Source organism: Mesobacillus jeotgali (genome assembly GCF_900166585.1).
In the GTDB taxonomy this organism is placed as follows: domain Bacteria; phylum Bacillota; class Bacilli; order Bacillales; family Cytobacillaceae; genus Mesobacillus; species Mesobacillus jeotgali_A.
Map to the genome: position 1 here is coordinate 519,044 of NZ_FVZC01000008.1, position 115,343 is coordinate 634,386.

Here is a 115,343-nt window from a genome sequence, read left to right on the forward strand (position 1 = left end):
CCGCAAAGCGAATGGCGGACTGCCTGTTTCAGGCAAGGGAGTCGGCGTTGTCGTGAACGACAGTGGTGTCGATGGCACCCACAAAGATCATGAGCTTGGCAAAAATCTTGTACAGAACGTATTGGGCTCAACCAACCTGAATGCACTTGCACCAGGCTTGCTGCCAATCACCTACCAGGAAAACGTCCCAAACACTGATACAAACTCAGGACACGGTACTCATGTGGCAGGAACTGTTGGCGGAACTGGCGCGATGTCAGGCGGCAAGTATGAGGGTGCAGCACCGGGCGCGGATCTGATTGGCTACGGTTCAGGAGCCGCATTGTTTGTTCTTGACGGCATAGGAGGCTTTGACTACGCAATCACTCACCAGTCACAGTACAATATCCGTGTCATCACGAATTCATGGGGCTCTTCAGGAGACTTCGATCCAAATGACCCAATCAATATTGCCAGCAAAAAAGCTCATGACCGCGGCATCACGGTTCTTTTTGCGGCAGGTAATGAAGGTCCTGGAGAGAACACTCATAATCCATATGCGAAAGCACCATGGGTCATTTCAGTGGCAGCTGGAGTGAAAGACGGTACACTGGCTGATTTCTCTTCAAGGGGGACGAAGGGTGCCGGCGGTACATTTACAATGGATGGCAAGGAATGGACATGGAAGGATGAACCGACCGTTACTGCTCCTGGGGTAGATATCGTTTCCACCCGTGTTCTCGGGCCAGTTTCGTCACTGGCTGCCGACCAGGATGCACAAACAATCGAAACAGCCTACCTACCTTATTACACAACCATGAGCGGAACCTCAATGGCGACTCCCCATGTTGCCGGGATCGTCGCCTTGATCCTTGAAGCAAATCCATTATTATCGCCTGGTGAAATCAAGCAAATTCTTGAGCAGACCGCTACAAATATGCCAGGTTATGAAACATGGGAAGTTGGGGCAGGGTATGTGAATGCATATGCAGCGATTGACCAGGCATTCAATGGAACTGCTTATGGGTCGACCCTGAACTCAACCAAGACATTTTACAGCAATGTTGAATCATCTACAGAACGCAAGGAGTTTTCAGTAGACTATAATCCGCTGACTTTTATCTCAGATAATCGATACGAATTCACAGTCCAGGAAGGGATGTCCAGTCTTGTAGCCAAAGTCAACGGAGCAGGCATCATTGAGCAAACAGGCAATCCAATCAACCTGGTATTGATTGCCCCAGATGGCACAGAATACAGTTCGGGTGTCAGCCTGCTGTTCCCTCTTTACTATGACCGTACCGTATCAGTATCCTCGCCGGCCGCCGGAAAATGGAAGGCTGAAATCCGCGGGCTTCGCGGTGCAGATGCCAATCCGCTGGGCCTGGCTTTGCCTGAAACAGTAAAAGGGGAAATGGCGTTGACGAAGGTCAGCGGTTTCTCCGGGTTGAACGATATTGCCGGACACCCGGCAGCGGAAGCGATTAAAATGGGTGTAAGTGAGCGTCTATTCGACGGCTTTTCAAATGGCGCCTTTAAGCCTGACACACTTTTAACAAGAGCGGAACTGGCAAAATACCTGGTAATGGGCGCAGAAATCAAGCAATCATTGCCTGCAGCACCAAGCTTCACAGATGTTTCCGGCTCAGAGCTTCCATTTGTTGAAGCAGCCGCCGCGAAGGGAGCATCCTTCCGTGACCAGCACCACATCCAGAATGGAGTCATCCTTCCTAAAGCAGCAGGGAAATTTGCGCCAAAGGATGGCGTGACCCGCGCAGAACTGGCATACTCCCTAGTTCAGGCATTGGGACTGCAAAAAGAAGCGGAAGAATTCGATGGTCAGCTGACAGTTCAATACAATAACGAAAGAATCGCGATTTCAGATGCTTCCGAAGTACCTGAACACTTAAAAGGGTATGTCCAGGCAGCTCTTGATTTGAATATCCTGAATGCCAAGTTTGCAGTAACACAGGGCCCATATGATCTGAAGCCAAAAGTGACAGCAAGCTTCAGCCCTTCTGTAAAAACAACCCGCGGCGATTTTGCGGTTGCAATGACACGATACTATAATGCATTTCTTAAGTAAGGTAGAATGAGAACAGGCCAATCTGGCCTGTTCTTTTTTAAGGCTGTTTTCGTAAAGATTGTTGTTAAGATGATAAAAGCCATTTTGCAGGTCGATACTAAGTTGGCAAGCTCTTTTCTCTTATTAAGCGTTAGTTTGTGAAGAAACTTAGGTAATTCCATCCTATTTTGTAGTCAATAGCGACAAAGTTTGAGAAAAGAGCCTTTTTTAAAAAAAAGGGAGGTGTTTGTTTTGCGTCAAGTTGCAGCTGTATTGTTTGATTTGGACGGTACCTTACTCGATCGGGAATCATCTCTTTTAAAATTTGCTGGAAGTCAGTATGACAGATTTTATAGGGATTTAAGCGTGATAAATAAAGAGGATTATATCAACAGATTCATAGAATTGGACAGCAGGGGTTATGTCTGGAAGGACAAAGTTTACAACTCCCTTTTAAAGGAATTCAACCTCAGGGGCATGACATGTGAAGTCCTTCTAGAGGATTACATGACAAATTTCAAGTATACATGTATCGGCTTTCCCCATTTGCACGAGGTCCTCGTGAGCCTTCAGCAAATGGGACTTAAATTAGGATTAATCTCGAACGGCAAAACCCGATTCCAGATGGATAATGTAAAAGCTTTGGGTATTGAGGGTTTCTTTGATTGCATCCTTATTTCGGAAGAAGTCAGGCTTAGCAAGCCGGATCCGCTGATTTTTCAAAAAGCGCTTGAAAAGCTTGGAGTATCGGCAGCACAAAGTATATATGTGGGCGATCATCCTGAGAAAGACGTCAGTGCTTCCCGGAAAATCGGGATGGTTGGAGTCTGGAAGCGGGATGATTATTGGCAAAACGCGGATGCGGATTATATCATAGAAAATCTAAATAATCTGCTAAGCATCATATCGGAAGGAGCTATGTTACATGGAAAATTTTAAAATTCATTACCATCCGCCCGATGCACTTGATTATATTAATCTGCGTATAGAGGCAGGAATGAGCGGAAAATCGCTGGAAGGTGCAAAGGTCGGATTAAAGAATTCATTGTTTGCAGTCACTATTTATGAGGAATCAGAATTGGCGGCCATGGGACGGATCATCGGCGATGGCGGGACGTTTTACCAGATCGTTGATATTGCCGTAAAGCCAGCCTTTCAGGGCAGGGGATTGGGTAAGCAGCTCATGAAAGAGATTATGAAATATTTAGATGAACATACATACGAAGGTTCATATGTCAGCCTGATAGCCGATGAGCCGGCAAATAAACTTTATGAGCAATTTGGATTTGCTTATACCTTTCCAAAATCTCATGGGATGTACCGGAAATACTAATCCAGTCATCATCATTATAAAACCTGGCTGACTTCTTATTTTTAAAAGATTAAAATTAATGAAATGCACTCATCAAAGAGAAAATGGTTAAAACTGGACGAAATATTACATTAATGGAATTTGACCCAATTTTACATATGAGGGTATTATTCAGAATGTTCAAATGTGCTTTAATTAGCTGAAGAATATTGTGTTAGATTAAAGGATGGTTGAGCTTTAAGATGAAGTACGCACCCGAAGATTTACAGATGATCAAAGAGCAGCTGGGCAGCCAATCATTGTCGGCTATTGCCAGGAGGCTGAACCGTACAATCACAGCCCTCGAAGTGAAAATCACCAGAATGGGCCTTTCTCATACCAAATCCCACACAGGAATGATAACGGCAGGAGAGCTTGCCAGAATTCTCAAGATTGACCGAAATACTGTCATGCAGTGGATTCTAAACCACGAATTGGATTCCTATCAGCGTATCACACGCAATAAAAAAAGATTCACATTTATCAATATCGATGATTTTTGGGCCTGGGCGGATAAAAATCGTCATAAAATTGATTTTTCAAGGCTGGAACTGGACTCTCTTCCGCCAGAACCACACTGGGTGGCAATTGAACGCACACTCAAAAAACAAACAACGAACTACAAGGCCTGGACAAAGCAGGAAGAAAGACAACTATTGGAATGTTACTGCTGCGGCAAGTCTCTGACTGAAATATCCAAGATTCTGGGAAGGACACAGGAGTCTATCCGGAAGAAGCTTAAACGGTTAATTAATTAAAAGAACTTCTCCTAAAAGCCACAATTTATGGTAAATTTATGATTAATCTTGTAATGATTGTTAAATAATAGTATATTTTTCCTATTAAACTATTTTTCAATAATTATCAGATGTGTTGGTTTACGTCCCCAGGAGGAATCAGTATGGATATTTATGTTGCAAGGCAGCCTATTTTTGATATTAATGAGAAAACGGTTGCTTATGAATTGCTATATCGAAGCAGTACAGTCAATAATTATCAGCACACAGATGGGGACCAGGCTACAACTGACGTTATTGTAAATAGTTTCTTGAATATTGGTGTCAAAGAGTTATCGAACGGCAAGCCATGTTTTATTAATTTTACCGAAAAACTATTAAAGCTGGGTGTGCCTTCTTACTTCAATCCATTATCAATCGTTGTGGAGATCCTCGAAACAGTCGATTTGAATGAAGATATCCTGAGTATTTGCCAGGAATTGAAGGCTCATGGATATACAATTGCGCTTGATGACTTTTTCGTTTCACAATGGAATGAAATGACGGTTAAGTTATTGGACTATATTGACATCATTAAGATTGATTTTCGGACGACGAGCCGAACTGACAGACAGGAAATCATTCGTTTTTTAAAGGGCCGGGATATTCGGTTCCTGGCTGAAAAAGTCGAAACGATTGAAGAATACCAGGAAGCAAAGGAAGATGGCTTCGTTTACTTCCAGGGCTTTTACTTCAGCAAGCCAGTCATCCTGAACAGTTATGATATACCAACATACTATCATTCCTATTTTCAAATTTTAAAAGAAATTGAGAATCCGGAGCCAGATCTGGAAAAGATAAAGACCGTCATTGAAAAAGATATTTCCCTTTCCTATAAACTTCTAAGGTTGATCAACAACCCGGTTTTCCGGCCGAAGAATGAGGTCTCTTCTATAAAACAGGCCATCATCCTTTTGGGACTGAATGAAATCAAAAAGTGGATATATGTATTAGCCATAAGGGGTGCCGACAAGGGGTCGGGCAATTCTAAAGAGAGGGAAATCATTGAACTTTCCCTTAAGCGGGGAAAGCTCGGCGAATTGATTGGCAGGAAGGTAGGAAGAGAGGTTCTGGCCTCAAAGTACTTCCTTCTCGGAATGTTTTCCCTGATGGATTCCTTGCTTCATCACCCAATGGAGGACTTGCTTCAAGACCTGCCGCTAAGCAATGAACTGAAAAATGCCTTATCCGGTGAAAAGAACGATGAATATGTCATGCTCCAATTCCTGAAAGACATTGAGCATGCATTCCACGAAAATCTGGAGCTTCCGTTTAACCCGACTGCCATGCCTGAAGAAGAACTTTTCAGGCTTTATGGTGTAGCGAGTGATTGGGCTGCAAAGGTTTTGGGCGAAGAGAATCCATAATATATCAGGCATGCATCCGCATGCTTTTTCTTTTGTGAAGTAAATTCTTGTAACCTGACGATAAAAAAGATATATTTTTACATAGATAAAATTGTTTTCGTGATATCTTGCCATAATATTCTCTCTGAATGAGGTGTTTTTTCCATTGGTGCTGAAATATTTATCCGCACTGCTCCTTCCTGGTTTCATGGTCATTTTTTTCACCAGGGTTGCCTATAACCACATTCTTGCGCTCGTATTGACGGTCGCGCTGATCGCAGCTTCCGTTTATAAAGGGTATACAGATTCCTTCCTGCTGATCGTCGTCGATGCTTTCTCATTGACGCTTGGCTTCTTTTTGGCCAATCAGATGATGAAGCGGAACAAGAATTAACCAAAATAAGTAAAATGCGCCTGTCGAATCCTGTTCGGCGGGTTTTTCTTATGTCAGCTGGTTAAAATGAAGCTCAATCAAACATTTGATTAACAATAATAAGACAGGTTCCAGCAAACTTCTCGTAAAAGAAGATTGCCATTCGAATGTTTGTTCGCTTTTTGTTGGTTTGTTTCGCCTGCTTTGTGGTAGAATGAGGATATGACTTTTTGACATCAATGTAAGGCTTATATATAAGAAGGTTTATTTTATAACAGTAAATAAATGAACCTGGCTTTAAATTAAATTACAGGAGGCTTTTCTGTGAAGGACCAATTTGAATTAGTCTCGAAGTATTCCCCGCAGGGAGACCAGCCTGCAGCAATCAAAGAGCTGGTAAAAGGCATTCGCGAAAATAAGAAGCATCAGACGCTTCTTGGAGCGACAGGTACAGGGAAGACATTCACGATTTCGAATGTCATCAAGGAAGTAAACAAGCCGACCCTTGTCATTGCCCATAACAAGACATTGGCCGGGCAGTTATACAGCGAGTTCAAGGAATTTTTCCCTAACAATGCGGTTGAGTATTTCGTCAGTTACTATGATTACTACCAGCCGGAGGCTTATGTACCCCAGACCGATACATTCATTGAAAAAGATGCGAGCATCAATGATGAGATCGACAAGCTGCGCCACTCTGCCACATCGTCTTTATTCGAGCGCAAGGATGTCATCATCATTGCCAGCGTATCTTGCATCTATGGTCTCGGTAATCCGGATGAATACCGAGACATGGTGGTGTCGCTGAGGACAGGGATGGAAATTGAGCGTAACAAGCTGCTTCATAAGCTGGTGGATATCCAGTATGAACGGAATGACATTGATTTCAAGCGTGGGACATTCCGAGTCCGCGGGGATGTCGTCGAGATTTTTCCCGTCTCCCGTGATGAGCACTGCATGAGGGTCGAATTTTTCGGAGATGAAATCGACCGGATTCGTGAGGTCGATGCGCTGACAGGCGAGATCATTGGTGAGCGGGATCATGTGGCCATCTTCCCGGCTTCCCACTTCGTAACCCGTGAAGAAAAACTGAGAATCGCAATCGAAAATATCGAAAAAGAACTGGAAGAGCGCCTTGAAGTGCTGCGCGGCGAGGAAAAATTGCTTGAGGCCCAGAGGCTCGAACAGCGGACGAGATATGATCTTGAAATGATGAGGGAAATGGGTTTCTGTTCCGGCATCGAAAACTATTCGCGCCACCTGACGCTGAGGCCGGCAGGGGCGACTCCATACACCTTGCTTGATTACTTCCCAGATGACTTTTTGATCGTTGTCGATGAGTCGCATGTTACATTGCCGCAAATACGGGGAATGTTTAATGGTGACCAGGCCCGTAAACAAGTGCTTGTTGACCACGGCTTCCGACTGCCGTCTGCAATGGATAACCGCCCGCTGACATTTGCGGAATTCGAGAATCATGTCAAACAGGCTGTATTCGTTTCCGCTACCCCGGGTCCGTACGAACTCGAGCATACTCCGGAAATGGTCCAGCAAATCATCCGTCCGACAGGATTGCTTGATCCGACTATCGATGTAAGGCCGATTGAGGGCCAGATCGATGACCTGATCGGCGAAATCCAGGAGCGGACGAAGCGCAATGAGCGTGTCCTCGTGACGACTTTGACAAAGAAGATGTCCGAGGACCTGACAGATTATCTGAAGGAAATTGGCATCAAGGTCCAGTACCTGCACTCTGAAGTCAAAACGCTCGAGCGAATTGAAATCATCCGTGAGCTGAGACTTGGTAAGTACGATGTTCTCATCGGAATCAACCTCCTGAGGGAGGGGCTTGATATCCCTGAAGTGTCACTTGTCACTATTCTTGATGCTGATAAGGAAGGCTTCCTTCGTTCAGAAAGATCCCTTATCCAGACAATCGGGCGTGCGGCGAGGAATGCAGGCGGGCACGTCATCATGTATGCTGACAGGATGACCGATTCTATGGAAAAGGCGATCAGCGAGACGAAGCGCCGCCGTGCGATCCAGGAAGAGTACAACGAAAAGCACGGAATCACGCCGCAGACGATCCAGAAGGATATCCGCGATGTAATCCGCGCGACAATTGCTGCCGAGGAGCAGGAAGCCTACAGCCCGGCAGAAGGTTTGAAGAAGCTGACGAAGAAAGATCGCGAGCAAGTGATCTTCAATATGGAAAAGGAAATGAAGGATGCGGCGAAGGCTCTCAACTTCGAAAGAGCGGCCGAGCTGCGTGACCTCATTCTTGAGTTAAAAGCGGAAGGATGACGATAATATGGCTATGGATAAACTGATTGTAAAAGGCGCCAGGGCCCATAATTTAAAAAATATAGATGTCACCATTCCGAGAGATAAGCTTGTTGTGCTGACAGGGCTTTCCGGTTCAGGAAAGTCCTCGCTGGCGTTCGATACAATCTATGCTGAAGGACAGCGCCGCTACGTAGAGTCATTGTCTGCGTACGCACGCCAGTTCCTCGGCCAGATGGACAAGCCGGATGTCGATTCAATCGAGGGATTATCACCGGCAATCTCTATCGACCAGAAGACAACAAGCAGAAATCCCCGTTCAACGGTTGGAACGGTGACAGAGATTTATGATTATTTAAGACTGCTATTTGCAAGGGTGGGAAGGCCAACCTGCCCGGTTCATAATATAGAGATTTCCTCCCAGACGATTGAGCAGATGGTCGATCGCGTACTTGAATATCCTGAGAGAACAAAGCTGCAAATCATGGCGCCGCTCGTTTCCGGCAGGAAGGGCACCCATGTAAAAGTCCTCGAGGATATAAAAAGACAGGGCTATGTCCGTGTCCGTGTTGACGGGGAAATGCTTGACCTGGGGGACGAAATCGAGCTTGAAAAGAACAAGAAGCATTCGATTGAAGTCGTCATCGACCGGATTGTCGTGAAGGAAGGAATTGCAGCTCGTTTGGCGGATTCACTTGAAGCAGCGCTCAAGCTTGGTGAAGGCAATGTCCTGATTGACGTCATGGGAGAAGAAGAATTGATGTTCAGCGAAAACCATGCCTGCCCGATTTGCGGCTTTTCAATCGGTGAGCTTGAGCCCCGGATGTTCTCATTCAACAGCCCGTTTGGTGCCTGCCCGGAATGTGACGGACTCGGCGCAAAGCTGGAGGTTGACGTTGACCTGGTCATCCCGAACAAGGACCTGACATTGAAGCAGCATGCGATTGCTCCATGGGAACCGACCAGCTCGCAATATTATCCGCAGCTGCTTAAGGCAGTCTGCAATCACTATGGAATCGATATGGATATACCGGTAAAAGACCTGCCGGAAAACCAGATGGAGAAGATCCTTTATGGTTCCGCCAAGGACAGGATTTATTTCCGTTATGAAAACGACTGGGGACAGGTCCGCGAAAATTATATTATTTTTGAGGGTGTACTCAAAAACGTTGAGCGCCGTTACAAAGAAACAAGCTCCGACTTTATCCGTGAACAGATGGAGAAATATATGGGCGAGCACGCCTGCCCGACTTGTAAGGGGTATAGGCTGAAGCGGGAAACTCTTGCTGTCCTGGTAGACGGACGCCATATCGGTGAAGTGACGGCATTGTCTGTTGAGGAGGCACACCAATTTTTCAATAGTCTCCAGCTTTCCGAAAAAGAGATGCAGATTGCCAATATGATTTTCCGAGAAATCACAGAACGTCTAGGCTTCCTGATCAACGTTGGTTTGGATTATCTGACGATGAGCCGTTCAGCAGGGACACTTTCCGGCGGGGAGGCGCAGCGAATCCGGCTGGCCACCCAGATTGGCTCACGCCTCACTGGGGTATTGTATATCCTGGATGAGCCGTCCATTGGTTTGCATCAGCGTGACAATGACAGGCTGATCGATACGCTGAAAAATATGCGTGACATCGGCAACACATTAATCGTTGTTGAACATGATGAAGACACGATGCTCGCAGCTGACCACCTGATTGATATCGGCCCTGGCGCGGGTGTCCATGGCGGGGACATCATCTCCCAGGGGACGCCGGCTGAGGTAATGGATGATCCGAACTCCCTGACTGGCCAGTATCTCTCAGGCAAAAAATTCATTCCGCTCCCAATCGAGCGCCGCAAACCAGATGGCCGCTATATTGAAATCAAGGGAGCAAAGGAAAACAACCTGAAAAACGTCAATGTGAAGTTCCCGCTCGGAACCTTCATGGCGGTAACAGGTGTATCAGGGTCCGGCAAAAGTACACTGATCAATGAAATCCTTCATAAATCGCTGGCAATGAAGCTGCACCGGGCAAAAAGCAAGCCAGGTGAGTTCAAGGAGATAAAGGGTGTCGAGCACCTGGACAAGGTTATTGATATTGACCAGTCACCAATCGGACGAACACCAAGATCGAACCCGGCAACGTACACAGGCGTGTTTGATGATATCCGTGATGTCTTCGCTTCGACTAACGAGGCAAAAGTCCGCGGCTATAAAAAAGGCCGCTTCAGCTTCAATGTCAAAGGCGGACGCTGTGAAGCCTGCCGTGGCGACGGGATCATCAAAATCGAAATGCACTTCCTGCCTGATGTATATGTTCCATGTGAAGTCTGTCATGGCAAGCGTTACAACCGCGAAACACTGGAAGTGAAATATAAAGGGAAGAATATTTCCGATATCCTTGATATGACTGTCGAAGCTGCGGTAGAATTCTTCGCTAACATTCCGAAGATCGCCCGTAAGTTGCAGACGATATATGATGTCGGACTCGGCTATATCACACTCGGACAGCCGGCGACGACTCTGTCCGGCGGCGAAGCGCAGCGTGTTAAGCTGGCATCCGAACTGCATCGCCGATCCACCGGCCGCTCTCTGTATATTTTGGATGAACCGACGACCGGTCTGCACGTGGATGATATTTCCCGTTTGCTTGTCGTCCTCCAGCGCCTCGTTGAAAATGGCGATACCGTGCTGGTCATCGAGCATAACCTGGATGTCATTAAAGCGGCCGACTATCTGGTCGACCTTGGCCCAGAAGGCGGAGACCGAGGAGGTACAATCCTCGCCACCGGCACACCAGAAAAAATCGCCGAAGTTCCGGAATCCTATACAGGCAGGTACCTGAAGCCGATTTTGGAACGTGACCGATTGAGGATGAAAGAACAAATCCAGGAAAAAGAAAAAAGCACAAGCAACGCATGATTTTAATGATAAAAGCTCTTCCTTGACTGGAAGGGCTTTTTCGCATTCCTATAGCTTTCTCACAGTTGCTTACCGTGAAATAAGGACTTTACTAGGCCGCTCATTTTAAATGGATCGGGGTCATTTCTGCATCTAAAGCTCTAAAACTATAATTTTGCTCTTTCAGGTACTGGAGCAGTTCGGGCAGCTGGACCAGAGTTTCTTCTCTTTCATGAAGAAGAATGACAAGTGGCTCTTCCTTCTTTGATTTTTCTGCAATCTGGGCAATCGTATTGTCTACCAGTCTCTTGTCACGATAAAACCAATCCTTGCTGTCAATGTTCCAGTCCCACAACTGGTATCCTTTGTCACTGACCGCTTTCTTATGTGGCTCTTTCATATGCGGGACGCTCCCATAAGGTGTCCGGATCAAACTCGAATCAATGCCTGTTATTTCTTTGATTGTCTTTAATGTTTGGTCCATTTCAGCAACAACGGTTTGGGGTGACTGGTAGATTTTCTTTTTGTCATGTGTAACTCCATGTGCCCCGAGACTATGGCCATCTTCAGCCATTCTCTTTACAGAATCGGGAAAATTCCTCATATTACCGTCCAGCATAAAAAAAGTTGCCTTTGCGTCATACTCATTCAATATCGCTAAAATTCGATCAGATACCTTGTGTGGTCCATCATCAAATGTAAGATAGACAGTTTTAGAAGGGGCTTGCGCAGGAGTGGATGCTGGGACTGCAGTCAGGTCATTGGTTTCTGATTGGGTAACCGGCTTCGTATCATCGTCAGAAAATCTGGGAGGCTTTGACTCTAGTTGCTTTAAAACATCATCACTGCGGTGGTAAGCCATTTTTATTTCTTTTGGCTCGCTGAAACTTTGATTGACCACAGGTTTTTTAACCTGGCCTGCAACTGCAGAAGAGGAGGTGACCAGTCCGCCAATCAAACACAATACTGTACACCATCTGGCTGTTTTCCTTTTCATGCTGAACACTCTGCATCCCTCACTGAAATTAAAATTGTTTACTATAACATAGACGTTAATATTTCAGAAATGTTACATTCATATTTCTCTTTAATTACAGAATAATAGTTTGCCAGTCAGAATTGAATAAGAAAATAGTGGGAATTTTTTTATGGAGTTCATGGAAGATTCAATTAGTTGAGGAAAAATGACAAGGATTCTTATAAGACTTGTCGAACTAATTCCATAATAAAATGAAACTTCTCATGTTCCGCTGCGTATTAATTGCTAAGGAGATGAAGAGGATGGATACGAAAAGGATTCTGTCTGCTTTGTGCTATTTCAGCATTATGTATGCCGGGATTTTGTTCCCGTTGGTTGCTTACCTCGCATCAGATGATGGGGAAGTGAAGTTTCATGCGAAAAAGGCTTTGCTTTCACATCTCATTCCGCTGATTCCGATGCCTTTTATCTTAGTTGCAGTTTTTCTTGATTTTACCGGTGGCACGGGAGGATTCCCAGTGCTCATGTTTAGCATCGGTATATTAATGGTCATATTGAGTTTCATCGTGTTGGTATGGAATTTAGTCAAAGGGATCAAAGTTCTTACTATAAACTGAGGGGGAAGGACCATGAAAGAGGAAAGAAAACGAATTTTAAAGCTTGTTGAAGAGGGAAAGATGACCGTGGATGAAGCATTGTTCCTGATTGAGCAGCTGGAACAAGGGAACGCACAGCAACAGGAAAAATCAACTGCCCTTTCCACGGATGTAAAGTTTGATCAAGCAAAAAAAGAAGAATTCAATGCGTATAAATTCAATTCTGTAAAAGATAAGGTTCTCGATTTCGTCGATTCTGCATTTAAAAAAATTAAAGACTTCGATCTAGATTTGAATTTTGGTCCGTCAGTGGATATCACTCATATTTTTCAGCAGGGTGACGCATATTTAAACCAGGTAGATATTGATATGGCGAATGGTTCGGTAAAAGTAGTTCCGTGGGAGCAAAAGGATGTGAGGGTCGAGTGCAGCGCCAAGGTATATCGGGTCGATAACCAGGATGAAGCACGCCGTAAGTTCTTGGAGGATGCCATTTTCACTATTGAAAATCAGAAGCTGCGGTTTTCAGTGCAGCAGAAATGGATGAAGGTGGATGCTGTCATTCATATTCCGGCAGAGGAGTATGAAAATGTTCGGATCCGATTGTTTAATGGCTCCATTGAAGGTGAAAACTTAACCGTAAAGGATTGCCGCGCAAAAACAGCGAACGGAAAAGTACTGCTTGGGAATCTTGAGTGTGGCAAGCTGGAAACGGAAACGGCAAATGGACAAATCAGCATCAGCAAAAGTGCAATCAAAGACCTTGAAGCTGAAACAATCAATGGCGCTATAAAGGCAGATGGCTTTTTTGACCATGTCGATCTTCAGTCTTTCAATGGAAACGTTACGTGTACCGTTAAAAATCAGGATTGCGAAAGCGTGGAAGTGAAGGCGACTACTGGAAGCATCGAGGTTTTCCTGCCAGAGAAAACTCCCGCCAGTGGTGAATTGAAATCGAATCTTGGCGGTTTTACAATTGAAATTGACGGCATTCAGGTTGTTGAGGAAAAAAGCGATATGGTCCAAAAAAACCTTCGCTTCAAGCCTGCTGATGGCGGGCAAAAAGCTGTCAGCCTCTATGCGGATACCAAAACTGGTTCGATTGCGATAAAGAAACTAATTCAGTAGCAGGAAGGTGTTAATATGAAAATTACCCGCTCAAGGACGAATCGGATGCTTGCAGGAGTGCTCGGGGGAATGGCGGAATCTTTAGGGATTAAGGCGTCGCTGCTGAGGATCCTGTTTGTGATCCTGTTGTTCAGTACGGCATTTTTCCCAATGGCCCTTCTTTATGTACTGGTGTTCATACTTCCAAACAGGGGGGAGCATTAAGAATGAGATGGCTGTTAGGGATTGTCATTAATGCTGTCCTTTTCATGGCTCTTGCCGGGTATTTCGAAGATGAGATATACCTCTCCGGCTTCAGTGCCGCATTAGGCGCAAGCTTCATTCTTTCGATTTTGAACATCCTGGTCAAACCAATTTTAATTATCCTGACACTCCCTGTCACGGTGCTTAGCCTTGGGTTATTCCTTTTTGTCATAAATGCGATTACGCTTATGCTGACAGATAGCCTGATGGGAAGTTCTTTTGAGATAGCGGGTTTTGGCATGGCGCTGTTGACTGCGGTGATCATGTCAATCGCAAACCTGATCATCCAGAACACAGTGTTGCGTGAATCCGATAAAAAGGGCAGATAAGGCAGAACAGATACCAAAGGGCCGGCACCTAAGTGTCGGCCCTTTAACTATTCTTTGTCAATATACACATCAAAGCCTGCTTTCCTCAAACGGGAGGCGAGCTCCTCGGCGTTTCGCAAATCCTCAAACGCACCTGCCTGGACTTTATATAGACCGCTACTTCTCGCTGTGGCTGCAGAGTTGGCCGATGATGGAGCTGGAGCTGATGTGGGAGCCTGTGCAGGAACTGGCGCCACGTTAACCTTTCGCTGCAGCTTGAACTGTTCTGCTAAGGCTTTGACAATGCCTTCTGCTATCGTTCTTCTGTAAGTTTCGGAACGCAGCAGCTGGGCTTCATTCCTGTTTGTCATGAACCCGCACTCCACCAATACGGCATCCATTTCCGTTTCCCTGAGCACGTGGAAATCTGCTGTTCTGACTCCGCGATTTTCGAGACCTGTTGCAATGACAAGATTGCGCTGTATCTTTTGGGCCAGCTGATAAGCTGCAGGCGGCCTGGATGGATAGACATATGTCTCAATCCCGCCTGCATTGGTCCACCCGCCGCTGCCAAATGCATTGGCATGGATTGATACGAATATATCCACTTTCAGATTGTTCGCCTTGTCTGTCCTCGCTGTCAACGACACCTCTCGCTGATCGGAATGAGAAAAATAGACGGTGACATTCTTGTAGTTGTCCAGAAGCTGTTTCGCATAGTTCGCCACAGCCCTGTTAAACTCATATTCTCTCAAACCATCAGGACTTCGCTTACCCGGGGTGTTATAGCCATGCCCAGCATCAAGCATGATCTTCAAGTTTATCACACCTTCCGACAAAAGATTTCCTCATCAGTATATATATGACCAAAGGCAGGAAAAGGATATAGCGATATAGGAAATAAATACTATCTATTAGAATGTTATTACTTGTTAAGCTCAAAAATGTCTTCCAGACGCTGTGACATGAACTCGTGTGCGTCCTGTACACCTTTGTTATAGAAGTGTGGGGCGAGCTTGTCCGCCATGAATTCAAGTATCAGCATAGCAGCCAGATCCCCAAGCTCCTCGCCGCGCTCTTCAAGGAAATACCTCTTAATTTCATCTGTCATTTGGTTCCTTGCATGATCATCTAACTGAAAATTCTTAAGCATCCCATTCTCTCCTTATCGTTTTTATTACCCCATTCTAAGCCAATCAGACAAACATTTCGACAAGTACGTTCGATTATTTCCGTGGAAATAAGCTAAAATTTCATTCTGTAACCGACAATTGTGTCATAACGGAAAATTATGTAGGAATTTTGCAATCGGGTTTCAGGTTCAGACAAAATACTGGGATGGGATCGCGTACTTTGTCCGAAGCGGGGACAGATTTGGACAAAACTCAAGGTGGAGTTGCTCGGTTTGTAGGAAGTGGGGCCAGGTTCGGACAGAACTCACGGTGGAGTCGTTTATTTTGTCCGAAGTAGGGTCAGGTTCAGACAAAACACAAGGTGGAGGCGCTCGTTTTGTCCGAAGTAGGGTCAGGGTTCAGACAAACCTCGGAAAAAGAGCTCACCCTTTGTCTGAAGCTGGTGCACGAATTATCTAAAAGGAAACGAATAAAGAAAGACCCTTATCGGGGTCTCCGGTAATATATCATCCACGCTGCATAGAGTGCACAAATTTATAACGGTCTGCACGATAGGCGGATTTTACGTATTCGAAGGGTGTTCGATCTTTTAAATAGGAAGTCGTGTGAATCAGCAGGACAGGGGAGCCTTTTTCTATTTCCAGGAGGCGCAGTTCTTGTTCCTTTGCAAGCGTCGCTTCGATTTGCTGTGTTGCCTCGTGGATCTTCAGCGATAACTTCTCCTCGATATACTGGTAAAGCGACTGATTGATGATTTCCTCTGTCAGACCCTTTACCAGATTGGCAGGCAGATAGGTGGTCTCAAGGGCCAATGGGGTATCGTCAGCAAGTCTGACACGTTTTATTTCATATACAGGTGTATTTTCAGGAAGCTGAAGACGGTCGGCTATTTTATAGGTTGCCGGGATGATTTCGAATGACACTAATCTGCTCCCTGGAATAAGACCTCGCTCGTTCATGTCCTCTGTAAAACTTGTCATTCCCTCCAGCTGCTTTTCAACCTTCTTTTGATTGACGAAGGTGCCTTTTCCTTTTTGGCGATACAGGTAGCCGTCGTTCACCAGGTTGGTCAAAGCTTGCCTGATGGTCATCCTGCTGATTTTGAACATCTCTGCATAAACACGTTCCGAGGGAATTGCTTCGTCCTGCTGAAGTTCCCCGCTTTCAATCTGGCTTTTTATAAACTCTTCAAGCTGGTGGTAAATCGGTATGGGTGAATTTTTATCAATCATTGATTATTCTCCTGACTGCATGGTGTTAATTATAAGGGATATCAAAGTAATGCCGTTGCTTCCTTATCTGCAAATATCGATACATTGGGGTGCTTTTTCAGAACGGAAGCAGGGAAGTCTTCGCTGACATCGCCATTGATTAAACGGGCAAGCGCCTCCGCTTTGGCATGGCCGGAAACGAGCAAGAAGATCTCCTTGCTATCCATAATGGAGGCGATTCCCATTGTGATGGCCTGTAAAGGGACATCATCAACAGAAGCGAAAAATCTCGAGTTAGCCTTCCTGGTGCTTTCCGCAAGGTCGATAATATGCGTCCTGCTGTCAAAGGATGTTCCCGGTTCGTTAAAACCAATATGGCCATTTTGTCCAATCCCTAGAATCTGCAGGTCGATGCCTCCATGCTCTTGAATGAACTGTTCATAGCGCGTGCACTCCTCGTCGAGAAGCCTTGCTGTCCCGTCAGGTATATGAGTCTGATCAAGCGGAATGTCAATGTGTTTAAATAACTTTTCACACATGAAGTAGTGATAGCTATGACTGTCCTTTTTCGGAATCCCAATGTATTCATCAAGATTAAAGGTGTTGATTTGTTTGTAGGAGGTCTTATTCTGCTGATGGTCTTTGATGAGCTCCTGATAAAGTCCGGTTGGAGTGCTTCCGGTTGCAAGGCCAAGGTTGAGCGATGGCTTCCTTTTTATCCGGGAGATGATTTGCTCTGCTGCCTGCTGGCTAAGCTCTGCGTAATCGAATGTTTGAATCAGTTTCACATCATCACTTCTTTCAATTTGTTTATAAACGGGTATAGCCGGCGATTCCGCGGCAGAAGGTCATGGATATTTCATGGTTATGGTCCAGAACGACAAGATCAGCATCCTTCCCCGGAGCGATACTTCCTTTCCGGTCAAAAACCTTTAACTGCCTGGCCGGATTCTCGCTTGCCATTTTTACCGCTTCCTCAAGGTTTACGCCTGTGTATTCAACCATGTTTTTCAATGAATCCTTCATTTTTAAAATGCTGCCGGCAAGCGTTCCGTCTGTTAACGAAGCCCGGCCGTCTGCCACACTCACTTCCTGCCCGCCAAGGTCGTAAGTCCCATTCTTAAGGCATTTCGCCCTCATGGAATCGGTGATTAAGATGACACCATCGGTTCCTTTTGCCCTTATTGCCAGGTCGATCATTTCGGGAACTACATGGATTCCGTCCGCGATCAGCTCGATTTTTAACTCATCATAAAGCAGCGCAGCACCTGCGACTCCCGGATCTCTGTGGTGGATTCCACGCATGCCATTGAATAAATGGGTCACATGGGTTGCCCCTGCATTTACTGCTTCAGCCATCTGGGCGTATGTCGCATCTGAATGGCCAATCGAGGCAATCACATCATTGTTGGCCAAATAAGCGATAAAATCATTTCCGTTTTCCTTTTCAGGTGCCAGCGTGACAAGTCTGATATTGTTTCCCGATGCTTCCTGCATCTGCGAAAAAAGTTCGATATCAGGGTTAATAATATATTCCTCTGGCTGTGCGCCTTTACGAGCTTTATTGATGAAGGGCCCTTCCAGGTGAATTCCCAGCATCTCTGCTTTGCCTGGATTGTTGTGAGTGCTTTTATACTTGGCGCCATTTTTCAAAGCTTTGAAAATCGCTGATTGTTCCTGAGTAATGGTCGTAGCAAGAAAACTTGTGGTTCCTTCTGCAGGCAGGGTCGAAGCAATTGTAGTCAGGGCATCAACCGTAGCATCCATTGCATCAGCTCCACCGGCCCCGTGGATGTGGACATCGATGAATCCAGGAATAATCGTATTTTCCTCTGGCAGCTCAACGACCTCCGCATGATGGTGAGGGAGTGATGAAACAGGTCCGGTTTCGGCAATTTTGCCATCCTTTATATAAATGAATCCTTTTTCGATTAAACGTTCTTCTGTTAAAACCTTTGCATTAACAAGCAATAATTCGTGCATTTCATACCACCCGCAAGTTATGTCTTTGTAATATCATTATACGAATTCTAATGTATGGTTGTCTAGACCACTTGTTAAAAATAGGTCGAATCGCAAAGTGGTATAGACATCTTCCGTGTGAAATTAAGGTCTGAACCCCTTCATCCAAACTATCTAGTCATACCAGCCAGTGAAAAGCTTGTTTTTTGCTTCCTTGTATTTGGTTCTTCCCGAAAAAGTGCTAAAATATAAAGTATTGTTATCTTGTGGAAATTAACGCCCTAATAAAGGAGGAACTTCTTTGCCAAAAGTCCGTACTAAAGACCTCATCGAGAAATTCGACATGGAATTGGTAAGTGGAGAGGAAGGGATCAACCGACCGATTACGACAACAGATATTTCTAGACCGGGGTTGGAAATTGCCGGTTATTTTGAATATTATCCTGCGGAGCGTCTGCAGCTGCTTGGGAAAACAGAACTTACTTTCTTTGAAAAACTCGATCCTCGCGTCCGGGCAGAACGGATGGAAAAGCTTTGCACCGACATTACTCCTGGAATAATCGTCACCAGGGACATGGATGTTCCAGATGAGCTGATAAAAGCCGCAGAACGTGAATCTGTTCCGGTTATGCGCTCAAAACTAAAAACAACAAGGCTTTCAAGCCATCTGACAAACTATCTTGAAAGCAAGCTGGCACCTACTACGGCTGTTCATGGTGTACTCGTAGACCTTTATGGCATTGGAGTGCTGATCACAGGCAAAAGCGGTGTCGGTAAAAGTGAAACCGCTCTTGAGCTGGTCAAACGCGGACATCGTCTGGTTGCCGATGATTGTGTTGAAATCCGCCAGGAAGATATCGGGACACTTGTCGGTAACTCGCCGGATTTAATTGAACATTTGCTGGAAATCCGCGGTGTAGGCATTATTAATGTGATGACGCTGTTCGGAGCTGGAGCTGTGCGTTCGCATAAACGGATTTCTCTGATCATCGACCTCGAGATTTGGGATCAGAAAAAATCATATGACAGATTGGGCCTTGACGAGGAGAAAATGAAAATCCTCGACACCGATGTAACGAAGCTGACGATTCCTGTTCGTCCCGGCCGAAACCTTGCTGTTATCATCGAGGTAGCTGCGATGAACTTCAGGTTGAAACGCATGGGAATGAACGCAGCAGAGCAATTCACCAACAGGCTTTCCGACGTCATCGAAGACGGCGACCATGATGAACATTAAGGGAAAACCCAATCATATTCGTAAGAAAACCTTAATCAAACGTTTGATTAAATAGGCCAAAGTGTTGATGCGCCTGACTTTTATACAGAAAAAGGGGAAATGATATGGAAAAAAATATTCAGCCAATCGACCCGATTGCCTTTTCACTCGGTCCGATCCAGGTGCACTGGTATGGAGTCATCATCGGACTTGGAATTGCACTGGCTCTGTGGATTGCCATGCGTGAAGGTGAACGCCGCGGACTGCCAAAAGATATATTTGCAGACTTGATGCTTTGGGCCATCCCAATCGCGATTATCTCTGCAAGGATATACTATGTCATTTTTCAGTGGGATTATTACAGCCAGTATCCGGGTGAAATATTTAAGGTATGGAATGGCGGGATTGCCATTCATGGTGCGTTGATTGGTTCTGTGGCCACAGCCTATTTCTTCACGAAGTCCCGGAATGTCTCCTTCTGGAAGCTCGCTGATGTCGCAGCGCCAAGCATCATTCTTGGCCAGGCAATCGGCCGATGGGGGAACTTCATCAACCAGGAAGCACATGGAGGAGGAGTTTCAAGAGCGTTTTTGGAAAACCTGTATATTCCAGAATTCATCATCAACCAGATGTATATCAATGGAGCTTACTATCACCCAACCTTCCTTTATGAATCTATCTGGAATCTGCTAGGGTTCATACTGCTCATGTCCTTGCGCAGAGTTAACCTTGGCCGAGGGGAGATTTTCCTCAGCTATGTCATCTGGTACTCAATTGGACGCTTCTTTGTTGAAGGCATGCGAACAGACAGCTTGATGCTGACAGAATCACTTCGGATTGCCCAGACGATTTCGATTGCTTTGATTGTTTTGGCCATCGGTTTATGGATCTATAGAAGAGTCAAGGGCTATTCAAAAGTAAGATATTTAGAAACCTAGAATTTTTGGGTTGCTAAATTCAATAAATTATATAAAAGGCTAAAAAAATGGGAGAGATGCTTCGATGGGTTCTTCGTTGAAAAACGGGTTGATAGTTGGATTGAAGACGACCTGGGCGCTGGGGAAGGTCATTTTTCCCGTTACTCTAATTGTTTCGATCCTGCAATACACTCCTGTCCTGCCCTGGGTCATCGAAATGATCACACCTTTGATGTCGTTGCTTGGCTTGTCAGGAGATGCGGCGATTCCGCTCGTCATCGGGAATTTTCTTAATTTGTACGCGGCCATCGGTGCTATATTGACCCTTGATCTGACGGTAAAAGAAGTTTTCATCATCGCAGTGATGCTGAGCTTTTCGCACAATATGCTTGTTGAATCAAGTGTTGCCGTCAAAGTCGGTGTCAAGCTATGGGTCATCGTCCTTGTTCGTTTGGGGCTTGCGTTCTTATCAGCAATTGTCATTAATCTTGTTTGGAATGGCGGTTCTGAAATGGCGCAATATGGAATGATTCCTCCCAAAAGTGAAGCAGTTTCCGGATGGGGATCGATTCTGCTTGAAAGCATCACAAAGGCTGGAATCGGCATATTCCAGCTTGCCCTCATAGTCATCCCGCTTATGGTGGTCGTGCAAATCATGAAGGATAAGCAATGGCTTGCCATTTTTTCAAAATGGATGGCTCCTGCAACAAAGGCGCTCGGCATGAAAGAAAACACATCGACAACGATGGCGGCTGGCCTGCTGTTCGGCCTTGCCTTCGGTGCGGGAGTGATGATTCAGGCGGTCAAGGAGGATGGAGTCAGCAAGAAGGATGTCACACTTGCGTTCATATTCCTTGTAGCCTGCCACGCAGTCGTTGAGGATACACTAATTTTTGTTCCGCTCGGCATACCGGTGCTGCCGCTATTATTGATCCGCCTGGGAATCGCCATTCTTTTGACCATAGTAGTCGCGTTCATCTGGAACCGCGCGGACATCGCAAAAAGAAAGGAAGCAGTATATGAGCAATAAAATAGACACGGTCCTGTTCGATTTGGATGGGACGTTAATTGACACAAATGAATTGATTATCTCCTCGTTCCTCCACACAATGGAAAGCTATTATCCTGGCCAGTATAAACGGGAGGATGTCCTTCCGTTTCTTGGGCCGTCACTTAAGGAAACATTTGAGCCGATGAGCCCTGAAGGATATGAGGAAATGATCAAAACCTACCGTACTTACAATCTGGCAAACCATGACCTGCTGGTAAAAAGCTTTGAGGGTGTATACGAAACGGTCAGAACCCTGAAGGAAAATGGCTTTCATCTTGGAATCGTCACGACGAAGATGTCGGATGTTGTTCAGATGGGGCTGAAACTGACAGGTCTCGATGAGTTCTTCGAGGTCATTGTGGCGCTTGATCATGTCGAAAAAGCGAAGCCGGACCCGGAGCCGCTTTTAAAAGCATTGGACTTGCTTGGTTCCTCACCTGACCGGGCAATTATGGTCGGCGATAACCACCATGACATTCTTGGCGGCAAAAATGCCGGTACGAAGACGGCCGGCGTTGCCTGGTCAATCAAAGGAAGAGAGCATCTGGAACAGTACAAGCCTGATTACATTCTCGAAAAGATGGCTGATATCCTGCCGATCCTCGGGGTGTAAAATGAGAAGGACGACTCGTTATCGAGTAGAAGGAGCAAATTCGCTCTGGCATGTGTATAAAACCGTCCCGTTCATGAAGGTCGTCAAAAACTTCGTCGTCATCCAGGTGGCACGCTACACGCCATTCCTCGGATTGAAAAACTGGCTTTACCGGACATTCTTACGGATGAAAGTCGGCGACCAGACATCCTTCGCGCTGATGGTCATGCTTGATGTGATGTTCCCGGAAAAAATTTCGGTCGGCCGCAACACGGTCATCGGATACAACACCACCATCCTGGCGCACGAGTACCTGATCAGGGAATACCGGCTCGGCGATGTCGAAATCGGCAGTGAAGTCATGATTGGCGCCAATTCCACGATCATGCCAGGCATTAAAATCGGCGATGGGGCGATCGTCTCCGCCGGAACACTTGTCCACAAAGACGTCCCTGAAGGCGCCTTTGTAGGAGGCAACCCGATGCGCGTCATCTACACCAAGGAAGAACTCGCAAAACGCTGGGCGAATGATGAAATATATGGAACAAAAAGCGAAGCGGATTACTGATATCCGCTTCGCTTTTTTTGTGTGTTATGGCAATCCAGTTTTTTGGATGTGGTTGATATATTGGAAAAAGTGATCGATAAAATTGAAAAACGACTGATATATCCTGAAAAGTGGTCGATATATTTCTGTTTCCGCTAGTAAAATTCAGCAGGGTTTTTAAAATAGGTAATTTTTATTTCGATTTAATCTAATTCACTGCCAATCTATCGATGTGGTCGATATATTGGGAATAGTGATCGATAAAATCCGAAATGTGTTCGATAAAATTGAAAATCCACTGATAAATTCGATAAAGTGGCCGATAAAATTTCCATTTTCGCCAATAAAATTAATTGGCCTGCAAATTCTACTGAAAATCACGTTAGAACTTGCGTTTAACTTCTTTTAATCTTCATCTACAAACCTTCCATGCTCGGGCACCGCAATTTTTTCAAAATCCCTGACAAGTAAATCAAGATTCCGCTCCAGTTCCTCTCCTTCCATCGGCCTGCCGTGCCCGGTAATCGCACGCGCCGGGTGCAGGGCGTATAAGTCCTCAACGGATTTTCGCGCTGCCGGCCAATCGGGTGTTAAATACCTTGGGGGTCCGCTGATTTCTTTTTTCTGGATGACTACTTTATATAATGATTCCTGTTTCACCGTGACAAAGGCATCGCCGGCAATCAATGTCCGGTCTGCCTCTCGGAAAAGAGAGATATGCCCCGGTGTATGGCCTGGTGTATGGACCCAGCTCCAGCCGTCCATTTAAGGCACCGTTCCATCCAGCGGCAGTGCCTTGATCAGGCTGCCGAGTTTGATGGCTTCGTTTGGATAAAGCTTCGCAGCCTTGGCAAGTAGTCCGCCATCTACAGTTGGATCGGGTTCAGGGTAATTTTTTACGCCGGACAAATAAGGCATCTCCAGTTCGTGTGCGTAAACATTCACATTCCATCGCTCCACCAGTTCGACCAGCGCACCCACATGATCAAAATGCCCGTGAGTGAGAATGATGGCTTTTGGCGGGTTATCGGACCCGAACAGTTTTTCTGCAGCCTCTAAAATGGAATCTGCTGACCTCGGCATTCCTGCATCAATCAGCACCCAGTCGTTTTTTTCACCAGGTATACCATAAAAACAAACATTTACAATTTGGGTAGTCAAATAGTGAACATCATTCGTTACTGCTTCTAAATCTCCACTGTCAATGGATGTAACAGGAATGATTCTATCTTCAGCATTATTCTCCATCAAAACAGCCCTCCTTTTTGTTTAAGAACCTTTACCCGCTGTCCCTTAAGAAAAACAATACCCTTTTTGCACGTGCGATTTAAAAAAAGAAATCATGAAGAGCTAATGGTTGACGGATAATAAAATGAACGGTAAACTACATATAACTTCATCTTATTACCATATTAGCGAACTAAAGGATTTCGATAATTTTAATAAAAAAACACCGCAACGAAGAGGGTGAACATATTGAGTCGATTATTCATGTTTGAAAAACCACTTGGCATGCGGGATACCCTTCCTGAGCTTCATGAAGCAAAGGAGAGAGTCCGCAGCGCGATTGAAACGGAAATGAAACGCTGGGGTTTCCAATTCATCGAAACTCCTGCGCTGGAATATTACGAAACGGTCGGAACAGCATCTGCCATCCTTGATCAGCAATTGTTCAAGCTATTGGACCAGCAGGGGCATACACTTGTACTCCGGCCCGATATGACGGCGCCGATTGCCAGGGTTGCAGCCTCAAAACTATACAAAGAACAAATACCATTACGACTGGCTTACTCCGCGAATGTCTACCGAGCCCAGCAGCGTGAAGGAGGGAGGCCGGCAGAGTTTGAGCAAATCGGTGTCGAGTGTATTGGAGATGACTCGGTTAGCGCTGATGGAGAAATGATTTCGCTGGCCATTTCCTCACTGAAAAAGGCAGGATTAGAACAATTTCAGCTATCAGTGGGACATGTCGGCTTTGTCAACGAATTGTTCGTACAAATCCTTGGAAACGAGGAGCGAGCCAGGGAACTGACGAAATTTTTATATGAGAAGAATTATGTGGGCTATCGTGAGCATGTAAAATCACTTCCGCTGTCATCAATTGATTCACAAAGATTGCTGGCATTCCTCGAGTTGCGCGGCGGTCCAGAAGTGATCGGCAAAGCATTGGAGCTCGTCGAGAACGGAAAAGGCAGGGCCGCACTTGACGAATTAAAGCTGCTCTGGGATGTCATCGAAGATTTCGGCGAGAGCAGCCGAATTAAATTTGACTTAACAATCGTAAGCCATATGAGCTACTATACAGGCATCTTATTCGAGGTTTATGCAGGGATGGTCGGATTCCCGATCGGCAATGGCGGGCGCTATGATAAATTGCTTGAGAAATTCGGAAAAACAACCGGTGCGACAGGGTTTGCCATCAGGCTCGACCGACTGCTTGAAAGTCTCGGCGACCTTGGAGAATCGGACCCGGTTACATGCATCCTTTTCAGTCCGGAACGGAGAAAGGAAGCATACCAGATGGCCATGCAAAAACGGGCAGATGGAGAGCGAATCGTTCTCCAGGATATCAGTGCGGTACGTAATCTTGATGCGTGCTCTGACGTCTATGCTAATTGTGTTTTCCTTGTAGGGAAGGAGGGAGCGCGATGAATGATCAGCTGACAATCGCCATGCCAAAGGGCAGGATTTTTACCGAAGCAGTTGATTTGCTCCGCAATGCCGGATTTGATCTTCCGCCTGAATTTGATGATTCGCGCAAGCTGATTATCGATGTCGAAGAGGAAAGATTTCGCTTCATACTGGCGAAGCCGATGGATGTGGCTACATATGTTGAACATGGTGTTGCCGATCTTGGGATTGCTGGCAAGGACGTTCTTCTCGAGGAAGAACGGGATGTGTACGAGCTGCTTAACCTGAAAATCAGCGGCTGTTATCTGGCAGTCGCTGGACTTCCAGATACGAAAATGAACGATGTTGCGCCGAAAATAGCGACGAAATATCCGAACATTGCTGCCGCTTATTTCCGCGAACAGGGTGAGCAGGTCGAGATTATTAAATTAAATGGATCCATTGAGCTTGCTCCGATGATTGGCCTTGCCGACCGGATTGTTGACATTGTCTCAACAGGAAGAACCCTGAAAGAGAACGGTCTGGTGGAATATGAAACAATCACGGATGTCACTTCGAGATTGATCGTGAACCCGGTCAGTTATCGGATCAAGGATGAACGGATCAGCGAACTGATCAAGAGGTTGAATGAAGTAATTTAATAGTTGAATCTGAAAGGATTTGATTTCAGTGGAAATTTTACAGATAGATGGCAATTTGTCGCTGAAACGAACGGTTGATGGCGGTACGGAGGAACAGCGCAAGGCCGTACAGGCAATCATCGCGGAAATAAGGTCCGAGGGCGACAAGGCTCTTAAGGCTTTTACCGAGAAATTCGACTCAGTGACGCTTGAGGAATTCCGTGTAACCGAGGAGGAAATCTCTGAAGCCTATAAGACCGTCAGCAGCCAGCTAGTCGACATCATCACCGAAGCAGCAGCCAATATTCGCAAATACCATGAAAAGCAGCTGCGCCCATCATGGATGACAACAGAGGAAAATGGCACGATGCTTGGCCAGAAGGTGACGCCGCTTGATTCGGTTGGTGTATATGTGCCAGGAGGAACCGCTGCATACCCATCTTCAGTCTTGATGAATGTCATTCCGGCCCGGACCGCCGGAGTAGAACGAATTGTCATGGTTTCGCCGCCGGGCATGGATGGGAAGCTTCCGGCTGGTGTGCTGGTTGCAGCACATATTGCCGGGATAAAAGAAATCTATAAAGTTGGCGGTGCACAGGCCATTGCGGCACTTGCGTATGGAACAGAAACCATTACACCAGTCGATAAAATCACAGGCCCAGGCAATATTTATGTGGCACTGGCTAAACGCGAAGTTTTCGGCGATGTCGCGATTGATATGATTGCAGGGCCTAGTGAGATCGGAATCCTCGCCGATGATACAGCGAGAGCCAATGAAATTGCGGCCGACCTGCTTTCCCAGGCGGAGCACGACCCACGCGCATGTGCCGTTTTGGTGACAACGTCCCGTACCCTGGCGGAAGATGTGCAGGACGAGGTGTATAAACAGCTGTCGCAATTGCCGCGAAAAGAAATCGCTGCAGCCTCCATTGAGGACTTTGGCGCAATCTATGTCGCATCAGATTTGGATGAAGCCATCGGAGCGATTAACCAGCTGGCTCCTGAACACCTTGAAATTGTTACGGAAAATCCAGTTGAATTGCTCGGCAAAATCAAGCACGCGGGAGCAATTTTTCTCGGCAGATATAGCTCGGAACCAGTAGGGGATTATTTTGCCGGACCGAATCATGTCCTTCCGACGAATGGAACAGCGCGCTTTTCAAGTCCGTTGAGCGTCGAGGATTTCCAGAAAAAATCAAGCATCATTTTATACAGTGAGCAGGCAATGAAAGATAATGGTGCGAAAATTGCCGAATTCGCAAGGCTTGAAGGGCTTGAAGCACACGCCCGTGCAGTAGAGGCGCGGCTGAAATAAGAATTTTTCCAGGAGGTACATTTCATGGAACGGATTGCAACAGTGAACAGGTATACAAATGAAACAAAAATAGATTTAACTTTTGGGATTGATGGGGAAGGAAAATCCTCTCTCGAAACAGGAGTGCCTTTTCTCTCTCACATGCTCGATTTATTTGCGAAGCACGGACAGTTTGACCTGAATGTGGATGCAAAGGGTGATGTTGAGGTTGATGGCCACCATACAACCGAGGATATCGGCATTTGCATCGGTCAGGCGCTCCGCGAAGCACTAGGAGATAAAAAGGGAATCAAACGCTACGGAAACGCCTTTGTGCCGATGGATGAGGCACTTGCACAGGTTGTAATCGATCTAAGCAACCGTCCGCACCTCGAAATGCGCGCAGAATTCCCTGCCCAGCAGGTCGGAACTTTCGATGTTGAGCTTGTCCATGAATTTCTCTGGAAGCTTGCACTTGAAGCGAGAATGAACCTGCACGTTATCGTACATTACGGAAAAAATACACACCATATGATAGAGGCAGTATTTAAGGCGCTTGGGCGAGCACTTGACGAAGCAACGACCATCGACCCGCGCATAAAAGGTGTTCCTTCAACGAAGGGGATGCTGTAAAGAGATTTAAAATGCAAAAAATGCTCCAATAGCAAAAATGCTGTTAGAAACCGTTAAATAAAAGAAATGCTCTAAGAGATCTTCAAACGGAAGGAAGTTGAACCATGATTGGCATCGTCGATTACGGAATGGGCAATTTGTTCAGCGTAAGCAAAGCGCTTGAACGGCTGGATGCGCCCTATTTCATCTCACAATATAAAGAAGGATTAATGGAAGCAGATGCATTGCTTGTTCCCGGCGTTGGTTCATTCCGAGACGCAATGGACGTGTTGAATCGAACTGGTTTGACGGATATGATCCGGAATTTTGCTGCGACAGGCAAGCCAGTGCTTGGCATTTGCCTTGGCATGCAGCTGCTGTTTGAAGAAAGTACAGAGAATGGCCTGACAGAAGGTTTGAAGCTTTTGCCTGGAAAAGTCGGCCGTTTCAGCGGAAAGACAGCTGATGGGGAGTCCTACAAGGTGCCGCATATGGGTTGGAACAAGCTTCGGTTTACCGGTGAATCGCCTCTGCTTGATTCTCTTCAAGAGGATTATGTGTACTTCGTTCATTCTTATTATGTAAAAACGGATGACCAGGACGTGCTTGTTGCAGTTGGGGATTATTATGATATCGAAGTGCCGGCCATAGTGGGCAGAGGGAATATATACGGCATGCAATTCCATCCGGAAAAAAGCAGTGACATGGGAATGGGGCTGCTCCGCAACTTTACGAAACTTGCAGCAGAAAGGAAGTCTGAGCAATGAAATTCACCATCTACCCGGCAATCGACATGCGCGGCGGAAAATGTGTCCGGCTGCTGCAGGGCGATTATGATAAGGAAACAGTGTATGGGGATTCGCCCTTCGAAATGGCTAAGAAATTCGCCGCGGAAGGTGCGGAGTGGATTCACATGGTTGATCTCGACGGTGCCAGGGATGGCAAGCGCGTTAATGATCAGTTTGTTATCCAGGCAGCTCAGGAGCTAGGCGTGAACGTACAGATTGGCGGCGGAATTCGCAGCGAATCGGACATCACCCATTATCTTGAAAATGGTGTTAACCGTGTCATCATCGGAAGCATCGCGGTTTCCAATCCTGAATTTGCAGAGGAGATGGTCAGGAAGTACGGCGCCAAAATCGCAATCGGCCTTGACGCCAAAAACGGCTTTGTCGCAACACACGGCTGGCTGAACACTTCCGAAGTGAGCGCTCTTGAGCTAGGCAAAAGATTCGCTGATGCCGGTGCCGAAACATTCATTTTTACCGATATTGCAACGGATGGCACACTTGCTGGACCAAACGCCGAGGCAACACGTCAACTAGCATTGGAAACAGGAAAAAGCGTCATAGCTTCTGGGGGTGTCAGCTCGCTTGACGACCTGGCTGATCTCCGTCGGTTAAGTAAAGATGGCGTCAGCGGTGCGATTGTCGGCAAAGCCATTTATGAAGGCCGCTTTTCGGTAAAATCAGCGCTGGAAATGGGGAATGCCTGATGTTAAGCAAACGGATTATTCCCTGTCTTGATGTTAAGGATGGACGCGTCGTAAAAGGAATTCAGTTCGTCCAGCTCCGTGATGCCGGCGACCCGGTCGAGCTTGCCAGGTTCTATGACGAGCAGGGAGCAGACGAGCTTGTGTTCCTCGATATCTCAGCTTCTGTCGAAGGCAGGAAAACCATGGTCGAGGTGGTCAGGGAAGTGGCCTCAGAACTGGCGATTCCTTTTACAGTTGGAGGAGGAATCAACACTCTCGAAGATATGAAGAAAATGCTCCGTTCGGGTGCTGATAAGGTATCCCTGAACACCGCAGCTGTGAACAACCCGAAACTCATCGCACAGGGATCTGATTATTTTGGCGCCCAGTGCATTGTCGTTGCGATTGATGCAAAGTTTGATCCCGAGCTCGGTTCATGGCGGGTGTATACCCACGGCGGCCGCACCTCGACAGAATGGGAAGTCATTGAATGGGCAAAAGAAGCCGTTCGCCTCGGCGCAGGGGAAATCCTCCTCACGAGCATGGACAGCGACGGTGAAAAGAATGGATTCGACCTTGAGTTGACGCGTGCCGTCAGTGAAGCGGTGACAGTTCCGGTCATTGCTTCAGGCGGTGCCGGAAACGCCGACCATTTTGTCGAAGCTTTTATTGAAGGAAAAGCAGATGCCGCCCTCGCCGCATCGATTTTCCACTACCGCGAAACATCGGTTAAAGAAGTGAAATCCCACCTCCAAGAAAAAGGAGTGACAGTACGATGAATATAGAAGAATTGAAATTCGACGCCAGCGGGCTGATTACCACCGTCGTTCAGGATGCAGCGACACGTGAAGTCCTGACTGTAGCCTACATGAATAAAGAGTCGCTCGCAAAATCTCTGGAAACACGAGAGACCTGGTTCTACAGCCGTTCCCGCCAGGAGCTCTGGCATAAGGGGGCAACTAGCGGCAATACCCAGAAAATCGTTGAGATCAAATACGATTGTGATGGGGACGCTCTGGTCGTTCTAGTTGAACCTGCCGGGCCAGCCTGCCATACAGGCGCAGTCAGCTGTTTTTCGGAAAACCTGCTAGGTGAGATTGATACTGAAAGCACATCAATAGCCGATTTCGCCGTCATGCTCGAGCTGGAAAAAACGATTCGCGAGCGTGAGCAGACGATGCCAGAAGGCGCCTATACCACCTACCTGTTTGAAAAAGGGGTGGACAAGATCCTGAAAAAAGTAGGCGAAGAAGCCTCCGAAGTCATCATTGCCGCCAAAAACCGGGATGCTGAAGAACTAAAATGGGAAGCCGCCGATTTGCTGTATCATCTGATGGTCCTGTTGCAGGAGCAAAAGCTGCCTCTAAAAGAGGTACTTGGAGTTTTAAATAAAAGGAAGAAACCCAGCGCTGGAGAGTAAATCGCGCTGGGTTTGTTTTTTGGATTATTGGTCGAAGAAATTTTTGGGAGGAGAATAGGTTCGCCCTTTGTTTGTGCCGTTGTAAACCAAATTGAGGGAGGTCAGGATTCTATTTGCGGTGGTAGTAGAGTTAATGTTGGTGAGTTCGCGAAATTGCCTGTTTGTAATGAATGGTCCGTAGATCAGGAAATAATCCTTTAATGCCTGAATGTGGGCATCCTTTGAAGTGTTCCCGCAGTAGTTGCAAGTCCAATTCCCCTGGCGGTAGTCCATACCGAATGTCTCACACGATGGGCACTGCGCCCCCTGAATCATTTGGTCGAGAGGAAGGTTCATAGTTTTGTTATCAGGGATAAGTGGTTGGTGGGCTTTTATTAAATGTCTGGAGATTTTCTTCATATCATTTTTTGAGAGTATGGCCTTGGGATACTTTTGATAGACCTGAGGGATTTTGTAAGCCACAAATGATGACCTGAAAACTCGGTAGCTGACATCGGGATCATGGTCGGGGTTTTTAATCAGTGCCTGTGAGTTGCTGATAGCTACCAGGTATTCAACAGGTGGAGGATCAATATGGTGCTTTTTCAAGAAGGCTTTTAACTGAGATGCCTGAATTCTTGCCTGGAGGATGGGGTCGGAAAAAACTTCTTGGATATCGTTTTGCACTCGAATCAATTGATTGAATTCGGGAAGGAAAATGAGTGTTCCAGCGTAATTTTTGGAATCGATATTGAGGAGAAATTGTGGAGTGATGATGAGAGTATCGAGTTGGAAGAAAGTATCGTTGATGGGAATTCTTAAATCCTGCAAAATCAGCATTTCAGAGTGGTCGATTTGTGATAAGTGATAATCCAGTGTCTTTTCACCCTTATACCCGGCTAATTTTCGATATAGTTTCTTCTCAAAGTCAGCTTTTCTGTAATCATCAGCAGGAAATCGCCTTACAATTGCCTCTAAAATCATAATCTCCTTGGGAAATTCTCTTACTTTTCCTATCAAATGCTATCACTCCTTAAAAATTGTACTGTTTTATTCGCCTTTAATATAGAAAATACCTTCTTTTAAATTTAACATTATTGGCGGAACTAGCAAGAACTCCAAAGAAAAATTACCTGTTTTAAAAAACCCCCGCTGCACTTTATTGGCGAAAAATAAAATATATCAACCACATTTTGAAATATATCAGTCGATTTTGGATTTTATCGACCACATTCAGAGATATATCGCCCACTTTTCGAATTATATCGACCACATCGAAAAAATGCCGGATCACTTATCGCAATAGTGAAGCACATTACGAAAACTAGCAATACCTCCAAAGAAAAATTACCTGTTTTAAAAAACCCCGCTGCACTTTATTGGCGAAAAATAAAATATATCAACCACATTTTAAAATATATCAGTCGATTTTGGATTTTATCGACCACCTTCAGAGATATATCGCCCACTTTTCGAATTATATCAACCGCATCAAAAAAATGCCGGATCACTTGCTTATCGCAATAGTGAAGCACATTACGAATACTAGCAATACCTCCAAAGAAAAATCACCTGTTTTATAACCCCCGCTGCACTTTATTGGCGAAAATAAACTATATCAACCACATTTTAAAATATATCAGTCGATTTTGATTTTATCGACCACATTCAGAGATATATCGCCCACTTTTCGAATTATATCGACCACATCGAAAAAATGCCGGATCACTTATCGCAATAGTGAAGCAAAAAATAGCAATACCTCCAAAGAAAAATCACCTGTTTTAAAACCCCCGCTGCACTTTATTGGCGAAAAATAAAATATATCAACCACATTTTAAAATATATCAGTCGATTTTGGATTTTATCGACCACATTCAGAGATATATCGCCCACTTTTCGAATTATATCGACCACATCGATCCACCCACCGGCCACACGTCAAACAACTTCTCCCCAACTACCCACAATTTAAAATCCACACCTTCTCGAATCCTCTGTCCGTATGTTATACTACATTAGTTAAAGTTGCTTCGATAAAACACTGTATGTGTATTTCTATACAAACATAAGGTTCTAAACAAATAGTTTTACAAAATTACTTACGGAGGATCACATGGGAAAAGACTCTAAAGCAATGAAGCAAAAAGGCCAATTGCTGTCATTCGTTCCAACTGGCGAGTATTATTTCGCCAAAGGGGTCAAGGCTTTCCACAGGCGGGATCTGAAGAAGGCTGAGAAGTATTTCCAGCGTGCGATGCATCTTGAGCCGGGCGAGCCGATGATTGTTTGCCAGCTGGCGATTGTGCAGTCGGAGTTGGGTGAGTATCAGCAGTCAAACCGCCTTTTGCACTTGGTCCTCGAAGAACTGGATGAAAACATGGCTGAATGCCATTACTTTCTGGCCAATAACTACGCTCATTTGGGCTTGTTCCGAGATGCGTTCAGGCATGCGAATTTGTACCTTGAATTGAATGAAGACGGCGAGTTTGCGGAGGACGCGAACGATCTTCTTGAGCTTTTGACTATGGAAGCGGAAGAAATGGATGAGGATTTTTACGAAGAGGATGACCTGATCGTCAAGCAGGAGGAAGCGAGAAATCATCTTGAATCTGGTGAGTTTCCTCGGGCGATTGAGATTTTCCAGGAGGTCGTTGAAGAGTACCCGGAATATTGGTCGGCATACAACAACCTCGCGCTGGCGTATTTTTATCTCGGGGAAACGATAAAAGCCCGTGATATCCTGAACGATGTTCTTGAGCGCAATCCGGGGAACCTGCACGCGCTGTGTAATGCTCTTGTTTTCGCGCATTACCAGGGGGAAGAGAAGGAAGGCCAGGATCTTAAGGACTCTCTTGAAAAAATCCATCCAATCCACGTTGAGCATCAGTTCAAGCTGGGCGCCACGTTTGCGCTTGTCGGCGAGTACGAACTTGCTTATCGCTGGCTGAAGAAACTGCAAAAGTCTGGTTTTGAAGGCGACGGTGCTTTCTTTTACTGGCTGGCGCATGCATCCCATTTTACCGGCCGGGAAAATACAGCAAAATCAGCCTGGAAAAAGGTCCTTGAGTTCAATCCTGAAAAAGACGGAATGGAACCATGGGCGGAAAAATCCGGCGTAAAGTTTGAGGCACAGGTTTCAGTCATCCTTAGCCAGCTGAACAGCGACTATCCTGAGGAACGCCTTTTTGCATTATTCCTTACATCTGTATCCGCCAAGAAGAAGGAAATTCTCGCAGCGGAGAAATCGACGGATAAAATGACGGAGATGGAAAAATCATACCTTGCATTTGTAACTTCCGGGAAGCTTGTCAGCAGGAAAGAGGAAGTCAAGGGCGCGCATGAAACGGCGAAGTTATTGTACGACCATCATCAGCCGATTGGCAAAAATGAAGCCGGCGTCTACATTATGTGGTTTTCGGTATTCGAGCAGGCAGCAAAGGCAGGCTACGATTTTAAAAACAAGAAAGCATGGGCGGCCGCGGTGGATTACCTCTGGGATAAACTGAGGAATATCCAGACTACAAAAGCAGCAGTCGCGAAAAAATACGGATTGTCTGTATCCACGCTATCCAAATATATCAATATGGCAAGCGAGTTTCTTCACGAAGAAGACAGCATCTAATCTTAAGGCTAACCGATCTATTTATATAGAAGGGTTAGCTTTTTTAATGCAAAAAGAGTGATTGCAAGGAAATAGGTTAGCTTTTTTAATGCAAAAAGAGTGATTGCAAGGAAATAGGTTAGCTTTTTAATGCAAAAAGTGGATTGCAAGGGGATGGTAGTAGCTTTTTTAAATGCAAAAATCGTGATCGCGATGTGATAGAAGTCGCTTTTTGAAATGTTAAAAGTCAGATTGGGAGTAGAATAGTTAGCCCTTTTTAAAAGTGAGATGAATTGTTGTCGGGAATTGAATTCAAAAAAGTCATTGCCAGCCCCTGGCAATGACTTTTTTTAAAATTAGCCCAGATAGCGATGATAAAGTGTTTTTGCTTCGGAAATGTCTTTGATTCCATGTACGAAAACTCTTCCATCCTTAAAAACTACCAACCTTGCGGAGCCGACCTGAAATGAAAGCAGATATGGATTGCGATTGGTTTTGAATCCTTGTCCTGCCAGGGTCTTCTCTAAATGGTCGAGATTCCTTGTCTGGATTGTCCCCGGCCTGATTTGGACTGTATCCCTTCCGCAAAGCACGGCTGCCTTGGTCTGGTTATCATATGATAGAAATGGATAAGTCTGTTCTTCTCCGCAGGAAGGGCAGGATGCTTTTTTCATGGAGGAGACGTTGATGGTTCGAAACTGGTTTTTCCATAGATCGAATGAGACAAGTTTGCAGTTCAGAGAATCGAGGTCATCTGTCAATATCTTTAGCGCTTCTGCTGATTGATGGGCGGCTACCATATGAATGGCAGGCTGTATCACCCCTACGGTATCACAGGTGATTCCTCCCAATGGCATTGACTCCAATAAGCAGTTCAAGCAGGGTGTAGTCCCAGGCAGTATCGTAAAACTGAGGCCATAGCTGCCGACACAGCCTCCGTAAATCCAGGCTATTCTATGTTTTTGCGATATATCGTTGATCATCAGGCGAATGTCAAAATTATCAGTACCGTCAATGATCAAATCTACACCCTTGATTAACTGTTCCAGTTCCTGGGCTCCGACATCAGTTATATGGGGGATGATTTCGACATCCGAATTAATGGCCTTTAACCTTCTGGATGCTGCCACTGCTTTTGGCATTCTTTCCAGAGCATCCGCTTCACAATAGAGCTGCTGCCGCTGAAGATTGCTCCATTCTACATAATCCCTGTCAGCAATGGTCAGTTTTCCAATTCCAGCCCTGGCAAGAAGCTCTGCATTTGCGGACCCAAGAGCACCTGCACCGATGATTAAAACATGCTTGGTATGAAGTCTTTTCTGGCCTTCTTTGCCGATTGGTGCAAATAATTCCTGGCGGGAGTACCGGCTGGTCAACTAAAGATCTTCCCTTCAACAGGACTGCTTGCGGCAGCGTATTGCCTTTTTGCCATTCTTCCTGCTTCAAAGCCCAATCTCCCCGCATCCACTGCCAGCTTCATCGCCTTTGCCATTTTTACTGGATCCTTTGCAGAAGATACGGCGGTATTCAACAGGACACCATCTGCTCCCAGTTCCATGGAAGCAGCTGCATCTGCTGGACTGCCAATCCCGGCATCGACAATTACCGGTACTGTTGCCTGCTCAATGATGAATTTCAGATAAAGTGGGTTGATGATTCCCTGTCCTGAGCCGATTGGCGAAGCGCAAGGCATGACGGCATGGCAGCCGAGTTCCTGCAGCTTCCTTGCCAGAACAACATCGTCCGAGGTATAAGGAAGTACGATAAACCCTTCATTTAAAAGAATTTCTGAAGCCCTTAGAGTTTCTACAGGATCAGGGAGAAGTGTTTTGTCACAGCCGATGACCTCAACTTTCACCATGTCACAGAGTCCCGAGGCTTTGGAGAGTCTCGCAATCCGGACAGCTTCCTCTGCGGTCTTTGCTCCGGCCGTGTTTGGTAGGAGTTTGTATTTCTTTAAATCTAGCTGTTCGAGAAAATTGGGCTGGCTTGCTTCGAATATATTCATGCGCCGAACTGCAAAAGTAAGCACCTCTGTGCCGGATTCCTCTACAGCTTTCCTTTGGATATCAAAGTCAGGGTATTTCCCGGTTCCCAGCAATAAACGGGAGTTAAATTCATATGGTCCGATTTTTAGCATGATCATCCGCCTCCTACAAAATGTACGATTTCAATCCGGTCACCAGCAGAGAGTATTGTATCCTGATGCGTGCTTTTTTCTAGAATTGCTTCATTCAATTCGACGATTAACACTTTGTCTTCAAGTTGAAAATAGTTTAATAGGGCAGCGGCTGTTTTAATATCATCTGGAATATTAATAGCTTCCCCGTTTATGATAAGCTCCATGTTCATTCTCCTTTCATGCGCTTACGCTGCTGTTTATGCGTGACAGCCGGAAGGGCCCTGAATCCTTTGATTTCCCGTCCATCAAATCAGCAATCAATTCCCCGGTAGCTGGCGACAGTAAAATTCCATTCCGGAAATGACCGGCTGCAATATATAAGTTACGGCATGATGGGTGCTCTCCGAGAAAAGGCAAGCCATCTTTAGAAAGCGGGCGAATCCCAGACCAGGCACGTTCCAGTTCGGATTCGCCGATTCCCGGCACAAGGCGCTTGGCTTTTTCCATAAGTGAGGAGATTCCATCCACTGTCACTCTCTCATCAAAAGTGTCTGGTTTGACGGTCGCCCCGATAATAAGCCTCCCGGATTTCTTAGGAACGATATAGCATCCATGAGAGAACACCGTTCCTTTAATAAGCGGCTTATTTGTCAGCACCGATAAACATTCTCCTTTTACAGGGGAAATCGGGAGGGTAAGGCCGGTTTTCTCTATTAAAAAGGGACTCCACGCGCCTGTGGCAATGACAATTGACTCTGCATACATAGGACCCAAATCCGTTTGGATCCCATGTGCTTTCTCATTACCAAGAATCAAATCATTAACATTCGTAAACTCGTAAAATTCCGCTCCGTTCAACATGGCTGCTTTAGCGAAGGCAATGGTCAACTCCCGCGCATCCACCTGACCGTCATTCGGAATAAACATTGCTCCGATCAGGCTGCTTGATACATGAGGCTCTTGTTCCATTAATTCTTGGAACGAGACCCATTTTGCTGTTTCGCCAGATTTTGTCTGAAACTCAATCAACTTCTTTAATTCTATTGCTTCCTTTTCAGTTGCAGCGACCCTGTACATGCCTCTATTCTGTAATCCGATATGGACGCCCGTAAGCTCTTCAAGCTCCCTTGCCAATTCAGGGAACATGGCACGGCTTTTTCTTGCAAACTCGAACAGTGGTCCATCGTCGGTAAGTTCTGTTTGGGCTCCAAGCATCCCGGCTGCAGCGCCTGATGCTTTATCAGCCAGACGTCCTTTTTCTATGACGGCGACACTTCTGCCTCGTTTTGCTAATTGATAGGCAATCGAACAGCCATTGATGCCGCCGCCAATTACGATAGCATCATAGGTCTTTTTCATTAAAACCACCTCCTTGATGGATTATTTGTGAATAGCATTCAGCAGCATGGCAGGGATCTTCTGCATGAAGAATCCCTGACATCACTGCAGCCCCATCTGCTCCGGCCGATGAGGCCAATTCGACGTTTTCAGGCTTAATGCCGCCTATGACAATGACCGGAACCTCTACAATTTCTTTTATCGATTCCAGTTCGTGAAGACCTTTCCCCGGGAGTCCCTCTTTGGAAGGAGTCTCAAAAATATGCCCATAAAGAAGGAAGTCCGCACCCCCGTTTACTGCTTCAAGAGCATCATTATAGGAATGAACCGAACAGCCAGCTGTAATCCCCGGGAAGTGTTGTTTGACAAGGTTGACTGGAAGGCTGTGATATGCGAGCTGGACACAGGTGTTATAGGACCAGGCGATATCTGCTCGATCATTGACGACTATTTTTCCGGAAGGTATCCCTTTATTTATAAGCATTTCGACTCCAGCGGCAATCTCCTTTGCAGTGAGCTGTTTTTCGCGCAAATGAAATCTGTCGACGAATGGGTTGATTTTACCGGCAATGTCGGCAAATTCTTTCAATGGAAGCTTTCCGTCTGATATGACATGCAATTGTTTCTTCATGTATTACACCTTTCTCCGTGAGTACAACGACTACCCATTAAAACAGCAGCGCCCGTATTATAGTGACCGGACATCGACAGCAGGGAAAAGCGGATAATGCCCGGAAATATAAAAGACAAGCGAAAAAAATATTGCGAAATAGGCTATGAAAATCAAGTCGTACCTTGAAAAGCCTGTCTGATAATAATAGGTCCGCTTGGTGCGGTCCGAGAACCGCTTTGCTTCCATTGCCACCGCAATCCTGTATGCTCGGCGGATGCTCTGGGAAAGCAGCGGAATCGAATAGCCTTTGATTGATGACAAAATTCCTCTGACAGTAAAGGTATTCTGGATTCCTCTAATTGTCCTTGCATACCTTATAGTGGCCAGTTCTTCGATCATGATTGGAATCAACCGGATACCTGCCATGAAGCTGTATGCATATTTGGGGTTCAGCTTCAGCTGCTGCATCAAAGAATAGAAAAGCAGGACCTGACTGGTTGTCAGGGCAAAGGTGAGACCAAGCATGGCATAAATGAATGCCCTGAATCCAAGGTGAATTCCCCTGTAAAGACTTTCCTCAGTAATATGGATCAAGCCCCATTTGAATAGCGTCAATTCCCCTTTCCCGAACAGGATCATCGACGAAGAGGTCGATAGGAAAATCAGCAGGAAAGGGATAGAGAAAAGCATAATCGTTCTGACGGGGTGGCCTGTGAAAAAGAGAAACAATATGGCAGGTCCAAATGCAAAGAGGACCATCGTGTTCAGGTTATGGATGAACAGAACCACAACAAAAAGACAGGCAAGCACCATTAGTTTCACACTGGGGTTGATTCTATGAAGCCAGGTCACTTTCTTGTCAAATTGAATATGCATGGCTGGCCTCCGCTTCTGTCATTTCTGCTTCTTTAACCACTAATTCACCGTCAATGACATTCCAGACCTTTGTGGCAAAGTGCTGGATGATTTGATTGTCGTGGGTTGCCATAATGATGATATGCCCGCTTTTTCGGCAGCTTTCTAAAAGTTCCAGGACCGCAAATGTATTTTTTGAATCCTGGCCAAATGTCGGCTCATCAAGAAGGAGGATGGCAGGATTCTGGGCAACAGCTGTGGCAACACTAAGACGCCGCTTTTGGCCCATCGATAACTGATAAGGATGCAGCTTCCTTTGATCCGTGAGATTGAACAGCACTAACAGCTCGGAAACCTTCTCCTCAATCAGTTCTGGCTCATCAAGTTTTTGCCGGAAAGTAATCGCAAGCTCGTCAAAAACCGTATTCGCAACGAATTGGAGTTCAGGATTTTGAAAAACAAACCCTGCCTCGCTTGATATGTCCTTATTCCTTCTAATATTCCGTCCGTTCACGTGATAAGTCCCAGACGTTTTCAGCAGCTGAATGAGTGATAAAAGCAATGTGCTTTTCCCGGCTCCATTTTTGCCGGTAACCGCAATCCAATCACCAGACGTTGCTTCAGCATGCTTAATCTTGATTCTGATTTCTTTATTTCGGAAACCTTTAAAGTTTTCTAAAAATACTTCCCTCTTAATCTGGAAATCTGTCGTTTTAAAAGGAGGTGCTGTCGCTTTGTATTGGTCCCATACTCCCGGATACCAGATTCCATATCTCTCGAACTCAGTTCTATAGGATTTAAAAACAGACTCAGGGCTGCCATCCGCCAAAATGGTTCCTGCCGCATCAAATACGATGATCCGATCAATGAAGTCAATCACATGCTCAATTTTATGCTCAACAATGATAACTGTCTTATCAGCTGAGATTCTCTTTACCGTTTCCCAGATTGCTTTTGTTCCTTCCGGATCGAGCATCGCGGTTGGCTCGTCAAAGAACAGGACCTCTGGATCAAGTGCAAGCACAGATGCAATCGCCAGCCGCTGCTTCATGCCGCCAGAGAATGTATTGATCCTTGAATGTGGGTCAGCCAGGTCAAGGCCTACCAGTGACAGGAGCTCGGAAATCCTTTTGGGCATCTGTTCTCTTGGAACCTGAAGGTTTTCCAATACAAAGGCAATTTCTTCATCAGCGTATGGCATGCAGAACTGCGTGTCTGGATCCTGGAAGACAAATCCCCAGGAATCAGGATACTTGGAGCGTTCAAATTTGATCGGTACCTCAATGGAATTTGGAATCAACCCAGAAAGTGCCTGTAACAGAGTCGACTTGCCGCATCCTGAAGGGCCAAGCAGGAGCACTTTTTCTCCTTTTTCAAATGATATGGACAGATCCTCGAAGAGAAGCTCTTTCGTGCCAGGAAATTTTAATCTCAGCTTTTCAAATGAAGATATTATTGGCATCCAATCACTCCTGTCATTGGCTTAAAGAATCAAAGTCATCCTGGGATGCCGGCCTAAGGATATTTGTAACGCCCGTTCGCTCAAGGGCTCTTGCGATACCCAGTGCCAGCAGACCGGAGAACACAATAGAACCTGCAGCTCTCATGGCAATCAATAACGTTAGGTTCCATGCCGCAAGGTCTTCGATATATCCTTTGTAAAAGTCCATTATCAATGAGCCTGTGCATGCTGCCATACTGGCAAGACTGACAACAACCACTCCAGAGCGTCTATAGCCAAAAGCCATTAACACCAACTCCGCAAACAGCCCCTGGACAAAACCATAGATCAGTACCTCAAGTCCCCATTCAGAGCCCATCAGGAATTCCCCGGACGAAGCAGCCACTTCGGCAAGCAGGGCAACACCAGGCTTTCGGATTACTAAAAATGCAACAACGGCAGCGATGAACCACATTCCATAGATGAATTGATCCAGATGAAGCCCCAGCGGTTTCAGCGCATAGTATAGAGGCCCCCAAATTTTATAGACAATGCCGAATGCAATGGAAATGACGACTGTAACTAAAATATCTGTTAATTTTAATCCTTTTGACATTTTTCTTCTCCCTTGCTGATTTCCAGCTTACTGGACAGCGGTTTTATTATTGTTCATTGACCAGTCTTCAAGCGTGCTGGCCATTTCCCAGAATTTAAGCTCATAATGGCAGCTGTATAAGAAATGCTGCTTCATCTTTTCTTTTTCTTTTTCTGAAGCACTTTCGGCAATGGCATCAAGAAGGCTGAGCTGTTCTTTGACAAGCTCGCTGAACCAGTCACTTCCGTACGCACCAATCCAGTCCTGGTATATAGGTGTCTCGGGGGCAGCATGCTTCAGTGTTTCTCCGATTTCGTAATAAATCCAGTAACAGGGAAGGAGGGCAGCAATGATTTCCCCCAGGCTGCCTGACGCGGCCACCCTGTAAAGATGGGAGGTATATGCATAAGCAGTGGGTGCTGGCTTGAAGCTTTGGAGTTCTTCCCTGGTAACTCCAAGCTGGCCCATGAATCTTTCATGCAGGCTCAGCTCAGCCTGGTATGTACCCTGTGCATGGGCAGCCATTTTGGCAGTAATAGATAATTCCTCTGCCCTTGAAGCGGCAATGGCCTGGATGCGTGCAAAATGCGATAAATAATAGGAATCCTGCAAGACATAGTAACGAAAGTTCTCAATCGGTAATGTCCCTTTTGCAATTCCTTGAACGAAGGGATGGTTCAGGTTGGCTTCCCAAATGGCTCTTGCTTCTTGACGGATCAATTGTGTAAAAGTAGACATGACAACCTCCTGGTAAATGATGATTTTTTCAACATCCTGCCGGCTTAGGACGCTGATTTTTTTCCAATAAAAAAGCCACTTTCTGCAGGCAGAAAGTGGCTGTATTGGCATCAAAACAAAAGCATACCATTCCAGATACTCCACTTCCCTACGCTGGTATGATCCAGATCAGGTTCAAAGGGTCTTAAAGTTTCACTTTAATCTCAGCCTTAACAAAAGGCTCCCCTAGCAGGTAAAAATTGTATTAAATTTATTTTCTGTGAATTATCATAACATTCTTCACAAAATTGTCAATATTTTAGCAGGCATCTTAATCCGGAAACAATTCCTGTTACTCAGGAGGGTTATGATTTTTATTGGTCTAGAGCCTGTTTTAGGTAATTTCGTAAATCCGGGGAACACGTTACCCCGTCAAGCATATTTTTGGACTATATGCTTCCTGTTTTATAGGATATGGTTATGAAGGAAATACTATTTTCGAATGTATAATGAAAATTAGCGGACTATGAAATTCAAAGGAGTTGTACACCATGTCAGAAGAGAAAATTTATGACGTCATCATCATCGGCGCTGGACCGGCCGGGATGACGGCTGCTGTCTATACATCACGCGCAAACTTGTCGACACTGATGCTTGAGCGCGGCGTGCCTGGCGGCCAGATGGCGAATACGGAAGAGGTTGAAAACTATCCGGGCTTTGACCATATTCTCGGGCCGGAGCTTTCTACTAAAATGTTTGACCATGCGAAAAAATTCGGTGCTGAATATGCTTACGGTGATGTGAAAGAGGTCATCGACGGCAAAGAATATAAAACCATCAAGGCTGGCAACAAAGAATACAAAGCCCGCTCGATCATCATCTCAGCTGGTGCTGAATATAAGAAACTTGGTGTTCCTGGCGAGCAGGAGCTCGGGGGCCGCGGTGTTTCTTACTGTGCGGTATGTGATGGCGCATTCTTCAAAAATAAGGAGCTTGTCGTTGTCGGCGGCGGTGACTCAGCGGTTGAAGAGGGAGTGTACCTGACTCGCTTCGCTTCAAAAGTGACGATCGTTCACCGGCGTGAGGAACTTCGTGCACAAAAAATCCTTCAGGATCGCGCGTTTGCCAATGATAAAATTGATTTCATCTGGAACCACACTGTCAAGCAAATCAACGATAAAGATGGAAAAGTTGGCAGCGTAACCCTCATTTCTACAAAGGACGGAGCGGAACAGGAATTTAGTGCCGATGGTGTATTTATCTATATCGGAATGGTTCCATTGACAAAGCCGTTCGAAAGCCTCGGAATCACAAACAGCAATGGCTACATCGAGACAAACGAACGCATGGAAACAAAGGTCCCTGGCATTTTTGCAGCTGGAGACATACGTGAGAAAACATTGCGCCAGATCGTTACCGCAACAGGCGATGGAAGTATCGCCGCTCAAAATGCCCAGCATTATGTTGAGGAACTAGTAGAAGAAATGAAAGCGAACGCTTAAGTAAGGGATAGGCCCGCCGAAATTGGCGGGCCGTTATATTGTGCCATCATCAAAATGGGTAAGAGCAGAATTGCTGGTAAAAACATGACACTGCGGCATAAATTAACAAAAAGTAATTATTTATTAATTCTTCTGTAACAGTAGTGAAACAATCATGGGGTATTATAGGAATAGAAATTGACCCCCTTTTAAAAATATAATCCTTTGACGGCACAGGTTATCCTGTGCTCTTTTTTTTACATAAAAATGAAACAGGCCATTGCAAGGGAATATAACACCTTTTTATATTGGGAAATTTATTGAACAACAAATTGTTGTTGATTATATTATTCCATTCTCCGAAAAGAGCTTTTCTTGACAAAAATATCATCTTTCTATTCATTGTGGGTAAAAACTAAAAATAGTATAATGGAAAGAATAAAAAGTCCGGCTAATATTTTGAGTCTGTTTTGCATGAATTGAAGCTATGAAGGCTTCCTTGCTATAAGGAATCCCGAGAGGAACAAATTTAAAGAGTGCAGAACTGCCCGTACTTTTGCGGAGTGGTTTGCTTGTGCATATAGATGAAGAGGTGGAATGTATGCAGCGCGTGACAAATTGTGTTTTGGTGAAAGATGAAAAAATCCTGCTGCTCCAGAAGCCGCGCCGCAATTGGTGGGTGGCTCCTGGCGGGAAAATGGAACCCGGAGAAACCGTAAAGGATTCATGTGTCCGGGAGTTCCGTGAAGAAACAGGGATTTATTTGAAGAATCCGCAGATTAAAGGGATTTTTACGTTTGTCATCAAGGAAGATGATCAGGTCGTTTCCGAATGGATGATGTTTACGTTTTATGCCACTGAAGCAGACGGGATCAATCTCGATGTTTCGGAGGAAGGCACCATTTCCTGGCATGAGCTTGAAGAGATCAAGGATCTGCCAATGGCTGCCGGGGATTATCACATTCTTGAATACATGGTCCATGGACAGGGAATCATCTATGGAACTTTTACTTATACACCAGATTTCGAGCTTATCAATTACAGGCTCGATCCTAGTTGATTAAATAAATATCTGATTTTACAGGGGGAAAGAGAAATGAGTACCGGTTCAACTACTGATACCCAGCTCGTCATCATAACAGGCATGTCAGGCGCGGGGAAAACGGTCGCGATTCAGAGCTTTGAAGACCTCGGTTTTTTCTGTGTTGATAATCTGCCGCCGACATTGCTGCCAAAATTCCTTGAATTGATGAAGGAGTCCGGCACAAAAATGAATAAGGTGGCACTTGTCATGGATTTGCGCGGACGCGAGTTTTTTGATTCGCTGTTCAAAGCGCTTGATGAACTGGCAGAAACATCATGGGTAACGCCCCAGGTGCTGTTCCTCGACGCCGATGACTCTACGCTTGTTCGTCGCTACAAAGAGACGAGACGCTCACACCCGCTTGCTCCCTCAGGCCTGCCGCTAGAAGGCATCCAGCTTGAACGCGAGCTGCTGGAAGAGCTGAAGGGCAGGGCTCAGCTTATCTATAAAACAACGGGCATGAAGCCGAAGGATCTCCGTGAAAAAATCCTTGAGGAGTTCTCGGTGAACAAAAAGGCGATTTTTACGGTGAATGTGATGTCTTTCGGATTCAAGCATGGATTACCTATTGATGCTGATCTTGTTTTCGATGTCCGCTTCTTGCCGAACCCGCATTATATTGACCATATGCGTCCTAAAACTGGTCTTGATGAAGAGGTGTCGACATACGTTTTAAAATGGAACGAGACAGCCAAGTTCCTTGAAAAGGTGACAGACCTGCTGAGCTTTATGCTGCCGCACTATAAGCGGGAAGGAAAAGCACAGCTCATCATTGCCATCGGATGCACGGGAGGCCAGCATCGTTCCGTTGCGCTTGCTGAACATATCGCCAAATATTTCGAGAAAGACTATCATACTCGAGTTACACACCGTGATATCGAAAAAAGGAAGGAACCTACGACATGATGACTGAAGGATTGCCAAGAATCGTCATCATCGGTGGCGGAACGGGCCTTCCAGTCCTGCTCCGGGGCTTGAAAAAGCATCCGGTTGACATTACTGCGATTGTCACGGTCGCTGATGATGGCGGGAGCTCAGGCCGCCTGCGGGAAGATATGCATATTCCTCCTCCCGGCGATATCCGGAATGTCCTTGCTGCACTCTCGGATGTAGAACCGCTGATTGAGGAAATGTTCCAACACCGTTTCAACACGTCCAATGAGTTGTCCGGCCACTCGCTCGGCAACCTGATATTAGCGGCGATGACATCAATTACCGGCAATTTCGTCCATGCGATACAGGAGATGAGCAAAGTCCTTAATGTACGCGGAAAGGTTCTGCCGGCAGCTAACAGGAGTGTCATGTTAAATGCGGTAATGGAGGATGACAGCATTGTCAGGGGGGAATCGAAAATTCCTTACTCCGGAAAAAGAATCAAAAGAGTGTTCCTGAATCCCGAAGGCGTAAAGCCATTGCCTGAAACGCTCCAGGCCATAAGGGAAGCAGATTTGATTGTCATCGGACCGGGCAGCCTATATACAAGCATCCTGCCAAATCTGCTTGTAAAAAGGCTTGGCAATGAAGTTTGCAAAGCCAAAGCCCGTAAGGTATATATCTGCAATCTGATGACCCAGGCGGGGGAGACCCATGACTTTGCGGCAAGTGACCATATAAAAGCCATCTATGACCATATGGATTGCGCGTTTATCGATACGATTCTGGTGAATAGTGAAACCATCCCGCCTGATGTGGAACTCCGTTATAAAGAAGAACTAGCCCAGCCTGTCCATTTTGATCTTGATCAGCTGACATCTTTAGGAGTCGAGGTCGTCCAGGATGAAATCGCGGAGCTGGATGGCAATGTCATCAGGCACGATACAAAAAAAGTTTCAGAAATTTTATATTCTATGATTATAAATGAAACCAAAAAGAGGTATAACGCGTAAATATATAATGCAAGCGTTTGTCTCGATGGAAGGTATATTGTAAATTCCAAAAAAACAGCTGCTGCGCTTGCCGATCAACCATGGCGCCAGCACCATCATAACCAGGGGGTGAAGAGGTGTCGTTCGCTTCGGAAACAAAAAAAGAACTCACGAATATTGACGTGAAGGGCTGCTGTGCAAATGCCGAACTGTCCGCTTTGATCCGGATGAATGGTTCCCTTTCCTTCTCTAATCGTAAACTCATCGTAGACATACAGACTGAAAATGCCGCGATTGCCAGGCGGATCTATACTCTGATCAAGAAAAGCTATCAGGTACAGGTGGAGCTTCTGGTAAGAAAAAAGATGCGGCTGAAGAAAAACAATGTTTATATTGTCCGCCTGAAGGAATCAGCCAGAGAGATTCTGGAGGATTTGAAGATTTTAGGAGAAGGCTTTGAAATTAATTATGAAATTTCACAGGAATTAGTCAAGAAGAAATGTTGTAAGCGTTCTTATTTAAGAGGGGCTTTCCTTGCAGGCGGTTCGGTGAATAATCCGGAAACGTCCTCATATCATCTTGAGATTGCCTCGATGTACCAGGAACATAATGATTCATTATGTGAGTTAATGAACACCTTTGGATTGAACAGCAAAACACTTGAACGGAAAAAGGGCTTCATCACCTACTTGAAAGAAGCGGAAAAAATCACTGAATTCTTGAACATTGTTGGCGCACATAATGCGCTGCTGCGTTTCGAGGATATCCGGATTGTCCGTGATATGAGAAATTCGGTTAACCGTCTCGTGAATTGTGAAACGGCCAACTTGAATAAAACAATTGGCGCTGCCCTAAGACAGGTAGAGAATATTCGCTACATACGGGATACAGTCGGCCTGCAAATTTTACCGGAAAAGCTGAGGGAAATTGCTCAGCTCCGTGTCGATTACCAGGATGTCACCTTAAAAGAGCTGGGCGAAATGGTCAGCGGGGGGACGATCAGCAAATCAGGAATCAATCACCGGCTGCGAAAAATTGATGAAATAGCAGACAAACTGCGTGCCGGGCAAACAATAAATAAATAGGGATAGAGGAGGAAAAGCAATGGTTGAAAAACAGGTAGAAGTCAAATTGAAAACTGGGTTACAAGCCCGCCCTGCAGCATTATTCGTACAGGAAGCAAACAGGTTCTCATCGGATATTTTTCTTGAGAAGGATGGAAAAAAGGTAAATGCAAAGAGCATAATGGGCTTAATGAGCCTTGCAGTTAGTGCCGGCGCATCCGTGAACCTGATTGCGGAAGGAAATGACGAAGAAGAAGCAGTAGAAAAATTGGCTGAATACATCCAGAAAGAAAACTAATAGTCCAAAAAAAACTCGCTCCCATCACGCTGGGGCGAGTTTTTCTGGTTTTTATTTATCTTTCTTTTCCTCAAGTACGTTGCGAGTGATGATCTGGTCTACAAGACCGTATTCCTTTGCACGCTCAGCTGTCATGAAGTTGTCGCGGTCAGTGTCCTTAGCGATTACTTCAAGCGGCTGGCCAGTGCGCTCTGACAAGATGCCATTCAGCTTTTCACGAAGGAATAGAATGCGCTTTGCTGCGATTTCGATTTCAGTCGCCTGTCCCTGAGCACCGCCAAGTGGCTGGTGAATCATGACTTCTGCGTTAGGAAGTGCATAGCGCTTGCCTTTTGTTCCGGCAGCCAGAAGGAATGCACCCATGGATGCAGCCATACCGATACAGATCGTCTGTACATCCGGCTTGATGAACTGCATAGTATCGTAGATGGCCATTCCGGCAGTGATGCTGCCGCCCGGGCTATTGATGTAGATGGAAATGTCCTTTTCCGGATTTTCAGCTTCCAGGAAAAGCAGCTGTGCTACGATTGAGTTGGCAACATTGTCATCAATGCCGCTTCCCAGCATAATGATGCGATCCTTTAAAAGGCGGGAATAAATGTCATATGCCCTTTCGCCCCGATTCGTTTGTTCAATAACTGTAGGAATCAAGTTCATGTTTGTTTTCCTCCTTTAACGTAAGATCTCCACTGCTTTTGTAAAAGCAGCACTGCCCATAAAAGGCAATTTGCAGGCTGGCATTAAATGGTATGATTGCCAGAGCACCTATGTAGTTTTATGATACACGCATGGTCAATAAAGGTCAAACAAATCGCTTGCGGAGCCTGCATAAATTGTTCGACAATAAAGTATATTCGAATTTGCTGTACCGTATCCATCTTACCCAAGATTGTCATTTTTAAACAATAGCCTGCCAGTCCTGCCAAAAAATCATTCTTGCAAACAGGCACAACATACCCTATAATAGGTAAGCGTAACGCTAACTTCAAACATGCCCTCGTGGTGCAACGGATAGCACGTAAGATTCCGGTTCTTGAGATGTGGGTTCGATTCCTGCCGAGGGCGTACTGAAATCAATGAGTTCCTGTGTTTGTATGAGTTTTATACAAGCATAGGAACTTTTTTTGTTTGGGTGCTTTTCGTTCGTGGATACTATGCAACACAATGAAGGCATAGTCGTACTTGAGAAATGAGGATAATTAGCTAAAACTATAAAGTCAAAAAATCACATAGCCATTTATGCAAAATGCCTTATGGCTTCTTGCCAAAAAAAGACTACATGGTGGACTATAGCGTAGAGAATCGGGATGAAACCTTATGAATGTGCAAGGGGGGCTCTTTGTTAATGCTGTTAATGCAATAACTTTTGATACTTAACGATTAATCTATCTAAGTTTTGACTTATCCTAATGGTTTCAGGATCATTAAAGCCTTTCGAATTAACAGTGGTGATGAGTTCCTTCTTTAAGTATTCTATTTTAAATAAAAGAATTTCTTTCTTTATTTTAATACACTCCATATTCAGCCCTCTGAAAATTTTTCTTTATAGAAAAGTAGAACTACTCACGTGATTTTTGATATCTAAACAGCAGTTCGCTATATCTAATATTAAAGCGTTTTGCTTCTTTGCTATTTACCCCATATCTCTGCATGATTTCCTTGTACCTCTCGCTGAAGAGGATATTTGAATTTCAATAAATTCCTTCGTATTAGACAAAACCAACATCCTTCATGATTTTACAAAATAAGACATACGCAAGTATTATTTTACCAATGGTGGTTTTAAATTCCTGTTCGTATTGTGACAACTTTGTGAATTGGGGACGAAAGTAATTTAGCGGAATTATTGTCGCTAACTTTGTTTTTGGGAGGTTTACAGACGAATACTTTACATGAATTAATAAAAAGCCCTTCTCAATCGAGAGGGGCTCGCATTAGTTATTTTTTTGTATAGCTCCCAAACTCTCTAAAACAATCTTTGCATCTGCATTAATATAGGAAGCTAGGTCTGATCTGAGAAATAATTTCGGGTGATCTTTAATAAGCAGTTTCAACCCTCTGACATCAAATTTAGATGCATACGAGTTAACTGCGTTTATAAGTGACATTTCTTTCCTAGTTAAAGGTTGTGCCCCGGTTTTGTGCATTTCACTAATGAAGTTGAGAAGTTCCCGAGCATTGCTATTCAGTCTGTTCCTATGTTCATTTAAAACATCCATGTTTTCTTCTAATAAAACTCTAGCAGTTGCAAAATCCAAATCATCAACAATTTTATTGATTGTCGACGTAAGTTCAGCTACAGTCAATCCTTACATCTCCTTACTTATATAGATAAACTAAGTATCGGTGATAATTCCATTTTCTTTAAGTTCAGATATAGAGTTACTAATGGAATTGACTAAAAAAGCGCCTATATTTAATAAACTTTTCTGGACTTCGTCAAATCCAAATGAAAACCGGTTAACTATTTTTATGTGGTTCGATGACATTGATGGAGCATTGCTTAGAAAAGTTCATCTCTTTTTTGTTTCTTTCATTTACAATTTATATTGGTGAAAGAAAGTATGGAGGGAATTAGGTACTTAGATAAAAGAAAACCTATTTCAGGATACATTCAGAACACCTTCCGAAGTTATAGTACTCATTTGTATTAACTTAAAATTTATCTAACCGATGGGAATCCAATCATATTATTGTAAAAATGATGGGAATACTTCCGGGTAACTAGTCATGCCAAATTCTTACCATACACCAAAGCCCGTTTATCATGTAAAATAAATGCAGGGGTGATTTGGATGGATATGAAAGCTGGTTTGATGCAAAAGCAAACGTTAAAATTGGCGATGACGCAAGAGCTGACCCAGGCCATTGCGCTTTTGCAGTATTCTGCACAGGAGCTTGCCGCTTTTCTTGAAGCTAAATCGATGGAAAATCCCCTGTTGCAAGTAGACTTTAAAAACATCACTCATCTTGATTCCAATATGGACCGAACGAGGAAAACGACAAAAAGAACTTTTGATCGGGACCAGAAGAACTTGATTGAGCAGATTGGTTCGGGTGAGAGCGAGACGCTTGAAGAATTTCTTCATTCCCAATTAAATTCCTTAAAAGCATCACCTGAGGAAAAAGTGATTTTACCAGTGTTGATTGAAAACATAGATGAAAACGGTTACTTGAATTTAGACCGAGATGACCTCATAAGAAGGTTTGGAGTCGATGAAGAAATCCTCGATTGCGCTTTCTTCAAGCTGCAAACATTGGATCCGGCCGGAATTGCGGCAAAGGATCTTCAAGAATGTCTTCTTATTCAGTTAACACGGCAGCGGCGGACACCTGGAAATCAACTTGCAATTACCATTATTAGCGATTACTTTCTTCTTTTTGCCGAAAAAAAGTGGAAGGCATTGGCTAAGATGCTGCAGGTTGAAATGAAGGATATCCAGAAGGTTCATGACGAAATCCAGAAGCTAAATCCCAGACCAGGCGCAAGTTTCCAGAGGGAGAAGCCGGCCTACATCGTTCCGGATGTTGTAGTGAGGCGTGAAGGAGATGAACTGTCTGTCGGCGTGTATGATGCCTTGATTCCGAAAGTCTCTTTCAATGATGGATATTATCGGGAGCTGTCCCGGCATAAGGACCAGGAAGTTAATAAATTCCTCCAGGAAAAACAAGGGGATTATCAGTGGATCAGGCGCAGCCTGGAACAGCGGAAGGAAACCCTTCTTAAGGTGTCCATGAAAATCATTGAAAAACAACCGGATTTTTTCCTGAAAGGGCCAGCCTATCTAAACCCGATGACTATGAGGGAGGTAGCTGATGAGCTTGAAATCCATGAATCGACCGTCAGCAGGACTGTCCGTGAAAAATATATGCAAACACCAACCGGGACTTATGAATTGAAGGCCTTTTTCACGAGTTCGATCCAAACAACCGAAAATGACCAGGCTTCATCTCAAAAAGTAAAAGCAGCCATAGAACACTATATTAAGGAAGAAGATAAAAGGAAGCCGATTTCCGACCAGTCCCTGGTTGAATTGCTTAAGGAACAGGAAGGAATGGTTGTGTCACGGAGAACGGTCGCAAAATACCGCGACCAGCTTGGAATTCCATCTTCGTCGAAACGGAAAAGGTTTGATTAGGTTCTGTACTATTTACTACGAAGAGGGCTATTCCAGAAAAAATTGGGAATAACTTCTCTTTTGCGAATAAAGAGCGATATTTACGATAAATAATGTTTTTTGCGAATAATACCGCTGTATTTGCGATTGGAAACACTTTGCGAATAAAGCAGCGGAATTAGCGACTAACGCCTAAGCGGGCGAATAAAATAAGTATGCAATTAGTAGAAGGAGCTCGAAATGAAAAGAACAGTTAAACTCTACTCCCGTCCGCGCTGTCACTTATGTGAAACAGCCAGGCAGATTCTCGAGGACCTCCAGCAAACCTGGAATTTTACAATAGAAGAAATCAATATCGACCTGGATGATGAGCTTGTCGAGAAATATGGAATCATGATCCCGGTCATTGAATTGGACGGTGAGGAGCTGCAGTATGGCATCATTAACAAAAAGTTCATAAATGAAGCGTTTTCACGAAAAAACCTTGAGTTTATTGGTTGATTAAGGGTTTCACTCCTGTTAGAATGAATTTTGTAGCAGGGGTGATTTTTTTTACCGCAAGTGGGACATAATATGTCTTGGCGGGACATTTAACGTCCATCACTTATAAAGGAGAATATCAAAATGGACTTTTCGCTCATTGATATTCAAAAAAGAATATTGCCCGATTTATTGCAAGTTATGCAAAAACGATACCTCATCCTCCAATACATAAATGTGATGCAGCCAGTTGGCAGGAGAAATCTATCAGTCAGCCTGAATCTGACTGAAAGGGTTTTGCGTTCTGAGGTGGAGTTTTTGAAAGACCAGAATCTGATCTCCATGTCAGTTCAGGGAATGACACTGACCAAAGAGGGAAAAGATATACTGGAAAGTCTTGAAAGAGTAATGCGGGACATAATGGGTATAAACACATTAGAGCGCCAGCTGCAGGAGCGCATGGAAATCCGGAAGGTAATCGTTGTCCCTGGAGACAGCGACCGTTCACCATGGGTAAAAAGCGAGCTGGGCCGTGCGACAGCCAACAGTATGAAAGGGCTCCTCCAAAGCAAAAATATCATTGCTGTAACAGGAGGCTCGACAATGGCGGCCGTGGCAGATATGCTCACTCCCGACTTTGGTGAGAAGGATTTGCTGTTCGTACCGGCAAGGGGCGGAATTGGCGAGGATGTCAAGAATCAGGCAAACACGGTTTGCGCGATCATGGCAGACAACACGAATTCACGCAACAGGGTCTTTTATGTACCAGACCAGGTCAGCACAGAGGTTTACAAGTCCTTCATCAAAGAACCGCTGATTTACGAAGTATGGAATTTAGTTAAATCAGCGAGCATGGTTTTACATGGTATTGGGGACGCTATTACAATGGCGGAACGCCGCAATACCAGCCCTGAGGATTTGCAGAAAATCCTTGATGGAAAAGCAGTCGGCGAGGCTTTTGGCTATTATTTTAATGAAGAGGGTGAAATCGTCCACAAAGTGCTGACGATTGGCCTTCAGCTGAATGATCTCGCAAATATAGGCAATATTATCGCGGTTGCCGGCGGACAGTCAAAGGCAAAGGCGATCAGGGCCTATATGAAACAGGCACCTTCCTCGACCATCCTGGTCACGGATGAAGGAGCCGCTAAAACATTGTTACAAGGGTAACACCTTAATATAAACAACACCTTTTATAGGAATCAAAGGAGGAAATACTCATGGCAGTAAAAGTTGGTATTAACGGATTTGGACGTATTGGACGCGTAGTTTTCCGCGCGGCATTAAAGAACCCTAATGTGGAAGTAGTTGCAGTTAACGATTTAACTGATGCAAACATGCTTGCTCACCTTTTAAAATATGATACAGTTCACGGAACATTGAACGAAGAAATCACAGTTGACGGTGACTACCTTGTAGTTGACGGCCACAAAGTGAAAGTACTTGCTGAAAGAGATCCAGCTCAACTTGGATGGGGCGACCTTGGCGTAGAAGTAGTAGTAGAATCTACTGGCCGTTTCACAAAGCGTGCTGACGCTGCTAAACACCTGGAAGCAGGCGCAAAGAAAGTCATCATTTCTGCTCCAGCATCTGACGAAGATATCACAATCGTTATGGGTGTTAACGACGACAAGTACGATGCAGCTAACCACCACGTAATCTCTAATGCATCTTGTACAACAAACTGCCTGGCTCCATTTGCGAAAGTTCTGAACGACAACTTCGGAATCAAGCGCGGTATGATGACAACTGTTCACTCATACACAAATGACCAGCAAATTCTTGACCTTCCGCACAAAGACTACCGTCGTGCGCGTGCAGCTGCGGAAAACATCATTCCTACAACAACTGGTGCTGCAAAAGCAGTTTCTCTAGTATTGCCTGAACTTAAAGGCAAATTGAACGGTGGAGCAATGCGTGTTCCAACTCCAAACGTTTCACTTGTTGACCTTGTTGCTGAGCTTGAAAAAGACGTAACAGTTGAAGAAATCAATGCTGCATTTAAGAAAGCTTCTGAAAACGAACTTAAAGGTATCCTTGGATACAGCGAAGAGCCACTAGTATCAAGCGACTACAATGGCTGTGCAAACTCTTCTACAATCGATGCACTTTCAACAATGGTTATGGAAGGCAGCATGGTAAAAGTTATCTCTTGGTATGACAACGAGTCTGGCTACTCTAACCGTGTAGTTGACCTAGTTGATTTCATCGCTAAAAAAGGTCTGTAAGCTAATATTGGATAACCAATCCAATATTGACTATAATGTAGTAGGATGAAAAGGGGAGCGGGGTAATTCCCTCTCCTCTTTTTCTGCTTAATGCGCATTGGCGCTATCTTAAAGGAGGTCTCTAGCCTTGAACAAAAAGACAGTAAAAGATGTGGATGTAAAAGGAAAACGAGTGTTTTGCCGCGTTGATTTCAACGTGCCGATGAAGGATGGACAGGTAACGGATGAAACTAGGATCCGTGCAGCATTGCCAACAATCCAGTACCTGGTTGAACAGGGTGCAAAAGTCCTTCTTGCAAGCCACCTTGGCCGTCCTAAGGGGCAGGCTGTTGAAGAATTGCGTTTGACTCCAGTAGCAAAGCGTTTATCTGAGCTGCTTGGAAAGGATGTAAGGAAAGCAGATGAAGCCTACGGCGACTCTGTAAAATCTGAAATCGACAGCATGAACGATGGCGATGTCCTGCTTCTTGAGAATGTCCGTTTCTATCCTGGCGAAGAGAAAAATGATCCTGAACTTGCGAAGGCATTTGCTGATCTTGCAGATGTATATGTGAACGATGCATTTGGAGCTGCACACCGTGCGCATGCTTCAACAGAAGGCATCGCCAAGTACATTCCGGCTGTATCCGGCTTCCTGATGGAGAAGGAGCTTGAGGTTCTTGGAAAAGCATTATCTAATCCGGAGCGCCCATTCACTGCGATCATCGGCGGTGCAAAGGTAAAAGACAAGATCGGTGTTATTGATAATCTATTAGAAAAAGTAGATAACCTGATCATCGGCGGCGGACTGGCTTATACATTCGTAAAAGCACAGGGCCATGAAATCGGCAAATCTCTTTTAGAAGAAGATAAAATTGAATTGGCTAAAAGCTTCATTGAAAAAGCTAAGGCAAAAGGCGTGAACTTCTATATGCCGGTTGACGCAATCGTTGCCGATGATTTTTCTGCGGATGCAAATACAAAGGTCGTAGCAATCGAAGAAATTCCTGCAGACTGGGAAGCTCTTGATATCGGACCGAAGACAGCTGAAACTTACCGCGATGTCATCCAGAAGTCCAAACTGGTTATCTGGAACGGACCAATGGGTGTATTCGAAATCGATAAGTTCGCAGAAGGAACAAAAGCTGTAGCACAAGCATTAGCCGATGCAAGCGATACATATTCAGTCATCGGCGGAGGCGACTCTGCAGCAGCAGTCGAGAAGTTCGGACTGGCTGAAAAAATGAGCCACATCTCCACAGGCGGGGGAGCTTCACTGGAATTCATGGAAGGCAAGCAGCTGCCAGGAGTAGTAGCATTGAACGACAAGTAAATTGTTTATTCAGGAGCGGTGTCACAACATCATAAGGGTGCGGATCCTGACCGTTTTTGTCCGCCGCTCTTTTAAGAAACCATGGCTGTTGCATTATACAGCCCAAAAGCTCACATCCAGAGGGTTATTTTTAAGTTACAACGCTGTTTAAACAGCAATTTAGAAAGGAAGTGTCAGCATGCGAAAACCAATCATTGCAGGAAACTGGAAGATGCATAAAACGCTGCCTGAAGCTAAAGATTTTATTGAAAAAGTAAGCGGACTTGTTCCGTCAAACGAAAAGGTTGAATCTGTTGTCTGCGCACCGGCTTTGTTCCTTGGACAGCTTGTCGAGCTAACACAGAATTCAGATGTCGAGATTGGTGCACAAAACATGCACTTTGAAGAAAGCGGTGCTTTTACAGGCGAAGTCAGCCCTAAAGCCTTGCAGGATATCGGTGCAAAATATGTCATCATCGGTCACTCTGAGCGCCGTGAAATGTTCAATGAAACAGATGACACGGTAAACAAGAAGACGTTGTCTGCGTTTAAATATAACTTGACTCCGATCGTTTGCTGCGGTGAAACACTGGAGCAGCGTGAAAATGGCGAAACTAATGAATTTGTTGGCGGACAGATCAAGGCCGCTCTTAATGGTCTGACAGACGAGCAGGTTAAGCAGACTGTCATCGCTTACGAGCCAATCTGGGCAATCGGAACTGGCAAATCTTCAACAGCTGAAGATGCGAATGAAACTTGCGCACATATCCGCAAAGTCATCGCTGAGCAATTTTCTCCGGAAGTGGCTGAAGCAGTCCGTATTCAGTACGGCGGAAGCGTGAAGCCTGCTAACATCAAGGAATACATGTCACAGCCTGACATCGACGGCGCATTGGTCGGCGGAGCAAGCCTTGAAACTGATTCCTTCTTGCAGCTATTGGAGGCAGGTTCAAATGAGTAAAAAGTCTCCAACAGCTTTAATTATTCTGGATGGCTTCGCATGCCGCCCCGAGTCGAAAGGAAACGCCGTTGCGCAAGCGAAAAAGCCAAACTTTGACCGCTTTTGGAATAACTTCCCGCATGCCCAGTTAATTGCAAGCGGAGAAGCGGTCGGGCTTCCAGAGGGCCAAATGGGGAACTCTGAGGTTGGACACCTTAACATCGGTGCCGGCCGAATTGTTTACCAGAGCCTTACACGTGTGAACATTTCCATCCGTGAAGGTGAATTTGAAAAAAATGAAACCTTCCTGGCGGCAATCAAGCATGCCAAGGAAAAGGGCACTGCCCTTCACCTGATGGGTTTGCTATCTGACGGCGGTGTACACAGCCATATTGAGCACATGTTTGCTCTATTGAAGCTGGCAGCCAGCGAAGGTCTGGAAAAAGTGTATGTACACGGATTCCTTGACGGACGTGATGTCGGACCGCAAACTGGACCAGGGTACATCAAACAAACTCTTGAAAAAATGAGTGAAATCGGTGTAGGTGAATTTGCGACGATTTCTGGGCGATACTATTCTATGGACCGTGACAAGCGCTGGGAACGTGTGGAGAAATCCTATCGTTCAATGGTGTATGGCGACGGACCTACGTATTCAAATCCTATGGAATTGATCGAAGACAACTATAATAATGGAATCTTTGATGAATTCGTTGTTCCATCTGTGCTTGTACGCCCTGATGGTTCACCGGTTGCGACAGTCCAGAGCGACGATGCTGTAATTTTCTACAACTTCCGCCCTGACCGCGCAATCCAGATTTCCAACACATTTACAAATAAAGACTTCCGTTCGTTTGATCGTGGAGAAGGCCACCCTGAGAATCTTCACTTTGTGTGCCTGACTCACTTCAGTGAGACAGTTGACGGCTATGTAGCATTCGAGCCTACCAACCTGGATAACACGGTTGGCGAAGTGATTTCCCAGGCAGGAATGACCCAGCTTCGCATTGCCGAAACAGAAAAATATCCGCACGTAACATTTTTTATGAGCGGCGGACGCGAGAAGGAATTCCCTGGTGAAAAGAGGATCCTGATCAACTCTCCTAAGGTTGCGACTTATGACCTGCAGCCAGAGATGAGCGCCTATGAAGTAACAGACGCATTGATCAAGGAAATTGAGGCAGATAATTTTGATGCCATTCTATTGAACTTCGCGAATCCGGACATGGTTGGACACTCAGGTATGCTTGAGCCGACGATCAAGGCGGTTGAAACGGTGGACGAGTGCCTTGGACGCATCGTTGATCTGATTGTTTCAAAAGGCGGAACGGCCATCATCACTGCTGACCATGGAAATGCGGATGAGGTTGTTACCCTTGAAGGCAACCCGATGACAGCACATACGACAAACCCGGTACCTGTCATTGTGACAAAGGAAGGCGTAGAGCTTCGTGAAGACGGAATTCTCGGCGACCTTGCACCAACAATGCTAGAATTATTAGGACTACATCAGCCAGCAGAAATGACTGGAACAACATTGATAAAAAAATAAAGCATCAAATGCTGATTCGAAAATATGCAGAAATGCTAATCCAAAAATAAGGAGAGATTACTTATGCCATTTATTACAGACGTATACGCACGTGAAGTATTGGATTCCCGCGGTAACCCAACAGTTGAGGTAGAAGTTTTCACTGAGTCTGGCGCATTCGGACGCGCGCTAGTTCCAAGTGGTGCTTCAACTGGTGAATACGAAGCAGTTGAACTTCGTGACGGCGACAAAGGCCGCTACCTTGGAAAAGGTGTTCTGAAAGCAGTAGAAAACGTGAATGAAATCATCGCTCCTTTCCTTGTTGGCGAAGAGTTTAACGTTCTTGACCAGATTGGCATCGACCAGGCATTGATCGAACTTGACGGTACAGAAAACAAAGGCAAGCTAGGCGCTAATGCAATCCTTGGCGTGTCAATGGCTGTTGCACATGCTGCTGCAGACTATCTTGACCTTCCTTTATATCAGTACCTTGGCGGATTCAACTCCAAGCAGCTTCCAGTTCCAATGATGAACATCGTTAACGGCGGCGAGCACGCTGACAACAACGTAGACATCCAGGAATTCATGGTAATGCCTGTTGGTGCTGAAAACTTCCGTGAAGCACTTCGTATGGGTGCTGAAATCTTCCACAGCCTGAAGTCTGTTCTTAAGGAAAAAGGCCTGAACACAGCTGTAGGTGACGAAGGCGGATTCGCTCCAAACCTTGGTTCAAACGAAGAAGCTCTTCAAACAATCGTAACGGCAATCGAAAAAGCTGGCTACAAGCCAGGCGAGCAAGTAATGCTTGCTATGGATGCTGCATCTTCTGAGTTCTACAACAAAGAAGACGGCAAATACCACTTATCTGGAGAAGGTGTTGTGAAAACTTCTGCAGAAATGGTTGACTGGTATGAAGAAATGGCTTCTAAATACCCAATCATCTCAATCGAAGATGGTTTGGATGAAAACGACTGGGAAGGCCACAAGCTATTGACTGAGCGCCTTGGCGGAAAAGTTCAGCTTGTTGGGGACGACCTGTTCGTTACTAACACTAAGAAGCTTGCTCAAGGTATCGAGCAAGGCGTCGGCAACTCAATCCTGATCAAAGTTAACCAAATCGGTACTTTGACTGAAACTTTCGATGCAATCGAAATGGCTAAGCGTGCAGGCTACACTGCAGTCATCTCACACCGTTCTGGTGAAACAGAAGATTCAACTATCGCTGACATCGCTGTTGCAACAAACGCTGGCCAAATCAAGACTGGTGCACCATCACGTACAGACCGCGTAGCGAAGTACAACCAGCTTCTTCGCATCGAAGACCAGCTTGGTGAAACAGCTCGCTTCAACGGAATCAAATCATTCTACAACCTTAAGAAGTAATACTTCTTGAATACCGAAACACCGGGAGCATGACGATGCTGCCGGTGTTTTTATTATTCAAATTAACTTCTAACGACGAAATAGGAATCGGAAAACAAAAAGTGTTTGATAAAAAGTTCCTATCGTCCGGGAAGGGGACGAAAAAAAGTAAAATGTCCGATAGAAGGTCCCTAACGGACAAACAGGAACAGGAATTCGAAGAAAGTGTCCAATAGAAGGTCCCTAACGGACAAACAGGAACAGGAATTCGAAGAAAATGTCCGATAGAAGGTCCCTAACGGACAAACAGGAGCAGGAATTCGAAGAAAGTGTCCAATAGAAGGTCCCTAACAGACAAACAGGAGCAAGAATTCGAAGAAAGTGTCCTATAAGAAGATCCCAATCGGACAAGCAGAAACAGGAAAAAAAGAAAAGTGTCCAACAGAAGGTTCCTCTCGGAGAAAAACGAGCAAGAATTCGAAGAAAATGTCCGGAAGAAGGCCACTATACAATGACGGAAATTCATGAAGGTTTCCTCCTTCTTAAAAGCAGTATGATATAATATCCTCAACTATTCGGACAAGTATTGTTTCATTCCTGAAAATGTGATAAATTTAAAATACTGTTAAGCAGTTTTATCGGGAGGTAAGTCATGCATACATTTTTAACCATTCTTTTAGTGATTGTCTGCATCGGTCTGATTGGAGTCGTTCTTCTTCAATCCGGCAAGAGTGCTGGGCTGTCCGGAGCAATCTCCGGCGGAGCGGAGCAGCTATTCGGTAAGCAAAAGGCGAGAGGCCTTGATCTTGTCCTGCACCGCGTCACAGTTGTTTTATCTGTTTTGTTTTTTGTCCTGACTATTGCCGTAACTTATTTCAAGCTATAATACAAACAATGACCCGGCTTCACTCGAGGCCGGGTTTTATTGTGTGCAAAAAACCTCACATATTTAAATAGATTCTGGGTATTTACATATATAAAGGCTTTTAATTGAATGTTACCAGCATGTTTGTTAAAACTAAGAAAGATATCAGATAAAGGGAGTAGGAAAATGAGAAAGTTAGTGCCAAGACCATTTACATTCAAAGCGGGAAAAAGAGCGGTTCTGCTGCTCCATGGGTTTACCGGAAATTCTGCGGACGTCAGGATGCTGGGACGATTTTTAGAAGGCAAGGGATATACGAGCCATGCACCTGTTTTTAAAGGACATGGTGTGCCGCCTGAAGAACTAATACATACTGGACCAGCAGACTGGTGGCAGGATGCGCTTGATGGGTACGAATTCCTTAAAAGCGAAGGTTATGAGGAAATAGCAGTAGCTGGATTATCACTGGGCGGCGTTCTGTCCCTGAAGCTTGGTTACACCAAGCCGTTAAAAGGAATTGTACCAATGTGCGCACCGATGCATCTTAAGACGGAAGAGCTGATGTACCGCGGTGTTCTCGAGTACGCGCGTGAATACAAGAGAATGGAAGGAAAGCCCGAGGAGCAAATCGAGGCGGAGGTAAAGGCACTCGAGCAAAAATCGATGTCCACCCTGAAAGACCTTCAGGAACTTATAAAGGAGGTCCGCGGAAGCATTGACCTGATTTATGCACCGACGTTTGTTGTCCAGGCGCGCCATGACGTGATCATCGATCCTGACAGCGCGAACATCATTCATGACAACATCGAGTCTGACCATAAAAAACTCAAGTGGTATGAGGAATCAGGACATGTTATCACGCTTGATAAGGAACGTGACCAGCTTCATGAAGATGTTTATGAGTTTCTTGAGTCGTTAGATTGGAAAGAATAATAAGAAAAGAACCCTAATTAGAAGGAGGGAAACATATGGATGAGAACGTTAAAGGCCATATAGACAGGCTTTTGCATTATATGAAGGACGAAGCTTACAAGCCGCTTACCGTGCAGGAACTGGAGAGCGCCTTTGGAATTGAGGATTCCTCGACTTTCAAGGATTTTGTCAAAGCACTCGTCGTCATGGAAGAGAAGGGGCTGGTTGTCAGGACACGCAGTGACCGATACGGCCTTCCGGAAAAAATGAATCTGGTTCGCGGCCGGTTCAGCGCCCATGCTAAAGGCTTTGCTTTTGTTATTACAGAAGAGCAGGGCATGGATGACATCTTCATTCCCCCGAATGAAACTAGCAATGCGATGAACGGTGATACAGTCCTTGTGCGCGTATCGTCAGATAGTTCTGGCCAGCGCCGGGAAGGGACAGTCGTTCGCATCCTTGAAAGAGGAGTCTCGCAAATCGTCGGAACTTATACTGAAAGCAAACACTTCGGTTTCGTCATTCCTGACGATAAGAAATTCACAAGTGACATCTTTATTCCAAAGGAAGCTGGGATGGGGGCTGTCGAAGGTCATAAGGTCGTCGTAAAATTGACGAGCTACCCTGAAGGACGCAAAAGCGCAGAGGGAGAAGTCACTGCGATTCTCGGCCATAAAAACGACCCTGGTGTCGATATCCTATCCGTCATCCATAAACATGGCCTTCCGATGGAATTTCCAGACGAGGTCATGGAGCAGGCGAATAATGCTCCAGACCAGATCGATGAGAGTGAAATCGAGAACCGCCGTGACTTGCGAAATGAAGTCATTGTTACGATTGATGGCGCAGATGCCAAGGATCTCGACGATGCAGTGCAGGTGACAAGACTTGAAAATGGCAACTATAAACTTGGGGTTCATATCGCGGATGTTACGTACTATGTAACCGAGGATTCACCAATTGACCGTGAAGCAGAGGACCGTGCGACAAGTGTTTATCTGGTTGACCGAGTGATTCCAATGATTCCCCACCGATTATCAAACGGTATTTGCTCGCTGAATCCGAAAGTTGATCGCCTGACACTGTCATGTAATATGGAAATCACACCTGAAGGACAGGTCGTAGATCATGAAATCTACCAAAGTGTAATCAAGACGACTGAGCGAATGACGTATTTTGATGTAAACCGTATTCTCGTTGATAAAGACGAAGAAACCCGCTCACGTTACGATTCTCTTGTTCCGATGTTTGAATTGATGGAGGAACTTGCCGCTATCCTTCGTAAAAAAAGGATGGAGAGAGGCGCCATCGACTTTGATTTTAAAGAATCAAAGGTACTGGTCGATGAAGAAGGCCATCCGACAGATGTAGTTTTACGGGAGCGTTCGGTTGCTGAAAAGCTAATCGAGGAATTCATGCTTGCTGCGAACGAAACAGTGGCAGAGCATTTCCATTGGCTTGATGTACCATTCATCTATCGAATTCACGAAGATCCTAAAGAAGATAAGCTGAGAAAATTCTTTGATTTCATTACAAACTTCGGATACCTTGTCAGAGGTTCTGCAAATGGAGTACATCCACGGGCTCTGCAGGAAATCATTGAAGAGGTCCAGGGAAAACCTGAGGAAATGGTTGTATCAACTGTCATGCTTAGGTCGATGCAGCAGGCAAAATACTATCCTGAAAGCCTGGGACACTTTGGTCTTTCAACTGAGTATTACACGCACTTCACATCGCCAATCCGCCGTTATCCTGACTTAATTGTCCACCGTTTGATCCGGACTTATTTAATCGAGGGCAAACTCGATCAAGCAACGAAGGAAAAATGGAATGCGATGCTGCCGGATATTGCCGAGCATTCATCCAATATGGAACGCCGCGCGGTAGAGGCCGAACGTGAAACAGATGAGCTGAAGAAAGCTGAATACATGGAGGACAAGGTTGGAACTGAATACGATGGAATCATCAGTTCCGTTACAAACTTTGGGATGTTCGTCGAGCTTCCTAATACGATAGAAGGTCTCGTACATGTCAGCTATATGACGGATGACTATTACCGCTATGATGAACGCCACCTGGCGATGATCGGCGAGCGGACGGGAAATGTCTTCCGAATAGGCGATGAAATTACTGTCCGTGTCATCAAAGTCAACAAAGATGAACGCTCCATTGACTTTGAGATCGTCGGCATGAAGGGCACACCAAGACGTGAGCGCCCGGCACAGCCAAAGATTTTCAAGACAGGCAGCAGCGATAAAAAGCCGCGCCGCGGTAAAGAAGAAGAAGGCAAGCGAGGGGGCAGAAGTTCTGGAGGCAGAGGTTCAGGAGGCAGCAGAAACGGCTCCGGCTCAAGCTCCAGTTCAAAGCCAAAGAGCAAGAAGAAGAAATTCTTCGAGAATGCCCCAGCCGCAAAACGCAAATCGAAAAAGAGAAAATAGGCAAGACTGAGAAGAGAGCTCCTGATGAAGGGGCTCTCTGCTGTCCAATGCCTGCGCTTTTCATTGTGGGAGAGGGCTAATTTTGCTAAAATGATAAACAATAGAAGGGGGAAGTTCTTATGCCAAAAGGTGAGGGGAAAGTCGTCGCACAAAATAAAAAAGCGAACCACGACTATTTCATTGAAGAAACATATGAAGCCGGAGTTGTCCTGCAGGGAACAGAGATTAAATCGATCCGCAACGGACGGGTTCAACTAAAGGATTCCTATGCTAAAGTCCATAATGGGGAATTATTTTTATATAACCTGCACATCAGCCCATATGAACAGGGAAACCGCTATAACCATGATCCTCTTCGGACAAGGAAACTTTTGCTGCATAAGCGCCAGATCAATCAGTTGATTGGTGAGACGAAGGAAGCAGGATATGCGCTTGTGCCGTTGAAGATTTATCTGAAGAATGGCTTTGCGAAAGTTTTAATCGGTCTGGGTAAGGGTAAAAAGAACTATGACAAGCGTGAGACACTGAAGAAGAAGGAAGCAGGCCGCGATATCGAGCGTGCATTCCGTGAACGACAGAAAATGTAGGCTTGTCAGCTGAGGAAGAGTGTACCAGTTGAAAAAAGTACTCAATGTGGTATAATAATAACTGTCACCACGAGTGACACATAGCTTAATGCTCGGCTTAACCGAGTTCTCCTAACGTCTGTATCACAGATACAGCAACCTTTTATAATGGGGACGTTACGGATTCGACAGGGGTAGTTTGAGCTTAGGTGGCGAGTCGAGGGGATCGGCCTCGTTAAAACGTCAACGCCTATAACTGGCAAACAAAACAACAACTTCGCTTTCGCAGCTTAATACTGCATAGCGGTTCGCCCCTCCATCGCCCATGTGGTAGGGTAGCGGACTCACTCTAAGTGGGCTACGCCGGATTCCACCGCCTGAGGATGAAGGAAGAGAACAACCAGGCTAGCTGGCCGGCCGCCTGTCGGTAGGCAAAAGGACCAGCGAATCGCCAATATGCCGACTACACTCGTAGAAGCTTAAGTGCCAATATCTTTGGACGTGGGTTCGACTCCCACCGTCTCCACCAATACATATGTTGGTGGATTTTTATTTTTATTGTGACCTAAAGCATAACCTTTCCAGTATGGAAGGTTTATGCTTTATTTTTTTTTCGGCAATTTTATGGTTTATTATGCCTCTTTTCAATATAACCGACTAAACCCAATTTCTCGGCTTATACAATATTAAACCAGAGACGGCTATTTTCCAAAGACTTCAATACAAATTTACAGCTATATGGTAATATTTAATTAAAATAAACGGCAGGTATGTATTGTAGAGGTGAAGTGAAATGGATAAACATGAATTGACTGAGCGGGATATTTGTAGCAAATTCATTACTCCGGCAATTGTCGGTGCTGGGTGGGATCTGCACAAACAAATTCGTGAAGAGTTTCAAATTACTGATGGCCGAATTATTGTTCGAGGTAATTTGGTCGCCCGAGGAAGTAAGAAAAGGGCGGACTACGTACTCTTCCACAAGCCGAACATGCCAATAGCGGTAATTGAGGCTAAGGACAATAATCATTCGATAGGTCATGGTATACAACAAGCTATCGGTTATGGAGAAATGCTTAAGGTTCCTTTTGTTTATTCCTCCAATGGTGATGGCTTTCTTGAACATGACCGTTTATCAGGTAAAGAAAAACAAATAGGTCTAGATGAATTTCCAAGTCCTGAACAACTGTGGAAACGATATAAACAGCAAAATGAAATTGATACTGAGGAAGAAGAAGAGCTCGTTACAGAACCTTATTACTTCCAATTGGGAGACAAAACGCCTCGCTATTATCAAATGAATGCTGTCAATGAAACCATTAAGGCAATTGCTAAAGGTCAAAATCGAATAATGCTCGTTATGGCTACGGGAACAGGGAAGACATATACAGCATTTCAAATAATATATCGCCTTTGGAAGGCTAGAAAAGCAAAGCGTATTCTATTCCTTGCTGACAGAAACATACTAGTTGACCAAACGATGAATCAAGACTTTAAGCCATTTAAGAATGTAATGACAAAAATAAAAAATCGTAAGATAAACACAAGTTATGAAGTATATACAGGACTTTATCAATCCATTACAGGTCCAGAGGAGCAAGATAAAATATATAAGCAAGTTCCTCGCTCGTTCTTTGACTTAATAGTAATTGATGAGTGCCATCGAGGTTCTGCTAAGGACAATTCTCAATGGAGAGAAATTATTGAGTATTTTTCAGATGCAATTCAAGTTGGGCTAACGGCAACACCAAAAGAAACAAATGATGTTTCCAATATCGGGTACTTTGGTGAGCCAGTATATACTTATTCGTTAAAAGAAGGTATAGAAGATGGCTTCCTAGCCCCTTACAAAGTGTATCGTTATGGATTTGACAAGGATCTAATGGGTTTTAGACCCCAAAAAGGTCAACGTGATAAAGAAGGAAATATCATTGAGGACCGTATATATAACACGCTAGATTATGACAGGACATTAGTTTTAGAAAAACGAACAGAGTTAGTGGCTAAAACTATTTCTGATTTTCTTAAGCAGCATGACAGATTTATGAAAACAATTGTTTTCTGCATTGATATTGAACACGCTGAACGAATGAGACAGGCACTAGTTAATGAAAACAGCGACCTCGTTAAGGAAGATTCTCGATATGTCATGAGAATAACTGGAGATGATAACGAGGGAAAAGCACAGCTAGACAACTTTATAGACCCAAACAGCAAATATCCGACCATTGTAACTACGTCAAAATTGCTTACGACAGGTGTAGACGCAAAAACATGTAAAATAGTAGCCATTGATTCTCGTATTGAATCAATGATTGAATTTAAGCAGATTCTTGGACGTGGCACGAGGATAAATGAAAAACATAATAAATTATATTTCAATTTATTAGATTTCCGTGACGTATCATCTAAATTTGCCGACCCCGACTTCGATGGAGATCCTATTCCTGTTGTTGGCGGGGGTGGTGGTAAAGGTGGCACTGGGAATGGAGGCGGAGATGACCCTGGGAATGACCCTAAAAGAAAAGTTTTTGTAAATGATGTTGAAGTCACTTTATTACAAGAACGAGTTCAATATTATGATAAAGATGGCAAGTTGGTAACAGAATCTCTTCGAGATTATTCCAAACGGAATATTAAAGAGGAATTTGCCGATTTAAATGACTTCTTAAGACGTTGGAACTCCGAAGACCGTAAGGAAGCCATTATTGAAGAGCTAAAAGAACACGGTGTCCTGCTGGACGCACTGCGAGAAGAAACAGGCCTTCAAGATGTGGATGATTTTGACTTGATTTGCCACATAGCTTATGACATGAAACCGCTGACCAGGCAAGAGCGGGCCGAAAATATAAAGAAAAAAAATTACTTCGGTAAATACTCGGAAGTTGCCCAAAAAGTGCTAGACAATCTATTGATAAAATACATGGATGAAGGCGTTTATAATTTGGAAGATGCCAAAGTTCTCAGACTCGAACCGTTCCAAGAAATAGGTAAACCGAAAGAATTGATTCAGGCCTTTGGAGGTAGAAGTGGTTGGCATGAGGCTGTAAAGAAATTAAAAAAGGGACTTTATGATATTAGCTAAACTACAGTTGGAACATTTGTTTTAATGAACAAGTGTTCCAATTTTTTTCGCTATAGCCAAAAATTATTATGGTATACTTTATTCGATGTTAATATTGGGAGGTTTATCATGACACTTACGAATTTTGTAAAAGCAATCCAAGATATTATGCGACAAGACCCAGGTGTAGATGGAGATGCACAGCGAATATCCCAATTGGTATGGATGTTATTTTTGAAAATATATGACTCTAAGGAAGAAGAAGAATGGGAAGTTTTTGAGGAAGATTATGTATCTATTATTCCTGAAGGTTTAAAATGGCGTGACTGGGCAAAAGCAGATGAGGAAACAGGACAAGCAATGACTGGTAGTGAACTTGTCGAATTCATAAATGAAGAGTTATTCCCTACTTTAAAAGAACTTGTTATTGATGAGCACACTGATGAAAGAGCTGCTCTAGTTAAATATGTATTTGAAGATGCATACAACTATATGAAGAATGGAATTTTGATTCGCCAAGTAATATCTGTCATTGATAGCATTGATTTTGGTTCTTATGAGGAAAGGCATGCTTTCAATGATATATATGAAACCATTTTAAAAGACCTACAAAGTGCTGGAAATGCGGGTGAGTATTATACACCACGAGCTGTTACCGAATTTATTGTTGAAATGCTAGATCCTAAAGTAGGGGAAACATTTGCGGACTTTGCTTGTGGAACAGGTGGCTTTTTAACTAGTGCATTAGAGCATATGAAAAAACAGCCTGAATATAAGCGTTCGGGCGGAGAAGACGCTGTATTTAATGGAATAATCGGCATAGAAAAAAAACCAATGCCACATTTATTAGCTGTTACTAATCTTATTCTTCATGGAGTTGATGCTCCAAAGATTAGGCGTGATAACTCACTCGAGATTGATACTCGTGATATACCAGATGAATTAAAAGTTGATAAAGTTGGAATGAACCCTCCTTTCGGTGGTGTAGAGGAAAAGTCTGTTCAATCTAATTTTAAAAAAGAATTTCAAACTGCTGAAACTGCAGATTTATTTATGGTAATGATTATGGAGCGTTTAAAGGAAAATGGAAAAGCAGGGGTTGTTTTACCAGATGGATTTTTGTTCGGAACAGATGGTGTAAAAAGAAATATAAAAGAAAAGTTACTTAAGGATTTTAACCTCCATACCATTGTTAGATTGCCGAATGGTGTGTTCTCTCCGTATACGGGCATAGCAACAAACTTGCTGTTTTTTGATAAAAAAGGGCCAACCAAGGAAATTTGGTATTTTGAACATACTTTACCAAGTGGATATAAAAATTATAGTAAAACAAAACCTATTCGTTTTGAAGAGTTTAAATTAGAGCGCCAATGGTGGAATAATAGAGAAGAAAATGAATTTGTTTGGAAAGTAGAACCTGAAGCCATAAAACAAAGAGATTTTAATCTGGATATTAAAAACCCTAATAAAGTAAATGTAGATGAAAATTATGATACTAGGGGAGTACTAGAAAATCTAAAGGAAAAATTACAAGAAATTGATAATCTTCTTGAGGAATTTGAGCTGAAATATAATAGGAGCGGTAAATAATGTGGGAAGAACTCCAATTAGGCGAACTGTTAACTGAATCAAAAGAGGTTTCCCTTTCACCTAATCCTGATAAGAGAATAACTGTTCGTTTGAATTGCAAGGGTGTTGAAAAAAGGCCATTAACCAATACTAAAGAGGGAAATACAAAATATTATGAACGGAAAGTTGGTCAATTCATTTATGGAAAGCAAAATTTGTTTAAAGGGGCATTTGGGGTTATCCCTGCAGAGTTAGATGGATTTGAATCAACAATAGATTTACCAGCATTTGATGTTGACGACAGATTAAATGTTCAGTGGTTAATTTGGTGGTTAAAACGGAATGAATTTTATAAATCCTTAGTTAGTATTGCTAAAGGTAGTGCCACTAGACGTATACATCCCAATGATTTTTTAAAGATAAAAATTCCTCTACCTACAAGGGATGAACAAGATCAAATAGTTAACCAATTAAATAAGGATGCCCTTAAGATAAACTCAATCCTAAAATACATTGAAGAACTTCAAGTGAATTGCAACACATTAAAGAACTCAATACTGCGAGATGCGATCCAAGGAAAGTTGATTGTACATGAAAAAAATAAAGAACAAACAAGCGAACTTTTACAAAAAATTAAGATAGAGCGATTGAGACTAGCTACTTCTGAAAAGGAAAAGAAAAAATTAACCAATGAATTTCAAGACATTGATATTTCGTCAGATATTGAAGGCTGGATATATATTAAAGCAGAATTAATTTGTGATAATATCACAAAAGGAACAACTCCTAAATCAAACGAACTATTAAATTTGGGAGACGTGCCCTACTTAAAAGTTTACAATATAGTAAATAATAAAATTGATTTTGATTATAGGCCACAATTTGTTACAAGCAAAATTCATAATACATTTCTACAGAGATCTAGGGTTTTTCCGTATGACGTTTTAATGAATATCGTAGGACCACCTCTTGGAAAAGTTGCTATTGTTACCGACCAGTATCCTGAGTGGAATATAAACCAAGCCTTAGCAATATTTAGACCTATCAAATATGTATTGCCTGAGTTTCTATATTTTACTTTAGTTGAAGGGAAACCCATAAGAGACATTCAAACAGTGGGTACAGCCGGTCAAGACAATATTTCACTTACACAGTGCAGAGAAATTAAAATACCAATCCCGCCATTGGAAGAACAAAGACGTATTGTTGAAAAGGTAAATGAATTAATGGATTCGTGCAATGAAATTCTTGCTAAAATTGAAGAGTCAAAAAAAGAAACAGAAAAATTTATGAGATCATTATTACTAGATGCTTTTAAAGTTAATGATGAACCAATCAATTAATATAAGCCGTTTCCTAGTCTGTATTACAAACTACTAGGAAACGGCTTTATATTTATATATAGTGATATTTCTCGTTTACATAAATTACATTTATAGATATATTTGCTTTATTGTAAAAGGGGGCTTTTATGAAAAGAGAATACTTAAGAAAGATGGCTCGGTCGTTGATAAAACAACAATTCTTCGATTGACACTTCACCTGCAAAATTTAAAAGACGTCCTAAATAATAATCTCGACTTTAAAAGCTGCTATTCAAGATGAAGTATTGAAACATATAGGTGATTTCGTATTGGATATAAAGGGAAATAGAAATGGTTATATGCACTCCGCTGATATTTCCTATAGGATTTGTTATAGTATTGTATTACAATTGCATATAAAAAATTGGGTTAGTGGGTCTACACTATTTGAAGAAGTTGAATGTTTTTATTGTACAAAGTTTGTTTTTAGTAATAGCCTTGTTATAGTGGCTAGTAAAGGAGAAGGGCAGACTCATTTTGGTTATTACTCTTGCAAAAATAAAATCTCAATAATTTAATTCAAATTAGCAGAAAAGGATCTTGTTGAGGTCCTTTAATTTTTTGCTTTTTATGTTATAACTCTTGCTGGAATGTGATTTCATCACTTTTTCGGCTGTACTTTTGTGAGCCTGATGTTTTTGCACTATTGGCTTTTCGTTAATATAATTTAATGACAAAACAAACACTTCATTATTTCTTTTTTATCAGAAATAATGAAGTGTTTGTTTTCTGTATTCCACTCAAGTGATGAGTGATATACAACATGATTTTAGGCAAGTAGCATATCCACTGCCAACAAGTATGATACTATCGGGGTCGAACCGACGACCTCTTGCATTCCATGTAGCAGTCGTCTGAAATATTAATTCCGTTTTATTAAACAAGAGTAGCCTGTTACTGTGAGAATAAGATTAAAAAATAGCCTGCAGAAACAACGGAGCAAATATCTTTTAATGATATATTAATATCGATTGTATATTAGCTCTTACTCGGCCAGTTTTATCTCCATTAATCTTAAAATTTCCTCTTGATCCTTTTCTGTTAACTGTCCAAATAGATTCAATAAATGATTTTCTTTCACAGTTGATACTTTGGGTCTATCACCAAGAAGTATCCAGTCGGTTGAAACCCCAAAGACATTGCTAGTAGTAATCACAGTGTCTATTGAAGGTTTAGAAGATCCTTTTTCAATACTACTTAGTGAACTTTGCTTTATACCTATTCTCTCTGCGAATTCTTTTTGGCTTAGCTTTTTCACCCCTCTTATTTGTTTATAGCGCCTAGAAATTTCAAACATAAGCAGCCCTTCTTACAGTTTTTTATGCCCCAAGCTAACTACATTTAATGTAATTAACTATTTTAATTTTATCGTAAAACGCATTAAAAGTTATATAGAAAAGCAAAGTTAAAAATAGGAATATAGTAGTATTTTTCATAAAATTCAGATAAATGTTTGCTTTATATAGTTAATATCTATATAAAATATAGTTAACAACTGTATTTTTGTAGCCCTTCTTGATAATAATGATAATAAGCGAGATGTAATAGATTTAGAGGAGGATTCGAAGATGTTAACAAATGAAGAATTTGAGCTATGGGCTGGTCAATTAGGGGTGTGTGACAAAACAAATCAACAGATAGAATTAATCAGGAAATCTAATCCTGCCCGGAATGTAGGAGGGGGGGGATTTAATACTCCAGGAAAATTCAGTAGTACAAAAATGGGGTTATCCATACAGTACGAAAGCGGCACAGTAGAATTGCCTGCTGTTTTTATGATGGAAATAGATGAAAATGTTTTAGAGTTTTATGATCAACCCCCTTCAATAAAACTAGCTCACAAGAATGAAAATGGAAGAAATATTGGTTATTGGTATACTGCTGACTTTTTTGTAATTGAAAATAATTGTGCTTATTGGGTGGAATGGAAAACGGAAGCTGAACTAGTGAAATTATCACAAAAAAACCCTTCAAAATATTTTTTGGATAAAAATCGTAAATGGCGGTATCCACCAGGTGAAAAATATGCAAAAGAATTTGGCCTTGAGTTTCGTGTGTGTTCTACTGCGGATATAAACTGGAATTTTCATAGAAATATAGTTTTTTTAGAAGATTATTTTCAAGATAAGCAAGAGGAAAGAGAGAACGAATCAAACTTGCAACTAAAAAAATTAATTATGGGTAACCCAGGAATTGTTTTGGATGACTTAATTGAGTCATCTGGGGATTCCTTTAATGTAGATGATATTTACTCACTGATAGCAAAACGTGAGATCTATGTTGATTTATTCCATTGTCTCCTATCTGAGCCAAGGGGTGTTAAGGTTTACATTAATAAATCCCAAAGTAAAAGCTTTAAAAATATATTAGAGACTGTCAGGGGAATTAAGAAGGCAGTCCCCATAAAAGAGAAAGTTGGAAGCAAAATTATTTGGGGCGAAAAGAATTGGACGATTATTAACATTGACCATAATAATCTATATTTACTATCTGAAGAAAAAGAATATGTTAATTTGCCCCGTGGGGTATTTGAGACCTACATAAATGAAGGCTATATTTCGGGGGGTGAAACCGAACAAGATAAGAATGAGAAGGCATGGAAGGATCTAATTTTAGAAGCGAATGAAAACGATTTGAAGATTGCTAATGAAAGGTATGAAATAGTGAAAAAGATAATGGAAGGATCTAAAGAAGATAACATTCGAGTTTCAGAACGAACTATAAGAAGTTGGGTGAAAAAATTTAATGATGCTCAAGAACTATATGGATATGGATATATAGGTTTATTGCCAAAGAATAAAGATAAAGGTAATAAAAATCCTAAATTACCTTCTCGAGTGGTTGAGTTAATGAATGAAGTAATATCGGATAGTTATGAAGACATTAAATTAAAAACAGCAAAAGAAGTGTATGGTGAATTTATTGACAAATGTGAAAGGGAGCATCTATTTCCTCCATCGTACCAAGGTTTTTGTAAGGCAATAAATAACCGTGGGAAACATGAACAGAAGAAAAAAAGGGAGGGAGACAAGGCTGCGTATGAATTCCAGGAGTTTTATTGGGATATAGAAACAACTACCCCAAGACATGGAGACCGCATATTTGAAATATGTCATCTTGACCATACCCAAATGGATATTGAATTAGTTTCCGAAAAAGGTAAAAATTTGGGTCGCCCATGGTTCTCCTTGCTAGTAGATGCCTATTCTAGAAAAATTCTTGCCTATTATATCAGCTTTGAAGAGCCTAGCTATAGATCCTGTATGATGGTTATGCGTGAGTGTGTAAAAAGGTATAACCGATTACCGCAATTTTTAGTTGTAGACGGAGGAAAGGAGTTTCATAGCATATACTTTGAATCTTTATTGAGCTATTTTAAAGTGCACAAAAAGGTAAGGCCAGCTGCAAAAGCACGTTTTGGAAGTGTTATTGAGAGAATATTTGGCACCAGTAATAAATTATTTATTCATAATCTTAAAGGTAATACTCAATTGATGAAAAATGTACGGCAGGTAACGAAAAGTATAAATCCTAAAAACCACGCTGTTTGGACTTTAGGTGAGTTGGATAAAAGGTTTGGTTTATGGTTTGACCAAGTGTACCATAAAATAGATCACCCAGCCTTAGGGGAATCACCCCAGGAAGCTTTTGAAAGATCTTTAAAATCTTCAGGTGAACGTCCTAACACATATATCCCTTACGATGATTACTTTATCATTATGACTCTTCCAACTCCATCACGGGGAAAAGTAAAAGTGTACCCTGGAAGGGGAATTAAAGTTAATTACATTTACTATTGGTCTGATAAGTTTCGTAGTCCTAAGTTGGAAGATGAGTTTGTTGAAGTAAGATATGATCCCTTTGATGTTGGCATTGTGTATGCATATGTTAACAATCGATGGGAAAAATGCTATTCACAATATTATAAGACTCTTAGAAATAAGACGGAAAAGCAGTTAAAACAGATTACAGCGGAAATTAAAAGGACAAAACAAAATAACGGGAAAAAGAATTCTGTTACTGCAAAAATGATTGCACGTTTTATTTTAGAGTCAGAGGTAATTGAGGATGAGTTAACTAAGAAAAAAGCAGGGAAACATATTGAAGTTGAAATTGAACTTGTAAAGGAAAATTCAACTTATCAAGACGATTATTCGGAGACTAATACGGAAACTAAAATTGAAATTCAGAATAAACAATTTGATATATATGGCGAATTCTAAATTGACCTATTTTCACTAAGTTTAGTACACCAATTAACTAAGGATAGTAAAGCTGGAGTGCAATAATTGATAGTTTTAGAGTTGGCGTATCCGAGACTCACCTGAAACTGTTTGCCGGCAATCTAAACAATTCTAATCTAGTTTTCGTGAAGATAGTTCCTTCATGTATATGAGTATTGAGCCTGTGAATATTATAAGCATTCAATCGTAGTAGTCTTATAGAAATTTTATGCCTATGCAAAAGACCTTACCAATCTGGCTTTGGTGGCTCATTTTAAACATATTGCTAGTCACATAAATTGCTCAGCTGGATAGCTAATTATTTGGTTGCAGCGTTGAATAAGTGATGTGATTTTAAAAAGGAGTGATGAAATAGCAAATCGAGGTATGCAATGAAATACAGTCCTCGAGTAAGAAAATATTTCGGCAAGGGTGATAAAATGCAAAATACTAATCGACTGTTTCCTGAGCAATTACTAGTAAAGTGCAAACAGGAAAAGGAGAAATATTTTAGGGATTACACTATAAGTCATCCAAAATTAATAAAGGTATTTCGAGAAATACTATTTTCCATTGGGAACTCAAATGAATCACAAATAATTATGGTTATAGGTCCTTCAGGAGTAGGGAAATCAAAGGTGTTTGAAAAGATTATTGAAAAAATTTTTCTTGAGTCAGAAGAGGAAATGAAAAGCGATATGTGTATCATTCCGATAGCAGGAATTGAACTGCCTAATCCGGATACTAGTAACTTTAACTGGAAAGATTTTTACTATCGTCTCCTAAAAGCCCTACACGAGCCTCTGATTGATCATAAGGTTGATTTTTCGAAGCTGCTAAAACAAGAGACAAGCAAAAGAAAGATTAGCCCATTTCATCCCGGAACGGCACCAGAACTTAGGCGATCACTGGAAAATGCCATTAAATATAGAAGACCCAAGGCCTTATTAATTGACGAAGCACAGCATTTCTTCAAAACTGCAACAGGGAAAGGGCTTCAATCACAATTTGACTCATTGAAGTCATTGGCCAATATGTCTCACGTTCAATTAGTATTATTGGGAACTTATGAATTGAATGAAATAATTAACATAAATGGTCAACTAGCCAGACGTGTAAAAGAGATTCATTTTCCAAGATATGATATTTCAATTCAAGAGGACTATGAGGCGTTTGGTAATATTGTGCATACATTTCAAAAATATATCCCTCTTGAAATAGAGCCTGATCTAATAGGTGACTTAGAATTCATATATGAATTTAGTTTAGGGTGTGTTGGAATCCTAAAAAAATGGCTTCAACGATCTCTTTCTGATGCATTAGAAAATAATCAAAAAACTATTACAATTGAGGTCTTAAAGAGAAATAGGTTAAGTGCAAATAAAATATTAACCCTTGCAGAGGAAGCTTTAAATGGGGAATTAGACTTTCTGGATAACGAAGAACAATATAAGAAAATAAAAGAGTTACTTGGGACATATAAAGAAACAAGTCCAAAAAGTACCGATAAGAGAAAAAATAAAAAAACAGGTACCCGTAATCCTTCTCGTGATAACGTTGGTGCACCTAAAGAAGCCTGAATTTTTTATTTAAACTTTCACCTAAGAATGGGTTTTCATTCTAAATGTTTTAGGGAGGATACTGATGCTTAATAAAATTTATTAATAGATAAAAGAATCATTGTCTTATATAAATTCACATAGATGGAAATACTTCTTCTAAAAAGAGGTATTTCAAATGAATAAAAAAGTGAATTTTGAAAGAAGTAAACTATATAATTTAACTCCCAAAGGTTTAAGGACAGTTTATGTTGAGAGTTTTACAAGTTACTTGATAAGAATAGCATCTCAACACAATGTGTCTCCTGGTCATTTAGTAAATAAGTTGATTGGTCCAAATATGGACAAAGAATTTTTATTGCAAAGTACTTTAAGGGGAGGCAATCGCTTTTATGATGGGGCAAAAACCTTAAACGGGTTTATGGATAATTCAGTTGATACTGTAAGAAGCTTAGAGTGCTTAACTAAAAGAAATGACTTAGGGGATCTAACCTTCCAGAAGTGGAAAGGTGTGTTAACTATACGTGAACTTTTTAAGTCTTCCTTGTCATGGTGTCCACTTTGTATAAAAGAAACGTTTGAAACAGGCGGGGAAGACGTTTATTATCCGCTAATTTGGACTTTAAAAGTCCTGAAATGCTGTGTTATTCACAATTGCCAGCTTTTAAACCAATGCCCTCAATGTGAAAAAAGTGTACCAATTCTACATAGACAAATTATATTAGGCTATTGCCCATATTGCTATGTACGACTTGATAAAGTAAATGCTGTAATACCAATTACAAAAGAGGATTATATATGGAATTCATTCATTATTAGAAATATTGAAGAACTGTTTTCATTAACAAATAAAGAAGCCAAAATTACTAGGGGAAATATGGCAGGCAATTTTCGTTCAATCAACCAATCTATATTCAAGGGCAATATAGATAGATTTTCTCAGAGTATAAATGTTCCGAGGTCTACATTACGAGGGTGGATTAACGGCGTGGCATTACCCCCTTTGGAGAAACAACTAAGATTATGTTTTAAATTTAATGTATCTTTTATTGACATTATATTTAAGCCAAATATTGTAGTTGATTTTTCAAACGAATTAGTTAAAAAAGAAGCACAACATATTATCCCTACAGCGTGTTTTAAGTTTGATTATGAAATAGCCAAACAAAAGCTAGAAGACTATATTTATAAGGAAAATTCTTTATCAATGGAAGCGATTGCTCTAAAAATCGGATATAGTAAGAGGGTGCTTTATAGAAATTTCCCGGAAATGTGCCGTAAATTATCTAGAAGGCATAAGCAGTATCAAACAGAACGTAAAAAATATAGAATATCAATACAAAAACAAAAAATAAGTTATGCTTATTATCATCTTACTGATCAGGGAATTTACGCAAGTAGGAGAAAGGTTGAGACATTCTTAGACGAACCTGGCTTGTTAAGAGAAAAAGAGTTACAGGATTATTGGAAAGAATTAATCTCAGTCAGTAATAATTAAAATGTACATACAGAACAAGCGATAAAAAACTTTTTTTTTGTTAGCTCTTCCTTATTTACTATTCTTCATTGAACTATCATTTAGAAAGATGAAACTCCTGAAACATCTAAAACACCTGAAGAAAATACGGTTTGAGAAAATATAATGTAACTAATCTTTTAACAATAAGGCAAAAAGCGAAAACTCGTACAGTTATATTACGGTGGGAGGGGTTCTACTTGTTTAAGGACGACAATATAAATGAACGCAATGTTCTATATAATTTAGAACCAATAGGAGTAGGCACTGACCAAATAGAGAGTTTAACAAGTTATATTGCTCGCTTGTCTAAGGAGCACAATATAAAGGTAAGTAAGCTGTTCAACAATTTAATTTTTCCTGTGTTTAAAGAGGGAAATATAACCGGCGCTACTGGAAAAGGTTGGTCAAAAAGATCATCATCAATTAATGGAAATGGTAAAAGCAATAATGGATTAACAAAGGTTTTAATTTTGTTTACTGGAAGAAAGGATTTAGAATTATTATCACTAAATTTATTTTCAAATCTTATAAATAATGGAAAAGAACTCAAACTCAAAAAAGCTTGGTGTCCTAGCTGCTTGAGACAACATGAAAGAAATATGGAACCTATATATGAAAGGTTAATTTGGAATTTTGAACATGTCGAAATTTGTCCAATACATCATTGTTTTCTAGAAACAAAATGTCCCAACTCAAATTGTAGAAGAGAACTGCCTGTACTCTCAGGAGAGGTCCCTCTAGGTATTTGTCACTGGTGTAAATGTAAATTAAGTACAGCAATTCCTCGAGGACGTTTAGGAAGGAAAAGGCAAGTTCAAACATTAATAATTAAAGAAATTGGTAGTTTATTGGTTTTGAATAGGGAACAAAGAAAAAATCTAAATCAGGTACAAACTGCAGCACTTATACAGGATATATTTGTGAAAGTCAAAATTAATTTTGGAATAAATGATGGTCTCTTTACTAATTATGTAGGAGTATCATCCAATACTGTTTGCGGATGGAAAAAAGGGCAAGTACCCGCATTAATTACTCTTATTAAACTTTCCTATTGTATCAATAGTAATTTAATTGATCTCTTTTTCAAAAAAATAAGTATAGATAATATCCGCCGCTTCCCATTTTATTTTCTGACACAAATAAGGCCTAGAAATCGAAGACTGGTGCGTAAACATATTAAGATGAATTTAGCTAAAATAATGAATAGCCCCTATTTTGGAAAATTTTCATTGGAAGAAACAGCCAAGAAAATTGGGTACAAAAATGGAGCTACGTTAAAGGATCAATTTCCTTTGGAGTCGAAAAAAATTATTTCCGCTCATAAAGAATTCAAACGTAAAAAGTTTGAAAATAAAATAGAGGTCTTAAAACATAGAATGAAAGAATCTATAATAGAACTTTTGGCTAGTGGAATCGAACCTACCCGTTATCGTGTAATACAAAAATTAAGTCTTTCATTTTTTAGAGAAGAATACAATGATTTATACGATAAGGTGTATAAGGAACTTTTAAATAAAGATACCCCTAATAATGAGCAATAAAAACCTAAAATAGAACATATAACAGCCATATTTAGAGTGTACCTAAGTTAGTTAGAACTTCTTTTTGTCATCCCCCTCAGGGTACCTCTGAATTAACCTGTGTCGAAGATATTTTGGACTATTCCAATGGATGGTACAAGTTTTTCGGTGTAAAACCGTTCACTTACGCCGCCTTCGCAAACAACGATGGTCCGTATTCTTTCCCCTCTAGTGATTTATGAAATGACTTTTAATCTTCAATATATTTTTCCCACGACTTATATCTTCTTCGCATTTGTATATCCAGGACTGCTTGGAATATGAGTTGTTTGTTTACTCACAAATCCCAGTAATATTTTCGTGCTTTTGATTTGGATATTCATAAGCTATGATCCATTTTTTATCGCTTCCAAAACCTCTTTGGAATCAAACTTGCTGAATTGGAATCTGGCTTTACCTTTCTAAGTTGACAAAATAAGGTTAAAAATATACCTCCTTTAGGAAATAGCCTTTTATATCAAAAAGCCGGGAAGTTTGGAAACAATTAATCGTCATTAGAAGTTCAAGATAGCGTTTTAACTATTTAAACCATTTTTCTAATAATTCATGGAATAATAAGTTATATTTAAACATGATGATATATCCAAAAGCTAGTACAAATAAGGAAATTGGCTCAATTGGCTGCTGGGTAATCAATTTTATAATTAATGTAAATGTAGAAGCAACGGGGAAACAAATTCCTAAAATGAATATGAATAATATTGTTTTATGTAAATTCATTTAAATTCCCCCCCCTTCAAAATTATCACAATTAGCATTTCCTATTTTTCATCACATTTATACAAAATAAAAGGGAGAATTATTGTAGAAAAAGGAAGATTCAATAGTCTTTTTCTTATTAAATTTTTACTGTACAACCGCTGAATTAGCTGACAAGTATTCTTTTCACTCAGGCTTATTGAATTAACACTAACGTCATCGATATTTTATTGTGCATTTTAGGGTTAATCTCTTCATTAATGGAGAGACTAAACATTGGTGATGTTATGGAAGAAGAAATTTGGAAACCGATAAAAAATTATGAAGGCATCTATGAAGTGAGCAATCTTGGTAAAGTAAAACGACTCAGACGTGACGTGATAAGGAGAGACGGATACGTAAATAAAGTATTAGAAAAATTATTATCACCCGTCATTGCAGAAGGTTACTTAATCATAAGCCTTTATAAAAATAATAAAGGAAAAAAATTCTATGTTCATAAACTGGTTGCAGAAGCTTTTATTCCCAATCCAGATAATAAATCATTTGTTAACCACATAGACAGAGATAGAAGTAATTCAAATGTTCAAAATCTAGAATGGGTTACACAGAGAGAGAATATACAGCACTCTGTTAAGACGACACCAATAGTACAAGCCAAGGTGAATAAACGCACAAAAATACCGGCAGGTGCAATAGAAATATGGAAGGGTATAAAAGGATTTGAAACTCTTTATCAAGTCAGCAATTTCGGGAGAATTAAGAGAGTCAAAGGTTCAATTATTGATAGGACTGGCAGAAAGAGAAAAATTCAAGAGAAAATATTAAAACCGAGGAAATCTTCAAAGAACAGATTCATGGTTGAATTGAGGAAAGATAATGAAGGCAAATGCATATACATTCACCGACTAGTTGCTGAGGCATTTCTTGCTAACCCTGATAATAAATCATTGATTTCTCATATTGATGGCTACACTGATAACAATATTGTTTTCAATTTAAAATGGGCCACTTCATCTGAAATTTCAAAGCTTAAAACAAACTCAGAAAAATACGGAGGCGGAAAAGCACCCGAAATTTTAATTACAGAAGAGGAAATATGGGAAGATGTTAAAGGTTACGAGGGTTATTATCAAGTATCAAACTTTGGTCGAATAAAAGGGTTGGAAAGGGTAGTAAAAGGTAGTCGTGGCTCGAAAAGGCTAATTAATGAGAAATTGATGCACATAAAGTTAAAAAAAGGATATTCAATTGTGAGACTTTCGAAAAAGGGAGAAAGACGGAATATATTCGTTCATAGACTGGTTGCAGAAGCGTTTATTCCCAACCCGGAAAACAAACCAATTGTGAATCATATAAATAACATAACCCATGATAATAGAGTGGAAAACTTAGTATGGGTTACACACCAAGAAAATATTCAACATATGGTGTTACAAAATAGAGGAACTGCCAAAGCTGTGAAACAATATGATTTAGATGGGGTATTTATAAAAGAATATCCTTCTTTGAAAGAAGCGTGTGAGGATTCAGGTGTAAGTTACCTGACACTTATTGATATGTTTAATCGAAAAAAACAAATGTGTGCTGGATATCAGTGGAAATTGGTGGGTGATGGTGATTTTTCAAAGATTAAACCGTATAAAGATCCGAGTGAATTAGAAATATTTCAGTATACACTTTCTGGTGAAGTCCTTCAAAAATTCCCGTCAATAAAAGCTGCAGCTGAGCATTTAATAGTTAACGGATTTGAAAATGCTAGCCCATCTTGTATTAGTAAAGCTTGCATTGGTAAAGTAAATTATGCTTACGGTTTTCAATGGAGATATTTTGGAGATGAAAGACCATTGTTAAATCTAAGAAAGCGGATTAACCGAATTGTTCAATTAACAATGGATAATGATTTTATCAATATTCATAAAAATATCCGTGCTGCAGAAATCGATTTAAATATTAAAATTAATACAAGTGGGATTGGTAAATGTTGCAGTGGAAGACAAAAATCAGCTCATGGCTTTAAATGGGTTAGAGAACATGATTATTTAATACTAAGGGAACGAGTATTCCTTCCTAAAGAAGATAAGTTGAATCCCTCGGCAGGAATCATATAGAAAGGGGCATTGAACCAGGCCGGAAATGGACATAAAACGGGAGTTAATTAAGGATACAATCGCCATTACCATAAGGTTGTTTTATGTTAAAAAAAACCAGATCAAAATATTAAAAGTGCTGCATGTTTTTCTGCAGCACCTTTTTAAGTTTTTCCCTACTCTTTAGAATACAATTCATTCGATTTGCAACCAAAATAATAAACTCATTAATAATTAAACATTCTTCTTCCAGTTTGTTTAAAATCTGGTGGAACATTGATTTTGTGCCCGCATGTATAAGAGGTACATTTAAATGCTCTTTCAGTTAGTTGTTTCATCCGAGGCAAATCACACTTAGGGCATATATCTCCCTGCTTATACTCTTTACTCTCCCGGGGTCCGCTACCGCAATCCAAACATAAATAATAATTTTCATATTGTATTTTATTTTCTCGACTGTCTATGATCTTTCGACAAGCCCAGCAATGGTTTAAGTAAATATTATGATCGTGATTATTATCTTTGCTTTGTGGGCAGAAAAAGATCGTATTGTTATACCTTGCGAAACTCTTTGAGTATTTCATGTTTGGCTTTAATGTTTCACCACAATAAGTGCACTTTAGCCTTGCTCTTATCTCATTAAGTCTGTTTATCCACCCAGATATTTTCAGAGGATAAACGTCATTACGTTGCATTTTATAACGAGGGAGATAAGTATTAACGTCCAGACTTTTCATAAGTTCAAGAAGTGACCACTTATGCCATTCCTGTGTACAATCTGCTGTTAGACGAGCACTAGCTAATCCTGCTGAACATGCTCCATTTGTTCTTGGACAGAAGGCCCTTTGTGGTGGATCATTTAAGGGTTCCTGGTTTTCTCTCCAAACCTTTCCCTCACAATAGGTTACATGACCATATGAACAATGCGGTAATAATAAGTCGAGATCTATAGGTTCTATGGAACTCCACACCATGTCAGAAACATAACTTTCCAGTAAATAATGTGCTTCATCAAATATCTGTTGCTTTTTTTGAGGTTGAATCTTTATAGATAACAGCAGTAGACCATATTTAATAACAGGCTCTTTCTCTTTATTAATGTGATTAATTATAGCGATTTTTTCATCATATTTTGCCGCTCGGTAAATTGCAAGTAATTTTGCTTTCGTGGACAGACTAAACCACTTGGCTTCTTCAATTTCGTTCCAAGTATACTTTACCTGATCGTTACTTGGTAGATAAATAAAGAAAGAAGGGTGTAATTTTAACTCAATTGGCAACATATGCATTACTCTTTGTTGATCTGCCTTACTGGATTTAGATATTAGTGAAGATAATTGAGAAATGGTGTTAGCCTCTTTAGAGTTCATCCATTCTTCCACTAAGACACCTGCAATAATATGATCTGGTGCCAAGCAGGCTATATCAGGTTCTTTTATAATATTAGGTGGTATTAACTCCCAAATTTCTTCATTGTTTTGTTTTTCTAAACAAACTCTTAGCTCGTTTATAAGTGAAGCTCGAGTCTCTATACTAAGCAGTTCTAGAATAATTTTTACTTGACTTAAATACGGTAACATTGATCTAAACTTTTTATTCCTCTTGAAAGTTTCAGGAGGAATTCTTGAAAGTATAGTATCTTTACTATCCTGTGGAACTTTATTAAGTAAACTTAATAGTTCTTCAAAAAGATTATCCATATTACTTTCTTCAATTTGACTTTGATCAAACATCTTTAGCAAAACATCTAAATGATGTCTGGGTTCTAATGTCTCTCTTAAATCCCTGTCAATAAAAAGAAGTTTAATAGGGAGTATTTTGTACCGCATTCCTATAGAGTAGTTGTTGATAATAAGTAGCAATTCTTCCTTAAAAACACGAAGTATTGAGTTATCATATTCTCTTTCATTTAGAAAATGAAGGCACAATGCTAAATGTTCATCAATTGGTAATAGTTTGCGGAGTTCCACGGAATAAAAAAAGAAGTGCTTAGGTACATCCCTAATAAATAAACGTTTTTCAATCATGGATGGGAGGGTTTTTAGTTTCTGAGTTAATAAGGCTGAAGACTCCTCAGGTGGTTTCCTCTTTAAATAACTGTTTAGGACAGCCTTCCAAAATCTTTTGTTATTGCTATTCCAACAGAAATTTAATAATTGGTTATCAGTTTCCTCAGAAAGTAATAAGACTCTTTTAGCTATTGTTTTTCTATTTCTGGGGTTTATATCAAGATCAAATGTGACAATGCTACCTTCACGCAAGTTGTTTTCTGAGGTGAGAATATCCATTTTTTTAAACCGGAGATCATCCCCATTATCCATTGAAATAAATCCGAAATCATTTTGTTTTCCTGTTTTATAGTTTTTTCCTCCATACCATTTGATTATCCCGATTTTTCTCATTTTCTCACCTCGAGGTTATGCGTTTTCTTAATTCAGTGGCTATATGAAAATTGTACCATTTATTTGTAAATTGTTATAGGTAATTGGGTACCGTGTATTAATAGTATTAAAAGTGTTTGAAACCTTTAGGGTATAAAGAGTCTCATGTGAAGTAATGACAAGTAAGGATATTAAGATGATTAGATGGTATAATTTAGTAAAATATATTCGGGCCACACCTTAAATCTACAATAGGGGGTTGTATTGTGCAGAAACTATTAACTAAGGAAGAGTTAATGGATTTAGGGTTTAAAAAAACTAGATTCGGTGGATTTGAAACTATCTTTGGGGGCATAAGTTTTACGCTAATATTCAACCCTATTCATAAAAGCTATGAAATACTATGGTCCATTGTAAGTGCGCGTAGAGTTATAGAAGGGCAGAAGTTATTACCACAACATACTACGATAAAAACAATTATTATTGAGCTTGCAAGAATAAACGATGAGTATTATGACTTCATTAATTGTAAAAATAAAGAAGAAGCAGAAAAAATGGTTGTGAAAAGGGGGTTCGAGGTTGACGAATCCACTTTTATAGCAGCTATTGAACACAACTACCCTAATTTACTTAAACTTTTATGCATAGCTGAAATACAACCCAACAAGGTATATATACATGGATATGATAGTCTTCAAGCAGCTATTTCATATTATAAATATTATAAGGATCCTTCGCGTTTAGGAATCGTGCAAATATTAGTCAATAACTCTAATTTTGATGAAATAAATTACTATGAGCATGCTTTGGAAGATATAAATTTGTTGAGGGTGTTATTAGAAGGAAACATCGACACAGATGGAAAGATGAAAATCGAAGCATTACATCAATGTGTTGGATTGGATAAATATGATCCTACTCATCTCCTTTTAAATGTCGGGGTAAATCCTAACATAAAAGATAATGGGAATAAATACCTAATTAATAAGGCTATTCTGAATGATAACATTGATATCGTTCGTTTACTTTTAAAGTCTGGAGCAGACCCTTCAACCGTAAATATAGATATAAGATATACTCCAGAAAGTATATTGTTATTACTGTTTCAATATGGCATGCCACTGAAAGATGATCAAGTATCTACAATTCTTAATAGGATAGATTCTAACCTGAATTCTACTGAAGAGTTAATATGTTACTTAATAAAGTATGGTTATACTAAAAAATATATATTTGAAAAGAACAGTAGTGTACTTTTAGGTAGGGTTTCTGACCTCCTTCTTACTGATGCTATAAAAGCAATTGAAATGAATCTATATTGGGATGAGTATCTCATATTAACTATGTTTCAAACTCTATACCCAGAAATCCAAAAGGACACACAAATAGCCATTATAAGACTTTTATTGAGTGAGTATCGTGATAAAAAGAGTGTGATTTTAAGTGCAAATAGAAATGAAAAAATACAACTCATTTTTAAAGCGGTTAACCTTCATGACGAACTTAAAAATTATACATTATCTATTTTTTTGGAGAACTTATATTTCTACCATAAAGAATTCCTGTTCCCTGAAAACGAGGAGGATTTAGAAAATACAAGAGGATTTTGGGAATCTATTGAAATTGACACTTCCGATGAAGAGGAGAAATCCGTAAGGACCTTAATTAGACGACTGAGTAAATATGTACCTTGGATTCCTTGGAGATATTACTTATATGAATATACTGGCTCTGATGAACCCATTACTTGGCCGGAGATAAGAGTTCCTTATTATTTTTCTGGAATTGCTGGTGAAGTATACCAAGCATATAAGTCAACAAATCAATTAGAAAATGTTGAGGACTAAGTAAATTAGCTATATGGAAAACTCTTATTTTCTTAAGAGTACTTATTTTAAGAAACTTAGTAAAGAGAGCTTGTGTTGAATGAAATACAAAAAACGACAGTTATCTGTCGTTTTTTTGCTATCGAAAATAGAAAGCAAATTCGTATAGCAAGTAAAAGGAGCTATTTCTTGGGCCAGTTTATTTTTATTAGCGATTTATTAATTTTTATTTTCTATACCAGTTACTTTTTTTTACAAAAAACCCTAAAAAATAACATATTAATCTATAATAGTAGATATAAATTTATTTTTTTGAAGGTGAGGGGTGTAAGTGCAACAAATAATGGATTTAACTGTTGTTTCGAATACAATTCCCAAAAATTCTTTTGAAACAATACCTATGGATAATTTAATTGATACTATTGAACAAATGTTCCATGACTATAATGAGGAAATCGTATTACTTGAAGGAGAGGAGGGTGCAGGTAAAACAGCCTTATTGGCCGATTTTTGTAAACGTTATTATAATAATGCAATTTCATTATTTATTAAACCATCTAGTAAAATTGGTTATGATCCTCAGATAATTAAGACTGAACTATACAGTCAGATGAACTGGGTTATCTATGGGAATGAATTAAAGGATTTAGAAGAAATTGACCAATCTCAATTGAACATGCTTTTTTATAGGTTCAACAAATATATTAGAAATAAAGACGGCTTTTACTATTTTGTAATTGATGGTATAGAAGATATTCCGGAAAGTGAGGGGTATTTGCGGGATGTTATATTAGATATTTTCCCTTTTGGTCTAAATCCACACAAAGTAAAATTCCTATTATCTTCTAACAATGAAGGTAAAATCGCTAGTTTTCTAGGTAATAAAAACATTAGATATAAACCTTTTCATATCCCAGGTTTTTCATATGAACAAACATTAGCATTCTTTATGGGGCTTGGTCTTAGAGATGACCAAGTTAGGGAGATAAGAAAAATATGTAAAGGGAAGCCAGGAGATTTAGCTAATATAAAAAGAACTATTGAAACCGGTGTTGATGTTGACGAGTTACTTAATGAAATTCATGATAAACTCCCCAATCTATTTGAATATGAATGGGCACTAGTTAATATTCAAGATGAGAAATTAATTGATTTATTAGCGTTACTCGCCCACGAGGAAAATAATAACGATATTAATTTTATATCTCAAATTTTAGGAATAGATGAATGTGAAATAAAAAAATATACAGAAGAAATTAATTTTCTTAACTTCAATGAGGTTACAAATGAAATAACTTTTTATTCTAACTCATTTAAAAAATTTGTGTCTAAGAAGCTGCAGAATAAAAAAGAAGATTCTCTCAATTTAATTATTGATCACTTATTAGATGAAGTAACAGATGAAAATTTATTACAGCTTCCAGTTTATCTTGACCAAGCTGGGCGTTTAGACGAACTTGTATCCCTTTTAACACCGGAAACCTTTTCTAGAATATTATTTAGAACTCAGTCCTTAGGTACTCTATCTAAGATGGCTAAACTTGGCTTTTCGGCCTCTGAAAAATTAAGGAAATCTGACGATTTATTTAAGTTTAGTATTCAAAATTCTGTCATAATGGAAAATTACAATACTAATATTTGGAAATCTGAGATAAAAGCTTTACTAGAATTGAACGAGTTTGATAGAGCTTTGGCATTATCCCAAAGTAATCTTCTTTTAGAGGACCGTTTGCATATGCTTAGTATTATTGCTAGGCATAAAAAGGAAGAAGGTTTAGTTCCTGAACCAGAAATTATTGAAAATATATTGAATATATACAAAAAGATAGATTTTAAAGGAATGGGTGAAAAGGCTCGTGAAATATCTGAAGATTTAGTTTATATAAACCCTGATCTTGCATTTGAATTAATTGAAAAATCAACAGGTGGAGATAAACAAGAAAATGCAGTGGATTGGGCGTTAGCTAACCTATCGTTATCAGCAATGAGTGGGTCAAAAAATGTTGAAAAAGACTTAGATACATTGCACAGTAGTTTGAATTCCAAAATTAAAAACCCTCAAGTAAGGACATTCTTTAATGAATTCTCGCAATTCATAAAAAATAATTCAGCAGAACAGTTATTAACTCAAGTAAAAAAATATGATTCAATTAGCGATCAAATATATATCTTAAGTAATTGGTGTGCTATTACTGAGAACTTAGAGAATATTGAAGAAGTTATTGAATACGTATTAAATTTGACGGTGAAAACGACTGAATACGCGCCTAATGCAGGGATATATAGGAAACTATCTACTAACATTCCTTTATTACCAGTAACAAAATCAAAAAAGTTAGTAGATTTGTTCGATAGTCAAATGAGTAATATAGAAAAGATAGGACCCACAGAAGATTATATTTTAATACAAATTAATTTGGCTAAAGCTGTTTTCCTTTATGATTATTTTGCTTGTAAAGAAAGATTAATAGATCTTTATTTTTATATTAATGAACATGAAGAGTTACCTATAAAAACAAGAGGTTATTCAACTTTATATACGACATTAATTGAAATTGATAAAGATGGCATTTTTGAAGAAATAGATGGATTGCATTCCATAATTGAGAGAGATTTGGAAGAATGTATTGAAAGTCTATTAGTAAGCACAGCCAATCAATTTGAAGAATTTAAAGGAACAATTGAGGAGCTAGCTATCTATTGTCCTAATAAAGCAATAAATATTATCGAAAAGCTAAATACAGCTTTCACACGCGATAGATCTTTGCTAGTTTTTATTAAGGCCTTTGGATCGCAACAGCTTGACTTAGATGGAATTAAATATATAAATGAGATAATTTCTAGAATTGATGATCATGATTTTTATTCTGAAGCTGTCTTATCTACAATAGAAAATATTTTTTTATTAAAAGAAAAGTATGAAGAGAGCTGCTTAAAAGAATTTATAGGGATTTTCAACAAGGTAAGAAAAATAACTGATCCAGATGATAGATGTAAAGGAATATGTCTAATTTTATCCATGATTAATCAAATTAGTGAATTATCAAAGTTTAAAGATTCATTGTTGAAGGATTTAAATGATACTTGGATGTCAATAAACATTGGCTGGAGAAAAATTGATATCGGATTTAAGATTATCAATGCTCTTGCATCTGTTTCAATAGAAATATCTAGGGATTATTTTGAAAAAATTGAGGAATTTAGGAACGGATTAATATTTTATGATCCGAATATTTCCTGGTCTTATCTATCAGTGCTGCGGTTGGTTATTCGCTCATATAGCGGATTAATATCAAGTGACATTGATAATGAAAACGATTTAGAACATATTACTAAAATTATTGATTTGGTTCCTTCAGATGGTGAAAAGGCATTATTATGGAACGAATTAGCCCTAAGACTATACAGTAATAAGAAAAATGAAAAAGGAAGAACAATTGTTTTAGAAAGGATTAAACCCTGCTTAGAGAGAATATCCAATTTGGACGAAGGCTACAAGTATCATGTGATAATAAGGGTTGCCCCATCTTTGTACTTAGCGCATAAGAATACAGCTTTTGAACAATTAGAATCACTGCCTATTTTAGAAAGAGATAGTGCTTATAATAGTATTGTGAGATTTTTTTTAACCAAGGCTACACCTATGGATCCATATGATGGTATCCAGGGTCAGGGATATGATATTAACTATGAAGATATTATAGATTTATGTGAATTAATAGATAAGGCAGAGTTGGACAGTTTAATTTTTTCAATAATTACTGATATCGTAGATAGTATTATGGATAATCGATATAGTCGTAAATTTACAATTCAACAGAAATTAGATATTGCTAAGAGGCTTGAAAGTTTAGTTGAAACTAAGTTACCAAATGAGAGGCATATAAAACACGATGGTTATAAAATAGTTTCACGAGCTCAAATTATGAAATTAAGGCAAACAAAATTTCAAGCGTGGCTCGATTTAATTGAAGAGGCTAGAAATGTGCCAAACCTTTCAGATAGAGCATTAGTTTTAACAATTGTGGCTTGTTGTTTTCCTCGAAATAAACAAGAGAAAACTCTTGAAGTCATCGAGGAGGTAGAAAAACTTGTCGATGAAATTCCAACAATAAACGATAAACTTACTCAATATGAAGCATTAGCATCGAATCTAGTGAAAATAGATCAAGTTAAAAGTAAAAGCTTTATTAAAAAAGCTATGAGCATATCAATATCAAAAGATAAAGAAAGCAGTGTGTTTACTATACAGAAGAGATTGATTGATTTTGCGCATAGGATTGACCCAGAATTTGCTGAGAGTTTAGTTTCTATAAATGATAAAGATCCTGCTAGGGTAAAAATAAAAGAAGAACTAAATGAAGAGTATAAGATGTTAGAACTCAAAAAGAAAATGCTTGAAAACAGTGAAACTGAAGTAGAGACTGAATCAGTGGAAAATTATAAACAAGCTTCTTGGAGGCTATTAGGTGCCTTGAATGCCAAGAGGGTAGGAACGGTAAAGATAGAAGATACCAAGGAATATGTTGAAATAGGCTCGAAACTATCTTTGAAAGATGCATATCCTATTTACAGTTGGTTGTTAGAAAATATGAATATTCGTTTTAGAAATAATGCTGTTCAAGCCTCACAAGTAATAAGACCTATCTTTGAGTCTATTCTTTTAGGAGCAGAATTAGCATTAAACATGTCGGGCAACAATAAAATTCAATTTAATAAAGTAAAAGAGAGTGCCATAGACAATAGCCAAAAAAGTATATTAATCAAGGTGGGGGAAAGGGATAAGGCTTTGGATTATTTAAAAAAATGGTTTGAAGAAAACGCTAAGGGCTATGTTAAAATTTGTGATCCTTTCTTCGGAGTCGGGGATTTAGAAGTTTTACAGACTTTTAGAGTGTTAAAACCAGAAATTACTTACGAGGTTTTAACAAGCATAAAGAATCAAAAACAGGAGGACATAAAAGGTAATTACGAGGAAGAATACATGAAATATTGGAGAATGAATATTTCAGATCAAGACCCACCAGAGACAGATATTGCAATAGTTGGTAAGAAGTCAGATGGAGAGTTACCTATACATGATAGATGGATTTTAACTCAAGGAAGTGGTTTGCGTTTGGGGACTTCTTATAAATCATTTGGTCTAAAAAAGGACTCCGAGATATCAATTTTAGATGATAATGAAGTTGACCTATTAGAAGTTGAAGTGAATAAATATTTAAATAGGTCTCAAAGGGAATATGATGGTGAAAGATTAGTTTACAACACTTTTCCTTTGTAAATTAAAAAACAGGCTGTGAAGCTATTTGCAGCCTGTTTTTTGATAATTGACAACCTGCTAACTGCCATTCTTTTTTAAAAGGTATTACGTTGGATGATGTTTAATGGTACGTTCGAGTGCTAAGAAGAATACGGGACTAGAATACAAGTGATTGTACAAGTTCATTTCCCAATTGTACCTGCTATGCTTATTTCGCTTCGATAGAACGTTATGGAACACTAGATGGTAGTTCATTGTTTTTATCAAATGGGTGTATTATTTGGATTAACATGAGAGTAAGTATCTTTTTGGGGTGGTAAAGTCTTCTAATGCTTTCTTTATTATGATAAATTTTTTTTAAGGAGAGTCCAGGTGAAAAATAACCTTTATCAACTATATTATGATAAGCCTGAAGATCGTGTTACCGAAGTGTTATTTAAACTATTAGAAAAATCAACAAAAGAGTTGACCGATCGATTTCTAGGAAGTTGGATTGGAAATTTTCAAATAGGAATTAAAAGAGATTATCATTTTGGTACTCAACTTGCAAAGGTGATGGATGCACATACAAAGCGGGGGGTAGTTCTTGCCATTTCAGAGTCCGGGAAAATTAAATCATCAGAGGAAATAGGAAGTAATTATATAGGTGTCCCCGATGGATACATTTATGAGAGTAATGAAGCGCTTAGTGTATTGGTGGAAATTAAAATAAAGGATAATCCTTTAACATATAAACAATTGGATGCACACTGTCAAACCATTTCAACTTGTAATCATGTTGATATTATCCCTCTTACTTGGAGGGAAGTCCGTGACTTTTTTGAAAAAGAGCAGCAGAAGTATGATAACAATCATAAAAATTGGTTACTTATCGATGAATTTCAAGAATTTTGCGATGAACATGAGGTAGGAAGATCAAAAGAGGATTATCAATATCTAATTAAAAGACATGCAAAAGAACATAACGTGTTAAGGTCATTAGATGAGTATATTAAAAATAAATATTTAAATGTTCAGGTAAAAAAAGATGGTTTTCAAGCTATTGATTATAAGACATCCGCAGGAAAAACCTTCTTTACTATTTGGTATAAAGAAAATTTAATTGTTTTTAAACCCACTCGACCTTATGGGGTTTATATTGATTTAGTTATACATAAATTGGGAGGAGAAATAGTCAATACTCCTTACGATTACAAATCTCAAGAAGCATTTATGCTCTTTAGTAACCTAAAGGAAGAACAGTGTTTTGTTTTATCTCAAATTATCGACTTATGTTATGAAAGTACATGTAATAAGATAGAATTGGCTCCGATTGAGTGGGTAAATCTATTTCAACTAACAGAGGAAGGTCTCAATGCTAGTCGGATTGGTCGAGCAGATATTAACTTTTTTAACAAGGGTAGCTTAAAAGAAGCTGGAGCGTATGATTTGTATCACATTCTTTATAAAGCAATTATGGAAGTAAAGTATGTAAAAAGTAAAATTATTTTATATTAGTATTAAAAGGTTTGAGATCAATTCGTTTGGTATGCAGTCCAAGGTACAACTAAATAAAACAAAGATAATATTGTTTATTTTATAGAAACGAGAGGTTTTATAAATATGGAAATAACTAAAATTGAAAACCCATCTTGGTGTGGGGATATAAAAGAAATTCTTCTGCCCTATAGCTCCTCATTCGATTTTAAAGGGATCACAGAAAATTATCCACTAGGTTATTATGAATGGTGGGTAATCAAGGATGCAGATGGAGTAGCATTAGGAGTAGGTTGGTTGGATTTTGATGAGAATTCGTTTGGTCAAAAAGAAGGGGAGATTTCTCTTTGTGTAAACATAAAAAATCATTCGGAAAATGTGGGAAGTACTTTGCTCTCTTTCCTTGAAGATGAAATAAAAAGAAGAGGTGTCTCATTAACTTCAGCTGTTGTAAAAAAGTCAAATCCTCATTATCAACATGTCGTTAATTGGTTTGTTAAAAAGAATTACATTGTTGATTCCGATGGGGAAAAAACTACTTATTTAATTAAAAAAGGTGACTAGCAGAGTAACTATCAAATGATGGAGTAGTTAATATGAGCAGGTATATTGCTGATTATATTTTAGGGGAACCACATTGTGAAAAAGAAACTATAGTTAATACAAAACAAAATTTCATTGAAAAAAGGGATTTCCTAAACATTGAGTTAAACAAACAAGGTTATAAAACTATCACCATTGTAATGATGAATCCTTCCAAGGCTGATTCTCGTCAGTCGGATAACACTATAAACAAACTTATTGAATTCTTTATAAGTCATTCTATACACTCGGTAGACAACGGGTTAAAAACTATTAAAGATATTAAATATTTACAGATATTAAACCTTTTACCAATATACAATCCTAACTCAAGGGCAATATACAGTGATATAAATACTATTATTGCTGAAATTGGGACAGAAAAATTATTTTCCGTTTTAGAATCGAATCAAAAAAAGATTAAAGAGGTGCTACAAGATTCTCATTATATAGTGATAGCATGGGGTATGCCAGAAAATTTCTCTCTTCCTTTGTATTTTGAGCAAGCGGCAATGGTTCTTCGTACACTAGAAGCCTCTGGAAAGAATGTATATGTCTTTAAGATGAAGTCTCTTAAAGGGTCTGAGTATTATTTGACTAAGCATTTAAATCCTCCTCACCCATCAAAAGGTATAATTCTTAGTTTAGTACGTGTAGATGTTAACAGTCATTATAGAATAATTCCAAGACTTTGACGGTAATCATTTCAACCTCATGTTGATATAGTCAAACAACAAGTAACCTGTATTGTTGTATACAATTATGGTTGATTTAAAAAATGATACTGTACAGTTCAAGGAAACTTTGATCAATTAGGTAGCTTAACCATAGTAGAGATTCTTATCTAACAGAGTATAGTATATGTTGATACTCATCTCACAGCAGATAAGGGGAGATCAATCCACTTTTTATATAATAAGGAGGTCGTTATGTTTGTAGCTGAACTAAAGGGAAAGATTCCGTCAGAGCTTCAAAATTACGAAGATATATTAACGTCTTCAACAATTGGCGTTTTTCAATATCTGTCTAGTCCCTCATACATTCAAGCGGTGTTAGAGTCCTCTATAAATATTGGTCATGAAAATTTGAAGTTTGCAGGAGAAATCGAAGAAAGTGATTATATTTTTTGGCCCAAACTTGAAGCATCAGAGCCAGATGTATTACTTTATTTAAAGACTGTAGATGGAACAGAGTATCTTATCTGCATAGAAGCTAAGTTTTGGTCAGATAAGTCAAGCAGTGAAGATCTTAGTATTGAATTTCAAGACAGGGGTAATGGGCAGAGGGATCAACTCGCTAGAGAAATTGAGGACTTACATAAAAATATATGTTTTCATTTATTCAATTTAAACAAGAAAAAAATAAAAAAACCAATATTGTTATACCTTACAAACCATACTTATTTTCCTTCAACAAAAATTTTAGAAAGTCTAAATCATGTAAAAGTACCTTGCTTTCCTAAGGAGAATATTTATTGGTTACCTTGGAGAGAAATACATAAAATAATTAATAAAACAACAAAATTTCACACTAGTCAAGATATTTTAATATTAACTGATTTAAAAAAAATACTAGAGAAGAAAGGGCTTAAAGGGTTTAATGGGTATCAACAGGAGATAGTGCCTGTAAAGGTTTTAAACTATGATTATTCAACTTCAAGCGAATTTATAGAGTGGGATATTAAGCAGGTTAATAATATTTGCTGGAAATATGGAGGAACAAAAAATGGTTGATAACACAGCAATTATAACTTCTATAAATAATGTAAGGCATACAATAAACAATGCTATTTTAATGTTAAGAGATTTGGATACTGCCCTTTCAAAAAAGGGTTTTAAACCATTGAATGGAAACTGGTTAGGTGCTGAAACTAGTAAATCTATTAACCAATCAATGGTTGATTATCGTACATTTTTTCCGCAATACATTTCAAGGCAATATGCACTAGAAAATGAAATTGATAAAAACGTGGTAAAAAAAATCCTCTTTGTCAATATTCAATTCTTTCATGGTGATTATATAGACTTACCACCGACATTTATAAGCAGTGTTATGATTTTTCCTACATTTAATAAAAATCTTAAAGCGTCTATTGATAATTGGTGGTTAAAGTATATTGTATATGAAGAAACAAAATGGGAAAAGGTTATAAAGAATGGCGGAATTAATGAAAATATAGATGATGATAAAATCAGGACAATATATTGGTGTTACGATTTACTATCTTTCAATAAACAAAGTGTTATTAATAAGGAAGTTGATAAATTACTTGAGTTATACTATGCAAACTAATATTACCTATTCTTTGATAGTTTCAACATTAAGTCTAACAATAAACTAAACTAAAAAGTCAATTCGTAACTTGTAGCAGTAAAGTCAGCGGGACTTTTTCTTTAGTACATGGTATAGCTATTGAGTATTAGAAAAATATAATTTAAAGGTGTTTATAAAATGACCTTGAACATATCCAGTATCCCATATGGAAAGTTATATACAAAAAATAATAGGCCTTGTATATTAGACCCTACAAGAAATAAACTTTTATACCTTACTCCAGAAGAAGAAGTACGACAGAGTGTGCTTAACTTTATAATAGAAACAATGAAGGTTCCAAAAAAAATGATAGAAACGGAAGTTCCAATGAGCTACTTTATTAAGGGGACAAAGGGCAGAGCAGATATTATTGTTTATTATGAAGATGAAGAGAATATTTTAGTGCCCTTACTAGTTATTGAGTGTAAAGCAAAGGGAGTCCCTCTTATAGATAAAGTCTTTACCCAAGTTTATTATTATGCTGATACTATTCAAGCTAAGTATATAATGGTGACAAATGGAGAGGAATTAGTTATTGAAAAATGGAAAAGTGAAAACGATTCTTATGAAGAAGTCTCCAACCTTCCAAGCTATGGTGAATTATTGTCAGAAGAAAATATAAAGATTCAACAGCCTTATATAGACGTTTGGAAGAGAACAGATTTTTCTAAAGTTAATTCAAAAGATACTCTATTGAGGTATTCAAGTATTATAGGTAGTGATACACCAAAGGAATTTAATAAACTCATTATTAATTTACAGGAAACGCTTTGGGATATAAAAGAGCCATTTCCTGTTTTTGAAAGATATGGAATAAAAGTCATAGAGGATATAGGAATACGCTATACATCCTTTGGGAATGCTGCGGGATTTGATTGGACAGGTGATTATAGATCAATCATTATTGAAAGCAATAAAGGGGACCATTCAATAATAAGCTTTGCTATCATGTACGGTTATTTACTTGTTGCAATAGATGATGACATTAGAAGCCATAATTCCTTGCAACTCAAAATAAAAACACACAGTATAATTGATGATAATGATACCTTTAGAATACAGCACAACGGAAAGATGGCAATTGGAAAGTCGGGTGGAGTAAAGTATAGTTTTGTGCTTAATTATGTTTACAAAAGTGAACCAGACTTTGTTACACCTGATATGACGAAGATATACTTAGGCACATTGAAAAATGATAAACCTTTTAGCTGGTCCAATGAAGCTTTCTTAGATTTTTTTATGCGTCTAATTAGATATGGTTTGTTGAGAGATGAATTAAGAAACCAAATGAAATCAAATGTATAAACTATATGTGGTTTATGTAAATCAAAAGGTTGCCAAAGTGATATAAATAAAACAAAATAGTGCCGAAAAACACCAAATACCTCTTAAACCAGGAAAAAAAGTGCTTGGATTGCTCTACCGTAATGGGCAAAAACGGATAATTCTTGACCGGAAATTCAGTGTTATCAAGGGTTGGAAGCATATTGCTTTAATGGTTGGCAAACTTTTAGTTTAAGTCACATTTATTGTCACCCAAAGCATAAGTTTGCCATCTGGCAGGCTTATGCTTTTTTTTGTGCACTTTTTTACTCATTATTAAAATCATTGAACGTATGGTTACAGAATTGCAAAATTTCGTTTTCTTTCGGGATACTGTCAATAATTCTTAAGAAAACAACAACTTTAAGGGCTTTGGTTTGAATGTTACATAATAACATCATATAATAGTATTATGTAACATTACGTGAAAGGGGGAAATGCAGTTTTAGTTTTGAATTGGGAGGGGATGCTGGACTGAGTTCTTTGAAGGTATAACTCCAAGGGTTCTTGGAAATACGGTAAGTGACGGCTATTAAGACGGCCCTAAAAGGCTTATTATCTATCTGAAAAATCAATTGCTAAAATACTTCAAACGTAATTAAAGGAGGAAATGGAAAATGAATATTAGAGAAAGTGAACTTCCGGGTATTGGATACAAGTTTGAAATAATTACTAAAAATCAAGATAAGCTTGTTGTTGTTATACATGATGATGGGCGCAGGGAGATTTATCATTTTGATGAAGATGACCATGAAGAAGTGATCAGCAATGTTACTTTTACCGATTCAGAAGCAAGGCAGATTGCAGGTATCTTAGGCGGAATGGCATATAAACCTAAAGCGCTGGAAAAAGTGGATTTTGCTTTTGATGATATCATTGTCGAGTGGTATCAGGTAGAACCAAACGCACCTGCAATCAATAAGACCATTGGAGAGATTGATATAAGAAGCAATTATGGAGTTACTGTTATTGCCATTAAGAAAAGATCAACTAAAAAATCTCAGAATCCGGGACCGGATACGGTTATTGAATTAGGTGATACATTGGTAATCTCGGGGGATCGGGACAAGTTAAAAGAGGTTATAAACAATTTATTGACAACCAGGGGAGGGGATAATTGATGAACCATTTGGTATTAGAAGTAGGAACTGCGCTAATCCTGGTGGCTCTTGGTTCAATCATTGCCAACAAACTCAAGTTTTCTATCATACCATTTCTGATTATTTTAGGTATGCTGGTGGGCCCGCATGCTCCGCACTTTGGAATTATCGATTTGCGATTTATCGAAAGCAGCGATATCATTCAATTTTTGGGCCGGATAGGTGTCCTTTTCCTGCTTTTCTACCTTGGACTGGAGTTCTCGGTTGGCAAGCTGATGAAATCAGGTCGGAATATCGCGGTTGGCGGTAGTATCTATGTAGCGATCAACTTTGTATTAGGTCTTTTCTATGGTTATATTGTCGGGATGCCGTGGATGGAGACGCTTATAATTGCAGGGCTTCTCAGTGTATCATCAAGTGCAATTGTCGCAAAGGTTCTCGTTGATTTAAAAAGGACCGCCAATCCTGAGACAGAACTCATACTTGGCATCATTTTATTTGACGATATCTTTTTAGCTCTATTTCTAACGACAATGTCTGGGGTTTTACTGGCAGGATCAACTTCAGCATGGGGAATCATTACTTCTGTACTCATTTCGGTGGGGTATATGCTGGTGTTTTTCATTATTGCACGGAAAGGTGCTCCACTGCTAAATAAATGGCTAAACATTAAGTCAGATGAAATCTTCATAATCGTCATATTCGCTACGCTATTTTTCGTAGCTGGTTTTTCTGAAACACTTCATGTAGCAGAGGCAATCGGTGCTTTATTATTAGGCCTGGTTTTTTCTGAAACGGAACACAGAGATCGAATCGAGCACATGGTTGTACCATTTCGTGATTTTTTTGGGGCGGTTTTCTTCTTCAGCTTTGGATTAAGTATTGATCCATCCACCTTAGCAGATGCAATTTGGTTGGCAATTGGCGCTGCCATCATTACGATAATCGGGAATTTTGCTGCGGGCATGATGTCTGGAAGAAAGGCTGGCCTATCTCATAAAGCTTCTACTAGTATTGGGTTAACCATTATGGCACGAGGCGAATTTTCCATCATTGTAGCCAATTTAGGGATTGCTGCTGGTTTGAATCCAATCTTAACCCCTTTTACTGCTCTTTATGTTCTTATATTGGCGATACTTGGACCGTTGATGACAAAGGAAAGCAAGAAGATTTATAAAGTCCTTAATAATATTTTCAAATGGACTGGAACAACAGAAAAGAAAAAAGTTGTTAAATCTGAAAGCTAAAAATGCAGGAAATGAAAAGGATATTTAAAAAAAATACATTCATAAAGGAGGTGGAATGAATGAAAATGAGATATATTACATGCCTAATCCTGATTCTTATGGGCAGCCAGGTTTTCCCTTATGAGAGGTATGATACAACAAATGATACTTTTATTCATGGAGACCGTTACAATGAGGATAAAATAACACATAGTTCACCCCGTGTATTTGTACAGGGAATGGCAGCTATGAAGGCAAAGGTTAAGTTTATTGCTTCATTCACAGAGAGCTATGAGAATGCACACATACTCTCGACTGTTCAAAGTGAGAATAACTATAGGTATCTTAGTTATGTCCTCAAAAACCTTTACCCAGTAATATATCAGTCCAATTATCTTTGTTAAATTTGATAAACAACATACTGCCAGCAGTTATGCAGCCGAATAGCTTTTTCTATAAGTCCCCCATGACTTTTGCAATTCCCCTTAATGCTTGTTTTAATTCACATCTTTTAAATTCTCCATTCGCAGACCTTCTTGCGAGCCCAGCCAAAAAATTGGAAAGGCTAGGGAAGTCTTTTTAAAATCGGAAAAGAAGTTTAATAGAAAAAGTAACATCCTCGAAGGTAACAGCGCCAGTCTCCAATTCGACAATACAAATAGTCCCATAATCAAGGAAAAAGGACTCAACCCTGACAGAAACAGCTTGGGTTAAAAGCACTCTTTCATTTTTAAGGAGCAAACAACCGACAAAAAATTGTATAACCTTGTCGAATGCTCTCCATGGAAGTGATGAATCCCTGCTTCTGGAAGGGGGTGAGATAGTGCGCATCCGGCATTTTATTCTAATGGGTGTTTTTTTAGGGGCGGCCTCTTTCTTACCGAATGATACATTTGCTGAGAAAAATGGGTCGGCGAGTCAGCCGGTACCTCAAAAATCTGAAGTACATACTCAAGTTATACGCAAAGCTGATACTCCGGAGGCAACGAATAAAGCAGTCACCGTTAAACCTGACAGCGTAGATAAGAAGCCAGAACTGGCGGGTCCGAACCCGGTACCGAAACCTGACGCCCGGCCGCCGAAATCTATTAAACCTGTTCAACAGTTACCAGAGAAGGTGAATAGGAGTAAGGAAAAGGTTAATCCTGCTATAAAAAAGAAGCAAAAGGCTGGAAAACCTCCTGAACCTGCTATAAAGGAAAAAAGCCAGGCACTAAATCCGACAAAGCTTAACACTGTTAAGGTTACGAAGGCGTCAAAAGTGCTTCCTCCTAGCCAAAGGATTTACGAGGCAGATGAACACAGCGAAACTTCAGGCGAAAATGCCAGGCCAGAAAGTTTTACAGAACCCGAAAAGCCTGCAGGTTCAAAAAAGAGACGCACTTCTATGCATTTGGCGGAGGAACTTTTAATAGAGGACGAACAGGAAACTCCTTCTGATAATAAGAAGAATCCTAGAGTTATTGAGATGGCGAGTAATCCGCCACAACGAACACAATCGCCTGGAGGGCAATCAAACGATCAAAACAATGCGGGGGCAGGCCCGATAAGTTTTATTGCAGGTTTGTTTGACTGGAATGAATACTTTGGTGGGAATCATGGCCGTATCTATCATTCGTGTCAGGCAGATTACTTTCATCAATGGATCAATGCCCCACCTTCACCACCGCCAAAGGCAGCTCCTTTTTTCTTAACGTTTACTGCTTAATTAGCTAAAAAAACGATAGTAAAAGGGAGCAAAATGAGAATGAAAAACATAAAGAAACTGGTAAAAACTTTCGTCGCAACCACAGTATTGTCATTTGGTATCATTTCAGGAGGCCATTTCACTGAAGCAGCTGCACCTGACCAAGCAAACAACATGCAGAATCTCCAGGGAATTGAAAAAGCTTCTTCTGTCACTTCGGCAACTCCTAAAAAGGCCGAGCTTACTGTCCAGCCTAAAGAAGAAACAAAGCCGGAGGTAACTGCATCTACAGCAGAAGCCAAACCAGAGGTAACTGCGCCAAAGGCAGAAGCAAAGCCTGAAGCTGATACCCAGACTGAAACAGCAGAAAAGGCTGTGGATCCTTCACAGTCTAAAAAGGCTGATGCCCAGCTAAAGAAAGAGAATAAAGTCATCAAATCGCAGGCAGGTCTGCATGCCAGTGAAAATGCTAGAATGCATGCTGCCGAAAACTCAGCCATTTTTGCCAATAGCCCAACGGAAGAAGAGAAAGAAACTGAAGTACAGACGGAATATTATTATGGAACTGATTCAGCTACCGCAATTCCGAATCCTTCGGGGGATGATTTTTACCTCGGGAAGTTGGGATATGGCAGCGTGGTTCAATTTGATGCAAGCACAGGCAGTGGGAAATTCTTCAGCAGTGCCAGAGCAGAGGATGCTACATATGTTTACGGTTACTGGTTTTTAACTGGAATCCAACAAGCTCCGGCAGGTATCTCTGCGAGTGAGTGGGGAGTGCAGCAGGCTAAATTGGCACTGGAAACCTATGAGGCTATGAAAAGTGTCTATGGCTCGAAAGTAAGACCTGTTATCTTTATTGATGTAGAACCGGCTTCAACTGGTACGAAGGAGTATGACTATGCAAACAATCAGGCGATCTATACCGCTTTTGTCAATTATCTGAATCAATATGAAGAAGGCGTTAAGCCTGGTACCTATTCCTCAAAATGGAGCTGGGAAGTTTCAATGGGAGAATTTTCACCAAGCACGCCGGGAGCTTACTGGGTGGCCTATTACCCTGGGGACATTCCTGAAGATTTAACAATCAGCAATCCTGATTGGGGCAATTTCCCGGGAACAACCGAGAAGGCGCAAATTTGGCAGTATTATGGCGGGGAAAATGACTATAATGTAGCGTGGAAGCTTCCTTAAGATCTATAAAACATAACTCAAAGCTTGACTATCCCTAAATGGATAGTCAGGCTTTTTTGCAGTTTTGCCTTGGGAGCAAGCTTTTTCAGGGAGATACCATGGAGAACGAACAACTTTTATCATTTTATTTTATGTATCCCATGACAGACACAAGGGTCATATTTTTTCTATATATTAAAAGATAATATTTTTGAATCGAGGTATGTTGAATGGGTATCAGAAGAGCGACTCAAACAGAGGCAATGCATATTATTCAGCTGTCCGGTAAAGTCATGAAAGAGAGCTCCATGGGGTATGCGGAAAACAGTGCGCAAAATGCTTACAATCTTTTTATGCCAGTCCTTCAAAAAGGAGGCTATTTTCTAATCGATGTAGAAAATAACCTGCTGAAGGGATGGATTATGTTGGCTACGGACTATAATACTGTGAAGGATCAGGTAATGGGGGCCCTGGTTAGTGTATATGTTTTTCCCAAATACAGAAAATCTGGTGTTGCCAGGGACCTTACAATAGCGGCCATTAATCAGTTTAAGGCGATGGGTTTCAGGACGATCCAGCTAAACGTCTTTCAGGGGAACCCCTCCAGAATCCTTTGTGAAAATTTAGGTTTCAAACCTGTTTCAACTGTGATGGAGTTGAATATTTAATCCACTAAGCCGCTTAAGTAAAAATAAACCTCCTTCTTTCATCAGGATTGGGTTACTCAATTTTTTTGGGTACGAACAGAAGGCTGCGTATACTGGGCCCAGACAAAATTGATGGAACATGCATAAACATAGGAGAAGAGGAGGTTCTTAAATATGTATCCATATATGAATGGTTATCAACGACATGATTATAGATTTGGCGCTGGTTTTGGCTGGTTGCCGTTTTTAGGCGGATTAGCGGGTGGATTTCTTGGCGGAGCCCTGGCAGCTCCCCGTCCACTGCCACCCCCTCCGCCGCCTTTTGGTTTTCCTGGACCAGGCTTTCCAGGAGGACCTTATCTTCCCCCTGGAGGTTATCCTGGAGCAGGTTTTGGCGGTTACCCAGGCGGCAGTTTAGGTGGTTATCCAGGAGTGGGTGCACCAGGCTTTCCAGGTTCAGGCTACCCAATAGCACCAGGCGGAGCTGGGTATCAGGAAGATGGCTATCCATTTTACGGTTACACCGGTTTAGATTCATTCGGTTCAGGTTACCCTGCAGGTGACAATAAAGCACAACCTAAATATTAACGTGTGAAAAAGGCCTCTATGGAGGTCTTTTTTCATTTTCAGTCATTTCAATCCGCAACATGCTTCTTTTCATAATCCATGCAATACTGCTGGGAAACATGAATAGATATAGGCATGGCGGTAAAAAAGCAATAAGAGTCAGGAGTGAGGGGCATGCCTGCAATCAATGGAGCGCAGCTTAAAGAAAGAATCCGCAATTTAAACAGCAATATTTGGTTTGATGGCCATAAAGTCACGGGAGACATAACAGCTCATCCTGCCTTTAAGGGAGTAATCAGCAGTAAGGCGCGTTTATATGATTTTCAGCTGGAAAAGGAAAAATTGGAGCTTATGACATATCGTTCTCCATCGACTGGTGACCGCGTTGGCAGGTCTTTTCAACACCCCATCAAAAAAGAGGACCTGGAAATTAGGAGACTTGCCACCCAGGAGTGGGCAAAGCTGACAGGGGGAATGATGGGCAGGACGCCTGATTACATGAATACAGCTTTAATGGCTCTTAGTGCCTCTGCACATTTCTTTGAAGGAAAAAACAAATTAGGGCTAAATATAAAATCCATTTATGAAAATGCACGAGAAAATGACCTCACCCTCTCTCATACTTACGTTACCCCGCAGGTAAACCGTTCGCTTGGGTATCTTGAAGATAAAGCTCAGCCTATTTCCGCTCGGGCAGTCAAGGAGTCCTCCGAAGGAATTTTCATAAAGGGTGCGCGACTACTGGCCACGCAGGGAGGGATCACGGATGAGCTGATGGTTTTGCCGGCTGGCGGGAAATTCATTGAAGAGGATTATGTTTACGCCTTTTCGATCCCGAGCAGCGCTGAAAATCTAAAGTTCGTCAGCCGGGAATCCTTCGTTTATAATGAATCCCATTTTGACCATCCGCTTGGATCCAGATTTGAAGAAATGGATACAATTGTGATTTTCGATAACACCTTTGTGCCTTGGGAAAGGGTATTCCTATATAAAGATATAAATGCAGCCATCCAATTGTTTAACGAAACAAATTTTAATTCTTTTTTATATCATCAAGCCTTATCCAGGCAGTTAACCAAATCCCAGTTCTTCCTGGGAACTGCCCAATTAATTACGGAAATGATCGGTATTGGTGAATACCATCATGTAAAAGAAAAAATCAGTGAAATTATCTGCGGTGTCGAACTGCTGAAGGGACTTCTTCTGTCATCAGAAATGCAGGCGGAACAAAATAAAGCTGGACTGATGGTGCCCGATGCGAACCCTCTCTCTGCGGCCAGTCTCATGTTCCCGAAGCTATACCCAAGGTTTGTTGAAATCCTCCAAATACTGGGCGCAAGCGGAACCATCACTATCCCGACAAGCAATGACTTTAATTCTGAGGTAAGGACTGACCTTGATTTGTATCTGCAGGGAGCTGATGCCGGAGCTGAAGAAAGGGTTCAACTGTTCAGATTAGTGTGGGATATGTGCTCGAGTGCCTTTGCAGGAAGAGAAACAATCTACGAGCGGTTCTTCTTCGGTGATCCGGCCAGGCTTTCTGTCGGGCTTTATAACAAGTACGATAAAACTCCATACATGGTAATGGTGAATGACTTATTGAACAGTTAGCTTGTCATTAAATATGTACGGTTTACACATAGGAAACAATGGGGTTTTCAGAGAATCTCCTCAACCGCAGTATGAAGAAGCTGGGGGAATTTCTTAACGGGTCCCGTTTTGCAGGAGAAAACTCGAATTAACCTTGTATTTAACATATTAAATCGTACAAAAAAAGGTAGCTAATTAGCTGCCTTTTTCTTATGGTTTTTGTACTGTTTTTTTATTTGTCTTTATTCAGCATAAGCACCCTATAGTTTAAGTGCACTTTTTCACAAAGTTAGTTTTTCAGGAATGGTTCCCTATGTGTTCAATAAGAGTTTGAACAAAAAAGGGCGGTAATCCTGATTGGATCAATCCACCCCTATGGTTAATCATTACAAAATTTCTTTACGTCCAATATATAAAAAATGTTGGCTTGTACCAATTAGATTTTCATCAGTGCTTAGATGATAACCTATTTCTATCCACTTTCTGTACTCACTTTCATTTAATAAATTTATTTCTTTTTCCTTACACCCTAAAATATTTTCAATTCCTGCAAATATTAACTCCTTCAACCCATAGCTTTTCATAAATTCTTTAGCTTCTTTAGGATTGATGAAATAAGCCGTTGTAAAGCCTTTTCCATCCTTATTTTCTCCATCCTGCAAATATCCAAGTAACCCTTGAACCGATTCGATGGGATATAAGTTCAATAATGAATCTTGAAGTGGAGCATATACGGAAATAAACGAAGCAATGATAATCCCATCTGGCTTCAATAGTTTTAATGCCCCTTCAACAGCTTTTCTCCTATCAGCTTCCTCGGTCAGATGATATAACGGTCCCATTAGAAGAATGACATCGAAATGATGCTGAAACTCCTCCAATTCTAACGCATTCCCGTGTATATAACCCTCTAAGGCAATACCTTTTTCAAACGATTTTCTTTTTGCAACTTCAATATTTTTACTTGATAAATCTAAAAGAGTTACTTTATGACCTCTTTCTGCTAAATACATAGCATACCTACCTGGACCGCCACCAATATCGAAAATTTCCAAATTATCTCCTTTGATAAAGTCATCAAGATACCGTTTGGTTATGTCAAACTCAATTTTATGACGCTGTAACCTTTCCCATTCGTCGTAAGCATTATCGTACCAAGCCTGGATTTCATTCATATTCCTGCTCCTTCCAAAAGGAAATAATTAAACAAATTATAATCCTGTAGGAGTGGAAATATTAATAAAATTATGTCTCTTTTCTTACATTTGCTATTCAACTATCCTGCTTCGTTAGTACAACAACCACTATGCAGAATCATTAAGAAAAATTCCATTCGTCCTTTTTGTTTTTATCAGGTGGTTTTATAAACACATTCTCTCCAGGTTCAAATCCTTCTGGCTCCCAATCGTGATCCTCATAATTTTCTTGTTCAAATAAGTTACGTAAGAAGAGTATTGCTTCTTCCCAAGTCGTAAAAACCTGAAAAGAATAAGGTGGTTGACCTTCGTCATTCCAAACTGCCCAACTCCTATTGGGTAACTCCGTTGCATTCCATTGGGCATCTTCAGGAATACGGAAAATAAAAAAAGTGTTATAATAAGCTGCCGTCCAGTCTTGGAAGCCCATTTCCAAAGCAAATTCATCATATTTTTTAAAGATTAATCCCCTAAAGAACTTTTTAATTTTCATCTATGAACACCTCATACCTTGTTCAACTAACCTGCTTCGTTCGTATTATAAGGTCATCCAGATATGCAAATATTTCTGGTTGACCTTTTTTTATATGGTCTTATTATAACGGTAGCCGGGGTAAAACGTAACTGCCCGTGGGACTTGGATCCCGTCAACAAAACAGTTTGCCCCCTACTTGTAGAAACATGATTGAGGCTGGTTGGGACATAGATCTCGTATAACAAGCGAAGCTGTGACACTGCAAGGAGAATAAGGGGTACCGGCAAAATAAAAGATTAGGAGATGGTTATGAATGAATCCAGTCGTTGGTCTGGATATTTCTAAGGGGGAAAGTCAGGTTCAAGCTTTTGTCGATAAAGGCAAACCATTCCGTAAGAGCTTTAAAGTAGCTCATACACTTCAGGGTCTTGATTTACTTGGAGAGTTTTTAGAGGTAGTACAAAAAGAATCCGGTCTAAAACCTCCAGTTATTCTTGAAGCTACTGGACACTATCAAACACCCGTTGTTCATTATCTAGAGGAACGTGGGTATTTATTAATTATTATTAACCCTTTAATTTCCTACAAGGCGAAAAGTTCAAGTTTAAGGAAAGTAAAGACAGATGCCGTTGATGCTTACCACCTCTGCGAGTTGTTTTACAAGGAGGAGTTAGAGCCGTATAAAAAGCGAGGAGTTCAGCTTTTAAACCTTCGTAATCTTACAAGACAACACGAAAATATTACAGGAGTCATGATTCAGACAAAGCTGCAGTTCCAGGCTATTCTAGATCAAGTATTCCCTGAATATCGGGGAGTGTTCGGTGATTTATACTCTGTGGTATCACTCTTAACGTTAAAGGAGTTTCCGTCATCTGAAGACATAGTAAAGGCTAGTGATGAAGTACTCTCAAATAGAATTAAGGAATTATGTAAAAGTCGCTCAATCAGATGGGCCAATGAAAAAGCGTTACAACTAAAAGAGGCGGCAGCTCGCAATCCCTTTGAAAAGACAGTCTATCAGAGTCATATTTTAAGCTTAGGTATGTATATTAATATTATTCTTCAATACAAAGAGCATCTATCCACATTGGAGTCTGAGATAGATGCCCTCGCTAAAGAAGTTGAAGAATATAATATTATCAAATCTATCCCTGGTATCGGTGAAAAGATCGCGGCAACGATCATTTCTGAAATTGGGGAGATAGATCGATTTACTGATCCTAAAAAGCTCGTGGCTTTCGCTGGAGTAGACCCTAGTGTTTTCGAATCTGGCAAGTTTACTGCCACCAAGAATCGAATCACAAAAAGGGGATCCAGCAGGCTTCGTCACGCCTTATATATGGCTGTTAGATGTGCCATACGCGATTGTCGCAAACAGAAAACGACGGATGAAATCATTCCCCGAAACAAACGAATGCGTGAGTTTTACGACAAGAAGCGTGAAGAAGGAAAGCCTTTTAAGGTAGCAGTGATTGCTTGTGTAAATAAGCTTTTACATTGGATTTTTGCCCTATTAAAAAATAGAACCACTTTCCAAGATATTGCTTAGAAGCAACATCTAACTAAATAACGAAAAACCTTCCAATTCACAGAATATGAAGGTTATTTGGTATACCCTTTTTTAGTATATCACGGTTGAATTTTAGATTTTAATGAAAAATATTGACAAACTATTAGCTTGTTTTGTTTAATAAGGAATTCAATAAAAAAGGTGCTTAATCCTTCCTGGATCAACGCACCCGTTAGTTCAAGAATAAATCGGGACTTTATTACTGAGTTTCTCTTTTATCCGCTGTGTAGTCCAATACGAAATAAAGGATGTACAATGAAATAAAGTAAACCCCCGCCGAATAGATTGTTTTCCATTCGCCATAATGTAAAACTCTAATATAAACTGCATACAATTCGAGAAATACAAGAATGAATGTCCATCCCAAGATATATATAAATTTCTTAAGGGCATTAGAATTCAGAGGAAAATAATTAAAAATAATAAGCAGAACAGCAACCTCACCAAGAGCTACAGATAGGTACAACCATTCTATTTGTTCTTTATCAAAATACCAGTAAAGTTTGTACTTTAAATCAAGATACAAATCAGTTACAAAATTCATCAACAATGCAAACTGTATTGTAGCTAGTAACTCGTGCCTAGTTCTTTTTCTGGGCATTTTGAGGGCAACTAAAAGAACTAATATAACTGTCACTATAAATAGCTTCACCAAGAGGAACACCTCGTTTTTTAAAAACAACAATACCAACCATATTGTCAGTATTTTTTCGAGGAATTATTCTTCTTTAACCTGCTCCGTTAGTCGAATAAGGAATTCAACAAAAGGGAGATAAGCCCCCCTGGATCCTCGCTTATAAATAACCCTTCATCCTTATAACTTTCCCATCAACCTCTGGACCAACTTCTTCCATTCCCATTTTACGATAAAATTTAATCGCAGCAGCATTTGATGGGGAAACTCTCAGATGATACTCACTTACTTTGCTGTCTCCGAAAAATTGCAAAGCATAACTGTGCAATTCTTTTCCTCTGCCCTTCCCACGCATTTCGGGTATTAAATAATAAAGATTTACATACCCAATATTGTTACCTTCATACTCACGAACAGTTAATTCAAGTTGCCCGATATATTTACCGTCCTCCTCCACTAAAATAAAGCCTTTTGGAAAAGTTGATATTTTTTCATCTAACCAATGGAGATATTCTTTTTCATCACCGAACCCTGTAGTATCTCCAAAACTTACATAAAATGAATCTTTCCTAAATACAACTACTGTATCTCGATGTTTCTTTATATCAATTTCTTCAAAATTCATTGTTAACACCCCTTGCAAATATCCAATTCCCTTATTCAAAATTCCTGCTTCGTTCGTTAAATAAGGATTTCAATAAAAGGGTGCCTAAATCCTTTCTGGATTAACGAACCCGTTAGTAGAAAAGTGACACTAAGAAATTATAGAATGAATGAATCATAATTACTGACCAAAGAGAATTACTTTTCTTATATACAACCCCAAATATAATACTCAATACAAAAATTGTTATTATGGAACTAAAAATAGAAGGGAATTCAAAAAGACCTTTATAAAACCAAATGGGAAAATGAATGGCTACAAAGAGTAAAGATGTAATTGTATTAGCGATCCAAAATCTATGAAAATCCATAAGTTATCTTAATAAAAATCCCCTAAAGACGATCTCCTCAGTTATTCCGACTAATAGAATAACATTGAGCCATTCGTTAAACCCTAATTGAAAATCTATATTATTCTCTATTATATTTAATACGAGAAAATAGGATATGAGGATTAAGGATGCCCACCCTGTCCATTCTAAACCTTTTCTAAAGTTTTGACGTAACCCTAAATACGAAGATAAGTCGGTTTTCTCCATGATTTTGACTAAAAACATAACTGGAATGACCCAAATAACTATTTTTATAATGGCTGATATTATAGCTCTTGGAACAGAAGCCAACAAATCTAAATATCGAACTAACCATAATTCTCTCATACACCATAGGGGATAAAAAATTATATACCCAAATATAATTTTTATTTGCTTTTAATTCCATCAAAAACTCCTTCTTTCAATAAGCCTGCTTCTTCAGTTTAATAATGAATTCCGCACATAGTGCCGGCAATCCTTCCTGGATCCTAACAAAAGGTAAGTAATTAGCAATGCAATTAGCATTTAAATTCACAGCGCATTTGTACCCTTACTTATACGTTATTAGTAGTGTGTAAAAATGTATGTTAATTTCTATCTGATTTTACACCTTAATAAACCAGAAAGCCTTATATCACAACAAAAATAAAAGGAGCTAAATAATGTGTTATTTAGCTCTCTAAAGCTGTTGCTATTCTATTTTTTCTCCCTCGAAACGGAACCGGTTAGGAATTTTATCCGGGCTTTTTGTGTTTAATAGAAAAAGGCTTTTCTTTGCTGGCCGGCCGCATCCTTGTTAGGATTCTCACCATATTCCCAAACAACCGATTTCCACATTCTGAAATTTTTTCTTGCCTCTCTGTCCATATCGTCCCTTCCTTGTTTTGCATACTCTACACTGACATGCATATTCAATGGAAAGGAGAAGATGGATTTGCCGACAGCTATGCATTTAAATTTACGTATTGATCCTACGCAATATATTCCCCAGATACGTCATGTCCCCGGTTATGACTATATCCATTTAGTGCGAGATCCCAAATATATGACGGATCTTTCTCTCTTGAACGAAAAGGTCCATTATCTGAGTGAAATTTTTTTACCCAATGAATTTGTGAAAAAACATGATATTTCGCTTCTACATGCCCATCATGGACAATTAGGGATTTTATTGCTGCCGTTTAAAGAAAAGACAAAGCTCCCTTTAGTGACCAGTATCCGCGGCAGGGACGCCACATTAGGGCATCAGCCGGTTGGTTATTTAGAAAACATGAGAATGCTTTTTGAAAAAGGTGACCTATTCTTTCCTGTGTGCCAATACTTAGCTGACCGGATCATTTCGTGGGGATGCCCGCCGGAAAAAGTCAAAGTACTTTATGGCGGAGTCGATTTATCCAAATATCACTACAGGGCACCGGCCATGGAGGGTTCACAGTCGATTCTGACTGTAGGAAGGTTAGTGGAAAAAAAGGGCCATCCAGTTCTAATGAAAGCATTTAGCAAGATAAGTGGTAAATTTCCTCTGGCTACCCTGACAATAATCGGCAGAGGGGAAATGAAGGAAGAACTGGAATCACTGGCATCTCAACTGAATTTGGGTGAATCTTTCCAGCTGCTTGGTCATCTTCATAAAGATGAAGTACGAAAGCGTATGGCAAATGCTGATTTGTTTTGTGCGGCTAGCCTGGAAGCATCAAATGGAGATCTTGAAGGCATACCCAATACGTTGAAAGAGGCAATGGCACTTGGTGTACCTGTGATTTCCACCAATCATGCAGGCATTCCTGAGTTGATCACACATCAACACGAAGGTTTCTTAGTTGAAGAAAATAGTGTTGATGAGCTTGCGGAGGCTCTTGAATTTATGTTAAGCAATAGGGCATTGTGGCGGGATTATACAATTGCCGCAAGAAAGAAAGTTGAAAAGCTTTTTGATGAAAAGAAGCAGCTTCGGCTGCAGGCTCAGTATTATGATGAATTATTAGGAGGAAGAACATGCAGTTTTTTGAATCTATTAATTTAAACCAAAGTGCTGAAAAGATTGAAATTGATGCCAGCCGGAACTATCCAATAGTCAGCAGGGGGTCCGAAAGTGTCATCTTTAAAATATCCCATGAACATTGTTTGAAAGTCTACACAAACATGGATCAGCTTAAGCTGGAGGCGGATGGCCTGTATGCGGCCCAGGATTTATCCTTTATACCAAAGTTATATAGAGTCGGGCCGAATTTTATGATCAGAGAATTCTACGATGCGCCAACCCTAAAGGATTATCTTAAGAACTGTACGTACCTTCCTGAAAATATCGCTATAAACCTTCTGACAATCGTAAAGGGCATGAAAAAGGCAAAATTAATGATGGGCAACGATCCATTGGATCATATCTTTGTCACTGGGAATGAAGAGTTAAAATGGATCAGTCCTATTAAAGAAATCAAGGGGAATTCTCTCATTCCGCTTTCATTGCTCAATGACTTGAAGGGAATTTTACTGCAGGATTCCTTTTTGTCACATGTAAAAAAACTGGATCCGGGTCTATATAATAAATGGAAGGTGTTTTTAATGGAAAATCAAGTGGATTATAAGCGGTTTACTGATAACACTGAAGAGAAATATGAGAATCTAACCCATAATCTAATAGGTCAAGGGCGTCAGGGGGCAGTCTATCGGGTTGATGAAGATAAATGTGTAAAAATTTACCCAAAACAGAGTCACTTTCTTAAAGAAAGGGAGGTTCTACTGTCAAGTCAGCACCTTTCTTTTATTCCTAAAGTCTATGAAACAGGTCCTAATTATATTTTAATGGAATATTTGCAGGGACCGGATTTAAATACGTTTTTAAAAAAGCAATCGAAACTGCAGGAAGAAGTCACAATCAATCTGCTAAAGATTCTGGAATCCATGAAAGAATCAGGCTTTACAAAAATCGATGCACCATTAAGGCATATATTTATCACTGGGCAGGGGTTCAAGTTAATCGATCATGTCTATTCATTCTCCAAAAAACAAAAACGTCCGCTTGAGCTATTCAGGAACCTGCATGAAAGGAAATTCCTCGATTCTTTTCTGGAACAGGTCAAAGCGATCAACCCGAAACTCTATGCAGAGTGGACAAATAAGCCAATACCTCTCACAAAAGAAGAAGCGGAAGAAGAGGTTAAAAAGATTAGAAAAAAAGAGAAGGACCAGTGAAAATGAAGATACTGGTAACGGGTGCTGCCGGATTTATCGGCTTCCATGTTTCATGTCGTTTATTAGCAGAGGGGTATGAGGTAATTGGCGCAGACAACCTGAATGATTATTATGATGTGACCTTGAAAAAAGAGCGATTTGAGATTTTGGAAAAAATTCCAGGCTTCCATTTTTTTAAATTAAGTTTGGAGGATGCTGGTTCGCTTAATGCCATTTTTGAACATCACTCCATTGACATTGTGATCAACCTCGCTGCTCAGGCTGGAGTCCGTTACAGCATCACTCATCCGCATTCATATGTCGAATCCAATATCACCGGCTTTTTAAATGTTTTAGAGGCATGCAGGAACTATAGTGTAAAACATTTAATATATGCTTCTTCAAGCTCAGTTTACGGCGCGAACGAGAAGGTTCCTTTTTCTACATCCGACCCCATCGATCATCCCGTAAGTATGTACGCCGCCACAAAAAAAGCCAATGAATTAATGGCTCATACCTATAGTCATTTGTATAATATTCCTACTACTGGCCTTCGATTTTTTACTGTTTATGGACCATGGGGACGACCGGATATGGCCTATTACTCATTCACAAGGGACATCATCGAGGGAAAGAAGATCAAAGTGTTCAATCATGGCGATATGAAAAGGGATTTTACTTTTATAGATGATATAGTAGAAGGAATAATCAGGCTGGTTGATCGCCCACCTTCTCCTGACCCCGATTGGGATCCTCAAAATCCTGATCCAAGCTCAAGCTATGCTCCCTATAAAATTTATAATATAGGTAACAACCATCCGGTAAAGTTAACAGAATTCATTCAAATATTGGAGAAACTGCTCGGCAAAAAAGCAATGACGGAGTTCCTGCCAATGCAGCCAGGTGATGTAAAGGAGACGTTTGCGGACATATCTGACTTACAGCAGGAAATAGGCTTTTCTCCAGCTACACCATTGGAGACAGGGTTAAGCCATTTTGTTAAATGGTATAAAAATTATCATAACTCGTAAATCCTGAAATCAATGGCACATGAAAGCATTCCTTCTACTTTGAAGGGAATGCTTTTTTTGATCTCGCCCAAAATGGAATATATAAAATCAAGAAGGTGATGAACGCAATGCCTTCCAGTGAAAGGATATACCAGGGCCATGGTCCGAGATAATCAATCAGCGACGGATTTACCGGCTTTTCGGAAATGTACATATAATTCCCTTCAATCAGGAAGTTGACGACAAAAATTAGTAATGTGTATGCATTCAACCACAAAAATGCCTTCAATATGGACTTGCCGGTCGGTTTGAAACCTTCCACGAATACCATGAACAAGTTCGCGATGACCGTGCCGCCATGTGAAACAAAAAAGTGGATATAACGGTAGTGCGGAAATGTATAAAGACTGATATCCGGTGTGAGCATTGCCTGAAGCGCGCTTCCTACGCCGACGAAGTATGTGAATTCAAACAATGCATACCGTTTATTCAACAGAAGAATGGCTGAAAGAATAAGAGAAATGCTGCTGAGATGCAGGGGCAGGGAGTATTGGAATGCCCAATGACCGCTCCACCAAAGCCAGGCTTGCAGACTTACTTCTGAAAGGATTAACATCGTGAACATGCCAATTCTGGCAGCACGATTGAGCACGGGTTTTCTTAAGTGCATGCGGAAAAAGAACAATAAGAATATAATTAGCAAAAAAACTG

100 protein-coding genes, 1 tRNA gene, 1 other RNA gene, 1 pseudogene and 1 riboswitch (2 of these 104 running past the window's edge) are annotated in these 115,343 nt (G+C 40.8%); of the genes and pseudogenes, 74 read left to right on the forward strand and 29 right to left on the reverse strand.

All coding sequences use genetic code 11. The features are described from left to right. The 8 genes from B5X77_RS07675 to uvrA form a co-directional block, all read left to right on the forward strand. A protein-coding gene (locus B5X77_RS07675; protein ID WP_079506763.1) for a S8 family serine peptidase crosses the window boundary here: on the forward strand, positions 1-2,065 show its 3' portion. The gene continues 392 nt to the left of window position 1, outside the view; the window shows 2,065 of its 2,457 coding nt (coding positions 393-2,457); the start codon falls outside the window, past its left edge; the stop codon is at positions 2,063-2,065. A 231-nt stretch (positions 2,066-2,296) separates the two neighbouring features. Continuing rightward, positions 2,297-2,983 (forward strand): HAD family hydrolase, encoded by a 687-nt coding sequence (locus tag B5X77_RS07680; RefSeq protein WP_079506765.1) that lies wholly within the window; start codon positions 2,297-2,299, stop codon positions 2,981-2,983. Further along, positions 2,970-3,377, forward strand: coding sequence for a GNAT family N-acetyltransferase (locus tag B5X77_RS07685; protein WP_079506767.1), 408 nt, complete (start codon positions 2,970-2,972; stop codon positions 3,375-3,377). The genes B5X77_RS07680 and B5X77_RS07685 overlap by 14 nt, the downstream gene beginning before the upstream one ends. 209 nt (positions 3,378-3,586) lie before the next feature. Continuing rightward, positions 3,587-4,153, forward strand: a complete 567-nt coding sequence (locus tag B5X77_RS07690; RefSeq protein WP_257391752.1) for a helix-turn-helix domain-containing protein — start codon at positions 3,587-3,589, stop codon at positions 4,151-4,153. 143 nt (positions 4,154-4,296) lie between these two features. Then, positions 4,297-5,538, forward strand: a complete 1,242-nt coding sequence (locus B5X77_RS07695) for an EAL and HDOD domain-containing protein (RefSeq protein ID WP_079506771.1) — start codon at positions 4,297-4,299, stop codon at positions 5,536-5,538. 145 nt (positions 5,539-5,683) lie between these two features. Beyond that, the gene (locus tag B5X77_RS07700) at positions 5,684-5,911 is read left to right on the forward strand and encodes a CsbA family protein (RefSeq protein ID WP_079506773.1); all 228 of its coding nucleotides are present in this window, start codon (positions 5,684-5,686) and stop codon (positions 5,909-5,911) included. Positions 5,912-6,214: 303 nt separating this feature from the next. Then, a complete protein-coding gene (gene uvrB, locus B5X77_RS07705; RefSeq protein WP_079506775.1) occupies positions 6,215-8,194 on the forward strand; it encodes an excinuclease ABC subunit UvrB in 1,980 nt (659 codons plus the stop codon). A gap of 7 nt (positions 8,195-8,201) precedes the next feature. Beyond that, positions 8,202-11,081 carry an excinuclease ABC subunit UvrA gene (uvrA, locus tag B5X77_RS07710; protein ID WP_079506777.1) on the forward strand — a complete coding sequence of 960 codons (2,880 nt, stop codon included), beginning with the start codon at positions 8,202-8,204 and terminating at the stop codon, positions 11,079-11,081. Between the two features lie 100 nt (positions 11,082-11,181). Here uvrA and B5X77_RS07715 read toward each other — a convergent pair whose 3' ends face one another. Next, on the reverse strand, positions 11,182-12,057 hold the full coding sequence (locus B5X77_RS07715; protein ID WP_139378322.1) for a polysaccharide deacetylase family protein: 876 nt from the start codon (positions 12,055-12,057) through the stop codon (positions 11,182-11,184). A 284-nt stretch (positions 12,058-12,341) separates the two neighbouring features. Between B5X77_RS07715 and B5X77_RS07720 the strand changes: the two genes are divergently transcribed. From B5X77_RS07720 to B5X77_RS07735, 4 genes are read left to right on the forward strand one after another with little or no spacing between them, the layout of a single operon-like run. Next, on the forward strand, positions 12,342-12,656 hold the full coding sequence (locus B5X77_RS07720; protein WP_079506781.1) for a magnetosome magnetite crystal formation protein family: 315 nt from the start codon (positions 12,342-12,344) through the stop codon (positions 12,654-12,656). A gap of 12 nt (positions 12,657-12,668) precedes the next feature. After that, positions 12,669-13,763: a DUF4097 family beta strand repeat-containing protein gene (locus tag B5X77_RS07725; RefSeq protein ID WP_079506783.1), complete on the forward strand. Its 1,095-nt coding sequence runs from the start codon at positions 12,669-12,671 to the stop codon at positions 13,761-13,763. Between the two features lie 15 nt (positions 13,764-13,778). After that, positions 13,779-13,967: a PspC domain-containing protein gene (locus B5X77_RS07730; RefSeq protein WP_079506785.1), complete on the forward strand. Its 189-nt coding sequence runs from the start codon at positions 13,779-13,781 to the stop codon at positions 13,965-13,967. A gap of 2 nt (positions 13,968-13,969) precedes the next feature. Continuing rightward, complete coding sequence (locus tag B5X77_RS07735) at positions 13,970-14,335, forward strand: phage holin family protein (RefSeq protein WP_079506787.1); 366 nt, start codon at positions 13,970-13,972, stop codon at positions 14,333-14,335. A 47-nt stretch (positions 14,336-14,382) separates the two neighbouring features. On the opposite strand, the gene B5X77_RS07740 is transcribed toward B5X77_RS07735, so the two are convergent. The 5 genes from B5X77_RS07740 to nagA all read right to left on the reverse strand — a co-directional run bounded on the left by B5X77_RS07740 (position 14,383) and on the right by nagA (position 18,641). Beyond that, positions 14,383-15,123, reverse strand: a complete 741-nt coding sequence (locus B5X77_RS07740; RefSeq protein WP_306807347.1) for an N-acetylmuramoyl-L-alanine amidase — start codon at positions 15,121-15,123, stop codon at positions 14,383-14,385. A 116-nt stretch (positions 15,124-15,239) separates the two neighbouring features. Continuing rightward, positions 15,240-15,467 carry a DUF2164 domain-containing protein gene (locus tag B5X77_RS07745; RefSeq protein ID WP_079506789.1) on the reverse strand — a complete coding sequence of 76 codons (228 nt, stop codon included), beginning with the start codon at positions 15,465-15,467 and terminating at the stop codon, positions 15,240-15,242. A 486-nt stretch (positions 15,468-15,953) separates the two neighbouring features. Further along, complete coding sequence (locus B5X77_RS07750; RefSeq protein ID WP_079506791.1) at positions 15,954-16,679, reverse strand: GntR family transcriptional regulator; 726 nt, start codon at positions 16,677-16,679, stop codon at positions 15,954-15,956. 41 nt (positions 16,680-16,720) lie between these two features. Next, positions 16,721-17,446: a glucosamine-6-phosphate deaminase gene (gene nagB, locus B5X77_RS07755; RefSeq protein WP_079506793.1), complete on the reverse strand. Its 726-nt coding sequence runs from the start codon at positions 17,444-17,446 to the stop codon at positions 16,721-16,723. A 22-nt stretch (positions 17,447-17,468) separates the two neighbouring features. After that, positions 17,469-18,641, reverse strand: a complete 1,173-nt coding sequence (gene nagA / locus B5X77_RS07760; RefSeq protein ID WP_079506795.1) for an N-acetylglucosamine-6-phosphate deacetylase — start codon at positions 18,639-18,641, stop codon at positions 17,469-17,471. 280 nt (positions 18,642-18,921) lie between these two features. Between nagA and hprK the strand changes: the two genes are divergently transcribed. From hprK to B5X77_RS07785, 5 genes are all read left to right on the forward strand, one after another. Then, a complete protein-coding gene (gene hprK, locus B5X77_RS07765) occupies positions 18,922-19,857 on the forward strand; it encodes an HPr(Ser) kinase/phosphatase (RefSeq protein WP_079506797.1) in 936 nt (311 codons plus the stop codon). A gap of 104 nt (positions 19,858-19,961) precedes the next feature. Continuing rightward, positions 19,962-20,774, forward strand: coding sequence for a prolipoprotein diacylglyceryl transferase (gene lgt, locus B5X77_RS07770; RefSeq protein ID WP_079506799.1), 813 nt, complete (start codon positions 19,962-19,964; stop codon positions 20,772-20,774). Positions 20,775-20,838: 64 nt separating this feature from the next. Then, positions 20,839-21,783, forward strand: a complete 945-nt coding sequence (locus B5X77_RS07775) for a nucleoside recognition domain-containing protein (protein ID WP_079506801.1) — start codon at positions 20,839-20,841, stop codon at positions 21,781-21,783. After that, positions 21,773-22,417: a pyrophosphatase PpaX gene (ppaX, locus tag B5X77_RS07780; protein WP_079506802.1), complete on the forward strand. Its 645-nt coding sequence runs from the start codon at positions 21,773-21,775 to the stop codon at positions 22,415-22,417. The genes B5X77_RS07775 and ppaX overlap by 11 nt, the downstream gene beginning before the upstream one ends. A gap of 1 nt (position 22,418) precedes the next feature. Further along, positions 22,419-22,964 (forward strand): acyltransferase, encoded by a 546-nt coding sequence (locus tag B5X77_RS07785; RefSeq protein ID WP_079506804.1) that lies wholly within the window; start codon positions 22,419-22,421, stop codon positions 22,962-22,964. A gap of 384 nt (positions 22,965-23,348) precedes the next feature. Here B5X77_RS07785 and B5X77_RS07790 read toward each other — a convergent pair. Beyond that, positions 23,349-24,191, reverse strand: a pseudogene (locus tag B5X77_RS07790) (MBL fold metallo-hydrolase). A 228-nt stretch (positions 24,192-24,419) separates the two neighbouring features. Here B5X77_RS07790 and B5X77_RS07795 point away from each other — a divergent pair. The 8 genes from B5X77_RS07795 (at position 24,420) to hisIE (ending at position 30,994) form a co-directional block, all read left to right on the forward strand. Further along, entirely contained in the window at positions 24,420-25,595 is a 1,176-nt protein-coding gene (locus tag B5X77_RS07795) for an ATP phosphoribosyltransferase regulatory subunit (protein ID WP_079506806.1), read from the forward strand. Beyond that, complete coding sequence (gene hisG, locus B5X77_RS07800) at positions 25,592-26,215, forward strand: ATP phosphoribosyltransferase (RefSeq protein WP_079506808.1); 624 nt, start codon at positions 25,592-25,594, stop codon at positions 26,213-26,215. Before B5X77_RS07795 ends, hisG begins: the two co-directional genes overlap by 4 nt. A 28-nt stretch (positions 26,216-26,243) precedes the next feature. Beyond that, entirely contained in the window at positions 26,244-27,509 is a 1,266-nt protein-coding gene (gene hisD, locus B5X77_RS07805; RefSeq protein WP_079506810.1) for a histidinol dehydrogenase, read from the forward strand. A 24-nt stretch (positions 27,510-27,533) separates the two neighbouring features. Continuing rightward, positions 27,534-28,121 (forward strand): imidazoleglycerol-phosphate dehydratase HisB, encoded by a 588-nt coding sequence (gene hisB / locus B5X77_RS07810; protein ID WP_079506812.1) that lies wholly within the window; start codon positions 27,534-27,536, stop codon positions 28,119-28,121. 104 nt (positions 28,122-28,225) lie between these two features. After that, positions 28,226-28,867, forward strand: coding sequence for an imidazole glycerol phosphate synthase subunit HisH (gene hisH, locus B5X77_RS07815; RefSeq protein ID WP_079506814.1), 642 nt, complete (start codon positions 28,226-28,228; stop codon positions 28,865-28,867). Next, positions 28,864-29,595: a 1-(5-phosphoribosyl)-5-[(5-phosphoribosylamino)methylideneamino]imidazole-4-carboxamide isomerase gene (gene hisA / locus B5X77_RS07820; protein ID WP_079506816.1), complete on the forward strand. Its 732-nt coding sequence runs from the start codon at positions 28,864-28,866 to the stop codon at positions 29,593-29,595. The genes hisH and hisA overlap by 4 nt, the downstream gene beginning before the upstream one ends. Then, the gene (hisF, locus tag B5X77_RS07825; RefSeq protein ID WP_079506818.1) at positions 29,595-30,353 is read left to right on the forward strand and encodes an imidazole glycerol phosphate synthase subunit HisF; all 759 of its coding nucleotides are present in this window, start codon (positions 29,595-29,597) and stop codon (positions 30,351-30,353) included. Before hisA ends, hisF begins: the two co-directional genes overlap by 1 nt. Next, on the forward strand, positions 30,350-30,994 hold the full coding sequence (gene hisIE, locus B5X77_RS07830; protein ID WP_079506820.1) for a bifunctional phosphoribosyl-AMP cyclohydrolase/phosphoribosyl-ATP diphosphatase HisIE: 645 nt from the start codon (positions 30,350-30,352) through the stop codon (positions 30,992-30,994). Before hisF ends, hisIE begins: the two co-directional genes overlap by 4 nt. Before the next feature lie 24 nt (positions 30,995-31,018). Here hisIE and B5X77_RS07835 read toward each other — a convergent pair whose 3' ends face one another. Beyond that, positions 31,019-31,993, reverse strand: a complete 975-nt coding sequence (locus B5X77_RS07835) for a nuclease-related domain-containing protein (protein ID WP_079506822.1) — start codon at positions 31,991-31,993, stop codon at positions 31,019-31,021. A gap of 1,096 nt (positions 31,994-33,089) precedes the next feature. On the opposite strand from B5X77_RS07835, the gene B5X77_RS07840 reads away from it, so the two are divergent. Then, a complete protein-coding gene (locus B5X77_RS07840; RefSeq protein ID WP_079506823.1) occupies positions 33,090-34,598 on the forward strand; it encodes a tetratricopeptide repeat protein in 1,509 nt (502 codons plus the stop codon). Between the two features lie 335 nt (positions 34,599-34,933). Here the strand turns inward: B5X77_RS07840 and B5X77_RS07845 are convergent, their stop codons facing one another. Genes B5X77_RS07845 through tenA form a run of 9 tightly spaced genes read right to left on the reverse strand, consistent with a single transcriptional unit; the run spans position 34,934 to position 42,279 of the window. After that, a complete protein-coding gene (locus tag B5X77_RS07845) occupies positions 34,934-35,953 on the reverse strand; it encodes a thiazole biosynthesis adenylyltransferase ThiF (RefSeq protein ID WP_079506825.1) in 1,020 nt (339 codons plus the stop codon). After that, complete coding sequence (locus B5X77_RS07850; RefSeq protein ID WP_079506827.1) at positions 35,950-36,717, reverse strand: thiazole synthase; 768 nt, start codon at positions 36,715-36,717, stop codon at positions 35,950-35,952. The genes B5X77_RS07845 and B5X77_RS07850 overlap by 4 nt, the downstream gene beginning before the upstream one ends. 2 nt (positions 36,718-36,719) lie before the next feature. Then, positions 36,720-36,923, reverse strand: a complete 204-nt coding sequence (gene thiS / locus B5X77_RS07855) for a sulfur carrier protein ThiS (RefSeq protein WP_079506829.1) — start codon at positions 36,921-36,923, stop codon at positions 36,720-36,722. Between the two features lie 13 nt (positions 36,924-36,936). Continuing rightward, on the reverse strand, positions 36,937-38,058 hold the full coding sequence (gene thiO, locus B5X77_RS07860) for a glycine oxidase ThiO (protein WP_079506831.1): 1,122 nt from the start codon (positions 38,056-38,058) through the stop codon (positions 36,937-36,939). Beyond that, a complete protein-coding gene (locus tag B5X77_RS07865) occupies positions 38,042-38,668 on the reverse strand; it encodes a thiamine phosphate synthase (protein ID WP_079506833.1) in 627 nt (208 codons plus the stop codon). The genes thiO and B5X77_RS07865 overlap by 17 nt, the downstream gene beginning before the upstream one ends. 57 nt (positions 38,669-38,725) lie before the next feature. Then, positions 38,726-39,526 carry an energy-coupling factor transporter transmembrane component T family protein gene (locus tag B5X77_RS07870; RefSeq protein ID WP_079506835.1) on the reverse strand — a complete coding sequence of 267 codons (801 nt, stop codon included), beginning with the start codon at positions 39,524-39,526 and terminating at the stop codon, positions 38,726-38,728. Beyond that, positions 39,510-40,967, reverse strand: coding sequence for an ABC transporter ATP-binding protein (locus tag B5X77_RS07875; protein ID WP_079506837.1), 1,458 nt, complete (start codon positions 40,965-40,967; stop codon positions 39,510-39,512). Before B5X77_RS07875 ends, B5X77_RS07870 begins: the two co-directional genes overlap by 17 nt. 13 nt (positions 40,968-40,980) lie before the next feature. Next, positions 40,981-41,562 (reverse strand): ECF transporter S component, encoded by a 582-nt coding sequence (locus tag B5X77_RS07880; protein WP_079506839.1) that lies wholly within the window; start codon positions 41,560-41,562, stop codon positions 40,981-40,983. 27 nt (positions 41,563-41,589) lie between these two features. Continuing rightward, entirely contained in the window at positions 41,590-42,279 is a 690-nt protein-coding gene (tenA, locus tag B5X77_RS07885; RefSeq protein WP_079507636.1) for a thiaminase II, read from the reverse strand. A 128-nt stretch (positions 42,280-42,407) separates the two neighbouring features. Further along, a riboswitch (TPP riboswitch) is annotated at positions 42,408-42,516 on the reverse strand. A 293-nt stretch (positions 42,517-42,809) separates the two neighbouring features. On the opposite strand from tenA, the gene trxB reads away from it, so the two are divergent. The 6 genes from trxB (at position 42,810) to B5X77_RS07915 (ending at position 48,050) form a co-directional block, all read left to right on the forward strand. Beyond that, positions 42,810-43,760 carry a thioredoxin-disulfide reductase gene (gene trxB / locus B5X77_RS07890; protein WP_079506841.1) on the forward strand — a complete coding sequence of 317 codons (951 nt, stop codon included), beginning with the start codon at positions 42,810-42,812 and terminating at the stop codon, positions 43,758-43,760. A gap of 580 nt (positions 43,761-44,340) precedes the next feature. Further along, a complete protein-coding gene (locus B5X77_RS07895) occupies positions 44,341-44,799 on the forward strand; it encodes an NUDIX hydrolase (RefSeq protein WP_079506843.1) in 459 nt (152 codons plus the stop codon). Between the two features lie 36 nt (positions 44,800-44,835). Further along, positions 44,836-45,729, forward strand: coding sequence for an RNase adapter RapZ (gene rapZ / locus B5X77_RS07900; protein WP_079506845.1), 894 nt, complete (start codon positions 44,836-44,838; stop codon positions 45,727-45,729). Further along, on the forward strand, positions 45,726-46,709 hold the full coding sequence (locus tag B5X77_RS07905; RefSeq protein ID WP_079506847.1) for a gluconeogenesis factor YvcK family protein: 984 nt from the start codon (positions 45,726-45,728) through the stop codon (positions 46,707-46,709). Before rapZ ends, B5X77_RS07905 begins: the two co-directional genes overlap by 4 nt. Before the next feature lie 116 nt (positions 46,710-46,825). Continuing rightward, entirely contained in the window at positions 46,826-47,773 is a 948-nt protein-coding gene (gene whiA / locus B5X77_RS07910) for a DNA-binding protein WhiA (RefSeq protein ID WP_079506849.1), read from the forward strand. A gap of 19 nt (positions 47,774-47,792) precedes the next feature. Continuing rightward, positions 47,793-48,050 (forward strand): HPr family phosphocarrier protein, encoded by a 258-nt coding sequence (locus B5X77_RS07915; protein ID WP_041967465.1) that lies wholly within the window; start codon positions 47,793-47,795, stop codon positions 48,048-48,050. Positions 48,051-48,101: 51 nt separating this feature from the next. On the opposite strand, the gene clpP is transcribed toward B5X77_RS07915, so the two are convergent. Then, complete coding sequence (gene clpP, locus B5X77_RS07920) at positions 48,102-48,707, reverse strand: ATP-dependent Clp endopeptidase proteolytic subunit ClpP (RefSeq protein WP_079506851.1); 606 nt, start codon at positions 48,705-48,707, stop codon at positions 48,102-48,104. Between the two features lie 336 nt (positions 48,708-49,043). Between clpP and B5X77_RS07930 the strand changes: the two genes are divergently transcribed. After that, positions 49,044-49,115 (forward strand) — tRNA-Arg (locus tag B5X77_RS07930). 286 nt (positions 49,116-49,401) lie between these two features. Here the strand turns inward: B5X77_RS07930 and B5X77_RS07935 are convergent. Together B5X77_RS07935 and B5X77_RS07940 are read right to left on the reverse strand one after the other, a co-directional pair. Further along, positions 49,402-49,569, reverse strand: coding sequence for an aspartyl-phosphate phosphatase Spo0E family protein (locus B5X77_RS07935; RefSeq protein ID WP_079506855.1), 168 nt, complete (start codon positions 49,567-49,569; stop codon positions 49,402-49,404). A gap of 415 nt (positions 49,570-49,984) precedes the next feature. Further along, positions 49,985-50,356: a hypothetical protein gene (locus B5X77_RS07940; protein ID WP_079506857.1), complete on the reverse strand. Its 372-nt coding sequence runs from the start codon at positions 50,354-50,356 to the stop codon at positions 49,985-49,987. Positions 50,357-50,845: 489 nt separating this feature from the next. Between B5X77_RS07940 and rpoN the strand changes: the two genes are divergently transcribed. From rpoN to B5X77_RS08025, 16 genes are all read left to right on the forward strand, one after another. Continuing rightward, positions 50,846-52,189: an RNA polymerase factor sigma-54 gene (gene rpoN, locus B5X77_RS07945; RefSeq protein WP_079506859.1), complete on the forward strand. Its 1,344-nt coding sequence runs from the start codon at positions 50,846-50,848 to the stop codon at positions 52,187-52,189. A gap of 219 nt (positions 52,190-52,408) precedes the next feature. Then, positions 52,409-52,669, forward strand: a complete 261-nt coding sequence (locus B5X77_RS07950) for a glutaredoxin family protein (protein ID WP_079506861.1) — start codon at positions 52,409-52,411, stop codon at positions 52,667-52,669. Positions 52,670-52,792: 123 nt separating this feature from the next. Then, entirely contained in the window at positions 52,793-53,818 is a 1,026-nt protein-coding gene (locus B5X77_RS07955) for a sugar-binding transcriptional regulator (protein WP_079506863.1), read from the forward strand. Positions 53,819-53,868: 50 nt separating this feature from the next. Then, positions 53,869-54,876, forward strand: a complete 1,008-nt coding sequence (gene gap / locus B5X77_RS07960; RefSeq protein ID WP_079506865.1) for a type I glyceraldehyde-3-phosphate dehydrogenase — start codon at positions 53,869-53,871, stop codon at positions 54,874-54,876. A gap of 127 nt (positions 54,877-55,003) precedes the next feature. Beyond that, entirely contained in the window at positions 55,004-56,188 is a 1,185-nt protein-coding gene (locus tag B5X77_RS07965) for a phosphoglycerate kinase (RefSeq protein WP_079506867.1), read from the forward strand. Between the two features lie 178 nt (positions 56,189-56,366). Further along, a complete protein-coding gene (gene tpiA, locus B5X77_RS07970) occupies positions 56,367-57,128 on the forward strand; it encodes a triose-phosphate isomerase (RefSeq protein ID WP_079506869.1) in 762 nt (253 codons plus the stop codon). Next, entirely contained in the window at positions 57,121-58,659 is a 1,539-nt protein-coding gene (gpmI, locus tag B5X77_RS07975) for a 2,3-bisphosphoglycerate-independent phosphoglycerate mutase (RefSeq protein ID WP_079506871.1), read from the forward strand. The genes tpiA and gpmI overlap by 8 nt, the downstream gene beginning before the upstream one ends. A 63-nt stretch (positions 58,660-58,722) precedes the next feature. Next, positions 58,723-60,021, forward strand: coding sequence for a phosphopyruvate hydratase (eno, locus tag B5X77_RS07980; RefSeq protein WP_079506873.1), 1,299 nt, complete (start codon positions 58,723-58,725; stop codon positions 60,019-60,021). Between the two features lie 631 nt (positions 60,022-60,652). Next, positions 60,653-60,886: a preprotein translocase subunit SecG gene (gene secG, locus B5X77_RS07990; RefSeq protein WP_079506877.1), complete on the forward strand. Its 234-nt coding sequence runs from the start codon at positions 60,653-60,655 to the stop codon at positions 60,884-60,886. Positions 60,887-61,051: 165 nt separating this feature from the next. Next, entirely contained in the window at positions 61,052-61,798 is a 747-nt protein-coding gene (locus tag B5X77_RS07995; RefSeq protein ID WP_079506879.1) for an alpha/beta hydrolase, read from the forward strand. Positions 61,799-61,833: 35 nt separating this feature from the next. Beyond that, positions 61,834-64,215, forward strand: coding sequence for a ribonuclease R (gene rnr, locus B5X77_RS08000; RefSeq protein WP_079506881.1), 2,382 nt, complete (start codon positions 61,834-61,836; stop codon positions 64,213-64,215). Between the two features lie 119 nt (positions 64,216-64,334). Beyond that, the gene (gene smpB / locus B5X77_RS08005) at positions 64,335-64,802 is read left to right on the forward strand and encodes an SsrA-binding protein SmpB (RefSeq protein WP_079506883.1); all 468 of its coding nucleotides are present in this window, start codon (positions 64,335-64,337) and stop codon (positions 64,800-64,802) included. Between the two features lie 149 nt (positions 64,803-64,951). After that, positions 64,952-65,310: a transfer-messenger RNA gene (gene ssrA, locus B5X77_RS08010) on the forward strand. Between the two features lie 264 nt (positions 65,311-65,574). Next, positions 65,575-67,866, forward strand: coding sequence for an EcoAI/FtnUII family type I restriction enzme subunit R (hsdR, locus tag B5X77_RS08015; RefSeq protein WP_079506885.1), 2,292 nt, complete (start codon positions 65,575-65,577; stop codon positions 67,864-67,866). Between the two features lie 108 nt (positions 67,867-67,974). Then, a complete protein-coding gene (locus B5X77_RS08020) occupies positions 67,975-69,435 on the forward strand; it encodes a class I SAM-dependent DNA methyltransferase (protein WP_079506887.1) in 1,461 nt (486 codons plus the stop codon). Continuing rightward, the gene (locus B5X77_RS08025; RefSeq protein WP_079506889.1) at positions 69,435-70,757 is read left to right on the forward strand and encodes a restriction endonuclease subunit S; all 1,323 of its coding nucleotides are present in this window, start codon (positions 69,435-69,437) and stop codon (positions 70,755-70,757) included. The genes B5X77_RS08020 and B5X77_RS08025 overlap by 1 nt, the downstream gene beginning before the upstream one ends. Before the next feature lie 1,006 nt (positions 70,758-71,763). Here B5X77_RS08025 and B5X77_RS08030 read toward each other — a convergent pair. Further along, the gene (locus tag B5X77_RS08030) at positions 71,764-72,075 is read right to left on the reverse strand and encodes a helix-turn-helix domain-containing protein (protein ID WP_079506891.1); all 312 of its coding nucleotides are present in this window, start codon (positions 72,073-72,075) and stop codon (positions 71,764-71,766) included. Between the two features lie 271 nt (positions 72,076-72,346). On the opposite strand from B5X77_RS08030, the gene B5X77_RS08035 reads away from it, so the two are divergent. The 4 genes from B5X77_RS08035 (at position 72,347) to B5X77_RS08050 (ending at position 79,620) form a co-directional block, all read left to right on the forward strand. Then, positions 72,347-75,001 (forward strand): TnsA endonuclease N-terminal domain-containing protein, encoded by a 2,655-nt coding sequence (locus B5X77_RS08035; RefSeq protein WP_079506893.1) that lies wholly within the window; start codon positions 72,347-72,349, stop codon positions 74,999-75,001. Positions 75,002-75,441: 440 nt separating this feature from the next. Next, positions 75,442-76,581 (forward strand): AAA family ATPase, encoded by a 1,140-nt coding sequence (locus B5X77_RS08040; protein WP_079507638.1) that lies wholly within the window; start codon positions 75,442-75,444, stop codon positions 76,579-76,581. A 157-nt stretch (positions 76,582-76,738) separates the two neighbouring features. Then, positions 76,739-78,058 (forward strand): TniQ family protein, encoded by a 1,320-nt coding sequence (locus B5X77_RS08045; protein WP_079506895.1) that lies wholly within the window; start codon positions 76,739-76,741, stop codon positions 78,056-78,058. Positions 78,059-78,276: 218 nt separating this feature from the next. Beyond that, on the forward strand, positions 78,277-79,620 hold the full coding sequence (locus B5X77_RS08050; RefSeq protein ID WP_176167264.1) for a TniQ family protein: 1,344 nt from the start codon (positions 78,277-78,279) through the stop codon (positions 79,618-79,620). Positions 79,621-80,178: 558 nt separating this feature from the next. Here the strand turns inward: B5X77_RS08050 and B5X77_RS08055 are convergent. Beyond that, positions 80,179-80,379, reverse strand: a complete 201-nt coding sequence (locus B5X77_RS08055) for a hypothetical protein (protein WP_079506899.1) — start codon at positions 80,377-80,379, stop codon at positions 80,179-80,181. A 266-nt stretch (positions 80,380-80,645) separates the two neighbouring features. Here B5X77_RS08055 and B5X77_RS08060 point away from each other — a divergent pair, with 266 nt between their 5' ends. Beyond that, positions 80,646-82,469, forward strand: a complete 1,824-nt coding sequence (locus B5X77_RS08060; protein WP_176167265.1) for an NUMOD4 domain-containing protein — start codon at positions 80,646-80,648, stop codon at positions 82,467-82,469. A gap of 206 nt (positions 82,470-82,675) precedes the next feature. Here B5X77_RS08060 and B5X77_RS08065 read toward each other — a convergent pair whose 3' ends face one another. Next, the gene (locus B5X77_RS08065) at positions 82,676-84,850 is read right to left on the reverse strand and encodes a S1 domain-containing protein (protein WP_079506903.1); all 2,175 of its coding nucleotides are present in this window, start codon (positions 84,848-84,850) and stop codon (positions 82,676-82,678) included. A gap of 245 nt (positions 84,851-85,095) precedes the next feature. Between B5X77_RS08065 and B5X77_RS08070 the strand changes: the two genes are divergently transcribed. From B5X77_RS08070 to hpaB, 16 genes are all read left to right on the forward strand, one after another. Beyond that, complete coding sequence (locus tag B5X77_RS08070) at positions 85,096-86,676, forward strand: ankyrin repeat domain-containing protein (RefSeq protein WP_079506905.1); 1,581 nt, start codon at positions 85,096-85,098, stop codon at positions 86,674-86,676. Between the two features lie 310 nt (positions 86,677-86,986). Next, positions 86,987-91,936 (forward strand): P-loop NTPase family protein, encoded by a 4,950-nt coding sequence (locus B5X77_RS08075; protein ID WP_079506907.1) that lies wholly within the window; start codon positions 86,987-86,989, stop codon positions 91,934-91,936. A 351-nt stretch (positions 91,937-92,287) separates the two neighbouring features. Then, positions 92,288-93,412: a hypothetical protein gene (locus B5X77_RS08080; protein ID WP_079506909.1), complete on the forward strand. Its 1,125-nt coding sequence runs from the start codon at positions 92,288-92,290 to the stop codon at positions 93,410-93,412. A gap of 105 nt (positions 93,413-93,517) precedes the next feature. Beyond that, entirely contained in the window at positions 93,518-93,955 is a 438-nt protein-coding gene (locus tag B5X77_RS08085; RefSeq protein ID WP_079506911.1) for a hypothetical protein, read from the forward strand. 32 nt (positions 93,956-93,987) lie between these two features. Next, positions 93,988-94,668: a DUF1643 domain-containing protein gene (locus B5X77_RS08090; RefSeq protein WP_079506913.1), complete on the forward strand. Its 681-nt coding sequence runs from the start codon at positions 93,988-93,990 to the stop codon at positions 94,666-94,668. A 234-nt stretch (positions 94,669-94,902) separates the two neighbouring features. Continuing rightward, positions 94,903-95,706 (forward strand): hypothetical protein, encoded by an 804-nt coding sequence (locus tag B5X77_RS08095; RefSeq protein ID WP_079506915.1) that lies wholly within the window; start codon positions 94,903-94,905, stop codon positions 95,704-95,706. Next, the gene (locus tag B5X77_RS08100) at positions 95,699-96,265 is read left to right on the forward strand and encodes a hypothetical protein (RefSeq protein ID WP_079506917.1); all 567 of its coding nucleotides are present in this window, start codon (positions 95,699-95,701) and stop codon (positions 96,263-96,265) included. Before B5X77_RS08095 ends, B5X77_RS08100 begins: the two co-directional genes overlap by 8 nt. A gap of 159 nt (positions 96,266-96,424) precedes the next feature. Then, on the forward strand, positions 96,425-97,591 hold the full coding sequence (locus tag B5X77_RS08105; protein WP_079506919.1) for a type I restriction enzyme HsdR N-terminal domain-containing protein: 1,167 nt from the start codon (positions 96,425-96,427) through the stop codon (positions 97,589-97,591). Between the two features lie 635 nt (positions 97,592-98,226). Then, a complete protein-coding gene (locus B5X77_RS08110) occupies positions 98,227-98,730 on the forward strand; it encodes a cation:proton antiporter regulatory subunit (protein WP_079506921.1) in 504 nt (167 codons plus the stop codon). Beyond that, positions 98,730-99,956, forward strand: coding sequence for a cation:proton antiporter (locus B5X77_RS08115; protein WP_079506923.1), 1,227 nt, complete (start codon positions 98,730-98,732; stop codon positions 99,954-99,956). Before B5X77_RS08110 ends, B5X77_RS08115 begins: the two co-directional genes overlap by 1 nt. A gap of 59 nt (positions 99,957-100,015) precedes the next feature. After that, positions 100,016-100,339, forward strand: a complete 324-nt coding sequence (locus tag B5X77_RS08120; RefSeq protein WP_079506925.1) for a hypothetical protein — start codon at positions 100,016-100,018, stop codon at positions 100,337-100,339. Between the two features lie 419 nt (positions 100,340-100,758). Continuing rightward, positions 100,759-101,643 carry a hypothetical protein gene (locus tag B5X77_RS08125; protein ID WP_079506927.1) on the forward strand — a complete coding sequence of 295 codons (885 nt, stop codon included), beginning with the start codon at positions 100,759-100,761 and terminating at the stop codon, positions 101,641-101,643. Positions 101,644-101,682: 39 nt separating this feature from the next. Next, positions 101,683-102,816, forward strand: a complete 1,134-nt coding sequence (locus B5X77_RS08130; protein ID WP_079506929.1) for a glycoside hydrolase family 25 domain-containing protein — start codon at positions 101,683-101,685, stop codon at positions 102,814-102,816. A 209-nt stretch (positions 102,817-103,025) separates the two neighbouring features. Then, positions 103,026-103,463 (forward strand): GNAT family N-acetyltransferase, encoded by a 438-nt coding sequence (locus B5X77_RS08135; RefSeq protein ID WP_079506931.1) that lies wholly within the window; start codon positions 103,026-103,028, stop codon positions 103,461-103,463. Positions 103,464-103,616: 153 nt separating this feature from the next. Then, the gene (locus B5X77_RS08140) at positions 103,617-104,030 is read left to right on the forward strand and encodes a hypothetical protein (protein WP_079506933.1); all 414 of its coding nucleotides are present in this window, start codon (positions 103,617-103,619) and stop codon (positions 104,028-104,030) included. 153 nt (positions 104,031-104,183) lie between these two features. After that, positions 104,184-105,620, forward strand: coding sequence for a 4-hydroxyphenylacetate 3-monooxygenase, oxygenase component (gene hpaB / locus B5X77_RS08145; protein ID WP_079506935.1), 1,437 nt, complete (start codon positions 104,184-104,186; stop codon positions 105,618-105,620). 365 nt (positions 105,621-105,985) lie between these two features. Here hpaB and B5X77_RS08150 read toward each other — a convergent pair whose 3' ends face one another. Both B5X77_RS08150 and B5X77_RS08155 read right to left on the reverse strand, forming a co-directional pair. Next, complete coding sequence (locus B5X77_RS08150; protein WP_079506937.1) at positions 105,986-106,774, reverse strand: class I SAM-dependent methyltransferase; 789 nt, start codon at positions 106,772-106,774, stop codon at positions 105,986-105,988. Between the two features lie 142 nt (positions 106,775-106,916). Continuing rightward, positions 106,917-107,288 carry a hypothetical protein gene (locus B5X77_RS08155; RefSeq protein WP_176167266.1) on the reverse strand — a complete coding sequence of 124 codons (372 nt, stop codon included), beginning with the start codon at positions 107,286-107,288 and terminating at the stop codon, positions 106,917-106,919. Between the two features lie 295 nt (positions 107,289-107,583). On the opposite strand from B5X77_RS08155, the gene B5X77_RS08160 reads away from it, so the two are divergent. Continuing rightward, positions 107,584-108,819 (forward strand): IS110 family RNA-guided transposase, encoded by a 1,236-nt coding sequence (locus B5X77_RS08160; protein ID WP_079506939.1) that lies wholly within the window; start codon positions 107,584-107,586, stop codon positions 108,817-108,819. 220 nt (positions 108,820-109,039) lie between these two features. On the opposite strand, the gene B5X77_RS08165 is transcribed toward B5X77_RS08160, so the two are convergent. The 3 genes from B5X77_RS08165 to B5X77_RS23990 form a co-directional block, all read right to left on the reverse strand. Beyond that, positions 109,040-109,492 carry a CBO0543 family protein gene (locus tag B5X77_RS08165; protein WP_079506941.1) on the reverse strand — a complete coding sequence of 151 codons (453 nt, stop codon included), beginning with the start codon at positions 109,490-109,492 and terminating at the stop codon, positions 109,040-109,042. 142 nt (positions 109,493-109,634) lie between these two features. Continuing rightward, positions 109,635-110,099 carry a GNAT family N-acetyltransferase gene (locus B5X77_RS08170; protein ID WP_079506943.1) on the reverse strand — a complete coding sequence of 155 codons (465 nt, stop codon included), beginning with the start codon at positions 110,097-110,099 and terminating at the stop codon, positions 109,635-109,637. Between the two features lie 112 nt (positions 110,100-110,211). Continuing rightward, positions 110,212-110,448 (reverse strand): CPBP family glutamic-type intramembrane protease, encoded by a 237-nt coding sequence (locus B5X77_RS23990; RefSeq protein ID WP_079506945.1) that lies wholly within the window; start codon positions 110,446-110,448, stop codon positions 110,212-110,214. Between the two features lie 937 nt (positions 110,449-111,385). Between B5X77_RS23990 and B5X77_RS08185 the strand changes: the two genes are divergently transcribed. Genes B5X77_RS08185 through B5X77_RS08195 form a run of 3 tightly spaced genes read left to right on the forward strand, consistent with a single transcriptional unit; the run spans position 111,386 to position 114,653 of the window. Next, on the forward strand, positions 111,386-112,474 hold the full coding sequence (locus B5X77_RS08185; RefSeq protein ID WP_079506949.1) for a glycosyltransferase: 1,089 nt from the start codon (positions 111,386-111,388) through the stop codon (positions 112,472-112,474). Beyond that, on the forward strand, positions 112,447-113,643 hold the full coding sequence (locus B5X77_RS08190; protein WP_176167267.1) for a hypothetical protein: 1,197 nt from the start codon (positions 112,447-112,449) through the stop codon (positions 113,641-113,643). The genes B5X77_RS08185 and B5X77_RS08190 overlap by 28 nt, the downstream gene beginning before the upstream one ends. A 2-nt stretch (positions 113,644-113,645) precedes the next feature. Further along, positions 113,646-114,653: an NAD-dependent epimerase gene (locus B5X77_RS08195; RefSeq protein WP_079506951.1), complete on the forward strand. Its 1,008-nt coding sequence runs from the start codon at positions 113,646-113,648 to the stop codon at positions 114,651-114,653. 34 nt (positions 114,654-114,687) lie between these two features. Here the strand turns inward: B5X77_RS08195 and B5X77_RS08200 are convergent, their stop codons facing one another. Further along, a protein-coding gene (locus tag B5X77_RS08200) for a YwaF family protein (protein ID WP_079506953.1) crosses the window boundary here: on the reverse strand, positions 114,688-115,343 show its 3' portion. Its footprint extends 73 nt past the window's final position; only the last 656 of its 729 coding nucleotides appear in the window; its start codon lies beyond the right edge, outside the window; its stop codon occupies positions 114,688-114,690.

Bases quoted from the DNA above. Each gene is read 5' to 3' on its own strand.
- B5X77_RS07685 (WP_079506767.1), top strand. From the start codon at position 2,970: ATGGAAAATTTTAAAATTCATTACCATCCGCCCGATGCACTTGATTAT.
- B5X77_RS07695 (WP_079506771.1), top strand. From the start codon at position 4,297: ATGGATATTTATGTTGCAAGGCAGCCTATTTTTGATATTAATGAGAAA.
- uvrA (WP_079506777.1), top strand. From the start codon at position 8,202: ATGGCTATGGATAAACTGATTGTAAAAGGCGCCAGGGCCCATAATTTA.
- B5X77_RS07715 (WP_139378322.1), bottom strand. From the start codon at position 12,057: ATGAAAAGGAAAACAGCCAGATGGTGTACAGTATTGTGTTTGATTGGC.
- B5X77_RS07720 (WP_079506781.1), top strand. From the start codon at position 12,342: ATGGATACGAAAAGGATTCTGTCTGCTTTGTGCTATTTCAGCATTATG.
- B5X77_RS07725 (WP_079506783.1), top strand. From the start codon at position 12,669: ATGAAAGAGGAAAGAAAACGAATTTTAAAGCTTGTTGAAGAGGGAAAG.
- B5X77_RS07730 (WP_079506785.1), top strand. From the start codon at position 13,779: ATGAAAATTACCCGCTCAAGGACGAATCGGATGCTTGCAGGAGTGCTC.
- B5X77_RS07735 (WP_079506787.1), top strand. From the start codon at position 13,970: ATGAGATGGCTGTTAGGGATTGTCATTAATGCTGTCCTTTTCATGGCT.
- B5X77_RS07740 (WP_306807347.1), bottom strand. From the start codon at position 15,123: ATGCTTGATGCTGGGCATGGCTATAACACCCCGGGTAAGCGAAGTCCT.
- B5X77_RS07745 (WP_079506789.1), bottom strand. From the start codon at position 15,467: ATGCTTAAGAATTTTCAGTTAGATGATCATGCAAGGAACCAAATGACA.
- B5X77_RS07750 (WP_079506791.1), bottom strand. From the start codon at position 16,679: ATGATTGATAAAAATTCACCCATACCGATTTACCACCAGCTTGAAGAG.
- nagA (WP_079506795.1), bottom strand. From the start codon at position 18,641: ATGCACGAATTATTGCTTGTTAATGCAAAGGTTTTAACAGAAGAACGT.
- lgt (WP_079506799.1), top strand. From the start codon at position 19,962: ATGGAAAAAAATATTCAGCCAATCGACCCGATTGCCTTTTCACTCGGT.
- B5X77_RS07775 (WP_079506801.1), top strand. From the start codon at position 20,839: ATGGGTTCTTCGTTGAAAAACGGGTTGATAGTTGGATTGAAGACGACC.
- ppaX (WP_079506802.1), top strand. From the start codon at position 21,773: ATGAGCAATAAAATAGACACGGTCCTGTTCGATTTGGATGGGACGTTA.
- B5X77_RS07785 (WP_079506804.1), top strand. From the start codon at position 22,419: ATGAGAAGGACGACTCGTTATCGAGTAGAAGGAGCAAATTCGCTCTGG.
- hisG (WP_079506808.1), top strand. From the start codon at position 25,592: ATGAATGATCAGCTGACAATCGCCATGCCAAAGGGCAGGATTTTTACC.
- hisB (WP_079506812.1), top strand. From the start codon at position 27,534: ATGGAACGGATTGCAACAGTGAACAGGTATACAAATGAAACAAAAATA.
- hisH (WP_079506814.1), top strand. From the start codon at position 28,226: ATGATTGGCATCGTCGATTACGGAATGGGCAATTTGTTCAGCGTAAGC.
- hisA (WP_079506816.1), top strand. From the start codon at position 28,864: ATGAAATTCACCATCTACCCGGCAATCGACATGCGCGGCGGAAAATGT.
- hisF (WP_079506818.1), top strand. From the start codon at position 29,595: ATGTTAAGCAAACGGATTATTCCCTGTCTTGATGTTAAGGATGGACGC.
- hisIE (WP_079506820.1), top strand. From the start codon at position 30,350: ATGAATATAGAAGAATTGAAATTCGACGCCAGCGGGCTGATTACCACC.
- B5X77_RS07840 (WP_079506823.1), top strand. From the start codon at position 33,090: ATGGGAAAAGACTCTAAAGCAATGAAGCAAAAAGGCCAATTGCTGTCA.
- B5X77_RS07850 (WP_079506827.1), bottom strand. From the start codon at position 36,717: ATGCTAAAAATCGGACCATATGAATTTAACTCCCGTTTATTGCTGGGA.
- thiS (WP_079506829.1), bottom strand. From the start codon at position 36,923: ATGGAGCTTATCATAAACGGGGAAGCTATTAATATTCCAGATGATATT.
- thiO (WP_079506831.1), bottom strand. From the start codon at position 38,058: ATGAAAAAGACCTATGATGCTATCGTAATTGGCGGCGGCATCAATGGC.
- B5X77_RS07865 (WP_079506833.1), bottom strand. From the start codon at position 38,668: ATGAAGAAACAATTGCATGTCATATCAGACGGAAAGCTTCCATTGAAA.
- B5X77_RS07870 (WP_079506835.1), bottom strand. From the start codon at position 39,526: ATGCATATTCAATTTGACAAGAAAGTGACCTGGCTTCATAGAATCAAC.
- B5X77_RS07875 (WP_079506837.1), bottom strand. From the start codon at position 40,967: ATGCCAATAATATCTTCATTTGAAAAGCTGAGATTAAAATTTCCTGGC.
- B5X77_RS07880 (WP_079506839.1), bottom strand. From the start codon at position 41,562: ATGTCAAAAGGATTAAAATTAACAGATATTTTAGTTACAGTCGTCATT.
- tenA (WP_079507636.1), bottom strand. From the start codon at position 42,279: ATGTCTACTTTTACACAATTGATCCGTCAAGAAGCAAGAGCCATTTGG.
- trxB (WP_079506841.1), top strand. From the start codon at position 42,810: ATGTCAGAAGAGAAAATTTATGACGTCATCATCATCGGCGCTGGACCG.
- B5X77_RS07895 (WP_079506843.1), top strand. From the start codon at position 44,341: ATGCAGCGCGTGACAAATTGTGTTTTGGTGAAAGATGAAAAAATCCTG.
- rapZ (WP_079506845.1), top strand. From the start codon at position 44,836: ATGAGTACCGGTTCAACTACTGATACCCAGCTCGTCATCATAACAGGC.
- B5X77_RS07905 (WP_079506847.1), top strand. From the start codon at position 45,726: ATGATGACTGAAGGATTGCCAAGAATCGTCATCATCGGTGGCGGAACG.
- B5X77_RS07915 (WP_041967465.1), top strand. From the start codon at position 47,793: ATGGTTGAAAAACAGGTAGAAGTCAAATTGAAAACTGGGTTACAAGCC.
- clpP (WP_079506851.1), bottom strand. From the start codon at position 48,707: ATGAACTTGATTCCTACAGTTATTGAACAAACGAATCGGGGCGAAAGG.
- B5X77_RS07935 (WP_079506855.1), bottom strand. From the start codon at position 49,569: ATGGAGTGTATTAAAATAAAGAAAGAAATTCTTTTATTTAAAATAGAA.
- rpoN (WP_079506859.1), top strand. From the start codon at position 50,846: ATGGATATGAAAGCTGGTTTGATGCAAAAGCAAACGTTAAAATTGGCG.
- B5X77_RS07950 (WP_079506861.1), top strand. From the start codon at position 52,409: ATGAAAAGAACAGTTAAACTCTACTCCCGTCCGCGCTGTCACTTATGT.
- B5X77_RS07955 (WP_079506863.1), top strand. From the start codon at position 52,793: ATGGACTTTTCGCTCATTGATATTCAAAAAAGAATATTGCCCGATTTA.
- gap (WP_079506865.1), top strand. From the start codon at position 53,869: ATGGCAGTAAAAGTTGGTATTAACGGATTTGGACGTATTGGACGCGTA.
- tpiA (WP_079506869.1), top strand. From the start codon at position 56,367: ATGCGAAAACCAATCATTGCAGGAAACTGGAAGATGCATAAAACGCTG.
- gpmI (WP_079506871.1), top strand. From the start codon at position 57,121: ATGAGTAAAAAGTCTCCAACAGCTTTAATTATTCTGGATGGCTTCGCA.
- eno (WP_079506873.1), top strand. From the start codon at position 58,723: ATGCCATTTATTACAGACGTATACGCACGTGAAGTATTGGATTCCCGC.
- secG (WP_079506877.1), top strand. From the start codon at position 60,653: ATGCATACATTTTTAACCATTCTTTTAGTGATTGTCTGCATCGGTCTG.
- B5X77_RS07995 (WP_079506879.1), top strand. From the start codon at position 61,052: ATGAGAAAGTTAGTGCCAAGACCATTTACATTCAAAGCGGGAAAAAGA.
- rnr (WP_079506881.1), top strand. From the start codon at position 61,834: ATGGATGAGAACGTTAAAGGCCATATAGACAGGCTTTTGCATTATATG.
- smpB (WP_079506883.1), top strand. From the start codon at position 64,335: ATGCCAAAAGGTGAGGGGAAAGTCGTCGCACAAAATAAAAAAGCGAAC.
- hsdR (WP_079506885.1), top strand. From the start codon at position 65,575: ATGGATAAACATGAATTGACTGAGCGGGATATTTGTAGCAAATTCATT.
- B5X77_RS08020 (WP_079506887.1), top strand. From the start codon at position 67,975: ATGACACTTACGAATTTTGTAAAAGCAATCCAAGATATTATGCGACAA.
- B5X77_RS08025 (WP_079506889.1), top strand. From the start codon at position 69,435: ATGTGGGAAGAACTCCAATTAGGCGAACTGTTAACTGAATCAAAAGAG.
- B5X77_RS08030 (WP_079506891.1), bottom strand. From the start codon at position 72,075: ATGTTTGAAATTTCTAGGCGCTATAAACAAATAAGAGGGGTGAAAAAG.
- B5X77_RS08035 (WP_079506893.1), top strand. From the start codon at position 72,347: ATGTTAACAAATGAAGAATTTGAGCTATGGGCTGGTCAATTAGGGGTG.
- B5X77_RS08040 (WP_079507638.1), top strand. From the start codon at position 75,442: ATGCAAAATACTAATCGACTGTTTCCTGAGCAATTACTAGTAAAGTGC.
- B5X77_RS08045 (WP_079506895.1), top strand. From the start codon at position 76,739: ATGAATAAAAAAGTGAATTTTGAAAGAAGTAAACTATATAATTTAACT.
- B5X77_RS08055 (WP_079506899.1), bottom strand. From the start codon at position 80,379: ATGAATTTACATAAAACAATATTATTCATATTCATTTTAGGAATTTGT.
- B5X77_RS08060 (WP_176167265.1), top strand. From the start codon at position 80,646: ATGGAAGAAGAAATTTGGAAACCGATAAAAAATTATGAAGGCATCTAT.
- B5X77_RS08065 (WP_079506903.1), bottom strand. From the start codon at position 84,850: ATGAGAAAAATCGGGATAATCAAATGGTATGGAGGAAAAAACTATAAA.
- B5X77_RS08085 (WP_079506911.1), top strand. From the start codon at position 93,518: ATGGAAATAACTAAAATTGAAAACCCATCTTGGTGTGGGGATATAAAA.
- B5X77_RS08090 (WP_079506913.1), top strand. From the start codon at position 93,988: ATGAGCAGGTATATTGCTGATTATATTTTAGGGGAACCACATTGTGAA.
- B5X77_RS08095 (WP_079506915.1), top strand. From the start codon at position 94,903: ATGTTTGTAGCTGAACTAAAGGGAAAGATTCCGTCAGAGCTTCAAAAT.
- B5X77_RS08100 (WP_079506917.1), top strand. From the start codon at position 95,699: ATGGTTGATAACACAGCAATTATAACTTCTATAAATAATGTAAGGCAT.
- B5X77_RS08105 (WP_079506919.1), top strand. From the start codon at position 96,425: ATGACCTTGAACATATCCAGTATCCCATATGGAAAGTTATATACAAAA.
- B5X77_RS08110 (WP_079506921.1), top strand. From the start codon at position 98,227: ATGAATATTAGAGAAAGTGAACTTCCGGGTATTGGATACAAGTTTGAA.
- B5X77_RS08115 (WP_079506923.1), top strand. From the start codon at position 98,730: ATGAACCATTTGGTATTAGAAGTAGGAACTGCGCTAATCCTGGTGGCT.
- B5X77_RS08120 (WP_079506925.1), top strand. From the start codon at position 100,016: ATGAAAATGAGATATATTACATGCCTAATCCTGATTCTTATGGGCAGC.
- B5X77_RS08130 (WP_079506929.1), top strand. From the start codon at position 101,683: ATGAAAAACATAAAGAAACTGGTAAAAACTTTCGTCGCAACCACAGTA.
- B5X77_RS08135 (WP_079506931.1), top strand. From the start codon at position 103,026: ATGGGTATCAGAAGAGCGACTCAAACAGAGGCAATGCATATTATTCAG.
- B5X77_RS08140 (WP_079506933.1), top strand. From the start codon at position 103,617: ATGTATCCATATATGAATGGTTATCAACGACATGATTATAGATTTGGC.
- hpaB (WP_079506935.1), top strand. From the start codon at position 104,184: ATGCCTGCAATCAATGGAGCGCAGCTTAAAGAAAGAATCCGCAATTTA.
- B5X77_RS08150 (WP_079506937.1), bottom strand. From the start codon at position 106,774: ATGAATGAAATCCAGGCTTGGTACGATAATGCTTACGACGAATGGGAA.
- B5X77_RS08155 (WP_176167266.1), bottom strand. From the start codon at position 107,288: ATGAAAATTAAAAAGTTCTTTAGGGGATTAATCTTTAAAAAATATGAT.
- B5X77_RS08160 (WP_079506939.1), top strand. From the start codon at position 107,584: ATGAATCCAGTCGTTGGTCTGGATATTTCTAAGGGGGAAAGTCAGGTT.
- B5X77_RS08170 (WP_079506943.1), bottom strand. From the start codon at position 110,099: ATGAATTTTGAAGAAATTGATATAAAGAAACATCGAGATACAGTAGTT.
- B5X77_RS23990 (WP_079506945.1), bottom strand. From the start codon at position 110,448: ATGGATTTTCATAGATTTTGGATCGCTAATACAATTACATCTTTACTC.
- B5X77_RS08190 (WP_176167267.1), top strand. From the start codon at position 112,447: ATGCAGTTTTTTGAATCTATTAATTTAAACCAAAGTGCTGAAAAGATT.
- B5X77_RS08195 (WP_079506951.1), top strand. From the start codon at position 113,646: ATGAAGATACTGGTAACGGGTGCTGCCGGATTTATCGGCTTCCATGTT.